The 112687-nt window shown below is 71.4% G+C and carries 102 protein-coding genes and 1 tRNA gene (1 of these 103 cut by a window edge); 49 read left to right on the top strand and 54 right to left on the bottom strand.

Features of this window, described 5'->3' with window-relative positions; all coding sequences use genetic code 11:
• Positions 1 to 495: the 3' portion of a class I SAM-dependent methyltransferase gene (locus ACGFWE_RS38300; protein ID WP_393604812.1), read on the top strand. It extends 105 nt beyond the left edge of the window; the window shows 495 of its 600 coding nt (coding positions 106–600); the start codon falls outside the window, past its left edge; the stop codon is at positions 493 to 495.
• Here ACGFWE_RS38300 and ACGFWE_RS38295 read toward each other — a convergent pair.
• Both ACGFWE_RS38295 and ACGFWE_RS38290 read right to left on the bottom strand, forming a co-directional pair.
• Positions 492 to 1013 (bottom strand): DUF402 domain-containing protein, encoded by a 522-nt coding sequence (locus ACGFWE_RS38295; RefSeq protein WP_393604810.1) that lies wholly within the window; start codon positions 1011 to 1013, stop codon positions 492 to 494. The two genes, ACGFWE_RS38300 and ACGFWE_RS38295, sit on opposite strands and share 4 nt — an antisense overlap.
• Positions 994 to 1923 (bottom strand): GNAT family N-acetyltransferase, encoded by a 930-nt coding sequence (locus ACGFWE_RS38290; RefSeq protein WP_393604808.1) that lies wholly within the window; start codon positions 1921 to 1923, stop codon positions 994 to 996. The genes ACGFWE_RS38295 and ACGFWE_RS38290 overlap by 20 nt, the downstream gene beginning before the upstream one ends.
• A 70-nt stretch (positions 1924 to 1993) precedes the next feature.
• Here ACGFWE_RS38290 and ACGFWE_RS38285 point away from each other — a divergent pair, with 70 nt between their 5' ends.
• Positions 1994 to 2365 (top strand): GntR family transcriptional regulator, encoded by a 372-nt coding sequence (locus tag ACGFWE_RS38285; RefSeq protein ID WP_393604806.1) that lies wholly within the window; start codon positions 1994 to 1996, stop codon positions 2363 to 2365.
• Here the strand turns inward: ACGFWE_RS38285 and ACGFWE_RS38280 are convergent.
• Both ACGFWE_RS38280 and ACGFWE_RS38275 read right to left on the bottom strand, forming a co-directional pair.
• Complete coding sequence (locus ACGFWE_RS38280; RefSeq protein ID WP_393604804.1) at positions 2350 to 3081, bottom strand: DUF72 domain-containing protein; 732 nt, start codon at positions 3079 to 3081, stop codon at positions 2350 to 2352. The two genes, ACGFWE_RS38285 and ACGFWE_RS38280, sit on opposite strands and share 16 nt — an antisense overlap.
• A 15-nt stretch (positions 3082 to 3096) precedes the next feature.
• Complete coding sequence (locus tag ACGFWE_RS38275; protein ID WP_352390871.1) at positions 3097 to 4191, bottom strand: DUF5925 domain-containing protein; 1095 nt, start codon at positions 4189 to 4191, stop codon at positions 3097 to 3099.
• 167 nt (positions 4192 to 4358) lie between these two features.
• Here ACGFWE_RS38275 and ACGFWE_RS38270 point away from each other — a divergent pair, with 167 nt between their 5' ends.
• Positions 4359 to 5780, top strand: coding sequence for a xylan 1,4-beta-xylosidase (locus ACGFWE_RS38270; protein WP_393604802.1), 1422 nt, complete (start codon positions 4359 to 4361; stop codon positions 5778 to 5780).
• Positions 5781 to 5802: 22 nt separating this feature from the next.
• Here ACGFWE_RS38270 and ACGFWE_RS38265 read toward each other — a convergent pair whose 3' ends face one another.
• The 7 genes from ACGFWE_RS38265 to ACGFWE_RS38235 form a co-directional block, all read right to left on the bottom strand.
• Positions 5803 to 9615, bottom strand: coding sequence for a lipopolysaccharide biosynthesis protein (locus tag ACGFWE_RS38265; RefSeq protein ID WP_393604800.1), 3813 nt, complete (start codon positions 9613 to 9615; stop codon positions 5803 to 5805).
• Positions 9608 to 10408: a polysaccharide deacetylase family protein gene (locus tag ACGFWE_RS38260; protein ID WP_393604798.1), complete on the bottom strand. Its 801-nt coding sequence runs from the start codon at positions 10406 to 10408 to the stop codon at positions 9608 to 9610. The genes ACGFWE_RS38265 and ACGFWE_RS38260 overlap by 8 nt, the downstream gene beginning before the upstream one ends.
• Positions 10401 to 11414 carry a glycosyltransferase gene (locus ACGFWE_RS38255; RefSeq protein ID WP_393604796.1) on the bottom strand — a complete coding sequence of 338 codons (1014 nt, stop codon included), beginning with the start codon at positions 11412 to 11414 and terminating at the stop codon, positions 10401 to 10403. Before ACGFWE_RS38255 ends, ACGFWE_RS38260 begins: the two co-directional genes overlap by 8 nt.
• Complete coding sequence (locus ACGFWE_RS38250; protein ID WP_280867433.1) at positions 11411 to 12232, bottom strand: glycosyltransferase family 2 protein; 822 nt, start codon at positions 12230 to 12232, stop codon at positions 11411 to 11413. The genes ACGFWE_RS38255 and ACGFWE_RS38250 overlap by 4 nt, the downstream gene beginning before the upstream one ends.
• Before the next feature lie 366 nt (positions 12233 to 12598).
• A complete protein-coding gene (locus ACGFWE_RS38245) occupies positions 12599 to 13720 on the bottom strand; it encodes a GNAT family N-acetyltransferase (protein WP_393604794.1) in 1122 nt (373 codons plus the stop codon).
• A gap of 1 nt (position 13721) precedes the next feature.
• Positions 13722 to 14117, bottom strand: a complete 396-nt coding sequence (locus ACGFWE_RS38240; protein ID WP_352390878.1) for a hypothetical protein — start codon at positions 14115 to 14117, stop codon at positions 13722 to 13724.
• A 147-nt stretch (positions 14118 to 14264) separates the two neighbouring features.
• Positions 14265 to 15473 carry a S8 family peptidase gene (locus ACGFWE_RS38235; RefSeq protein ID WP_393604792.1) on the bottom strand — a complete coding sequence of 403 codons (1209 nt, stop codon included), beginning with the start codon at positions 15471 to 15473 and terminating at the stop codon, positions 14265 to 14267.
• A 276-nt stretch (positions 15474 to 15749) separates the two neighbouring features.
• On the opposite strand from ACGFWE_RS38235, the gene ACGFWE_RS38230 reads away from it, so the two are divergent.
• The gene (locus tag ACGFWE_RS38230) at positions 15750 to 16544 is read left to right on the top strand and encodes an SGNH/GDSL hydrolase family protein (protein WP_393604790.1); all 795 of its coding nucleotides are present in this window, start codon (positions 15750 to 15752) and stop codon (positions 16542 to 16544) included.
• 7 nt (positions 16545 to 16551) lie between these two features.
• Here ACGFWE_RS38230 and ACGFWE_RS38225 read toward each other — a convergent pair whose 3' ends face one another.
• The 4 genes from ACGFWE_RS38225 to ACGFWE_RS38210 form a co-directional block, all read right to left on the bottom strand.
• Positions 16552 to 18132 (bottom strand): serine/threonine-protein kinase, encoded by a 1581-nt coding sequence (locus ACGFWE_RS38225; RefSeq protein ID WP_393604788.1) that lies wholly within the window; start codon positions 18130 to 18132, stop codon positions 16552 to 16554.
• 105 nt (positions 18133 to 18237) lie between these two features.
• On the bottom strand, positions 18238 to 19893 hold the full coding sequence (locus ACGFWE_RS38220) for a sulfite exporter TauE/SafE family protein (protein WP_393604786.1): 1656 nt from the start codon (positions 19891 to 19893) through the stop codon (positions 18238 to 18240).
• The gene (locus ACGFWE_RS38215; protein ID WP_393604784.1) at positions 19890 to 21374 is read right to left on the bottom strand and encodes a tetratricopeptide repeat protein; all 1485 of its coding nucleotides are present in this window, start codon (positions 21372 to 21374) and stop codon (positions 19890 to 19892) included. The genes ACGFWE_RS38220 and ACGFWE_RS38215 overlap by 4 nt, the downstream gene beginning before the upstream one ends.
• 98 nt (positions 21375 to 21472) lie before the next feature.
• Positions 21473 to 23008, bottom strand: a complete 1536-nt coding sequence (locus tag ACGFWE_RS38210; RefSeq protein WP_393604782.1) for a DUF4331 domain-containing protein — start codon at positions 23006 to 23008, stop codon at positions 21473 to 21475.
• A gap of 206 nt (positions 23009 to 23214) precedes the next feature.
• Here ACGFWE_RS38210 and ACGFWE_RS38205 point away from each other — a divergent pair, with 206 nt between their 5' ends.
• The 3 genes from ACGFWE_RS38205 (at position 23215) to ACGFWE_RS38195 (ending at position 24974) form a co-directional block, all read left to right on the top strand.
• Positions 23215 to 23757: a sigma-70 family RNA polymerase sigma factor gene (locus tag ACGFWE_RS38205; RefSeq protein ID WP_352390885.1), complete on the top strand. Its 543-nt coding sequence runs from the start codon at positions 23215 to 23217 to the stop codon at positions 23755 to 23757.
• On the top strand, positions 23754 to 24578 hold the full coding sequence (locus ACGFWE_RS38200) for an anti-sigma factor (RefSeq protein ID WP_352390886.1): 825 nt from the start codon (positions 23754 to 23756) through the stop codon (positions 24576 to 24578). Before ACGFWE_RS38205 ends, ACGFWE_RS38200 begins: the two co-directional genes overlap by 4 nt.
• Positions 24579 to 24704: 126 nt before the next feature.
• Positions 24705 to 24974, top strand: coding sequence for a hypothetical protein (locus ACGFWE_RS38195; RefSeq protein ID WP_352390887.1), 270 nt, complete (start codon positions 24705 to 24707; stop codon positions 24972 to 24974).
• Between the two features lie 97 nt (positions 24975 to 25071).
• Here the strand turns inward: ACGFWE_RS38195 and ACGFWE_RS38190 are convergent, their stop codons facing one another.
• Together ACGFWE_RS38190 and ACGFWE_RS38185 are read right to left on the bottom strand one after the other, a co-directional pair.
• On the bottom strand, positions 25072 to 25854 hold the full coding sequence (locus ACGFWE_RS38190) for an ABC transporter permease (RefSeq protein WP_393604779.1): 783 nt from the start codon (positions 25852 to 25854) through the stop codon (positions 25072 to 25074).
• Positions 25851 to 26789 carry an ATP-binding cassette domain-containing protein gene (locus ACGFWE_RS38185; protein WP_352390889.1) on the bottom strand — a complete coding sequence of 313 codons (939 nt, stop codon included), beginning with the start codon at positions 26787 to 26789 and terminating at the stop codon, positions 25851 to 25853. Before ACGFWE_RS38185 ends, ACGFWE_RS38190 begins: the two co-directional genes overlap by 4 nt.
• A 63-nt stretch (positions 26790 to 26852) precedes the next feature.
• On the opposite strand from ACGFWE_RS38185, the gene ACGFWE_RS38180 reads away from it, so the two are divergent.
• Positions 26853 to 27593, top strand: coding sequence for a TetR/AcrR family transcriptional regulator (locus ACGFWE_RS38180; RefSeq protein ID WP_352390890.1), 741 nt, complete (start codon positions 26853 to 26855; stop codon positions 27591 to 27593).
• Here ACGFWE_RS38180 and ACGFWE_RS38175 read toward each other — a convergent pair.
• The 3 genes from ACGFWE_RS38175 to hmgA are packed head-to-tail and all read right to left on the bottom strand — an operon-like array spanning position 27590 to position 30899.
• The gene (locus ACGFWE_RS38175) at positions 27590 to 28744 is read right to left on the bottom strand and encodes a type ISP restriction/modification enzyme (RefSeq protein WP_393604776.1); all 1155 of its coding nucleotides are present in this window, start codon (positions 28742 to 28744) and stop codon (positions 27590 to 27592) included. The genes ACGFWE_RS38180 and ACGFWE_RS38175 overlap by 4 nt on opposite strands.
• Positions 28745 to 28784: 40 nt before the next feature.
• Positions 28785 to 29534, bottom strand: a complete 750-nt coding sequence (locus ACGFWE_RS38170) for a GntR family transcriptional regulator (protein WP_352390892.1) — start codon at positions 29532 to 29534, stop codon at positions 28785 to 28787.
• A 27-nt stretch (positions 29535 to 29561) separates the two neighbouring features.
• Complete coding sequence (gene hmgA / locus ACGFWE_RS38165; protein ID WP_393604774.1) at positions 29562 to 30899, bottom strand: homogentisate 1,2-dioxygenase; 1338 nt, start codon at positions 30897 to 30899, stop codon at positions 29562 to 29564.
• A gap of 203 nt (positions 30900 to 31102) precedes the next feature.
• On the opposite strand from hmgA, the gene ACGFWE_RS38160 reads away from it, so the two are divergent.
• The 11 genes from ACGFWE_RS38160 to ACGFWE_RS38110 all read left to right on the top strand — a co-directional run bounded on the left by ACGFWE_RS38160 (position 31103) and on the right by ACGFWE_RS38110 (position 45265).
• Positions 31103 to 32347 (top strand): hypothetical protein, encoded by a 1245-nt coding sequence (locus tag ACGFWE_RS38160; RefSeq protein ID WP_393604772.1) that lies wholly within the window; start codon positions 31103 to 31105, stop codon positions 32345 to 32347.
• 64 nt (positions 32348 to 32411) lie between these two features.
• A complete protein-coding gene (locus tag ACGFWE_RS38155; protein ID WP_393604770.1) occupies positions 32412 to 33032 on the top strand; it encodes a TetR family transcriptional regulator in 621 nt (206 codons plus the stop codon).
• Between the two features lie 77 nt (positions 33033 to 33109).
• Positions 33110 to 35347 (top strand): molybdopterin oxidoreductase family protein, encoded by a 2238-nt coding sequence (locus tag ACGFWE_RS38150; RefSeq protein WP_393604768.1) that lies wholly within the window; start codon positions 33110 to 33112, stop codon positions 35345 to 35347.
• Positions 35348 to 35485: 138 nt separating this feature from the next.
• Positions 35486 to 36919 (top strand): CitMHS family transporter, encoded by a 1434-nt coding sequence (locus ACGFWE_RS38145; RefSeq protein ID WP_393604766.1) that lies wholly within the window; start codon positions 35486 to 35488, stop codon positions 36917 to 36919.
• Between the two features lie 25 nt (positions 36920 to 36944).
• Positions 36945 to 38183 carry an MFS transporter gene (locus tag ACGFWE_RS38140; protein ID WP_393604764.1) on the top strand — a complete coding sequence of 413 codons (1239 nt, stop codon included), beginning with the start codon at positions 36945 to 36947 and terminating at the stop codon, positions 38181 to 38183.
• A 101-nt stretch (positions 38184 to 38284) separates the two neighbouring features.
• Positions 38285 to 38944, top strand: a complete 660-nt coding sequence (locus ACGFWE_RS38135) for a hypothetical protein (RefSeq protein ID WP_352390899.1) — start codon at positions 38285 to 38287, stop codon at positions 38942 to 38944.
• The gene (locus ACGFWE_RS38130; protein WP_393604762.1) at positions 38931 to 39695 is read left to right on the top strand and encodes a class F sortase; all 765 of its coding nucleotides are present in this window, start codon (positions 38931 to 38933) and stop codon (positions 39693 to 39695) included. Before ACGFWE_RS38135 ends, ACGFWE_RS38130 begins: the two co-directional genes overlap by 14 nt.
• Positions 39696 to 39867: 172 nt before the next feature.
• Positions 39868 to 41205 carry an ABC transporter ATP-binding protein gene (locus ACGFWE_RS38125; RefSeq protein WP_352390901.1) on the top strand — a complete coding sequence of 446 codons (1338 nt, stop codon included), beginning with the start codon at positions 39868 to 39870 and terminating at the stop codon, positions 41203 to 41205.
• Positions 41206 to 41329: 124 nt separating this feature from the next.
• On the top strand, positions 41330 to 42718 hold the full coding sequence (locus tag ACGFWE_RS38120) for an aldehyde dehydrogenase family protein (protein ID WP_393604760.1): 1389 nt from the start codon (positions 41330 to 41332) through the stop codon (positions 42716 to 42718).
• Between the two features lie 11 nt (positions 42719 to 42729).
• Complete coding sequence (locus ACGFWE_RS38115) at positions 42730 to 43809, top strand: Zn-dependent alcohol dehydrogenase (protein WP_352390903.1); 1080 nt, start codon at positions 42730 to 42732, stop codon at positions 43807 to 43809.
• Positions 43810 to 43936: 127 nt separating this feature from the next.
• Complete coding sequence (locus ACGFWE_RS38110) at positions 43937 to 45265, top strand: MFS transporter (protein ID WP_393604758.1); 1329 nt, start codon at positions 43937 to 43939, stop codon at positions 45263 to 45265.
• Here ACGFWE_RS38110 and ACGFWE_RS38105 read toward each other — a convergent pair.
• The 3 genes from ACGFWE_RS38105 to ACGFWE_RS38095 form a co-directional block, all read right to left on the bottom strand.
• Positions 45251 to 46186: a DMT family transporter gene (locus tag ACGFWE_RS38105; protein ID WP_393604876.1), complete on the bottom strand. Its 936-nt coding sequence runs from the start codon at positions 46184 to 46186 to the stop codon at positions 45251 to 45253. The genes ACGFWE_RS38110 and ACGFWE_RS38105 overlap by 15 nt on opposite strands.
• Before the next feature lie 71 nt (positions 46187 to 46257).
• Complete coding sequence (locus ACGFWE_RS38100) at positions 46258 to 46977, bottom strand: ArsR/SmtB family transcription factor (protein ID WP_393604756.1); 720 nt, start codon at positions 46975 to 46977, stop codon at positions 46258 to 46260.
• 35 nt (positions 46978 to 47012) lie between these two features.
• Positions 47013 to 47654: a TetR/AcrR family transcriptional regulator gene (locus ACGFWE_RS38095; protein ID WP_352390907.1), complete on the bottom strand. Its 642-nt coding sequence runs from the start codon at positions 47652 to 47654 to the stop codon at positions 47013 to 47015.
• A 76-nt stretch (positions 47655 to 47730) separates the two neighbouring features.
• Here ACGFWE_RS38095 and ACGFWE_RS38090 point away from each other — a divergent pair, with 76 nt between their 5' ends.
• From ACGFWE_RS38090 to ACGFWE_RS38080, 3 genes are all read left to right on the top strand, one after another.
• Complete coding sequence (locus ACGFWE_RS38090; RefSeq protein ID WP_393604754.1) at positions 47731 to 48885, top strand: acyl-CoA dehydrogenase family protein; 1155 nt, start codon at positions 47731 to 47733, stop codon at positions 48883 to 48885.
• A 59-nt stretch (positions 48886 to 48944) separates the two neighbouring features.
• Positions 48945 to 49232, top strand: coding sequence for a YiaA/YiaB family inner membrane protein (locus tag ACGFWE_RS38085; RefSeq protein ID WP_352390909.1), 288 nt, complete (start codon positions 48945 to 48947; stop codon positions 49230 to 49232).
• 157 nt (positions 49233 to 49389) lie between these two features.
• Positions 49390 to 50016: a TetR/AcrR family transcriptional regulator gene (locus ACGFWE_RS38080; RefSeq protein WP_352390910.1), complete on the top strand. Its 627-nt coding sequence runs from the start codon at positions 49390 to 49392 to the stop codon at positions 50014 to 50016.
• Positions 50017 to 50020: 4 nt separating this feature from the next.
• Here the strand turns inward: ACGFWE_RS38080 and ACGFWE_RS38075 are convergent, their stop codons facing one another.
• Complete coding sequence (locus ACGFWE_RS38075; RefSeq protein ID WP_393604752.1) at positions 50021 to 50482, bottom strand: MaoC family dehydratase; 462 nt, start codon at positions 50480 to 50482, stop codon at positions 50021 to 50023.
• Positions 50483 to 50589: 107 nt separating this feature from the next.
• Here ACGFWE_RS38075 and soxR point away from each other — a divergent pair, with 107 nt between their 5' ends.
• Positions 50590 to 51111, top strand: a complete 522-nt coding sequence (gene soxR, locus ACGFWE_RS38070) for a redox-sensitive transcriptional activator SoxR (protein WP_393604750.1) — start codon at positions 50590 to 50592, stop codon at positions 51109 to 51111.
• A gap of 132 nt (positions 51112 to 51243) precedes the next feature.
• On the opposite strand, the gene ACGFWE_RS38065 is transcribed toward soxR, so the two are convergent.
• Positions 51244 to 51966, bottom strand: a complete 723-nt coding sequence (locus tag ACGFWE_RS38065) for a 3-keto-5-aminohexanoate cleavage protein (RefSeq protein ID WP_393604748.1) — start codon at positions 51964 to 51966, stop codon at positions 51244 to 51246.
• Between the two features lie 90 nt (positions 51967 to 52056).
• Complete coding sequence (locus tag ACGFWE_RS38060; protein WP_393604746.1) at positions 52057 to 52659, bottom strand: hypothetical protein; 603 nt, start codon at positions 52657 to 52659, stop codon at positions 52057 to 52059.
• 235 nt (positions 52660 to 52894) lie between these two features.
• Between ACGFWE_RS38060 and ACGFWE_RS38055 the strand changes: the two genes are divergently transcribed.
• Positions 52895 to 55681: a penicillin acylase family protein gene (locus ACGFWE_RS38055; protein ID WP_393604744.1), complete on the top strand. Its 2787-nt coding sequence runs from the start codon at positions 52895 to 52897 to the stop codon at positions 55679 to 55681.
• Positions 55682 to 55715: 34 nt separating this feature from the next.
• Here the strand turns inward: ACGFWE_RS38055 and ACGFWE_RS38050 are convergent, their stop codons facing one another.
• Complete coding sequence (locus tag ACGFWE_RS38050; protein ID WP_393604742.1) at positions 55716 to 57032, bottom strand: serine-threonine protein kinase; 1317 nt, start codon at positions 57030 to 57032, stop codon at positions 55716 to 55718.
• A gap of 72 nt (positions 57033 to 57104) precedes the next feature.
• A complete protein-coding gene (locus ACGFWE_RS38045) occupies positions 57105 to 58337 on the bottom strand; it encodes an exo-beta-N-acetylmuramidase NamZ domain-containing protein (protein ID WP_393604740.1) in 1233 nt (410 codons plus the stop codon).
• A 113-nt stretch (positions 58338 to 58450) separates the two neighbouring features.
• Between ACGFWE_RS38045 and ACGFWE_RS38040 the strand changes: the two genes are divergently transcribed.
• From ACGFWE_RS38040 to ACGFWE_RS38030, 3 genes are read left to right on the top strand one after another with little or no spacing between them, the layout of a single operon-like run.
• A complete protein-coding gene (locus tag ACGFWE_RS38040) occupies positions 58451 to 59224 on the top strand; it encodes an SDR family oxidoreductase (protein WP_393604738.1) in 774 nt (257 codons plus the stop codon).
• Positions 59221 to 60888 carry a class I adenylate-forming enzyme family protein gene (locus ACGFWE_RS38035; protein ID WP_393604736.1) on the top strand — a complete coding sequence of 556 codons (1668 nt, stop codon included), beginning with the start codon at positions 59221 to 59223 and terminating at the stop codon, positions 60886 to 60888. Before ACGFWE_RS38040 ends, ACGFWE_RS38035 begins: the two co-directional genes overlap by 4 nt.
• 26 nt (positions 60889 to 60914) lie before the next feature.
• The gene (locus ACGFWE_RS38030) at positions 60915 to 61508 is read left to right on the top strand and encodes a TetR/AcrR family transcriptional regulator (protein WP_352390921.1); all 594 of its coding nucleotides are present in this window, start codon (positions 60915 to 60917) and stop codon (positions 61506 to 61508) included.
• Between the two features lie 8 nt (positions 61509 to 61516).
• Here the strand turns inward: ACGFWE_RS38030 and ACGFWE_RS38025 are convergent, their stop codons facing one another.
• The 7 genes from ACGFWE_RS38025 to ACGFWE_RS37995 all read right to left on the bottom strand — a co-directional run bounded on the left by ACGFWE_RS38025 (position 61517) and on the right by ACGFWE_RS37995 (position 66827).
• Positions 61517 to 62731, bottom strand: a complete 1215-nt coding sequence (locus ACGFWE_RS38025; protein WP_393604734.1) for an acyl-CoA dehydrogenase — start codon at positions 62729 to 62731, stop codon at positions 61517 to 61519.
• A 5-nt stretch (positions 62732 to 62736) separates the two neighbouring features.
• Entirely contained in the window at positions 62737 to 63771 is a 1035-nt protein-coding gene (locus ACGFWE_RS38020; RefSeq protein WP_393604732.1) for a phosphotransferase family protein, read from the bottom strand.
• Positions 63772 to 63955: 184 nt separating this feature from the next.
• Positions 63956 to 64252 (bottom strand): hypothetical protein, encoded by a 297-nt coding sequence (locus ACGFWE_RS38015; RefSeq protein WP_352390924.1) that lies wholly within the window; start codon positions 64250 to 64252, stop codon positions 63956 to 63958.
• A 143-nt stretch (positions 64253 to 64395) separates the two neighbouring features.
• Complete coding sequence (locus ACGFWE_RS38010) at positions 64396 to 64719, bottom strand: DUF202 domain-containing protein (RefSeq protein WP_352390925.1); 324 nt, start codon at positions 64717 to 64719, stop codon at positions 64396 to 64398.
• Complete coding sequence (locus ACGFWE_RS38005) at positions 64716 to 65108, bottom strand: YidH family protein (protein WP_393604730.1); 393 nt, start codon at positions 65106 to 65108, stop codon at positions 64716 to 64718. The genes ACGFWE_RS38010 and ACGFWE_RS38005 overlap by 4 nt, the downstream gene beginning before the upstream one ends.
• A 50-nt stretch (positions 65109 to 65158) precedes the next feature.
• Positions 65159 to 65674, bottom strand: a complete 516-nt coding sequence (locus ACGFWE_RS38000; RefSeq protein ID WP_352390927.1) for an NUDIX domain-containing protein — start codon at positions 65672 to 65674, stop codon at positions 65159 to 65161.
• A 259-nt stretch (positions 65675 to 65933) separates the two neighbouring features.
• Positions 65934 to 66827 carry a DMT family transporter gene (locus ACGFWE_RS37995; protein WP_352390928.1) on the bottom strand — a complete coding sequence of 298 codons (894 nt, stop codon included), beginning with the start codon at positions 66825 to 66827 and terminating at the stop codon, positions 65934 to 65936.
• Positions 66828 to 67372: 545 nt separating this feature from the next.
• Here ACGFWE_RS37995 and ACGFWE_RS37990 point away from each other — a divergent pair.
• From ACGFWE_RS37990 to ACGFWE_RS37975, 4 genes are all read left to right on the top strand, one after another.
• Positions 67373 to 68323 (top strand): hypothetical protein, encoded by a 951-nt coding sequence (locus ACGFWE_RS37990; protein WP_393604874.1) that lies wholly within the window; start codon positions 67373 to 67375, stop codon positions 68321 to 68323.
• A 29-nt stretch (positions 68324 to 68352) separates the two neighbouring features.
• A complete protein-coding gene (locus ACGFWE_RS37985) occupies positions 68353 to 69885 on the top strand; it encodes an APC family permease (RefSeq protein ID WP_393604727.1) in 1533 nt (510 codons plus the stop codon).
• 132 nt (positions 69886 to 70017) lie between these two features.
• Positions 70018 to 70746 (top strand): molybdopterin-dependent oxidoreductase, encoded by a 729-nt coding sequence (locus ACGFWE_RS37980; protein ID WP_352390930.1) that lies wholly within the window; start codon positions 70018 to 70020, stop codon positions 70744 to 70746.
• Positions 70730 to 71350 carry a cytochrome b/b6 domain-containing protein gene (locus tag ACGFWE_RS37975; protein ID WP_393604725.1) on the top strand — a complete coding sequence of 207 codons (621 nt, stop codon included), beginning with the start codon at positions 70730 to 70732 and terminating at the stop codon, positions 71348 to 71350. Before ACGFWE_RS37980 ends, ACGFWE_RS37975 begins: the two co-directional genes overlap by 17 nt.
• A 31-nt stretch (positions 71351 to 71381) precedes the next feature.
• Here ACGFWE_RS37975 and ACGFWE_RS37970 read toward each other — a convergent pair whose 3' ends face one another.
• Positions 71382 to 72779 (bottom strand): gluconate:H+ symporter, encoded by a 1398-nt coding sequence (locus ACGFWE_RS37970; protein WP_352390932.1) that lies wholly within the window; start codon positions 72777 to 72779, stop codon positions 71382 to 71384.
• Between the two features lie 56 nt (positions 72780 to 72835).
• A complete protein-coding gene (locus ACGFWE_RS37965) occupies positions 72836 to 73342 on the bottom strand; it encodes a gluconokinase (RefSeq protein WP_352390933.1) in 507 nt (168 codons plus the stop codon).
• Positions 73343 to 73487: 145 nt separating this feature from the next.
• On the opposite strand from ACGFWE_RS37965, the gene ACGFWE_RS37960 reads away from it, so the two are divergent.
• A complete protein-coding gene (locus ACGFWE_RS37960) occupies positions 73488 to 74189 on the top strand; it encodes an FCD domain-containing protein (RefSeq protein WP_352390934.1) in 702 nt (233 codons plus the stop codon).
• A 1-nt stretch (position 74190) separates the two neighbouring features.
• Here the strand turns inward: ACGFWE_RS37960 and ACGFWE_RS37955 are convergent, their stop codons facing one another.
• The 4 genes from ACGFWE_RS37955 to ACGFWE_RS37940 form a co-directional block, all read right to left on the bottom strand.
• Positions 74191 to 74583, bottom strand: coding sequence for a YchJ family metal-binding protein (locus ACGFWE_RS37955; RefSeq protein ID WP_352390935.1), 393 nt, complete (start codon positions 74581 to 74583; stop codon positions 74191 to 74193).
• On the bottom strand, positions 74580 to 75956 hold the full coding sequence (locus ACGFWE_RS37950) for a M1 family metallopeptidase (protein WP_393604722.1): 1377 nt from the start codon (positions 75954 to 75956) through the stop codon (positions 74580 to 74582). The genes ACGFWE_RS37955 and ACGFWE_RS37950 overlap by 4 nt, the downstream gene beginning before the upstream one ends.
• 77 nt (positions 75957 to 76033) lie before the next feature.
• Positions 76034 to 79900 carry a Pls/PosA family non-ribosomal peptide synthetase gene (locus tag ACGFWE_RS37945; protein ID WP_393604720.1) on the bottom strand — a complete coding sequence of 1289 codons (3867 nt, stop codon included), beginning with the start codon at positions 79898 to 79900 and terminating at the stop codon, positions 76034 to 76036.
• A gap of 283 nt (positions 79901 to 80183) precedes the next feature.
• Positions 80184 to 80271: transfer RNA gene (locus ACGFWE_RS37940), tRNA-Leu, on the bottom strand.
• A gap of 197 nt (positions 80272 to 80468) precedes the next feature.
• Here ACGFWE_RS37940 and ACGFWE_RS37935 point away from each other — a divergent pair.
• From ACGFWE_RS37935 to ACGFWE_RS37925, 3 genes are all read left to right on the top strand, one after another.
• A complete protein-coding gene (locus ACGFWE_RS37935; protein ID WP_352390938.1) occupies positions 80469 to 81794 on the top strand; it encodes a M20/M25/M40 family metallo-hydrolase in 1326 nt (441 codons plus the stop codon).
• A 146-nt stretch (positions 81795 to 81940) separates the two neighbouring features.
• Positions 81941 to 82174 (top strand): chaplin ChpH, encoded by a 234-nt coding sequence (gene chpH / locus ACGFWE_RS37930; RefSeq protein ID WP_020117753.1) that lies wholly within the window; start codon positions 81941 to 81943, stop codon positions 82172 to 82174.
• Between the two features lie 150 nt (positions 82175 to 82324).
• Positions 82325 to 83194 (top strand): chaplin, encoded by an 870-nt coding sequence (locus ACGFWE_RS37925; protein ID WP_393604717.1) that lies wholly within the window; start codon positions 82325 to 82327, stop codon positions 83192 to 83194.
• A gap of 61 nt (positions 83195 to 83255) precedes the next feature.
• Here ACGFWE_RS37925 and ACGFWE_RS37920 read toward each other — a convergent pair whose 3' ends face one another.
• Positions 83256 to 83444 carry a DUF5703 family protein gene (locus ACGFWE_RS37920; RefSeq protein WP_007380901.1) on the bottom strand — a complete coding sequence of 63 codons (189 nt, stop codon included), beginning with the start codon at positions 83442 to 83444 and terminating at the stop codon, positions 83256 to 83258.
• A 47-nt stretch (positions 83445 to 83491) separates the two neighbouring features.
• Here ACGFWE_RS37920 and ACGFWE_RS37915 point away from each other — a divergent pair, with 47 nt between their 5' ends.
• A complete protein-coding gene (locus ACGFWE_RS37915; RefSeq protein ID WP_393604715.1) occupies positions 83492 to 84175 on the top strand; it encodes a hypothetical protein in 684 nt (227 codons plus the stop codon).
• Between the two features lie 66 nt (positions 84176 to 84241).
• Here the strand turns inward: ACGFWE_RS37915 and ACGFWE_RS37910 are convergent, their stop codons facing one another.
• A complete protein-coding gene (locus ACGFWE_RS37910; RefSeq protein ID WP_393604713.1) occupies positions 84242 to 86503 on the bottom strand; it encodes a helix-hairpin-helix domain-containing protein in 2262 nt (753 codons plus the stop codon).
• Entirely contained in the window at positions 86500 to 87483 is a 984-nt protein-coding gene (locus tag ACGFWE_RS37905) for an aldo/keto reductase (protein ID WP_352390942.1), read from the bottom strand. Before ACGFWE_RS37905 ends, ACGFWE_RS37910 begins: the two co-directional genes overlap by 4 nt.
• Before the next feature lie 174 nt (positions 87484 to 87657).
• Between ACGFWE_RS37905 and ACGFWE_RS37900 the strand changes: the two genes are divergently transcribed.
• Together ACGFWE_RS37900 and ACGFWE_RS37895 are read left to right on the top strand one after the other, a co-directional pair.
• A complete protein-coding gene (locus tag ACGFWE_RS37900; protein WP_352390943.1) occupies positions 87658 to 88713 on the top strand; it encodes an LLM class F420-dependent oxidoreductase in 1056 nt (351 codons plus the stop codon).
• A 227-nt stretch (positions 88714 to 88940) separates the two neighbouring features.
• Entirely contained in the window at positions 88941 to 89729 is a 789-nt protein-coding gene (locus ACGFWE_RS37895) for a ferritin-like domain-containing protein (RefSeq protein ID WP_352390944.1), read from the top strand.
• On the opposite strand, the gene corA is transcribed toward ACGFWE_RS37895, so the two are convergent.
• On the bottom strand, positions 89726 to 90721 hold the full coding sequence (gene corA, locus ACGFWE_RS37890) for a magnesium/cobalt transporter CorA (RefSeq protein ID WP_352390945.1): 996 nt from the start codon (positions 90719 to 90721) through the stop codon (positions 89726 to 89728). The two genes, ACGFWE_RS37895 and corA, sit on opposite strands and share 4 nt — an antisense overlap.
• 62 nt (positions 90722 to 90783) lie before the next feature.
• Here corA and ACGFWE_RS37885 point away from each other — a divergent pair, with 62 nt between their 5' ends.
• From ACGFWE_RS37885 to ACGFWE_RS37865, 5 genes are all read left to right on the top strand, one after another.
• Complete coding sequence (locus ACGFWE_RS37885; RefSeq protein WP_352390946.1) at positions 90784 to 91470, top strand: histidine phosphatase family protein; 687 nt, start codon at positions 90784 to 90786, stop codon at positions 91468 to 91470.
• A gap of 118 nt (positions 91471 to 91588) precedes the next feature.
• Positions 91589 to 92179 carry a DUF3090 domain-containing protein gene (locus tag ACGFWE_RS37880; protein WP_352390947.1) on the top strand — a complete coding sequence of 197 codons (591 nt, stop codon included), beginning with the start codon at positions 91589 to 91591 and terminating at the stop codon, positions 92177 to 92179.
• Positions 92143 to 92955 carry an SCO1664 family protein gene (locus tag ACGFWE_RS37875; protein ID WP_352390948.1) on the top strand — a complete coding sequence of 271 codons (813 nt, stop codon included), beginning with the start codon at positions 92143 to 92145 and terminating at the stop codon, positions 92953 to 92955. Before ACGFWE_RS37880 ends, ACGFWE_RS37875 begins: the two co-directional genes overlap by 37 nt.
• Positions 92956 to 93056: 101 nt before the next feature.
• Positions 93057 to 94286 (top strand): cysteine--1-D-myo-inosityl 2-amino-2-deoxy-alpha-D-glucopyranoside ligase, encoded by a 1230-nt coding sequence (gene mshC / locus ACGFWE_RS37870; RefSeq protein ID WP_352390949.1) that lies wholly within the window; start codon positions 93057 to 93059, stop codon positions 94284 to 94286.
• Between the two features lie 203 nt (positions 94287 to 94489).
• On the top strand, positions 94490 to 95419 hold the full coding sequence (locus ACGFWE_RS37865; RefSeq protein WP_393604709.1) for an SMP-30/gluconolactonase/LRE family protein: 930 nt from the start codon (positions 94490 to 94492) through the stop codon (positions 95417 to 95419).
• 92 nt (positions 95420 to 95511) lie between these two features.
• Here ACGFWE_RS37865 and ACGFWE_RS37860 read toward each other — a convergent pair whose 3' ends face one another.
• Positions 95512 to 96528: a PAC2 family protein gene (locus tag ACGFWE_RS37860; protein ID WP_352390951.1), complete on the bottom strand. Its 1017-nt coding sequence runs from the start codon at positions 96526 to 96528 to the stop codon at positions 95512 to 95514.
• Positions 96529 to 96685: 157 nt separating this feature from the next.
• Positions 96686 to 97357: a FadR/GntR family transcriptional regulator gene (locus ACGFWE_RS37855; protein WP_123759673.1), complete on the bottom strand. Its 672-nt coding sequence runs from the start codon at positions 97355 to 97357 to the stop codon at positions 96686 to 96688.
• Positions 97358 to 97535: 178 nt separating this feature from the next.
• Between ACGFWE_RS37855 and mtnA the strand changes: the two genes are divergently transcribed.
• Complete coding sequence (gene mtnA / locus ACGFWE_RS37850; protein WP_352390952.1) at positions 97536 to 98567, top strand: S-methyl-5-thioribose-1-phosphate isomerase; 1032 nt, start codon at positions 97536 to 97538, stop codon at positions 98565 to 98567.
• Between the two features lie 49 nt (positions 98568 to 98616).
• Here the strand turns inward: mtnA and mtnB are convergent, their stop codons facing one another.
• From mtnB to ACGFWE_RS37835, 3 genes are read right to left on the bottom strand one after another with little or no spacing between them, the layout of a single operon-like run.
• Entirely contained in the window at positions 98617 to 99225 is a 609-nt protein-coding gene (mtnB, locus tag ACGFWE_RS37845; protein WP_352390953.1) for a methylthioribulose 1-phosphate dehydratase, read from the bottom strand.
• Positions 99222 to 99941: an acireductone synthase gene (gene mtnC / locus ACGFWE_RS37840; protein WP_393604706.1), complete on the bottom strand. Its 720-nt coding sequence runs from the start codon at positions 99939 to 99941 to the stop codon at positions 99222 to 99224. The genes mtnB and mtnC overlap by 4 nt, the downstream gene beginning before the upstream one ends.
• Positions 99938 to 100537, bottom strand: coding sequence for a cupin (locus tag ACGFWE_RS37835; RefSeq protein WP_352390955.1), 600 nt, complete (start codon positions 100535 to 100537; stop codon positions 99938 to 99940). The genes mtnC and ACGFWE_RS37835 overlap by 4 nt, the downstream gene beginning before the upstream one ends.
• Positions 100538 to 101054: 517 nt before the next feature.
• Here ACGFWE_RS37835 and ACGFWE_RS37830 point away from each other — a divergent pair.
• Genes ACGFWE_RS37830 through mtnK form a run of 4 tightly spaced genes read left to right on the top strand, consistent with a single transcriptional unit; the run spans position 101055 to position 105909 of the window.
• Positions 101055 to 102152: a substrate-binding domain-containing protein gene (locus ACGFWE_RS37830; protein WP_352390956.1), complete on the top strand. Its 1098-nt coding sequence runs from the start codon at positions 101055 to 101057 to the stop codon at positions 102150 to 102152.
• Complete coding sequence (locus ACGFWE_RS37825; RefSeq protein ID WP_393604704.1) at positions 102139 to 103656, top strand: sugar ABC transporter ATP-binding protein; 1518 nt, start codon at positions 102139 to 102141, stop codon at positions 103654 to 103656. Before ACGFWE_RS37830 ends, ACGFWE_RS37825 begins: the two co-directional genes overlap by 14 nt.
• Before the next feature lie 25 nt (positions 103657 to 103681).
• Positions 103682 to 104728 (top strand): ABC transporter permease, encoded by a 1047-nt coding sequence (locus tag ACGFWE_RS37820; protein ID WP_393604702.1) that lies wholly within the window; start codon positions 103682 to 103684, stop codon positions 104726 to 104728.
• A gap of 8 nt (positions 104729 to 104736) precedes the next feature.
• Complete coding sequence (gene mtnK / locus ACGFWE_RS37815) at positions 104737 to 105909, top strand: S-methyl-5-thioribose kinase (RefSeq protein ID WP_393604700.1); 1173 nt, start codon at positions 104737 to 104739, stop codon at positions 105907 to 105909.
• A gap of 197 nt (positions 105910 to 106106) precedes the next feature.
• Here mtnK and ACGFWE_RS37810 read toward each other — a convergent pair whose 3' ends face one another.
• The 4 genes from ACGFWE_RS37810 to ACGFWE_RS37795 form a co-directional block, all read right to left on the bottom strand.
• Positions 106107 to 107723, bottom strand: coding sequence for an FAD-dependent oxidoreductase (locus tag ACGFWE_RS37810; RefSeq protein WP_393604698.1), 1617 nt, complete (start codon positions 107721 to 107723; stop codon positions 106107 to 106109).
• Between the two features lie 55 nt (positions 107724 to 107778).
• Positions 107779 to 109317, bottom strand: a complete 1539-nt coding sequence (gene glpK, locus ACGFWE_RS37805) for a glycerol kinase GlpK (RefSeq protein WP_352390961.1) — start codon at positions 109315 to 109317, stop codon at positions 107779 to 107781.
• 48 nt (positions 109318 to 109365) lie between these two features.
• Positions 109366 to 110166: an MIP/aquaporin family protein gene (locus ACGFWE_RS37800; RefSeq protein ID WP_352390962.1), complete on the bottom strand. Its 801-nt coding sequence runs from the start codon at positions 110164 to 110166 to the stop codon at positions 109366 to 109368.
• Between the two features lie 351 nt (positions 110167 to 110517).
• Positions 110518 to 111291 (bottom strand): IclR family transcriptional regulator, encoded by a 774-nt coding sequence (locus ACGFWE_RS37795; RefSeq protein ID WP_352390963.1) that lies wholly within the window; start codon positions 111289 to 111291, stop codon positions 110518 to 110520.
• A 284-nt stretch (positions 111292 to 111575) separates the two neighbouring features.
• Here ACGFWE_RS37795 and ACGFWE_RS37790 point away from each other — a divergent pair.
• Positions 111576 to 112687: homocysteine S-methyltransferase family protein (locus ACGFWE_RS37790; RefSeq protein ID WP_393604695.1), on the top strand; the 1112-nt coding region annotated here is incomplete at its 3' end.

The following is a 112687-nucleotide window of genomic DNA, read 5'->3' as shown; positions in this document are numbered from 1 at the left end:
TGGGCCGGGCGGCTGCGGGGGTGGCTCCCGGAGCAGGCGTGCGACGTCCTCGATCTCGGGTGCGGCACCGGAAGCCTGTCGCTCCTCGCGGCCGAGCAGGGACACCGGGTGACCGGCGTGGACAGTTCTCCGGCCATGGTGGACCTGGCCCGCGCGAAGCTCGCCGGGCGTGACGCGGCGTTCCTCATCGGTGACGCGGCGATGCCACCCGTGGGGGAGCAGCGGTTCGACGTCGTCCTGGTACGGCATGTGCTGTGGGCGCTGCCGGATCCAGGGCGGGCGCTGCGCCGGTGGTGGGGGTTGCTGCGGCCGGGTGGGCGGCTGGTGCTGGTGGAGGGGGTGTGGGGGTCGGCCGGGATATCGGCCGAGGTGGTGAGCGGGTTGGTGGAGCCGCTCGGGGCCAGGGTGCTGGTGGAGCGGCTCTCGGAGGATTGCCGGTTGTGGGGAAAGGACGTGGACGACGAGCGGTACGCCGTGGTGGCCAGGAGCGACTAGAGGGGCGGGAAGGGGTGTCGGGTGCCGGCCGCGGAACCGCCCTTGACGTGGGCCATCGCCTCCAACTCGTCCAGTGCGGCCAGCGCCGCCGACGCAGCCTCGGCGTCCCTCTCCCTCAGGCCGCTCTCCTCGAACTCGTCCTCGTCCAGACGCAGCACCTGCGTGCCGTCCGCCGAGACCCACAGGTCCAGGTCCAGGTCCTCCACGACCAGCTCGGCGCCCTTCAGCGTCGCCGGGCGGGTGATGTCGCAGTACCAGCCCTTCAGGGTGCCGGAAGCGGTGCGGACCTCCTTGACGGCGTACCAGCGGTCCCGCCAGTAGTGCTCGGTGAAGACGTCGCCCGGCTCGAAGCGGACGAAGCCGAAGTCGCGGACCCCCTCTCCCGCCCAGGGCGCGCTGACCGTGACGCGGGTGCCGTCGTCGGTGAGGAGCTCGGCCTCGTAACGGATCTTCGTGCGGCCCGCCTTGAGCAGGACGACGGTCACCCGCCGCAGGGGCTCAGGTGAGTTCGCGGACATGACGTACCTCCGTGGCGCAGATCTCGTATCCGAACCACTTGTTGATCGCGAGCATGGGTTCATTGGCGGCGTCGTTGCCGGTGAGGGCCTCCGTGCAGCCGGCGGCGCGGGCCCGGTGCAGGGAGGCGTTCTTGGTGAGCTTGGCGAGGCCCCGGCCCCGGAAGGCGCGGGCGGTGCCCGTCATGGCGGTGGCGTAGCGGCCGGCGCCGTCGGTGTGGGCGGCGCTGAAGGCGGCGGGGCGACCATCGACCAGGGCGATCGTGGTCAGGGCATGGTCGAGGAGGGGGTGCTTCCAGTTCTCCTCGATCCACGCGTCGTAGTCCGTCAACTCGGTGTCGACATCGCTCGGTTCGTCCCCCGACGTCTCCGCGTCCAGCTCGAAGAAGGGACGCGGGTCGTCGGCGAAGTCGGCGGCGGTGCGCAGTTCGACGCCCGGGGGAAGGGGCTGGAGCGGAGGCAGCGTGCCGTTGGCCAGGTCCAGGCGCAGGAAGTGCGCGGAGCGGCTGGCCCGGTAGCCGTGCCGCTCGGCGAAGACGCGGTTGTGCGGCTCGTCCAGGACCCAGGAGTACAGCCTGGTCGCGCCGTGCGCCGCCAGGTGCTCCTCGGCGGTGCGCACGAGGAGAGCACCCGCGCCGCGCCGGGTGCGGTCCGGGCGTACGTAGATGTTGAGATAGCCCTGGCCCGGCTCCGCGCTGTCGTGGGCGAGACCGAGCTGGGCCGTGCCGATGACCTCGCCGTCCTCCTCGGCCACCAGGGAGCGGTAGTGCGCGTCCGGGTGGGTGCGGACGAGGCGGTGCAGCACGCCGGCCGGGGTCCACAGCACGAACGGAAGGGCCAGATGGCGGACGTGGGCGAAGCTCTCGACGTCGGCCGGGTCCTGTGGGCGCAGGTCGCGCACGATCACGGTCATGAAGGCGCACGTTACGGGGGAGGCCTCCTCGGGTGCCTCTCATTTTCCGGCGGTGCGGGACAATCGGCTCGTGACCTTGAAGATCCACATCGACGACAGTGCGCCGCCCTACGAGCAGGTGCGGGTGCAGATCTCCGAGCAGGCGCGGGCGGGGGTGCTGCCGGTGGGCTACCGGCTGCCGACCGTGCGGGGCCTCGCCGAGTCGCTCGGGCTCGCCCCGAACACCGTGGCCAAGGCGTACCGGGCGCTGGAGAGCGACGGGGTGATCGAGACGCGGGGGCGCAACGGCACCCTCGTGGCCGCCGCCGGCCCGGCCGCCGAACGGGAACTGGCATCGGCCGCCCAGGCGTACGTCGAGCGGGCCCGGCGACTGGGGCTCACGGAAAAAGACGCCTTGGCGGCCGTACGGGACGCGCTGCGGGCGGCTTACGGGGCGGACTGAGACAGCGAGGCGAACAGCTGCGCGTTGCGTACGGCGGCACCGTTCGGGTCGTTGTTGAAGTACACGTACACGTCCTCGTCCCCGGACCAGGTCCCCCCGATCCGCTCGGCCCAGGTCTCCAGGGACCGTCTGCCGTAGTGCGGCCATGCCTGTGCGCGGCCCTCGTGGAAGCGGACGTACCCCCAGTCGGTGGTGCGCCACAGCGGGGTCACCGGACGGGCCCGTACATCGGCCCAGCACAGGGCCGCGCCGCGGGTCTCCAGGACCTTGCGGGTCTCGGACGTCCACCAGGACTCGTGGCGGGGTTCGACCGCGACCCGGGTCGAGGCGGGGAAACAGGCCAGGCAGGCGTCCAGCAGGCCGGTGTCGGCGCGCAGGGTCGGGGGCAGCTGCAGCAGCACCGGGCCCAGCCGGTCGCCCAGCCCCTGGGCGTGGCTCATCAGGCGGTGCACCGGCTCCTCGGGGTCCTTCAGCCGCTTGATGTGGGTCAGGTACCGGCTCGCCTTCACCGCCACCACGAAGTCCCCCGGCACCCGCTGCCGCCACGCCTCGAAGGTCTCCCGGGTCGGCAGCCGGTAGAACGCGTTGTTGATCTCGACGGTCGGGAAGTGCGCCGCGTACTCCTCCAGCCAGAGCCGCACGGGCACGCCGTCGGGGTAGAGGACGCCCCGCCAGTCCTTGTACTGCCACCCCGATGTGCCGACGAACAAGGTCATACAGCCATCAAAGCACTACAGGTACAGTCCCGCGTCCGCCCCGGGCCGCGGCTCCGGCACCGCCGTCGGTGACGTCCCCCGGCGCAGCGCGTACAGCTCCGCCAGGGTGGCCCCCTCGCGGCCCACGCCCTCCTCGGTGCCGAGCCAGCCGGCCGCCTCCCGGCGGGTCAGCGGGCCCACCTCGATACGGGCCAGACAGCGGCCGGGGCGCACCACGGCGGGGTGCAGACGCTCCAGGTCCTCGTTGGTCGTGACGCCCACCAGGACGTTGCGGCCCTGGCCCAGCAGGCCGTCGGTCAGGTTCAGCAGCCGCGACAGGGCCTGGCCCGCCGTGTGCTTCGCCTCGCCGCGGATCAGCTCGTCGCAGTCCTCCAGGAGCAGGAGCCGCCAGCGGCCCTTGCCCGTCGCGTCCTCCTCGCCGATCGCGATGTCCATCAAGTAGCCGACGTCGCTGAACAGCCGCTCCGGGTCCAGGACGCAGTCCACCTGGCACCAGTCCCGCCACGAGCGGGCGAGCGTACGCAGGGCGGAGGTCTTGCCGGTGCCCGGCGGGCCGTGGAGCAGGAGCAGACGGCCCGCGATGTCCTCCGGTGTCGTCTTCATCAGGGTGTCCATCGCGTCCGCGACGGGCGCCGTGTAGTTCTGCCGCACCTCGTCCCAGGTGCCCGCGGAGATCTGCCGGGTCGTGCGGTGCGGGCCGCGCCTGGGGGAGACGTACCAGAAGCCCATCGTCACGTTCTCCGGCTGGGGTTCCGGCTCGTCCGCCGCACCGTCGGTGGCCTGGTCGAGGACCTTCTTGGCCAGCTCGGCGTCGGTGGCCGTGACGGTGACGTCGGCGCCGCGGTTCCAGCGGGAGATCAGCAGGGTCCAGCCGTCGCCCTCGGCGAGGGTCGCGCTGCGGTCGTCGTCGCGGGCGACGCGCAGCACCCGGGCGCCCGACGGCAGGAGCGTGGCCCCGGTGCGGACCCGGTCGATGTTGGCCGCGTGGGAGTACGGCTGCTCGCCCGTCGCGAAGCGGCCGAGGAACAGCGCGTCGACGACGTCGGACGGCGAGTCGCTGTCGTCGACGTTGAGCCGGATCGGCAGCGCGTCGTGTGGGTTCGCAGACATGCGGCCCATGATCCGGCACGGGACCCCCATACGCACCCGGTTTCCGGAGTGCGGGGATCGTGTCGCCGACGTCCGGTGTTTCCGGTCTGTCCGCTACCTCCTGTTACAAGGCTGTGCATCTCCGACATCTGCCCGCACACGTGTGTTCGCGGATACCGTTGCCCTCAATGGGACGTCATGAGTGGAATTCGGGGGCACGGCGGTGGCGGCTCACCGCTCTGCTCGGTGTGGGCGCGGCGGCTCTGGCGCTGATCGTGACCCTCCTCAACACGCTTCCGGGCAGCGGCGCGGGCACCGACGGCACCTCACGCAACGGCGACAGGGTCCACGGCACCCCGACGACCACACCCGACGCCGACGCCCCGGAGGTCGGCTGGGGTTTCACCCACACCCAGTTCAGCGCCGACGAGGGCAGTTCCACCGCCACCGCGCGCGTCGAGGGGCTGCTGGCCGACGCGGGGGGACTTCCGCAGAACCAGCACATCATGGGCTGGGGAGCCGACAACCCCGAACCGGTCAAGGGGCGTTACGACTTCGAGGACCTCGACCGGCGCATCGACTTCATCCGCGCCTCGGGCTCCACCCCGGTCGTGACCCTGTGCTGCGCCCCGGACTGGATGAAGGGCGGCGAGGCGGGCGTCGGCAACACCGACTGGAGCAAGGCGGCCCTGGAGACCGCGCCGGACCCCGCGCACTTCGAGGACTACGCCGCGCTCGCCGCGACCGTCGCCAAGCGCTACCCGGACGTACGCCACTTCATCGTCTGGAACGAGTTCAAGGGCTTCTGGAACGACGGCGAGGCCCGCTGGGACTACGAGGGGTACACCCGGCTCTACAACCTGGTCTACAAGGCGCTGAAGAAGGTCGACCCCAAGATCATGGTGGGCGGACCGTATCTCGTGATGGACAGCGTCGACCCGCGCTCCGCGGACGCCTCCGCCGGTTTCAAGGGCGCCTGGGGCGCGATGGACCAGCGGATCCTCGACGCCTTCGACTACTGGAACAGGAACAAGGCGGGCGCCGACTTCGTGGTAGTGGACGGCTCCAGCTACACCAACGACGACGAGATGCTGCCGAACGAGTTCGCGGCCACCGACAAGTTCACCGCGGTGAGCCGGTGGGTGCGGCAGCGGACCGGGAACCTGCCGCTGTGGTGGGCCGAGTACTACGTCGAGCCCGCCGACGGCCGGGACGAACGCGAGGGCTGGTCCGAGAACCGCCGGGTCGCGGTGCAGGCCGCCGGAATGATCGCGCTGGCCAGGGGCGGCACCACGTCCGCCCTCTACTGGAACCCGGAGAACGAGAAGGGCACGGACTGCGCGGGCTGCCTCTGGACGCCGACCAGCGGCAGCGGCGGCGGCCGGAAGCTGCCGATGTTCGACCTCGTCAGCCGGTTCGGCAAGGCCTTCGCGCCGGGGAGCGCGTACGAGAACGTCTCCGTCGCCGCCGACGACGTGCCCAACGTCCGCGTCCTCGCCACCGACAAGGCCGTGCTGGTGGTGAACACCTTGAATCGGCAGATCAGCGCCGAGATCGACGGGAAGAAGTTCGACATGCGGGCGTACGAGGTCAAGTGGCTCACCCGCTGAGCCACTTGACCTCCGAAGGGCGTCACTTCATCGTCAGGAACCGTTGCACCAGCGCCGCCAGGAACACCGCGAGGAGCGGCAGCGCGAACCAGAAGCTGCTCTGCAGCCACCGCAGCTGCCGCACACTCGGCCGCACCGCGACCCGCACCGCTTCACGGGCCGAGAGCAGCAGGATCAGCGCCAGCGCGGCCAGCGCCCCCACCACCGACCAGGGCGTCCAGGTCACCTGCGGCCCGATCGGCCCCGGATCGGCCTTCGGGACCTTTCCGGCGGGCTGGTCCCGCAGGGCGTACATGGTCACGTCGTCGTTGGTGAGGACCCGCTTGAGCTCCTTGCGGCTGTCGAGGTTGTCGAGCAGCCGCGGCTCCCACGTCGTCGAATAGCCCACGTCCAGCCGCAGATAGGTGACCTGGCTGACGTTGACCATCAGATACGAGTTCGGGCCCGCGTCCTTCAGTGCCTTCACCAGCCCGGACACCAGCACCGGGTCGCTCGGCGCGAGCGTCGGCACGTACGACACCTTCTCCATGTCCTGCGCGCCCCACGGCATCGCCGGCGTCACGTTGTCGAGCGTGTCGTTGGACAGCCACAGCACCCGGACCGTCGGGTCGTCGTGCGCGTAGACGTAGTCCATGGCGGCGACCTCGCCGGGTTGGATCCGCTCGAACGGCTCGTTGCCCCACCGGGCGACCAGGAAGCCGCCGACGAGCAGCAGACCCGCCATCAGCGCGGCCACCGGAGCGAGACTGACCCGGTCCTTCTCGCGCTCCTTCGCGGTGACTCCGGTGCGCGGGAAGAGCGCAAGGGCGGCGAGCAGCCCGGCGCCCGGCAGGGCGAACATGAAGACCCGCAGGGCCATTTCGCCGCCGTACGACTGCATGCCGAAGCCGAGGAACGGCACGAAGGTCAGGACGAGCAGCGCGGCTTCCCGGTACTTGTGGTCGCGCCGCCGCCACCAGCCGTAGCAGGCCAGCGCCATGACCCCGCCCGCCAGCAGCACGCGCACGTACAGGACCAGCTTGTGGGTCGAACTGCCGCCCTCGATACGGCCGGAGACCGACGAGGAGACGTTGCCGCCGACGCCGCCGACCCCGCCGAACAGGTCGTCGAAGTGGCCCGACCAGTACGGTTCGGCCATCCAGCCGATCCAGGCGGCCACCATGACGGCGAACAGGACGGGCAGACCGCGCAGTTCGCTGCGGCCGACCAGGACGAGCACCGCCAGCACGCCGAGCATCACGAACGGGGTGAGCTGGTGGGCGGGCACGCTCGCCGCGAACAGACCGATCAACACCGCGAGCAGGACGGCCCGTTGGCGGCGGTTCGTGGGTTCGACCTCGGCCTCGCCGGGCCGCCGCTTCGTCCAGATCACGCGCGGGGCGCGGAACCAGACGAGCAGGACCGCCACGAACACCAGGTACAGCAGATAGGTGAAGCCCTGCGGGGAGAAGTAGTCCTGGCCGACCCAGCCGCTGAGCACGAAGATCCAGATACCGGTCCACTTGGCCCGCCAGCTCGCCCGCATGTGCCGTACCAGCAGGAACATCGGTACCAGATAGGCGAGTTGGATCGCCGTCGGCCACCAGCGGATGACCTCCGTGAAGTCCGTGACCCCGCACGCCTGCGCCACGAACGCGGCCACCGCGAAGAAGCCCGGCCAGCTCCAGCGGGCGTCCAGGTCGGGCACCGCGGAGCCGGTCCGGTCGATGTAGTCGATGAACCCGAGGTGCTGCCAGGCCGTCGCGAACCGCGGCTCGGCCTCGATCACCGCGGGCAGCGCGTGCAGCGAGAACACGGTCGCCACCAGCGTGATCAGCAGCAGCGCCTTGTGCTCACGGCCCAGCCAGAGCAGCGAGGCGAAGACCACGACCAGGAGCGCGGCGCCGGCCAGTGTGGGCAGCGGCAGGACCGAGACCAGCCCGAGCCCGCCCATCCGGTCCAGGTCGGTCTCGCCCAGACCGAGCGCAGGCACCCAGTACAGGAGCAGTGCGACGGCCAGCAGGCAGCCGAGGAACACCCCGAGCCAGGTGGGCTGCAGCCGCTCCCGCCAGGACAGCGGCCGCGACGGATCCGCGGGCTGCGGCGCCTCCTCCGGTACGGCGGGCTCCTCCGGTACGTCGACCTCCTTGCCTGCGTCGAAGGCCACCTCGAACGGCGCGTCCACCTCCGCCTCGGACGGCCCGACGGACGACTCGGCGCCCGGCTCCCGCGCCTCCACCGGCAGCCCCAGGTCGGACGGCTTCCGCAGCGCCCAGGTCGGCCGGTCGCGCGTCACGCCCGGCACGGGTGTGCCCGTGGGCGGGGTGCCGGGACCCGGGCGTACGTCGGGACGGCGTTCCTGGTGGTCGAAGTCGACGTGGATGCCCAGCGCCAGGGTGTCCTGGTCGAGCGCCCAGCCGGGGCGGCGGGTGCGGCCGGCGGCCGGTACCTCACGCGCCCCGAGGTCGGCGAGGTCGCCGTCGGGAGCCGCGCTCGCGGGGGCCTCGGCGGCCGGGGCGTGCCGGATCGTCCGGTACAGCCGGGGTGCGGCGAGCGCGACGATCACCGCGAGCGAGGAGATCTCGGCGACGCCCGCTCCGGTCAGCCCCATGCGGGGCAGGAGCAGCAGCGTCAGGCCGAGCACCATGGCACACAACAGGCCCTGCAGCCAGGCCAGTCCGGAGGTACGGCTCTGCGCGCGCAACACCGCGAAGTACGTCTCCATGACGACCCGGAGCACCGCGCCGACGGCGAACCAGCGCAGCAGCGGGGTGGCCGCGTCCGCGTAGCCCGAGCCGAACACACCGAGGATCCAGGGCGCCCCGAAGAACAGGATCCCGGCCACCGGCAGCATGATCCGCGCCATCCGCTTCAGCGCGGCACGGGTGTTGGCGGCCAGGCGTGAGGGGTCGTGCGAGCCCTCGACGGTCAGGGAGGCGCCCATGTTGATGGCGAGCAGGTTGCAAGTGCCGCCGATCGTCGTGGTGATGTAGAAGTACGCGTTGTCCTGGGAGCTGACCTGGGACGCCACGATCACCGGGACCAGGTAGACCACGGCGAGCGAGAACAGCGAGCCGGTGTAGTCACCCGCGAGGAAACGCCCGATCTCCCTGAGGGAGGGCGGCTTCGCGTGGTCCTCGGTGGCCTTCACATGGCGCGGCGCCAGACGCCGGAACACCATCCAGCCCAGCGGCAGCACCGAGACGGCGATCGCCGCGACCCACGACACGAAGACACCGGCCGTCGGGATCGCCACCGCGAACGCGACCAGGAGTCCCAGCTTGACCGCGGAGAACACGGTGTTGCCGACCGGCACCCACAGCGCGCTGCGCAGCCCGGTCAGCACGCCGTCCTGGAGGGTGAGCACGTTCCAGGCGACGACGGCGGCGATGAAGCCGAGGCCGTTCACCGGCCCGTGCAGGAACCGGTACGACGGCCCCCACGCGTCCAGGGTGAGCAGGAAGACGACCGCGGCGACCGCCACGAGCACCGAACTGCCCGCGTACGTACGGGCGATGAGGTGAACGGTGGCCCGGCCCGCGACCGGTATGAAGCGGGCCAGCGCTCCGGTCAGGGTCACCGCGGTCAGTCCCGCGAGGAGTTTCATCGCGGCGATCGCGGCGGAGCCCTGGCCGACCGCCGCCTCGGAGTAGTAGCGGGCGGCCGCCAGCCAGAAGCCGAGGCCAAGGACCGCGGAGATACCGGTGTTGAGCATCAGCGCGTAGGCGTTGCGGAACAGCTGGTTGCCGCCGCCCGCGCCCCTGCCGAGGCCGGGCAGCCGAAGACGGCGCCCCGACTGCTCGGGCGCCTTCGCCGCGGTCGACTCGGGCTCGGTCGTGGTCGTCGTGTCAGACACGGGAACGGGAGACCTTCCGGCGGACCTGTCGTGCTCTTCGGACCAACGCGTACCCCTTGGTGAGGGCACGGTCCCTGGCGAAGTCCCGGGCGATCGCACGGCCCTGGACGAGCCGCTCGAACTCCTCGGCCGTGGTGGCGCGGCGCACCGTCAGCCGCGTCAGCGCGTACGGCCCCTGGCGGCGCCGCGCGAGGCCGTTGTTCACGGCGAGGGCCTGGCCGTACCCCGTCTCGCGCACCGCCTCGCGCACCCGGCGGCTGGAGTAGCCGTACGGATAGGCGAGCGAGACCGGCACGGTGCCGAGTTCGTCGGTGACGATCTCCCGGGAGTGGACCAGCTCGTGGCGCAGCGCGGTGTCGTCGAGCTGGTCGAGCTGCGGGTGGGTGTGGGTGTGGCCGCCGATCTCGACGTCCGCCGCGGCGAGTTCGCGGACCTGGTCCCAGTCCAGCGTGGTGTCCAGGCCGCCGCCCGTGTCGTGCGTGCCCCGGATCCAGCCGGTGGAGACGAACACCGTGGCCGTGAAGCCGTGCTTGGCGAGCACGGGCAGGGCGTGCCGGTGGACGCCTTCGTAGCCGTCGTCGAAGGTGATCAGGACGGGCCGCTCGGGCAGCGGCCGGCCGTCGCGCCAGCGGGCCGCGAGGTCGGCGGTCCTGAGCGGCGTGAGGCCCAACTCGCCGATGACGTTCATCTGTTGGGCGAAGGCATCCGGGGACACCGACAGCACGCGGGTGGCGTCGTTCGGGTCGGTGGCGACCGAGTGGTACATGAGGATCGGTACGGGCGGCTCAGCCATCTCTCTCCCCCTGGAGCTCCTCCTGTATCTCCGCCGGTATCTCCGCGACCGAGAACGTGGCCCCGCCCCGCCGCGCCCGAACCGTGCCGACCACGTACCCGCCGGCCGCCGTGAGCACCCCGGCGACGATCGCGCCCGCCCGTCCCGCACCCCCCGGCCGCACCAGCGCGGCGTCCCGCAGCCCGCGCACCACCCCGGCCGGCAGCACCCGGGTGGCGTACCGGCGTTCCGACTCGAGTCCCTTGTCCGCGCCCACACTTCGGGCCACCAGGGCCTTGGACAGACCCTCCGCGTACGCGCGCGTGCGGAAGTACCCGAAGTGCTCGCGCGCCGCGGGCACCCGGTGGTGGATCACCGCCCGGTCGTCGATCAGCAGGACCGCGTCCGGCCTGGCCCGGCTCAGCCGGATGCACAGCTCCGTTTCCTCGCACCCCAGCGGGCGCTTGTCGCCGTCCCGTCCGATGCCGGTGGCGAAGCCGCCCGCCGCGTCGAAGGCGCTGCGGCGGAAGGAGGCGTTGCCGCCCAGGACGTTGCGCACCCGGACCAGGCCGGACGGAATGCCCTTGTAGGTGCAGCCGACCACCCAGTCGAACTCTTCGGGGAACCAGGCCGGCCGCCGCCCCGACGCCCAGATCGGCACCGTACGACCGCCGACCGCCATGACCCGCGGGTCGGCGTAGGCGGCCGCGAAGTGCCGCAGCCAGTCCCGCTCGGCGACGGCGTCGTCGTCCAGGAAGGCGATCACCTCACCGCGTGAGGCGGCGATCCCCGTGTTGCGGCCCGCGGACAGGCCGCGGGGGCCCGCGTTGGCGAACACGCGGACCTCCTCGACTTCCTTGTACTCCTTGGTCAGCCGGTCGAGTAGCGCCGGATTGTGGTCGACGACCAGCAGCGTCTCCAGGGCCGCATACGACTGCGTCCGCACCGAGACGACCGCCGCGAGGATGTCCTCCCAGCGGTCCTCGGTGTACACGCAGATCACGACGGAGATGTCGGGATCGCTCAAGAGACCTCTCCCCGGCGCGAGTCGAGCATCGGCGAGTAGTGGGCGCGACGGCGCAGCGCACGCCGGTTCGACCGCTCCCCGAGGATCACCTTGAGCACCCGGAACCCGTCCCGGACGGCCCGCAGATTGCTCGCGCCGTGGATGCGGAGGTACTCGTAGCTCGGGATCTCCTGCACCTTCAGCCCCGCCTTGACGACCCGGATGTTCATCAGGGTCTCCACCTCGAAGCCGGTGCAGTCGAGGTCGATCTTGTCGAGGCAGTGCCGCCAGAAGGCGTTGTAGCCGTAGCAGAGATCCGTGTAGCGGGCGCCGAACTTGCGGTTGACGATGGTGCACAGCGCCCAGTTGCCGAGCTTGCGGATGAAGGTCATGTCGTCGGTGCCGCCGCCGTTGGCGAAGCGGGACCCCTTGGCGAAGTCCGCGCCCGAGACCAGGGCGGACACATAGGAGACGATCTCGTTGCCGTCGGCCGAGCCGTCCGCGTCGATCATGACGACGATGTCACCGGTGCAGGCCTCGAACCCGGTGATCAGGGCGTCCCCCTTGCCCTTGCCGTGCTGCTTCACGACCTTCACCTCGGGCCACAGTTCGCGGGCCACCGCGACGGTGTCGTCCGTGGAGTTGCCGTCCACCAGCACCACTTCGTGGATCCAGTCGGGCAGGGTCTTGAAGACGTACGGAAGGTTCTCCGCCTCGTTCATGGCGGGTATGACGACACTCACCGGTGGCGTGATGGCCAGGTGAGTGGAGATGGGCCGGTACTGGCTGGCTGTCGGCACATCCTGGCCCGCAGTCGCCGGGCGCAGAACTGAACTCATGAGTCTGGTTCCCTCTCGTCCGGTGGACCGCCCGCCCCTGGGCGGTCCGGTTTGTCGCTCCGGTTCGAAAGGGGGGTTCTGTTCTCACTCACGGCATGCCGGAAGGGATCTCCGTACGTGCCGGGTGAGCTGGCAAAGCTGGCCGACCGCCGTCGTGCTGTGCTTGTTCCAGAGAAACGACAGCCGGTCGCGCGGCACGACTCGGTCACCTGTGCGGTCACCGAGCACGGCACCCCCCTACCGCGCCCCGCGCCCCCGTCGCGGTCCTGAGCCCTCCCCTGGAGCCGCTGAATGACGGGACGGTGCGGGTGTGATGTATGACGGTATTGACGTTTGGACCCGTATGGCAAGACCTGGAACGAGGCCTCACGTTTTTGTTGGTTTGACCGTTACAGTCGCGCCGGAGCGGATCTTTCCCACTTTCTTCAGCAGTCTGTCGGCGGGTTCGAACAGCTCCGGACGTGCCACCACGGCGTTGCGCAGTGCCCGCACCGGAACCCGGCGGACGCGGTGTCCGACCGCGACCGGGTGCCGGCGGGCCACCCACCCCTCCGACACGGTCAGTTCCCGTGTCTTCAGGGAGTCCTTGTACTCCTTCTGACCCCGGCCCAGATCGAGGTACGCGACGCCGTCGGCGGCGGCCGCCTCGGCCATGCGCAGATGCAGGACCAGGCCCGGGGAGTACTTCGCGTACTGCGGGTCGTATGCCGGGAACCAGCAGGCCAGGACGCGTTCGGTGCGCAGCCCGAAGTGGGCGGCGACCGGCTTCCCGTCGGCGTACAGCACCGAGAGGATCCCGGCGAACGGCTCGGAACGGGTGTGGAACAGCTGCTCCACCAGCCGGGCGATCCACTCGTGCGCGAAGCGGTCGCTGCGGCCGGTCCTGCGGTACTGGGCGGACTTCCAGCCCATCAGGGTGCGCAGGGCGGCCGGGTCGCGCTCGTCGTGGACGTAGCGCACCTCGCTCGCCGTGCGGACCAGCCGGCGCTCCTTGGCGAGCGTGGTGCGGGTGAACTTCGGTGAGCGTGCCCGCAGTCCGGCCAGATACGTCGCGTAACCCTGGTCGATGTCCATGACCGGGGACGGGAACCTGCCGGAGGCTCCCGTCTCGAACGGGCCCTGGCCCTCCACCAGATGGTCGAACTCCCAGACGGCCAGCCCGCAGGCGCGCAGCAACTCCCGGGCGTCCCAGGTGAATCCGGGCCGGTGCACCAGTCCCTGGGCGTCAGAGATGCCGAGACCGACGGCCCGGCCGACACCGGCGGCCGTCCTCTGGAAGGGCAGGAACGCGGCGGGCTCGCCCCGCTCCCGTACGACGGCGATCCGCACGCCCCGCCTGAACCGGCCCACCGCGAGCGCGAACTCGGGGGACAGGAACGGGTTCGCCAGGCCCGGCGAGCCGTGCAGATGGGCCTTGGACTGCAGGGCGGTCCACGCCACCCGGTCGGCCGCGCTCAGCTCGCCGGGGCGGTACACGCTGATGTCCACGTCAGAGGTCCCGGCCCTTCGCCGTACGGCGTTGCCGCATCCACACCAGCAGGAGGACGAGGGCGCTGATCACGGCCATCGCCAGGACACCGCCGCGCGCCGACCAGCGGTGCGTGGCCAGCATGCCCTGGGCCACCAGCATGTTGAGGACGACCGAGCCGGCCAGCGAGGCCAGCGCCCGGGCGAATGGATCGAAGCCGCGCAGGGCGGCGGCGATACCGGCGGCGGGTGCCGCGAGCAGGAAGAAGAGCGTGAGCGGGGCGCGCAGCGGTGAGTCGGAGCCGGTGAACGCGAGCAGTGCGCCGAATCCCCCCACCGCGGTCGCGGCGCCGGCGAGCAGTGGCGTCAGGTCTCTGCCCGACGTCGTCGTGGATGTCCCGGTACGTGTGGTCTGCATGGGCGACGTTTCCCCCCAGAAAGCGCCGGATGCCGGGCTTCAATGTCGCGCAGTGCCGTGGGAGCCGTCAAGGCCGACCGGTACGGACGTGGACAGGGGTGTGCCCCCGGAGGCGTGAGTCACCTCCGGGGGCCACCTGTTCGGGTACTACCGCACCAGCTTCAGGAGCTTGTTGGGCGAGCCCGTGCCGGGGCTGGTGACCACGTTGGACGTGGCCCCGCCCACCAGGGCCGTGGCGACCTGGGCCGGGGTGGCCGAGGTGTGCCCGGCGAGGTAGACCGCGGCCGCGCCCGCGACGTGCGGGGTCGCCATCGACGTACCGGAGATGGTGTTGGTCGCGGTGTCGCTGGTGTTCCAGCCCGCCGTGATGGAGGAGCCGGGGGCGAAGACGTCCAGGACCGAGCCGTAGTTGGAGTAGCCGGCCCGGGCGTCGGTGCTGGTGGTGGCGCCGACGGTGATCGCCTCGGTGACGCGGGCCGGGGACGACGAGGAGGCGTTGGCGTTGCTGTTGCCGGCCGCGATCGCGTAGGTCACGCCGCTCGCGATGGAATTCCTGACCGCGGTGTCCAGGGTGGTGGACGCGCCGCCGCCGAGGGACAGGTTGGCGACCGAGGGGCCCGAGTGGTTGGCGGTGACCCAGTCGATGCCCGCGATGACGCCGGCGGTGGTGCCGGAGCCGGCGTTGTCGAGCACGCGCACCGCCACGATCTTCGCCTTCTTGGCGACGCCGTAGGTGGAGCCCGCGATCGTGGTGGCGACATGGGTGCCGTGGCCGTTGCCGTCGGAGGCGGTGGTGTCGCCGTCGACGGCGTCGTAGCCGTAGGAGGCGCGGCCGCTGATCTGGCTGTGGGTGATGCGGACGCCGGTGTCGATGACGTACGCCGTGACACCGCTGCCCGCCGTGTCCGGGTAGGTGTAGGTGCCGGAGAGCGGGAGCGCGGCCTGGTCGATGCGGTCCAGGCCCCACGGGGCGCTGGACTGCGTGGTGTCGGCCACCTGGACCCGCTGGTTCTGCTCCACGGAGGCCACCGACGGGTCCGCCGCGAGTCTCTTCGCCTCGGTCGCCGAGAGCGTGGCGGTGTAGCCGTTGAGCGCGGATCCGAAGGTCTTGCCGACCGTCCCGCCGTACTCCTTGATGAGTCCCTTGCCCGTGCCGGACGAGGACGTGAAGCCCGCGTTCTTCTTCAGCGTGACGATGTAGCTGTCCTTGACGGCCGTGGGGGAGCCGGCGGCGAGGACCCGGCCCTCGGCCGGGGCGGCCTGGGCGGGAAGGGCGGTGAGCCCGCCGACGAGGGCGCCGGCCGTCAGGGTGGTTATCACGGCGAACCGGAAGGTGTTGCTACGCAGTTGTGCCATTACGAGGGAGTCCTCCTCATGGGCGACGGCGCCTGGGTCGGGCGCGCGTCCGTGGGGGGTGTGCACGTGATCGCGCACACGACCGGGAGCGTCGCGTTCCGCTCCGGGCCGATGTAAAGGCTGGGCCATCTACGGGGGTAGAACAAGGGAGTTGAGGAGGAGTCAACAAACCTGTCATGTCCACGAAATCATTGGTGATTTTGGCATGGACACTTCCCGTCGCCACGTGTCGTTGCTACGACGGATACGGCAGAGATCCTGCTAAAGGGAGGTTCCATGAGACGTTCCCGATTTGCCGCGTACGTCGGCTCACTCCTCCTCGCACTCGCCGCAGTCCTCACCGGGACAGGCACCGCCCACGCCGCCGAAGGCCCGTATGTGGCCCTGGGAGACTCCTATTCCTCGGGAGTCGGCGCAGGCAGCTACATCAGTTCCAGCGGCGACTGCAAGCGCAGCACGAAGGCCTACCCCTACCTCTGGGCGGCCGCCCACTCACCCTCGTCGTTCGCGTTCACCGCGTGCTCGGGCGCCCGTACGGGTGATGTTCTGGCGAATCAGCTGACCCCGCTGAACTCCGCCACCGCCCTCGTCTCCCTCAGCATCGGAGGCAACGACGCCGGCTTCTCCGACGTCATGACGACCTGTGTGCTCCAGTCCGACAGCTCCTGCCTGGCCCGGATCAACACCGCGAAGGCGTACGTCGACTCGACCCTCCCGGGCCAACTCGACACCGTCTACTCACAGATCAGCAGCCGGGCCCCCAACGCCCATGTGGTCGTCCTCGGCTACCCCCGCTTCTACCGGCTCGGCACCACCTGCCTCGGCCTCTCCGAGACCAAACGGAAGGCGATCAACGACGCCGCCGACTACCTCGACACCGCCATCGCCAAGCGGGCCGCGGACCACGGCTTCGCCTGGGGTGACGTCCGCTCCGCCTTCACCGGCCACGAACTCTGCTCCGGCAGCGCCTGGCTGCACAGCCTCAACCTGCTCAACATCGGCGAGTCCTACCACCCGACCGCGGCCGGCCAGTCCGGCGGCTACCTTCCGGTCCTGAACAGCGCGGCCTGATCCCCTCTCACGGGGACGCAGTGGGGGAGGCCTCGCCGGTGGTACCGGTCGGGGTCTCCGCCACGCAGGTCAACGAGAAGGGCACAGGGTCGGACGTCTTCTCCACGGGATCGCGGACCTCCACGCTGATGGTGTCCTCGAACGTCCCGCTGTCGTCCTGCGTGGTGACGAACCGCCGCTCCTCCTGCGTCCTGTCACCACCGGCCGGGAAGCTGAGCGTCTTCCAACTGCCGTTCACCGAACCGTTCTCCGACACCCAGCGGTACGTCACCGTCGCCGGGAGCCGGCCGACCGTCAGCGTGACCGTGAAGGTGGGGGCCGCGGACCTGTCCGGCGGACAGCTGCCCGTGTAGTCGGTGTGCGAGCCCGACAGCGAGACGTCCACCGACTGCGGCGGGGGCGCGCTCGTGGTGCTCTTGCTCGGACTCGGGGACGGGGTGTCGCTGGGCTCGTCCGAGGTGGTCGGTGCGGGTGAACTCACCGCCGGACTGCTGTCCTTGGCGGTCGCCCCGTCCGGGTCGCCGTTGTCGCGGTTCAGCAGCGCGTACGTCAGCCCCGCGATCGCCAGCGCCAGGGCCAGCCCGCCCGCGACCAGGACGACGGTCGCACGGCGGTTGCGCTCCGGGGGCCGGGAGCGCGCGGTGGGAGTGGAGGTCGGCGTGGGCACGGGTCGGTACGGGGCCGTCGACGGCTCCTGCGGGAAGGGCGCCGCGACGGTCGGGGCGTAGGGCCCCGCCTGCACGGCGTCCGCCCGGGGCGTACCTCCCGCCCCGATGATCCGCAGCTCCTGCTCCGCCCGGTCGGCGGGCAGCCGCTCCGCGGGATCCTTGCGCAGCAGCCCCTCGATCACCGGCGCGAGCGGACCGGCCCGGTACGGCGGCGGCAGCTCCTCGTCCACGATCGCGCGCAGGGTGCTCAGCGGGGTGTTCTGCCGGAAGGGGGAGTTTCCCTCGACGGCGGCGTACAGCAGCACGCCCAGCGACCACAGGTCGGACTCCGGGCCCGGCGTGCGGCCGAGCGCCCGCTCCGGGGCCAGGAACTCGGGCGAGCCGATGACCTCGCCGGTCATCGTCAGCGCCGAACTGCCCTCCACCTGGGCGATGCCGAAGTCGGTGAGCACCACTCGGCCGTCGTTCGACAGCAGCACGTTGGCGGGCTTCACGTCCCGGTGCAGCACCCCGGCCTCGTGCGCGGCGCGCAGCGCGGAGAGCACCTCGGCACCGATGTGCGCGGTCCGCTGCGGGCTGAGCGGGCCCTCCGCGTCCAGGAGTTCGGCGAGCGAGATACCGCGCACCAGTTCCATGACGATCCACGGGCGGCCGTCCTCGGTGGCCACGTCGTACACCGTCACCACATTGCGGTTGGCGACCCGCGCCGCCGCCCACGCCTCGCGCTCCAGGCGGGCGTACAACCGCTCCACCTCGTGAGTCGCCAGGCCGTGCGGCGCGCGCACCTCCTTGACGGCGACCTCGCGGTGCAGCACCTCGTCGCGGGCTCGCCACACGGTTCCCATGCCGCCCTCGCCGAGCGGGGACAGGAGGCGGTAGCGGCCCGCGATCACTCGTTCACTGCCCGGTTCTTCGGACACGGGCGTCCCCCATTCGCATCCGGGCGAAATCTCCACTCCGCGTGATGTCGCGCGTGAATTCTGTATGGGTCATTTCCGTACGCGTCATTTCTGTACAAAAGTAGCTCAGCCGAGTGCGGATGCCGCCCCCTTGAGCACCAACCCTGCCCCGAGAGCCACCACGACGAACGCCGACATCAGGGGCGCGGTCCTGCGCACCAGCGCGGTCATCGGGCTCGCGGCCAGGCGGGGGCGCCTGTCCAGCAGCCGTGTGACTCCACTGCCCAGCCTGACGACGGCGAATCCGGCCGCGGTCAGGGTCAGGGCCAGCCCGACGCCGTACGCCACGACGAGCAGCAGTCCGAACCAGGCCTGCCCGAGCGCGGCGGCACCGACGAGCACGACGACCGCGGAGGGGCTGGGCACGAGACCGCCGGCGAAGCCGAGGAGGAGCGTGCCGCGGAGGGTGGGGGCGACGGCGTGGGTGTGGGTGAAGCCGCCGTGGGTGTGTTCCAGGGCGTGGGTGTGGCCGTGGTCGTGGTCGTGCTCGTGAGGGTGCGGATGCCCGTGATCGTGGGTGTGCCCGTGATCGTGAGTGTGGCCGTGGTCGTGCGTGTGGGGGTGCGGGTGCGCCTCCGCCGTCGCCCGGGCGGTCTCCGTGTGGGCGGCGACCAGGACCAGCTCGCGCTCCTCGGGCTTCTTGGTGGGGTGCGGGTGGGGGTGGTCGTGCGTGTGCCCGTGCTGGTGTGCGCGGGTGCGCAGGGCCCGGCGCAGCAGGGTGACGCCCGCCGCGGTCACCATCACCCCGCTCGCGATGCCCAGCCACGCGATCACCGAGGGCGCGGCCGCCGAGCCGGCCGTGACGAGGAGGCCCAGGGCGACCACGCCCAGGGTGTGGGTGACGGTCACGGAGGCGGCCAGCGGCAGGACGTCCTTCATCCGGGCCTTGCCGCCGCGCGCCGCCGCCACCGCGGCCATCAGCGTCTTGCCGTGCCCCGGGGCCAGCGCGTGCATCGCGCCGAGGACGACCGCGATGAGCAGGGCGAGCGCCGCGAAGCCGACGGTGAGGTCGTGCCGGGCGACCAGGGAGTCCAGGGCGCGCGTCCAGCGGTCGGCGCCACGGGGCAGCACGGAGGCGGCGGGGGCGTCCGACCGCTCCTCACCGAGGGCCGCTCCACCGGGCCGCACGCGGAGGGCGGCGGTCACGGTGTCGGCGGGCGAGGAGAGCAACTCCTGGGGATAGGTGGTCAGTTCGTTCGAGACCGACTTCGCGGGCACGTCCGACCTCGTGAGCGTCATCCGGTCGCCGCGCGCGGTGATCTCGCGCCAGCCGGGTCCGGAGTCGGTGCCCGCGCTGTGGAAGCCGAGCGTGACGGTGGCGTCCTCGGGCAGCGGGGCGGTCAGCTGGCACTCCACGCGCAGGGTGTCGAGTCCCGCCTGACCGGGACGCACGCGCGCGTGGCTGGTCCGCACGGTGAGAGCGGCCGTACGGCCGTCGACGGTGACCTTGCCGCCCTCCGCAGCCTGCTGGCAGCGCCGGGCGGCCCACTCGGTCATGCCGAGCTTCTCGATGTCCGGCTTGGCCTGGGTGGCCGGGATCTCGGCGAGGTCCTCGACGTGGTCGACGCGCAATTGCCCAGGGGCGGCGACGAGACCGTCGTAGCGATTGACGGTGAAGTTGCCGAGGGGGTGGGCGCTCGCGCTGCCGGAAGGGAGCAGTGCGAGCGCACAAGCCGCCGTCAGGACGGCCGTGAGGGACGCGAACAGACGGCGGGGCTTCACTCGGAGGCCTCCTTGAGAGCCTTGCGGGCCTCGCGGGCGCCGAGGGGGGAGAATCCGGGGTTGAGCTTCAGGGCGGAATGCAGAAGGCTCCGGCCCTCCTTCTCGTCGCCCGCGGCGAGTTCGACGATCCCGCGGTGGTAGAGGAAGGAGGCGTTGCGGTAGCCGGTGGCGGTGGCCTGCCGGGCGTACGGCAGGGCCTCCTTGTCCCGGCCGTTCACGTGCAGGGCCCACGCGAGGGCGTCCGCCGTGTGCACGGTGTGCCGGCGGGCCCACTCGGCGCGGGCGGCGCGCAGGGCGGCGGCCTTGTCGCCGTGGTCGGCGGCGGCCATCGCGGTGTCGAGGTCGGCGTTGACGCCGTTGGCGCGGGCGAGGGCCGTCCAGGCGTCCACGAGCGCGTACTGGTCGCCCGCCTTCGCCTTGTCGCCGTCACCGCCCCGGTCCTCGTACAGCTCCCCGAGCGCGACGAGCGGCCCCGGCAGCGGATACCGGGCCACGACGGCCTCCATGCCCTTGATCGCGGCGGCGCGGTCCCCGCTCGCGGCCTGGGCGCGGGCCCTGCCCTCCAGCGCCGGGAGGTAGGCGTCGTCGGCGGCGAGGGCGCGGGCGTAGTCGGACAGGGCCGTGTCGTAGTCGCTCTGGTTCCAGGCGAGTTGGCCCAGCGCGCTGGCCACGTAGGCGATGTCGCCCGGGGTGGTCGCGGTCGACAGGGCGCGCTCCAGGACGGTGCGTGCGGTGCGGACGTCGCCGCGCAGTTCGTGGACGTAGGCGTAGCGGGTGAACACCGGGATGCCGGGACGGCGTTCGTCCGCGAGGTCCGCGGCCTTCGACGCCTCGGCGTAGCGGCCGAGTTCGACGAGGGAGTCGATCCGGGAGGAGAGGGCCCGCTCGTTGTACGGGTTCTGCTTCAGCGTCCTGTCGGCGTACGTGAGGGCGCCCTTGAAGTCGTGCCGGGCCGCGGCGAGGGCGGCGAGACCGGTGAGTCCCTGGTCATTGTCGGGCTCCAACTCCAGTGACCTCTTCAGGGCTTGCTCGGCCTGCGGGTACCGCGAGGGGTCCCCCTTGGTCCGTGCCTGCTCGACGTAGGCGAGTCCGAGAGTGGCCCAGCTGCCGAAGTCCTTGGGCTGGGCGCGCAGATGGGTCTGGATCGCCCTGATGCCCGCGTCGAGGTCCCCACTCGCCATGAGGCCGGGGGAGAGTGCCGACGACGAACTGGCGACGGTCGCGGTACCACCGTCCCGCAGCGCCCCGAAGGCGATCGACCCACCCGTCAGGGCGACGGCCAACAGGGCGGCGCATCCGGCGAGTTGAGCCGCCCGCCAGCGCCGCCCGGCCTCCGAGACCCGCCGCACGGCGGCGACCTTCTCCTCGTCGGCCTGAGCAGGCGGCTCCTGAGCAGAGGGCTCATGGGCAGAGGGCGCCACGGTCTCCGACGGTCCGTCGTGCTCGTTCTCGGGTGCGCTGTCGGTCGTAGAGCCGGACATTGCCCTCTCCTCGTCAGATCGTGATCGTGTGTGCGGCGCGGCCCGCACCGTGGGGGATGAGTACGTGCGGGCCGCGCCAGTGAAGGGGACAGCAGGGCCTAGTAGGCCCGCCGCCGCATCCGTCGCCACCACATGAGCGCCGCTCCGATGAGCACGATCCCGGCCGCACCCGCGCCCGCGGACCCGGCGATCAGGCTCATGTTGTCGGAGGAACCGGAGGCACCCGCCGGGGACAGCGCGTCGCCGAGCTGGTTGCGGACGTCGTTGCCCGAGGTCGTGCCCTTGGCCAGCGGCCCACGGGATCCCTCGGTCGGCAGTGCCACGTACGGGAACGACTTCTCGAAGTCCTTGTCGTTCTTGTCGACCGCGTCACCGAGGTCGTTCTTGGACCCGACCAGCTCACCCTCGACGACCTGGAGCGAGGCGTCGATCACGTCGTCGGTCAGCCGACGCCCGTTCGGGAACCCGGCGTTGTCGCCATCAAGCACACCGAGCCGCTTCGGAGAATCGGTGGGCTTGATGGACGTGTTGAGGCGCAGCTCCTCCGCGGGCCGCACGTAGGGAGGCTGGTTGAGCCCCTTCACACCCTTGAGGAACACGTCCACGAGGTCGTTGCGGGGCTCCTTCGGGGCGGGGATCTTGTAGATCGCCTCGATGAGCTTCGGCAGTTCGGGGTTGGTCACGTTCTTCAGAAACTGGCCGTCGTCGTACGGCGAGGACGCGTTGAACTTGTCCTTGTCCTTCAGCGGGTTGACGACCTCGTTGACCAGCGGGTTGCCCAGGCGCGACACCTGCGAGTAGTACCCCTGCGCGTTCCTGCGCTGGGTCGTGGACCAGATCCCCACGATCGGCTGGTGCGAGGACTCGGCGATCATGTCCGTCGGGACCTGCAGCGCGATCGAGTTGACGTTGTAGCCCTTGAGCGTGTCGTTGCCGACCTCGGTGAGGTTCCCGCCGTACAGCAGGTCGAAGACGCGCAGGTCGGCGAAGAACGGGTCGTCGGCCTGGCCGGCGAACGACGCCGAGTCGTTGGGGAGCTTGTAGACCGCCTGGTCCCGCAGCTTCTCGTAGTTCGGCATGGAGGCCTTGCCGACGTTCGACGGCGCCACCGGGACGTCGTCCGCGATCTTCGTCTTGTACTTGACCTTCTGGTTCTTCAGCTGGAAGAGCTCGACGTCGTACGTCTGCGTGACGTTCAGGTCCGGGTCGTCGAGGCTCTCGACCACGCCCGTGTTGTACAGGAACGACTTCTTGTTCTTCACATGCGTCTTGAAGGTGAAGCGGTACAGCAGATCGCCCTGACCGTCACCGTTGTTGTCGATGTGGAGGTCGTACTGCGCGTCCTCGGCGAACTGGTAGAAGTTCGGGCCGCCGCCGGGCTCCTCGAACGGGATCCAGTTGGCGACGATCGTCGTCGAGTCCGGCTTGTCGGGGCTGACGAACGCGTACACGTCCGTGTTGTCGTACTGCGGGTCGCCCGAGATCAGCGGGGCCTCCCGGTGACTGGAGGCGGAGGCCGCCCCGGGTTCCAGCGTGGCCACGCCGGCGGCTGCGAGCCCACCGGCGGCCAGCGCGCCACAGATGAGGGTCGCAAGGCTGCTGCGTCCCGAGCCGTTCCTGGAGATAGGTGTCATGCCGTCCGTCCTCAGTCCAACTTGCCTGACGCCGGTGATTCGGAGTGGTGGGCGGGCCGGATTGGTCGAATCTCAAAACTTCTTTTCTGCTGCTCGACCCGCGTTTTCGGCCCTCTGATCCGTAACCCCGTACGGAGGTGTGTGCGTTGCGAGTACCTCGTGGGACGGGACGGCCCAGGTGCGGGTTTGCGGGAGGGGGCGGCGAGTTGGAGGCGGACGAGCTTCTGATGCTCGTGGCGGGAGGGGACCAGAGGGCATTCGAGGAGCTCTACGGGCTCGTGGCCGGGCCGGTGTTCGGGCTCGTACGGCGTGTGGTGCGTGATCCGGCGCAGTCGGAGGAGGTGTCGCAGGAAGTGCTGCTCGAATGCTGGCGGTCCGCCGCGCGGTTCGACCCGCGCCGGGGCAGCGCGCTGTCCTGGGTCCTCACCCTCGCGCACCGCCGTGCCGTCGACCGGGTGCGCAGCGCCCGCGCGGCCGGTGAACGCGATCAGCGCGAGGCACGCCGATCCCATCACCCCGCCTTCGACCAGGTGACCGAGGAGGTCGAGGCGGGCCTCGAACGCGAGTGGGTGCGCCGGTGCCTGGAGCGGCTGACCGAACTCCAGCGCCAGTCCGTGACTCTCGCCTACTACGACGGCTACACGTACCGTGAAGTGGCCGAGCGGCTCAGCCTGCCGCTGGGGACGGTGAAGACACGGATGCGTGACGGACTGACCCGCTTGCGGGAGTGCCTGGGAGGTGCGGCATGAGCCTCTTCCGCCGGGAAGACCTCCACTCCCTCGCGGCCCCGTACGCCCTCGACGCGCTGGAACCCGCCGAACGGACCCGCTTCGAGCGGCACCTCAAGGACTGCGACAGCTGTGCGGCGGACGTGCGCGTGCTGTCCGAGGACGCGGTACGGCTCGCCTGGTCGGCCGCCGCCCCGCCGCCGCTCGCGATGCGCGACCGGGTGCTGTCCGCCGTACGCACCATCCCGCAGGAGCCCGCCGTACGGCCCGAACCGGCCCGTGTGCGGCCGGAGCCGGCCCGTGCGCGCAGGTCGCAGCTGCCGCCGCATGTCTGGGGCGCGCAGCCGCCCCCCAGGCAGCGTCAGAGGCGGCCGCTGTTCGCGCCCTTCGCGACGGCCACCGCGGCCGCGGCCCTCGTCGTCGCCTCCCTGTTCGCCGTCCAGGCCAACCGGACCCAGGACGAACTGGACGCGCAGAGGGCCCAGGCCAGTGAGATCGCCCACGTTCTCCAGGCCGCGGACGCCCGGTCGAGTCGGGGGCAGGACGCCCAGGGCCGGAGTATCGCAGTGGTCGCTTCCGCGGCCGAAGGACGCGCGGTCGTCACCCTGAGCGGGTACGAGGCGCCCCCGAGCGGCCGCGTGCGTCAACTGTGGGTCATGCGCCCCGACGAGCAACCGCGCTCCCTCGGGCTCTTCGCCGCCGACACGCCCTTGGTCGCGAGCGGACTCGACAAGTCCGCCACATCACTCGCTGTGACGGTCGAGCCCGACGGTGGGTCACCACAGCCCACTACCCAGCCGATTGTCCAACTCGCCCTGAAATCGGCAGGATTCGGAGAGTAATCATGGAGGGGTCGTCAACACCCTTGCGGGGAAGGTGAATCCTGTGACGCCGATACACGTGTGCCCCGACGGGGCGATAGGGTTACCCTGCCCGGGCCGGGTGGACTCGTACGGGTGGGGAGTGACATGGAACAGATAACAGTGCGCAGGGCGAGGGTCCCTGCGATCACCTGCGGGAGCAGCGCGACCAGTTCGCGCCTCGACCGCCATCTCTCGGTGCTGTCGGGACCTGCCGTCCCGCAGCGCGAGGCGGCCGAGGCGACGTCACTGATGCGCGAGCTGACCGCGCGTGACAGCACCAAGCAGGAGCGCAGTGACAGGGGTGCGCGGGTTCGCCGTGTCTCGCTGTTCGCGCCACTGCGCCGACTGCGCCGTTCGCTGTTCGGCGGACACTGAGCCCTCGCCGCCCGGTATCGTGCTGCGATCCTGCCCGTCGTCCCCACGGCATGCAGCACGATCCAGGTGACCGAACTCCCCTCCCGGCAAGAGGCGTTCACCCCTCGCCGTGTGCGTACCTCCGTACGGCGAGCGGCGCGAAGACCGCGAGCAGCACCCCGCACCACATCAGCGACCCGGCGATCGGATGCGCCACCGGCCAGGCGGCCCCCTCCGGCACCGGGGCGTTCCCGAACAGGTCCCGCAGGGCCGTGGTCACCGCGCTGATCGGGTTCCACTCGGCGAGGGTGCGCAGCCACCCGGGCAGCCCCTCGGCCGGGATGTACGCGTTCGACAGCAGCGGCAGGATGAACGTCGCCCCGCCCAGCTGTCCCGCGGCCTCCTCGCTGCGGGTCAGCAGGCCGAGGAAGATGCCGATCCAGGTGGTCGCGAACCGGAACAGCAGCAGCAGCCCGGCGGCACCCACCGCTTGCAGCGCGGATCCCTCGACGCGCCAGCCCACCGCGAGCCCCACCAGCAGGAACGGCACCGTCCCGGCGGCGGTGACCACCACGTCCGCGACCGACTGCCCCAGCGGCACGGCCGCCCGGCTGATCGGCAGGGTGCGCAGCCGGTCCGTCACGCCCCGGTGGACGTCCTGGGCCGCCTGGAACATCCCGGTCATGATCCCGTTCGCCGCCGTCGCCACCAGCAGGCCCGGCACCAGGTAGGACCGGTACTGCTCGCCCGGCATCGGCAGCGCGCTGCCGAAGACGTAGCCGAAGAACAGCAGCATGGTGATCGGCATGGTCTGGGTCAGGATCAGCAGCCCCGGATTGTTCCGGACCCGCCGCAGCTGACGGCCCAGCATCGCGGTGCCGTCGTGGGTCAGCGTGCTCATACCGCGAGCTCCTTGGTGAGTCGCAGGAAGACGTCGTCGAGGGTCGGCGGCCGGATGCTCGCGTCCAGCAACGGCACTCCCGCCGCGTCCAGTTCACGCACCAGCCGGGGCAGTGTGAGGGTGGCGTCCCGGGTGACGGCGCCGACCGCGTTCCGGTCGTGGTCGAACGACGGTTCCCCGCCGGTGAGCTGATCGAGGACCCCGGCCGCCTTCACCAGCAGGTCCGCGTCCGCGACGACGATCTCGACGTGCGTCCCGATCAGCGCCTTGAGCTGGGCCGGCGAACCCGTGTGCGCGACCCGCCCCCTGTCCACCAGGGCTATGTCGTGGGCGAGTCGGTCGGCCTCCTCCAGGTACTGCGTGGTCAGCAGCACGGTCGTGCCGTCCGCCGTCAGATCGCGCACGGCGTCCCAGATGAGGTTGCGGCTGGCCGGGTCGAGACCGGTCGTCGGCTCGTCGAGGAACAGGATCTCCGGGCGGCGGATCAGGCTCGCCGCCAGGTCGAGGCGGCGGCGCATGCCACCCGAGTACGTGGACGCGGCCCGGTCGGCGGCCCCGGCCAGCCCGAAGCGGTCCAGCAGCTCGGCGGCCCGCTCGGCCGGCCCCCGCACCCGGTGCAGCCGGGCGAACAGCTTGAGGTTCTGCCGCCCGGTGAGGTCCCCGTCGACCGACGCGTACTGCCCGGTGACGGAGATGGCGCGCCGTACGGCCTCCGGTTCCCTGACGAGGTCGTGTCCGGCGACCCGCGCGGAGCCGGCGTCCGGCCGCAGCAGCGTGGTCAGCAGCCGTACGGCCGTGGTCTTGCCGGCGCCGTTGGGGCCGAGGAGCCCGCAGACCGTGCCTGCGGGGACGGCGAGATCGAGGCCGCGCAGGGCATGGACCTCCCCGAACCGCTTCTCCAGACCTTCACTAAGTACAGCGTACGTAGAAGTCATGGGGTGACCATAGCGCACTACGTACGCTGTACGTAACTAGGATGGTGGCCGAGGTGATGATCGATGGCGCGCCGAGCGGCCGTACCCGAAGTGATCTGGTCGCGTCCCGAGCGGACGGGGCGTGGCCCCAAACCCGCGTTCACCAGGGCGGACATCGCGGCGGCGGCGGTGCGGCTGGCCGACGCCGGGGGGCTGGACGCGGTGTCGATGCGCCATGTCGCGGCCGAACTGGGCTGCGGGACGATGTCGCTGTACAACTACGTCCCCCGCAAGGAGGACCTGCACGAGCTGATGGTGGACGCGGTCGGCGGGGAGCACGAGCTGTTCGAGCCCACGGGTGACTGGCGGGCCGACATGTTGCGCAACGCCCGCCAGACCAAGGCGCTGATGCACCGGCACCCCTGGATGCCGCGGCTCATGTCGGGGGCGTACGGCTTCAGCCCCAACGCCCTGCGTTATCTGGAGCACTGCCTCGCCTGCCTCGATCCGCTGGAGGCCCCCTACGGCACGAAGATCGAGCTGGTCGCGATGCTCAACGGGTGCGTGACGACGTACGTCTCCAACGAGCTGTCCACCGCCGAGCGGGTGCGGTCGCTGCCGTGGTCGCAGGAGCAGGAGAACGCGGTGCGGATCGCGTACCTGGGCAGTCAGGTGGCGTCGGGGGCGTATCCGCGGCTGGCGGCGTCGTTCATGGAGGACGCGGGGCCGATCGATCTGGACGCGGTGTTCGAGCGGATGCTGGAGCGGGTCCTGGACGGCTTCGAGCCCAGGGTACAGAAGCCCCAGAGGACCTGGGGGACCTAGAGGAGGGCGAGCTGGCCCTCCGGGCCCTCCTCGTGGCCGTCCAGGACCGACGCCGGCCTTCGGGCCGAGTCCGGGACCGGCAGTACCCCAGCCCCGCGCAGGCCGGCCGCCGTGATCCGTGACGTCACCTCGTCCTGGAGCGGCTGGAGATCTGCCAGCAGAGCCAGCACGGTGATCAGTTCGAGGAGTTCCGACGTCCACGCCTGCAGCCAGGTCGCCGGGCGGATGGCGGCCAGCGTGCCCGGCTCCGGTTCCGCGATCCGGGCCGCGAACCACTGCTCCAGCACTCGCGCTCCGCCCGCCTCGTAGTCCCAGGCCTTGGGCGGTACGGGGGAGACGCGGCCTTCGTCCAGCAGCAGGGCCTCCTCGTCGCGGTCGTAGTCCAGGATCAGGGGCCGGGACGGCAGCGGTGCGCGCACGTACGGGCGGCGGCCGCCGGGCAGCTTCGGGCGGTCGCCGTCGCGGCGCATCAGCCACAGGGCGCGGTGGCCCCACTCGACACCGCGGGCCCACAGTTCGGGGTCGTCGGTGAGCGGGACGGTGAGGTCCGGGCGCACCGCCGCCAGGATCCAGGCGAGCACGTCCAGGGGCTCCACCGGGACGCTCAGGCGGGTCCGCAGGTGCTCGAGGAGACCGGGCGCGAGGTTGGGTTCCGTGCCGCCCGGGCGGCGGTACAGCGGGCGGATGCGGCCCGGGCGGAGCAGGGGGAGCAGCGAGGTCGCCAGGAGCTGGGGGCCGGGACCGTCCGTGGGTGTCTCCACCACGAACACCTGGTCGTCGTCCGCCACCCGCCACAGCTCGGGCCGGGCCGCGTCGATCAGCCGGTGGTCCGGGATCAGCCACTGTTCGTCGAAGGGCGCGTGCAGCACCCGTACCGGCTCCGGGCAGGGGCCGGAGGCGCGCGCGAGCCTCTCGGTGCCGCCCGTGCGCCCCGGAAGCTGTCCGACCGCGGAGCGCAGGCTGCGGGACCGGGTGGGTTCGAACAGAGCCTCCCGGTCGGGCCCCTCGGCCTTCAGCAGGGCGTCCCAACGGGCTTTCAGGGATGCCGCGTCGGGGCCCGCCGGCCACCCCCGGCCGAGCCGCGGCGGTGCGACGGACCACGGCATGAGGTCCGCCAGCTGCGGAGCGTCGTCGTGCGTCACGCTGGGCATCGTACGACCTCCCGCCGACAGTCGGTCGGGGCCGGTGCGCTCATGTGGCGTCCAGGGTCACCGTGAAGGAGAAGCGGTCACCCCGGTAGTGGATCACCGCCGCGTCGAGCACCCGGCCGCCGGTGTCGTAGGTGACCCCCGTGTAGTGCAGGATCGGGCTCAGCAGCGGGACTTGGAGCAGCCGAGCCGTCTCCGGGTCCGCGAGGCGTGCCTCCACGGTGTCCGTGATGCGGCTGATGTCCGCCCCGACGACATCCCGCAGCACCTTCGTCATCGGCCAGCGCAGCAGGTCCGACGGGTCGATGCGGGCGGCCAGTTCGGGCCGGACGTAGTTGCGGGCGTGGTTGGTCGGCTCGCCCGTCTTCTCGTCGCTGCGCAGCCGGTGGTACGACGCCACCTCGTCCAGCTCCGGGAAGTGCCCGGCGAGTTCGGGCGGCACGGGTGACTTGCCGTGCTCCAGCAGCTCGGTCGTCATACCGGACTGCTGGGCCACGATCGCGTCCACCGAGCCGAGCAGCCGGACCGGGGTGCCCCTGGTCGCACCCGGCTCGATGAACGTGCCCCGGCGCCGGTGACGGGTGATCAGCCCCTCGTCCTCCAGCTCCTTCAGCGCCTGCCGCATGGTCAGCACGCTCACCCCGTAGTGCCCCGCGAGCTGTTCCTCGGTGGGCAGGCGGAGCGGGTCCTGGGGGGTGCGGCCGAGTATCGAGGCGCGCAGGGACTGCGACACCTGGTACCAGAGCGGCAGCTTGCGGTTCAGGACGATGGAGTCCGGGGCGAAGGAGGTCACGGGCTATCCGTACCGTTCGCGGATCGGTCAGTGCAACGGGCGGAAGTGACGCTCCATGCCCCGCCACACGTCGTCGTAGTGCGGCTGGAGGTGGTCCGCCCGGGCCGCGTGCGCGGTGAGCGTCACCGGCCAGCGCGTCTCGAACATGAACGCCAGCCCGTCGTCGACCTTCTGCGGCTTCAGCTCGGCCGCGCTCGCCCGGTCGAAGGTCTCCCGGTCGGGGCCGTGCGCCGACATCATGTTGTGCAGCGAGCCGCCGCCGGGCACGAAGCCCTCCGCCTTGGCGTCGTAGGCCCCCTCGATCAGGCCCATGTACTCGCTCATCACGTTCCGGTGGAAGTACGGCGGCCGGAAGGTGTCCTCACCGACCAGCCAGCGCGGCGCGAAGACCACGAAGTCGACTCCGGCCAACCCCGGGGTGTCCGACGGGGACGTCAGCACGGTGAAGATCGACGGGTCGGGATGGTCGTACGAGATGGAGCCGATGACATTGAAGCGGCGCAGGTCGTAGACGTACGGCACCTGGTTGCCGTGCCAGGCGACGACGTCGAGCGGGGAGTGGTCGTAGGTCGCCGTCCAGAGGTTGCCGCAGAACTTGTTGACCACCTCCACGGGCCCCTCGACGTCCTCGTAGGCGGCGACGGGGGCCCGGAAGTCGCGCGGGTTGGCGAGGCCGTTGGCGCCGATGGGGCCGAGGTCCGGGAGCTGGAAGGGGGCTCCATAGTTCTCGCACACATAACCGCGGGCGGAAGTGTCGAGGAGCTCCACACGGAAGCGCACCCCACGAGGGATCAGCGCCACGTGGCCCGGCTCCACATGGAGCAGCCCGAACTCCGTGCGCAGCAGCAGCCCGCCGCGCTCCGGGACGATCAGCAGCTCGCCGTCGGCGTCGCTGAAGACGCGGTCCATGGAGTCGGTGGCGTGGTACAGGTGCACGGCCATGCCGGTGCGCTGGGTGACGTCGCCGTTGCCGCCGAGTGTCCACAGGCCGGCGAGGAAGTCGGTGCCCTCGGCGGGCTCGGGCAGCGGGTTCCAGCGCAGCCGGTTCGGGTCCGGGACCGACTCGGTGAAGGGGGCCGTACGGATGCGGCCGTGGTGGGTGTGCGTGAACGCCGGGTGCGCGGCGGAGGGGCGGATGCGGTACAGCCAGGAGCGGCGGTTGTGGGCGCGCGGCTCGGTGAACGCCGTGCCGCTGAGCTGTTCCGCGTACAGGCCGAGGGGGGCGCGCTGGGGGGCGTTGCGGCCCTCGGGGAGGGCGCCGGGGACGGCCTCGGAGGCGTGCTCGTTGCCGAAGCCGGAGAGGTAGGTCAGGCTCTCGGCGGTCTTGCGTGCGTCGCCGCGCGTGATCTCTGCGTCCCCGGTCATGATCGCTCCCTTGCGGTCTGATTCCTATGGAACACCGTAGGATTGCGGTGTGGCCGGCGCAAGAGGGCGCTCCCCGGCCGTTCTCCGGCCGTTCCCCGGCCGCTCCCTGGAACCGATGTCCCGCCCGTGACCTCCTCAGGGAGGAGGAGAACCAGACCCCAGGGGGATTCGCGGTGTCGGACCTGTGTTCTACGCTCCCCGGCATGTCGTGGACGCGGGGACTCCTTGCCCTGCTCGCGGTCTGTGTCCTGCTGGTGACCGGATCCGTGAGCTGTGGCACCCATGGGGCACAGGAACGCAAGGACGGACGGTCGGTCTCACCGGTGGGCAAGGTCCTCGACGACACCGATCACGAGGGGCGGCACTACCGCGAGGTGGACCCGGAGAACGCCCCCGACGTCGGCATAGAGGTGCAGCCGGCCACCGACGACTGCTGGACCGTGCGGCTGACCGTCGAGAACTTCACCTTCTCGCCCGCCGCGACGAAGGCGAAGGCGGTCTCCGGCCGCGGCGTCGCCGTCCTCTTCGTGGACGACCGCCCCGTCACCACCCTGCGCACCCCGTCCTACCGCCTCGCGTCCGCGTACGTCCCCCAGGGCACCCACAAGGTCACGGCCCGTCTCTACGCCGACGACGGCACCGTCTGGGCCGTCGACGGCACCCCGGTGGAAAGCACGGCGGACGTGACGGCATCGAAACCGGGGGCAACGGGGAGCGGCGGCTCGGGGGCGCGGTCCATGGAGGGCGGGGCGTCGGAACCGGGGCCCACGGGAAGCGCGGGCGACACCCTGGAGGCGCAGCCGATCGCGGGGGTGGGCGGCGGGGGCGTGTCGTACCCGCGGGTCGTGGTGGGCGGCGGTGTCGCGGGTTCGCGGGGCGTGCTGGGCGCGGGCGGCGGTGTCGCGGGATCGCGGGTCGGCACGGGTGTCGGCGGTCGAGCCTCGGAGCCGCCGCTCACGACGAGGATTCGCGCGGCCTCGGGCGAGCAGGCCGCGGCGGGCACAGCCGCGGGTGCCCCGGACGCGCAGGCCGTAGGCGCGGGCGGCGGCCTCCTGGCCTTGCGGGTGGGCGCCACGTCGCTCACGGTGAGCAGCGGCGCCGGTGTGGTCCTGGAGGGGCAGGCCGTCGCGGGCGCGGGGCTCTCCGGCTCGGTCGGCATCCGTTCCGCGGCAGCGGGATCGTCGCTCACGGCGAGCAGCGGCGCCGGCGTGGTCCTGGACGGGCAGGCCATCGCGGGCGCGGGGCTCTCCGGCTCGTGGGTCGGCATCCGTTCCGCGGCAGCGGGATCGTCGCTCACGGCGAGCACCAGTACCGGCGTGGCCGCGGACGTGCAGGCCCTCGTGGGCAAAAGCCTCCCCGGCTCGCAGGTCGGCGCCCGTACCACGGCGGCGAAACCGTCGCTCGCGGCGAGTGCCGGCGCCGGCGCACGCCCCGGCGGTGGGCGATGAGTGGCTCAGGCCCCCGGAGCCGTACCAGGGGGCAGGGTTCACCGGACCGCGGCGGAAAGGCATCATGAAGCCCGTGCCCCAAGCGACCTCGCTTCGCCGCGCCCCCGTGCAGCGGCGCAGTGCCGAACGGCTGACCAGAATCCTCGACGCCTGCGCCGACCTCCTCGACGAGGTCGGCTACGACGCCCTCAGTACCCGCGCCGTCGCCCTGCGCGCCGGCGTGCCCATCGGCTCGGTGTACCGCTTCTTCGGCAACAAGCGGCAGATGGCCGACGCCCTCGCCCAGCGCAACCTGGAGCGTTTCACGGCCGGCGTCACCGAACGCCTCAAGGAGTCGGGCGAGGAAGGCGGCTGGCGCAAGGCGATGGACGTCGTCCTCGACGAGTACCTCGCCATGAAGCGCACCGCCCCCGGCTTCTCCCTCGTCGACTTCGGCAACCAGATCCCCGTCGGCGCCCGCCACGCCGAACCCAACCACCGCGTCGCCGACCGTCTCACCGACCTCCTCTCCGGCTACCTCTCCCGCGAACCCGACGACGAGCTGCGCCGCTGCTTCCTGATCGCCGTGGAAACCGCCGACACCCTGGTCCACCTGGCCTTCCGGATGGCACCCGAGGGAGACGAACGGATCATCCAGGAGGCCCGGGAAATGCTGCGGGCCTATCTGGCGCGGGTTCTGGACTGACCCTCCACACCCCCTCCCCTCCATCCCTACCGGTCGGTATGCTCATCCGGACCGGCACCGCTGCCCCGGGAGGACCCGTGTCCCGCACCGCTCTGCGTATCTGCCCCCTGTGCGAGGCCACCTGTGGTCTGACGCTCACCATCGAGGGGACCCGGGTCACCGGCGCCCGCGGGGACCGAGACGACGTGTTCAGCAAGGGGTTCATCTGCCCCAAGGGAGCCGCCTTCGGCGCCGTCGACGCGGACCCCGACCGGCTGCGCACCCCCCTCGTACGACGGGACGGGGAGCTGCGCGAGGCCACCTGGGAAGAGGCCTTCGACGCGGTCGCCGCCGGCATCCGGGCAGTCGTCGACGGGCACGGGGCGAACTCCGTCGGGGTCGTCCTCGGCAACCCCAACGTCCACACCATGGCCGGCGCACTCTATCCGCCGGTGCTGCTCTCCGGCCTCGGCACCCGCAGCGTCTTCACCGCCTCCACGGTCGACCAGATGCCCAAGCACGTCTCCAGCGGCCTGCTGTACGGCGACGCCAACGCCATCCCCGTGCCCGACCTCGACCACACCGACCACCTGCTCCTCATCGGCGCCAACCCCCTGGAATCCAACGGGAGTCTGTGCACCGCACCCGACTTCCCCGGCAAGCTCAAGGCGCTCAAGGCCCGCGGCGGCACCCTCACCGTCATCGACCCCCGCCGCACCCGCACCGCCAGGCTCGCCGACCGGCACATCGCCGTTCGGCCCGGTACGGACGCCCTGCTGCTCGCGGCGATGGCGTACACGCTCTTCGAGGAAGGCCTCGTGGACACGGGGGAGTTGACGCCTCATCTCCAGGGGATCGATGAACTCCGTTCGTCTCTCGGCGACTTCACGCCGGAGGCCGTCGCCGGGCCCTGTGACGTCGACGCCGTCGTCATCCGCACCCTCGCCCGTGAACTCGCCGCCGCCCCCACCGCCGCCGTATACGGCCGCATCGGCAGCTGCACCGTCCCGCACGGAACCCTGGCCAGCTGGCTCGTCGACGTGCTCAACATCCTCACCGGCAACCTCGACCGGCCCGGCGGCGCGCTCTTCCCGCAGGCCGCCACCGACCGGACACCCCGGCCCGCCGGACCCAGTCACGGGTTCGCCCTCGGGCGCTGGCACTCCCGGGTGAGTCAACACCCGGAGGCGAAGGGCGAGTTGCCGCTCTCCGCGCTCGCCGAGGAGATCGACACCGCGACCCGGGAGGGCGAGCCGATCCGGGCACTCGTCGTCGTCGCCGCCAACCCCGTGCTGTCCGCCCCCGACGGCGACCGGCTCGACAAGGCCCTCGGCTCGCTCGACTTCATGGTCAGCGTGGACCCGTACCTGAACGAGACCTCGCGTCACGCCCACGTCGTGCTGCCCCCGCCCCCGCCCTCCCAGAGCCCGCACCACGACTTCGCCTTCAACACCCTCGCCGTGCGCAACCAGGTCCGCTTCACCCGCCCCGCCGTCCCGCTGGAGCCCGGCCGGATGGCGGAGACGGAGATCCTCGCCCGGCTGATCCTCGCCGCGACCGGCATGCACGGCGCCGACCCCTCCGCCGTCGACGACCTGGTCATCGGCCAGACCCTCGGCAAGGCCGTCAAAGACCCCCACTCGCCCGTGCACGGCCGCGGGCCGGGCGAACTCACCGCCGAACTCGCTGGCGACACCGGCCCCGAGCGGCGGCTCGACATGATGCTGCGCCTCGGCCCCTACGGCGACGGTTTCGGTGTACGGCCGGACGGGCTGAGCCTCACGAAGCTGCTCGCGCATCCGCACGGGATCGACCTCGGACCGCTGAGGTCCCGGCTGCCGCAGCCGCTGAAGACCCGCAGCGGCAAGGTCGAGCTGCTGCCGCGGCCGATCGCGGACGACCTGCCCCGGCTGCGCGAGGCCCTGCGGCACAAGGCCGACGGGCTCGTCCTCATCGGCCGCAGGCACCTGCGCTCCAACAACAGCTGGATGCACAACGTCCCCGCCCTCACCGGCGGCACCAACCGCTGCACCCTGCACATCCACCCCGAGGACGCCGAGCGGCTCGGACTGAAGGACGGTGCCGCGGTGCGGATCAAGGGCGCCGGGGGAGAGGTGGTCACCGAGACCGAGGTCACCGACGGGGTGCGCCCCGGCGTGGTCAGCCTGCCGCACGGCTGGGGCCACGACCGGCCCGGGACCCGGCTCGGCCACGCCGCCAAGGACCCCGGCGTCAACGTCAACCAGCTCCTCGACGGCAGCCTGCTCGACCCGCTCTCCGGCAACGCGGTCCTCAACGGCATCCCCGTAAAACTGGCCGCCGTCGCGGCCCTGTGAGCAGCGCAAAGCTGTGACCAGCAGTTTTGCGCTTATTGCTCGCATGTCAACGTCTTGTTAACGCCGCTTGACGAGTCCTAACGTCATCGCACTGCCGACTCCGGTGGGAGTTCAAGGGCGAACGTTAGGTATCCACTCATGCTGACCATCCTCGGCTTCGCCATGATCGCGACCTTCCTGGTCCTGATCATGCTGAAGAAGATGTCGCCGATCGCGGCGCTCGTGCTGATCCCGGCACTGTTCTGCGTCTTCGTCGGGAAGGGCGCCAAGCTCGGTGACTACGTCATCGACGGCGTCACCAGCCTCGCCCCCACCGCGGCGATGCTCATGTTCGCGATCGTCTACTTCGGCGTGATGATCGATGTCGGCCTCTTCGACCCGGTCGTGCGCGGGATCCTGAAGTTCGCGAAGGCCGACCCGATGCGGATCGTCGTCGGCACGGCGGTCCTCGCCGCGATCGTCTCCCTCGACGGCGACGGCTCGACCACCTTCATGATCACCGTCTCGGCGATGTACCCGCTGTACAAGCGCCTGAAGATGAGCCTGGTCGTGATGACCGGTATCGCCGCCATGGCCAACGGTGTGATGAACACCCTGCCGTGGGGCGGCCCGACGGCCCGCGCCGCCACCGCGCTGAAGCTCGACGCCAGCGACATCTTCGTCCCGATGATCCCGGCCCTGGCCGTCGGCCTGCTGGGCGTCTTCGTCCTCTCGTACGTGCTCGGCAAGCGCGAGCGCAAGCGGCTGGGCGTGCTCACCCTGGACGAGATCCTGGTGGACGAGAAGGCCGAGACAAAGGTCGAGGAGACCGAGACGGTGCTCGTGGGCGCCGGCGGCCCGGGCTCCGGCTCCGGCTCGAAGACCCCCGTGGCCACCGGCGCCTCCGGTTCCGGCACCGACGCCGAGGACGAGGCCGGCGACGCGGAGCGCTTCCAGGTCCTCGACCCGAACCGCGCCACCCTGCGCCCCAAGCTCTACTGGTTCAACGCGCTGCTCACGCTCACCCTGCTCACCTCCATGATCATGGAGTGGCTGCCGATCCCGGTGCTGTTCCTGATCGGCGCCGCACTCGCGCTCACCGTGAACTTCCCGCACATCCCCGACCAGAAGGCCCGCCTCGCCGCCCACGCCGACAACGTCCTCAACGTCTCCGGCATGGTCTTCGCCGCCGCCGTCTTCACCGGCGTCCTCCAGGGCACCGGCATGGTCGACCACATGGCCCGCTGGATGGTGGACGTCATCCCCGAGGGCATGGGCCCGCACATGGCCCTCGTCACCGGCGTCCTGAGCCTGCCGCTCACCTACTTCATGTCCAACGACGGCTTCTACTTCGGTGTCCTCCCGGTCCTGGCCGAGGCCGGCGCGGCCCACGGCGTCACCCCGCTGGAGATGGCCCGCGCCTCCCTCGTCGGCCAGCCGCTGCACATGTCGAGCCCGCTCGTCCCGGCCGTGTACGTCCTGGTCGGCATGGCCAAGGTGGAGTTCGGCGACCACACCAGGTTCGTGGTCAAGTGGGCCGCGCTCACGTGCCTGTTGATCCTCGGGGCGGGCCTCCTCTTCGGGATCATCTGACCTACGTCCACGGAGGACTTGAACCATGGCGCCCGGTAGGAACCGCGGCTGGCTGCTCCGCCTCGTCATCGCCTTCGGCTTCGCGCAGGGGGCGGTGTCGATGGCGCGGCCCGCCGTCTCCTACCGGGCCCTCGCGCTGGGCGCGGACGAGCGGGCGATCGGTGTCATCGCCGGTGTGTACGCGCTGCTGCCGCTCTTCGCCGCCGTACCGCTGGGCCGCCGTACGGATCACGGGCGTTGTGCGCCGCTGCTGCCCGTCGGTGTGGTCCTGATCTCCGGTGGCTGCGCGCTCAGCGGCCTCGCCGACTCGTTGTGGACGATGGCGGTCTGGAGCGGGGTGATGGGTCTCGGGCACCTCTGCTTCGTCATCGGCGCGCAGTCGCTCGTCGCCCGCCAGTCCGCCCCGCACGAACAGGACCGCAACTTCGGCCACTTCACCATTGGCGCCTCCCTCGGCCAGCTGGTCGGCCCGGTCGCGGCGGGCGCGCTGATCGGCGGCTCCGACAGGGCGGGCACGAGCGCGCTGGCCCTGCTCGTCTCGGGCGCCGGAGCGGCGGTCGCGTTCACCTCGCTGTGGCGCATCGAGCACCGCGACACGGCGGCCAAGTCCCGTACCGCGCACAGCGATCGGATCCCCGTCGGGCGCATCCTGCGGACCCGGGGCGTGCCCGGTGGCATCTTCATGAGTCTGTCCGTGCTGTCCGCCACGGACATCCTCACCGCGTACCTTCCGGTGGTCGGCGAGCACCGGGGCATCGCCCCCTCGGTGATCGGTCTGCTGCTGAGCCTGCGCGCGGCGGCCACGATCGCCTGCCGTCTGGTACTGACCCCGCTGCTACGGCTGCTGGGGCGCGCGGTGCTCCTCACCGTGACGTGTCTGCTGGCGGCCGTCCTGTGCGCGGGTTTCGCGCTGCCGGTCCCGGTGTGGGCGCTGGCCGTCATGCTCACCGTGCTCGGTTTCTGCCTCGGCGTGGGACAGCCGCTGTCCATGACGACGGTCGTCCAGGCCGCCCCCGACGGCGCCCGCTCCACCGCCCTCGCCCTGCGGCTGACCGGCAACCGCCTCGGCCAGGTCGCCGCACCGGCCACCGCGGGCCTGGTCGCGGGCGTGGCGGGCGTGGCCGCGCCCTTCGTGATGCTCGGGACGTTGCTGCTGCTGTCGGCGGGGGTGGCGCTGCGGTCGCCGGGGCGGCCCGAGAGGACCGGACCGGCCGCGGGGAAGCGGCCGAAGCGCCCGGGATTGCGCCGCACGAGCGATATCTGACGGCGCGCCGGGTGCCGATGCGGCCGACCGTCGCGCGCATGAAGGAGAGTGCTGCCGAAAGAGCGATTTGTATGGAAATCGTCTGAATCGGAGGAGCGCGCATGCCCACCCTGACACTCCCACGTACCTTCCGCGTCCGAGCGGGCGCCACGGTCGTCCTCACCGCCCTCGCCGCGGCCGGCGCGTCGTGGGTGGCGGCGCCGACCGCGTCGGCCGCAGGTGAGAACGGCGACATCAGGATCCATCACGTGGGCGTGCCTTTCGGCGTCTCGAAGGATGATCCACGGGTCTGCAAGTTCTACCTGGACGCCGTCAACTTCGACGTCCTGACCACCATCGCCTACACCATCACGCCCCAGCCTCCGCTGCCCACCGCCGCCACCGTCGCTGGCACCATCCAGCTCGCGGGCGGCGCCGGTCACACCGACCCGCTGGGGGTGGCGGACGGCCAGTACAAGATCACCTGGATCGTGGCGGGCGCCCCCAAGGAGAAGGTCTTCCGCGTCAACTGCCACGACGGCAAGCGTGACGCGGAGCGCCGGCCGGGCGACCAGATCGAGGACCAGCAGCGCGAGGGTGGGGGCTGGGAGCAGAACGAGGGCGGCGGCCCGAAGGGCGGTGTGCACGCGGGTGGCGGCGGTCTCGTCGACACCGCGGCCGCGTTCGCGCCGGTGACCGCCGCGGGGGCCGTCGGCCTGGTGGCGGTCGGCGGTGCCGCGTACTTCCGGCTGAACCGCCGTCGGCCCAATGGCGCCGCGTAGGCGCAGACGCAGGCCCTGGTACCGGACCCGCGCCTACCGCCTCACCAGGACGGCTCTGCTCACGGTCGTCCTGGTGACGGTGGGGGTCCGGTGTACGGGTGACGACCGGTCGACCGCGCCGGACTGGCCCGACGGTCCGGACACCGTGGCGGCCGCCGGGCCGGACGCGGAGGGAGCCGACGGGCCGGACCCGGAGGAGGCCGGTGGGATGCCTCACTCCGCCCGCCCCAAGCCCACCCGCACGCCCCCGCCCCGCCCGCTGTCCCGGTCCCGGCCGACGACTTTCCGCATTCCGTCCCTGGGCATCGACGCGCCGGTCACGGGCCTCGGGCTCACCAAGGGCCGCGAGTTGTCGACACCGCCGGTCGACAAGCCGAAGCTCGTGGGCTGGTACCAAGGCGGTCCCACGCCCGGCGAGTCGGGCACCGCGATCGCCGTCGGCCACCGCGACACCAGGACCGGCCCCGCGGTCTTCGCCGCGCTCGCCCAGGTCAAGCCCGGCAAGGTGATCGAGGCGGCACGCGCGGACGGCCGTACCGCCGTCTACACCGTGGACCGGGTGAAGGTCTTCGACAAGGCGGGCTTCCCCGACAAGGAGGTCTACGGCCCCGCCCGGCGCCCGGAACTGCGCGTGATCACCTGCGGTGGGCTCTTCAAGTGGCGGACGGGCTACACCAGCAACGTCGTCGTCTTCGCCCACCTCACCGAGACCCGCGAGCCACGGCCGCCGAAAGATGCGACGGCGCGCTGAATCCGACCGTCCGTTATCTCGCAGGCTGGACCGGAGCGCCCGATCCCGCCCAGTCTCTTCCCCAGGCCGCATGCATTCCGTTAACTTCCGTGACTCACAGCCCCGTTCGACCCGCACGGGGCCTCTCGACCGCGGAGCACCAGCGCCTGATCCAGCCCCCGGGGGCACCGTCATGACACGCGCCATATCTCTGCACCACGTGAGCAAGACCTACACCCGGGGAGTCCGGGTGGTGGACCGGCTCTCGCTGGACATCGCGCCCGGCGAGTTCCTTGTCCTGCTCGGCCCCTCCGGCTGCGGAAAATCCACCGTGCTCAGGATGATCGCCGGGCTGGAGGAGATCACCGAGGGCCAGCTCAGGCTCGACGGCGAGTACGCCAACGACCTGCTGCCCGCCGAGCGGCGGATGGCGATGGTGTTCCAGAACTTCGCTCTCTACCCGAACATGACCAGCCGGGGGAACATCGGCTTCCCGCTGCGCATCGAGGCGCCCGACGAGGACCCCCGGGTCCGTGTGGACGCCACCGCCCGCATGCTGGGCATCGAGGACCTCCTGGACCGCTATCCGGGCCAGCTCTCGGGCGGTGAGCGCCAGCGCGTGGCGATGGGCCGGGCGATCTCCCGTCATCCCTCCGCCTTCCTCATGGACGAGCCGCTGTCCAACCTCGACGCCAAGCTCCGCAACCATCTGCGCGCCGAAATAGCCGGGCTCACCCGGCAGTTGGGCGTCACCACGGTCTACGTCACCCACGACCAGGCCGAGGCGATGTCGCTCGGCGACCGCGTCGCCGTGCTGCGCGGCGGAGTCCTCCAGCAGGTCGGCACCCCGCGCTCGGTGTACGCGCTGCCCCGCAATGTCTTCGTCGCCGCTTTCATCGGCACCCCGCGCATCAACCTCCTGCGCGGGCTGGTGCGGGCCCCGTTGGACGGAGCGATGACCATCAGTCTCGGCAAGCAGTACCTGCGGCTTCCCGAACCCCTTTCCCTGGACCACCAGTTGCTCCGCGTCCAGCAGGGCCGCGAGGTGATCGTGGGCCTGCGTTCGGAGGCGATCCGCATCGCCAAGCCGGCCTCCGCCCGTCCCGGGGAGATGCCGATCACCGGCCTGGTGGAGCACGTGGAGTTCCAGGGCCACGAGGTCCTGGTCCACTTCAACACCGGCTCCCGCCCCGCCCTGGTCCCCGACCTGGAGGCCCCGCGCCCCGCTCCGCGCCCGCCCCGGCGCCGCCGCCGCGAGGGCACCGTCCTGGAGCGTCTGCGGGATCGCGCGGGCTCCCTGCGGGCGGGCCCGGTGGTGGTCCTCGAGGACCCGCCGGACCCCGCCCCCGAACCCGCCCTCTCCGACGCCCGCCTCCCGGGCGACCTCGTCGTCCGCACCACCCCGGACATCGACCTCCGCCGCGGCATGCAGGTCCCGCTCCTCGTCGACATCTCCCACCTGTTCGTCTTCGACCAGCACGGCGAACGCATCTGCCCGTCCCCGGACCACCTGCCGGACCTCGACGAGTAAGGGCGGGGGCCACCCTGCGGCGGATGCAGGGTCCGGTGGTTCTGTCCTGGCGCCAGAATACTATCGTCGCTAGTTTATGAGGCCGGACGACGACGCCACACGGCCCAGCCCGGGAGGACGCACCATGAAGGCGCACGACGGCATGTACATCGAGGGCGAGTGGCGCCCGGCCGCCGGCCCGGACGTGATCGAGGTCGTGAACCCGGTCGACGAGCAGGTCATCGCACGAGTCCCGGCCGGCACCGCCGAGGACGTCGACCTCGCCGTACGGACCGCCCGCGCCGCCCTCCCGGCCTGGGCCGCGACAGCTCCGGCCGAACGGGCCGCCCGCCTGGCCGCCCTCCGGGACGTCCTCGCCGCGCGCCAGGACGAGATCGCCGAGACCGTCACCGCCGAGCTCGGCTCGCCGCTGAAGTTCTCGCAGAACGTCCACGCGGCCGTCCCCGTCGCGGTCGCCACCTCCTACGCCGAGCTCGCGGCCAAGCACCCCTTCGAGGAGAAGGTGGGCAACTCCACGGTCCATCTGGAGCCGGTCGGCGTGGTCGCCGCGATCACGCCCTGGAACTACCCGCTCCACCAGATCGTCGCCAAGGTCGCCCCGGCCCTCGCTGCGGGCTGCACGGTCGTCCTCAAGCCGGCCGAGGACACTCCGCTGGTCGCCCAGCTCTTCGCCGAGGCCGTCCACGAGGCCGGCGTCCCGGCCGGTGTCTTCAACCTCGTCACCGGGCTCGGTCCGGTCGCGGGCCAGGCCCTGGTCGAGCACCCGGGCGTCGACCTGGTCTCCTTCACCGGCTCCACCTCGGTCGGACGGCAGATCGGCGCGATTGCCGGTGCCGCGCTGAAGAAGGTCGCCCTGGAGCTCGGCGGCAAGTCCGCCAACGTCATCCTGCCGAGCGCCGACCTCGCCAAGGCGGTCAACGTCGGTGTCGCCAACGTGATGTCCAACTCCGGCCAGACCTGCAGCGCCTGGACGCGGATGCTCGTCCATCGCGAGCAGTACGACGAGGCCGTGGAACTCGCCGCCACCGCCGCCGCGAAGTACGGGGAGCGCATCGGACCCGTCGTCAACGCCAAGCAGCAGGAACGGGTGCGGAGTTACATCGAGAAGGGCGTGGCCGAAGGAGCCCGGCTGGTGGCGGGCGGCCCCGAATCCCCGCGCGAACAGGGCTACTTCGTCGCCCCGACCGTCTTCGCCGACGTGACGCCCGACATGACGATCGCGCAGGAGGAGATCTTCGGCCCGGTCCTGTCCGTCCTGCGCTACGAGGACGAGGAGGACGCCCTGCGCATCGCCAACGGTACGGTCTACGGCCTCGCGGGCGCCGTCTGGGCCGGCGACGAGTCGGAGGCCGTGGCCTTCGCCCGCCGGATGGACACCGGGCAGGTCGACATCAACGGCGGCCGCTTCAACCCGCTCGCGCCGTTCGGCGGTTACAAGCAGTCCGGGGTGGGCCGCGAGCTCGGCCCGCACGGTCTCGCCGAGTACCTCCAGACCAAGTCCCTCCAGTTCTGAGGAGCCTTCCCGTGGTTCGTGCCGCCGTCCTTCCCGCCGTGGGCGCTCCCCTGGAGGTCACCGACATCGACCTCCCGGACCCCGGCCCCGGTCAGGTCCGGGTCCGCCTCGCCGCCGCCGGGGTCTGCCACTCCGACCTGTCCCTGTCCAACGGCACCGTGAGCGTCCCCGTCCCGGCCGTCCTCGGCCACGAGGGCGCGGGCACGGTCGTCGCCGTGGGGCAGGGGGTCACCGGGGTGCTGCCCGGCGCTGAGGTGGTCCTCAACTGGGCGCCCTCGTGCGGCAGTTGTCACGCCTGCTCGCTCGGCGAGGTGTGGCTGTGCGCCAACGCCCTCAACGGCGCCGCCGACGTCTACGCCCGCACCGCCGACGGCACCGACCTGCACCCCGGCCTGAACGTCGCCGCGTTCGCCGAGGAGACCGTCGTCTCCGAGTCCTGCCTCCTGCCCCTCCCGGACGGCATCCCGCTCACCGACGCGGCCCTGCTGGGCTGCGCGGTCCTCACCGGCTACGGCGCCGTCCACCACGCGGCACGGGTCCGGGAGGGCGAGACGGTCGCGGTGTTCGGCGCCGGAGGCGTGGGCCTGGCCGCGCTCCAGGCCGCCCGGATCGCGGGGGCGTCGACGATCGTCGCGGTCGATGTCTCTCCGGAGAAGGAGGAGTTGGCGCGTACGGCGGGCGCCACGGAGTACGTCGTGGCCTCCGAGAACACCGCCCGCGAGATCAGGGGCCTGACCGCGAAGCAGGGCGTCGACGTGGCCGTCGAGTGCGTGGGCCGCGCCTCGACCATCCGCACGGCCTGGGACTCCACCCGCCGCGGCGGCCGTACGACGGTCGTCGGCATCGGCGGCAAGGACCAGCAGGTCACCTTCAACGCCCTGGAGATCTTCCGCTGGGGCCGCACCCTCGGGGGCTGTGTCTACGGCAACTCCAACCCCGCCGAGGACCTCCCGGTGCTCGCCGGGCACGTCCGGGCGGGCCGCCTCGACCTCGGCTCCCTCGTGACGGAACGGATCGCGCTGGACGGCATCCCGGCGGCGTTCGACAACATGCTGGCGGGCAAGGGCGGCAGGGCGCTGGTGGTGTTCTGAGCGACGGTTGCCCGGAGCCCCGTCTCGGGTGCTCCGGGCAACCTTCCCGCACAACCGTTGACCCCATACCGTCCGGTCAGTATGTTCGCCGCCAACGTCCCCACGCACCCACCGGAGTGTGCACCGCATGGACACGGCCCCTTCCGCTCACCCCACTTCCATAGCCGCGCCGGCGTCTCCCCAGCGCCGGCGCGTCGCGACCGCCGCCGCCCTCGCCTCCGCCGTCGAGTGGTACGACTACTTCGTCTTCGGCATCGCCGCCGCCCTCGTCCTCGGCGATCTCTACTTCCCCTCGGGCAGCTCCACCGCCGGCGTCCTCGCCGCCTTCGCCACCTTCGCCGTCGGCTTCCTGGCCCGCCCGATCGGCGGCATCGTCGCCGGCCAGATCGGCGACAAACGCGGCCGCAAGCCGATGCTGGTCCTCGCCCTCACGCTCATGGGCATCGCCACCACCGGCATCGGCCTCCTGCCGACCTACGACACCATCGGCGTCGCCGCCCCGATCCTGCTGGTCCTGCTGCGCGTCGTGCAGGGCGTCGCGGTCGGCGCACAGTGGGGCGGCGCGATGCTGCTGGCCACCGAGTACGCCCCGGAGGGCAAGCGCGGGCTCTACGGCAGTGTCGTCCAACTGGGCGTGCCCATCGGCGTGGTGACCGCCAACACGGTCTTCCTGCTGGCCGGCGCCTTCACCACCGACGCCGGGTTCGCGGCCTGGGGCTGGCGCATCCCCTTCCTCATCGGCCTGTTCGTCCTCGCACTCGCCTGGTACATCCACGCCAAGGTCGAGGAGACCCCCGAATTCCGCCGGGCGGAGCGGGAGTTGGCCGAACAGGAGCAGACCGCGCCGAACTCCCCGCTGCGCATGATCCTCCGCCACCACCTCGGCACGGTCCTGCTCGCGGGCGGCTCCTTCGCCGTGAACACCGCGACCTTCTACATCCTGATCACCGGCGTCCTCGACTACACCACCCGCGAACTCGGCATGAAACGCAGTGCCGTTCTCACCGTCTCGCTCTGCATCAGCCTCACCCAGCTGGTGCTGATCCCGGCCGCCGCAGCGCTCTCCGACCGCCTCGGCCGGATCCGGATCTACGCCCTCGGCGCGACCGGCATCGCCCTGTGGGCCGTACCGATGTTCCTGCTGATCGACACCGGCTCGCTGCTGTGGCTGGCGGTCGCCACCTTCGTCGCCGGGTGCTTCCTGAGCATCATGTACGGGCCCCAAGCCGCCCTGTTCGCCGAGCTGTTCACGCCCGAGATGCGGTACACGGGCGCTTCTCTCGGCTACCAGATCGCCGCCGTGCTCGGCGGTGGGCTCGCGCCCTTCCTGATGGTGCTGCTACTGGAGACCACGGGCACCTCGATGGCGGTGTCCGGCTACATCATCGGGCTCTCGGTGATCGCGCTGCTCTGCATCAAGGTCCTTGCGGGCAGGGCGCGTTCACGCGGCGTCTGACGCCCTCTCGGGCTGCGGCCCCGGTGCCGTCACCGGGGCCGCAGCCGCCCGCGCGCGGGAGCGGGACACCGCCACGCCCCCCAGGCACAGCGCCCCTCCCGCGAGCGTGAACAGACCCGGGACCTCGCCGAGCGCCAGCCACGACATCAGGACGACCAGGGCGGGGACCGCGTAGGTGGTCGCCCCCATCCGCGCGGCGGTCGTACGGGCCAGGGCGTAGGCCCAGGTGGTGAAGGCCAGGGCGGTCGGGAACACGCCCAGGTAGACCATGTTGAGGGTCGCCGAGACGGGGGCGTCGGCCGCCTCCGACACCAACTGGCCGGCGAACGGAAGACAGACGACGGCACCGATGAAGCACCCGAACGTCGTCACCTGCAGCGGGGTCGCCGAGCCCAGTGCCGGCTTCTGCGCGACGACTCCGCCGGCGTAGGCGATCGCCGCGAGCAGACACAGGACCACGCCGAGCACCGAGGAGCCGCCGTCGTCCGACATCGACAGGCCCACCGTGACCGCCCCGGCGAAGGAGACCCCCATTCCGGCCAGCAGGCGGGGTGGCATCGCGTCCCCGAGCAGGCGCGCGCCGAGCAGGGCGATCAGGATCGGGCCGATGTTCACCACCAGGGCCGCGGTGCCCGCGTCCACCTGCTGCTCGCCCCAGTTCAGGACGACCATGTAGAAGCCGAACCAGAGGACGCCGGAGATCGCGATACCGCGCCAGGCCGCTCGGGGTGGCCGTCCTTCCCGTCGTACGAGGCAGATCGCTCCCAGGGCCAGGGCGCCCGTGAGGAGGCGGCCGAGGGCGAGGGCCCCGGGGGAGTAGGCGTCGCCCGCGCTGCGGATCGAGACGAAGGCGGAGGCCCAGAGGACGACGGTGACGGTGGCTGCGCCGGCTGCGAGGAGTTCGGTGCGGCGGTGGTTCATCATGCTCCTGAGGTTACGAAGGGAAGAGGGTCAAAAGCTCGCGGATTTCGGACGGGCCGTCCCTGAAGGCCTCAGCGCAGCGTCTCCGCGTCGATTCCCAGGAGCTCGGTGAACGCCCGTTCTCCCGTCGCTGTCACCTTCACCGCTCGCTCCGAGCCGATGCGGACACACCAGCCCTCGTCCAGCGCGTGCCTGCACAGAGCCGCTCCGGCCACCCCGGCCAGGTGCGGGCGGCGTTCCGTCCAGTCGAGGCAGGCCCGGGCCAGGGGGCGGCGGGCGTTGCGGTCGAGCGGGATGCCCACGTCCCCGAACCACGCCAGGCCCGCGTCCGTCAGGGCGAAACCCGTGTCCTGACGCAGGAGTTGACGAGACGTCAGCGCGTCTGTCACCGCGATGCCCAGTCGCCCCGCCAAGTGGTCGTAACACGTGCGGCCCCGGGCCATCGCCGAGCCCGCACTCGACTCCCGCAGGTTCCGCGGGCGTGGTGCTGTGTCCGGGGCGGCCTGCGCCGCGAGATCCTCCACCAGGTGGGCCACCCTCGGGTCGGCCAGCCGCACGTACCGGTGCCGGCCCTGCCGCTCCTCCGTGAGCAGCCCGCCCGCGACCAGCTTGCCCAGGTGCTCGCTCAGGGTCGATGCGGCCACACCCGCGTGCCGGGCCAGCTCACCCGCCGTCCAGGCCCGGCCGTCGAGCAGGGCCAGAAGACAGGCGGCCCGGGTCTCGTCGGCGATCAGGGCGGCGAGCCTCGCCAGCCGGAGTGCCTGGGGGTCCTCGGTCATGCGTCCCAGCATGGGGCAGGGACACTTCGGCGCCCACCGAAATATGTCTACGCGGTGCGTCCGACCTGCTCGTACTGCTGGGCGAGACCGTCCAGCAGAGCCCTGAGCCCGGTCTCGAACGCCCGCTCGTCGATCTTCTCCTGCTGCTCGGCGAGGAGGTGCGCCTGGCCGAGGTGGGGGTAGTCCGCGGGGTCGTACGCGCTCGCGTCGTCGACGAAGCCCCCGGCGAACGAACCGAGCGCGGAGCCCATGATGAAGTACCGCATCAGCGCGCCGATGGAGGTGGCCTGCGCCGGCGGCCAGCCCGCGTCGACCATCGCGCCGTAGACCGCGTCGGCGAGGCGCAGCCCCGCGGGGCGGCGGCCGGGGCCCTGGGCCAGGACCGGGACGATGTTGGGGTGGTCGCGCAGGGCGTCGCGGTAGGAGAGGGCCCAGTCGTGCAGGGCGGTCCGCCAGGCCCGGCCGTCCTCGAACATCGACAGGTCGACCTGGGCGCTCACCGAGTCGGCGACCGCCTCCAGGATCTCGTCCTTGGTCCGGAAGTGGTTGTAGAGGGACGGGCCGCTGACCCCGAGTTCCGCCGCCAGCCGGCGCGTGGACAGGGCCGCGAGCCCGTCCGTGTCCACGAGCGCGCGTGCCGTCTCGACGATCCGGTCGGTGCTGAGGAGGGGCTTGCGCGGTCGGGCCATGGCGCACATAGTAGGGCTGCGGAACTGAAACTAGCAGTGCTAATTTAAAGGCGCCGCTCTCAAGTGAGGTGAACTCGTGGTCGACCTGGGGTTGAGTGAGGAGCAGGCAGCCGTCCGGCGGCTGGCGCGGGAGTTCGTGGACCGTGAGATCGCCCCCCACGTCATCGCCTGGGACCGCGCCGAGGAAGTGGACCGGTCCCTCGTCAAGAAACTCGGCGAGGTCGGCTTCCTCGGGCTGACGATCGACGAGGAGTACGGCGGCTCGGGCGGCGATCATCTCGCGTACTGCCTGGTCACCGAGGAGCTGGGGCGGGGTGACTCGTCCGTGCGCGGGATCGTGTCCGTCTCCCTGGGGCTCGTCGCCAAGACGGTCGCCGCGTGGGGGAGCGAGGAGCAGAAGCGGCGCTGGCTGCCCGGGCTCACCTCCGGCGCCTACGTGGGCTGCTTCGGCCTCACCGAGCCCGGCACCGGCTCCGACGCGGGCAACCTGACCACGCGGGCGGTGCGCGACGGTGACGACTACGTCATCGACGGCACCAAGATGTTCATCACGAACGGCACGTGGGCCGACGTGGTGCTGCTGTTCGCCCGCTCGACGGACGCTCCCGGCCACAAGGGCGTCTCCGCCTTCCTGGTACCGACGGACACCCCCGGCCTCACCCGCCGCACGATCCACGGCAAGCTCGGGCTGCGTGGCCAGGCCACCGCCGAACTGGTCCTGGAGGGGGTGCGCGTGCCCGCCTCCGCGATGGTCGGTGAGGAGGGAAAGGGGTTCTCCGTCGCCATGTCCGCGCTGGCCAAGGGGCGGATGTCGGTGGCGGCGGGGTGCGTCGGCATAGCCCAGGCGGCTCTGGACGCGGCTCTGCGATACGCCGGCGAGCGCGAGCAGTTCGGCAAGCCGATCGCGGGGCACCAGCTGGTCCAGGAGCTGATCAGCGACATCGCCGTCGACGTGGACGCGGCCCGGCTGCTGACCTGGCGGGTGGCCGACCTGATCGACCGCGGGAAGCCCTTCGCCGTCGAGTCCTCCAAGGCCAAGCTCTTCGCCTCGGAGGCGGCGGTGCGCGCCGCGAACAACGCGTTGCAGGTGTTCGGCGGCTACGGCTACATCGACGAGTACCCGGCGGGCAAACTGCTGCGCGACGCGCGGGTGATGACGCTCTACGAGGGCACGAGCCAGATCCAGAAGCTGGTGATCGGGCGGGCGTTGACGGGGGTCTCGGCGTTCTGAGTACCGTCTGAGTACCTGAGCGGATGTGGCCGGGGTCACGGATGGCCGAGACTCTGGCCATGAGCGACACACCGGTCAAACAGCAGAACACGGCCGCCTTCTACGGTCAGGCCGTTGCCTCCTTCGCCGTGGCCATGGCCGCCACGGCCGCCGGCATCTTCCGCCTGAACGCCGACGCCTGGGTGCGGGGCTTCCTGGCGATCGCCGTCCTGTACCTCGTCACCTCCGCCTTCACCCTGGCCAAGGTCATCCGCGACCGCCAGGAGGCCGGCCAGATCGTCAGCCGGGTCGACCAGGCCCGCCTGGAGAAACTACTGGCCGAACACGACCCCTTCGAGAAGCTCTGACGGGGCGGTGGTCGTTGCGCCATCTCGGACCGGACCTGTTCCGTACAGCTCCTGCCACTCTGCTCCAGCCGCCGCAGGCGCCCCTGAGCGGGCAGGCTAAGCGCTCGCTCAGTTTCGGCGGTATGGTGGGGGTTCTGACAGTGGAGAGGGGCGTGCGATGAGTACGGCGGAGGAGACGGCCGACGGCGAGACGTCGGCGTGGGGCGAGGTCACGCCCGACGCGGCGCGGCGGCTGCTCGTTGCCGCGGTGGAGGCGTTCGCCGAGCGCGGCTATCACGCCACCACGACCCGGGACATCGCGGGCCGGGCCGGGATGAGCCCCGCCGCGCTCTACATCCACTACAAGACCAAGGAAGAGCTGCTGCACCGCATCAGCCGGATCGGTCACGCGAAGGCGCTGGAGATCCTCCGGGTCGCCGCCCGCCGCGAGGGCACCGCGACCGAGCGGCTCACCGACGCGGTGAGCTCCTTCGTGCGCTGGCACGCGGGCGGCCGTACCACCGCCCGGGTCGTCCAGTACGAACTGGACTCCCTCGGCCCCGACGCCCGCGCCGAGATCCTCGACCTGCGGCGGCAGTGCGACGCCGAGATCCGCGGAATCATCGAGGACGGCGTGGCCTCCGGCGAGTTCGACGTGCTCGACGTGAAGGGCACCACCCTCGCCGTCATGTCCCTCTGCATCGACGTGGCCCGCTGGTTCAACCTCGACGGCCCCTGGACGCCCGACGAGGTCGGCGCGCTCGACGCCGACCTCGTGCTGCGGATGGTGGGGGCCACCAAGTAGCCGCCTACAGGTAGTACCGGGACACCGACTCCGCCACGCACACCGGCTTGTCGCCCCCCTCGCGCTCCACGCTGAAGGCGACGGTGACCTGGATCCCGCCCGCGACATCGTCGACGCCGGTGATCCGCGCGGTGGCGCGCAGCCGGGAGCCCACGGGCACCGGCGCGGGGAAACGCACCTTGTTCGTCCCGTAGTTGACGCCCATCTTCACGCCTTCGACCTTGATCAGCTGCGGTCCGAACAGCGGCAGCAGCGACAGGGTGAGATAGCCGTGCGCGATGGTGGTGCCGAAGGGACCCGCGGCGGCCTTCTCCGGGTCGACGTGGATCCACTGATGGTCACCGGTGGCCTCCGCGAACAGGTCGATCCGCTTCTGGTCGACCTCCAGCCAGTCGGTGTACCCCAGCTCCTCACCCACCGCCGCCTTCAGGTCCTCGGCGCCCGTGAAGATCCTCGGCTCTGCCATGTCCCGGCCTCCTCGCCACATGATGTCTAAGCGACTGCTTAGCATGGTCGGCCGGGGAGCCCCTGTCAACGGACCGCGAGGGTGACAGCATGGGTAGGCTTCGAGGGGTGCCCCAGATTCCTGAGAAGATCCACGAACTCACGGTCGGCCAGCTCGCCGCCCGCAGTGGCGCCGCCGTCTCCGCCCTGCACTTCTACGAGTCCAAGGGCTTGATCAGCAGCCGTCGCACCACGGGCAACCAGCGCCGCTACTCCCGTGACGCGCTGCGCCGGGTCGCGTTCATCCGGGCCGCCCAACGCGTCGGCATCCCCCTGGCCACGATCCGCGACGCCCTATCCGAACTCCCCGAGGAACGTACCCCCACCCGTGAGGACTGGGCCCGCCTGTCCGAGGCCTGGCGTTCCGAACTCGACGAACGCATCAAGCAGTTGAACCGCCTCCGCGACCACCTCACCGACTGCATCGGCTGCGGCTGCCTCTCCCTGGACTCGTGTGTCCTGTCCAACCCGGACGACGTGTTCGGTGACCGGCTGACCGGGTCGCGGCTGCTGGTGGAGCAGGGTGGGGCCCGGCGGAAGAACGGTCGCCGGGAACCGGAACGGCAGGAGACGGCGGACGAGCGCCGCTGAGCCGTGCAGGAGGCCGCGGTGTCCCGATGAAACCGCCACGCTCCAGTCCTGGCCGGCAGTTCACGCACCCGCGTGCCTGCGTGCCCGGAACGAGCCCGACCTGGCGATCCGCGCCGAACTCCTCGCCCTGCCCTACGACGCCCGCTGGGCCCACCCGTACTGGACCAGTCCCTCGGTCACCAACTGAGCGTTGGACAGGGCCCGTCGGCCGTCCGGCAGGAGCAGGGTGTCCTCCAGGCCCACCCGGGTCGCGAGGCCCAGGCGGCCCGCCAGCCGCAGCACCGGCCAGGTGCCGACATCCTCGCCGTGCAGCAGCACCGGGCGGCCGTGGGCCGTGCCCAGCTCGCTGAGGAGGGTGCGCGCGGACGCCTCCGCCGCGTCGGTGTCCGTCACCTCCGCGAGCACGCGCAGCACCTTCGGCCCGAGCGCAGACACCGCGAACCGGGCCGCCGCGTCCGTGCCCGACCAGATGCCCGCCTCCACACCGACTCCCAGGTCGATCAGCGCGGCGGCCGTCTCCTCGGCGCCCGGCTCGTGCCAGTTCACCGAGGCGTGGTCGGGCAGCACGGTCCAGCCCCGGACACGGGCGAGCCGGGCCACCGGATCCGGTTCCGCCCAGGCACCGGTCGTCACACCGACCGGGACCGACACCCGCTCCCGGATCGCCTCAAGCGTCGCCGCGACCACCCGCGGCGACAGACTGTCCCGACCGCAAGGGGACTTGGGGTGAACGTGGATGTCCGTGGCGCCCGCCGCGACGGCCTCGGCCGCCGCCTGCGCCATGGACTCGGGAGTGAGCGGCACCGCCGTCCCGTCGGCGGCCCCGCGCGGGCCGTTGAGACACACCTGCACCATTCCTCGATGGTGCCAGGCGGCACCGACAGTTCACCACCGTCAAACAGGGGGTGCGGCATCCCCGGCGCACCCCCGGTGCGCCCACACGCTCTAGGCCGACATCAGCAACCGTCCGCGCCTGGCGTCCGCCAGGGCCTCGGGTGTGAGCACGGGCCGCGGCACCAGGATCCCGCAGTCCACGCAGACCGGTCCGGTCGAGGGTTCATGGTCCAGTTCGTACCTCCAGACGAGCCGCTCCCCGTCGCACACCGGACACACCGCGCCCGGCTCGCGCTCCAGCGCGGAGATCAGCCTGCGCAGCACCTCGGCCAGCGAATCATCGGGGTGCACCCGGGGGTCGTCGCACCATGCGACTCCGAACCCGCCCCAGGTCAGCCGGTGCCAGTCGTCCACACTGCCCGGCCTGCGCAACCCGTCGTGCTTCTCCTTCTTGCGCCGCTCGGCGAACTCGACCTCGTAGGCCAGCCAGACCGAACGCGCCTCCTCCAGCTCCTCCAGTGCGGCCACGAGCCGCGCTGGGTCGGGGGAGCGGTCCTCCGGACCGAATCCCGCCCGGGAGCACAAGTGGTCCCAGGTCGCCCTGTGCCCGTAAGGAGCGAACCGCTCAAGGCACTTGCGCAGCGAGTAGCGCCGAAGCGCCAGATCGCACCGCGGATCCCGCACCTGTCTCGCCAGACTCCGGAAACCGGCCATCGCCCTGCACCTCCGTCACACCTGCACCTGTACTTCGGTCACTTCGGCGTTGTCACCGAGCGGACTTCGCTCGGCGTTGCCGAATAGACGTATCGACAAGCGATTTGGCTCCATCCGATTTCCGATGCCCCCCATAAGCTCGAGAACCCCTGCCAAAACTTGACGCATGCTCATCTTCAATCCCGGGGATACCGGCGGTAACGTCCGGCCACACCCCCCGTCGGTTGGAGCTGCCATGCCTCGACGCGCCTCGCGCACCGCACTCGACAGACTGAGAACTCCCGGCACACTCACCGGGTTCCTGAAGTCCGCATCCATATGCGTCCTGATTGCCGGTCTTTTGTCCCCGCTTGCCCAGACCGCGTCGGCCGCCGAGGTCACAGCGGCGAACGACTACTGCGGCGGCCAGTGTTCCGACATCCTGCCGCCCGGCGAGAACGGCAACGCGACCCTCGCGCAGGTCCTCCTCAACCAGGCCTTCGGCACCCAGCCCGACCACGCCGAGGACCAGCTCGGCCCCTACGCCAACCTGGCCAAGGGGTACCCCGCACTCACCAACTCCACCATCAACACGTTCTTCAACGACGCGTCGTTCGGGGTCCCGTCCGATCAAGTCGCCTCCACCCTGAGCCCCGCCGGCCGCACCGACGTGACGATCGTCCGTGACAAGAAGACGGGCGTGCCGCACATCACCGGTACCACCAGATACGGCACCGAGTTCGGTGCGGGCTATGCGGCGGCCCAGGACCGGCTGTGGCTCATGGACGTCTTCCGGCACGTCGGCCGCGGCCGGCTCACCGCCTTCGCGGGCGGTGCCGCCTCCAACCAGGGCCTGGAGCAGCAGTTCTGGCGCAACGCGCCCTACAGTGAGGCCGATCTCCAGGCGCAGATCGACAACGCGGTGGCGACCAACGGCGCCCGCGGCCAGCAGGCCCTCGCCGACGCCAACGCCTACCTCGCCGGCATCAACTCCTACATCGACGCCTCCGACAGCGGCCGCTACTTCCCCGGCGAGTACGTCCTGACCGGCCACAAGGACTCGGTCACCAACGCCGGCACCATCGACCACTTCAAGATCACCGACCTGGTCGCGCTGGCCTCCGTCATCGGCTCCCTGTTCGGCTCCGGAGGCGGCGGCGAGGTCAACAACGCGATCTCGCTGCTGGCCGCCCAGCAGCGGTACGGCGTGACGAAGGGCACCGAGGTCTGGGAGTCCTTCCGCGAGCGCAACGACCCCGAGGCGGCGCTCACCGTCCACAACGGCGAGAGCTTCCCGTACGCCGCCAAGCCCGCGAACCCGCAGGGCGAGGCGCTGCCCGACGCCGGTTCGGTGAGCACCGAACCCCTGGTCTACGACGCCACGGGCACCGGCGCCGACCAGAGCGCGAGCGCGGCCTCCGCCACGGCGACCGCGAACGCCCTCAGCTCGGCCAAGCGCGGCATGTCCAACGCCCTCGTCGTCAGCGGGAAGTACACCGCCAGCGGCCACCCGGTCGCGGTGTTCGGACCGCAGACCGGCTACTTCGCCCCTCAGCTCCTGATGCTCCAGGAGATCCAGGGCCCGGGCATCAGTGCCCGCGGCGCCTCCTTCGCGGGCCTGAGCATGTACGTCGAACTCGGCCGCGGCCAGGACTACTCGTGGTCCGCCACGACCTCCGGCCAGGACATCATCGACACGTACGCCGTCGAACTGTGCCAGGACGACTACCACTACCTGTACCACGGCACCTGCACGGCCATGGAGAAGATCGAGCAGAAGAACTCCTGGGCCCCGACCACGGCCGACGGCACCGCCGCGGGGTCGTACACCATGAGGGTCTGGCGCACGAAGTACGGGCCGGTCGAGTACCGGGCGACCGTCGGCGGCAAGAAGGTCGCCTACACGACCCTGCGCTCCTCCTACCTCCACGAGGCCGACTCGATCATCGGCTTCCAGATGCTGAACGACCCGGACTACGTCAAGAGCCCGGGCACCTTCCAGAGCGCGGTGCAGCACATCAACTACACCTTCAACTGGTTCTACGCCGACTCCACGCACACCGCGTACTACAACAGCGGCAACAACCCCGTGCGCGCGTCCGGCGTCGACGCCGAGTTCCCGGTGTGGGCGCAGACGGCGTACGAGTGGAGGAACTGGAACCCGACGACGAACACCGCCGACTACACGCCGGCCTCCGCGCACCCCAACTCGATCGACCAGGACTACTACATCTCCTGGAACAACAAACAGGCGCTCGACTACGCGACGGCCTCCTGGGGCGACGGGTCCGTGCACCGCGGCAATCTGCTGGAGGACCGGGTGAGGAAACTGGTCGCCGCGGGCGGGGTCACCCGGGCCTCGCTGGTGAAGGCCATGGCGGACGCCTCCCTCGCCGACCTGCGCGCCGAGGACGTCCTCCCGGACCTCCTCAAAGTGATCAACAGCTCGACGGTCACCGACTCCACGGCCGCGGCCGCGGTGACCAAGCTCCAGACGTGGCTCACGGCAGGCGGCAAGCGCACCGAGACATCGGCGGGTTCGAAGAAGTACGCCGACGCCGACGCGATCCGCATCCTGGACGCGTGGTGGCCGCTGCTGGCCAAGGGCATCTTCGAACCGGGCCTCGGCACCGGCCTGTACACCGCCCTCCAGGCCAACCTGCCCGTCGACGAGTCCCCGTCGGCCGCGCACGGACCCACCGGCGCCCACGCGGGCAGCTCCTTCCAGTACGGCTGGTGGAGCTACGTCGACAAGGACGTCCGCACGGTGCTCGGCGAGAGCGTGCGGGGTCCGCTGGCGGACAAGTACTGCGGCGGCGGCAGCCTCGGCGCCTGCCGGGACATCCTGATCAGCACCCTGAAGACCGCGGCCGGCAAGACCGCGGCCCAGGTCTACCCCGGCGACGACCTGTGCTCGGCGGGCGACCAGTGGTGCGCCGACTCGATCGTGCAGCGCACCCTGGGAGGCATCAAGCACTACAACATCGGCTGGCAGAACCGTCCGACCTTCCAGCAGGTGGTGGAGTTCACCTCGCACCGGTAGAAGTACCGGCCGACGTACGGCAGTTGGCGGCGGGTCACCGGATACGGCCCGCCGCCAGCACCAGTCGGGCCAGCTCGCGGTGGCAGATGTCGCTGTGGGCGCCGGCGGGTGGTCCGCCGCGTCTGACGACGGGCGCCGCGTCGACGTTCACGCAGCCCTTCGCGGGCAGCCGCCCGAGAAGAGCGTCGGCGAGGCCGACGGACGACGTGCCCGGCACCGCCTGCACCCCGTCGTAGCCCATCGCCCCCCACTTGGCGCCCAGGGTCCGGCCGAGGTCGAAGCCCGCCACGCCCCGGGCGTCACCCGCCATGCGCGAGGCCAGCGGATACAGGGTGCCGAGTGCCGAGTCATGGCGGGAGAAACAGCACACGAGGGGCCCGTCGACGCGGTTCTGCTGCCCCTGGAGCACGCCCCCCGCGCGTGTGTCGTGCGGCAGCCGGGTCGCGAACGCGTAGTGGGAGAAGGCCCCTTGGAGCAGCGTGACGGACTTGACCGACCGCACCCCCTCCGGCAGCCCGCGCAGCGCGAACGACACCAGTCGCCCGCCGAAGCTGTGCCCCACGAGGTGCACCCGCACCCCGGGCGCCGCCTTCGCGAGCTGCCCGACCACGGGCCCCAGCCCGCGCTCTCCGACCGTGCCGGCACGCCGCTTCATCGCGTAGTACGTCCCCTGCCGCAGCAGTTCGTGCCCCCCGTCCCAGGGGTTGGGAATCGTGAACGCCTCTGCCCCCTCAGGTGATTCGAGACCCGCGAGAGCCTGCGCGAACTCCTCGCACACGGCCGCCGCGGACCCGGCGAACATCTCCGGCTCGTCCTGCGGCACGCCCTCCGCCAGGGTGTCCGCCCCGAACAACGCCTGCGGCCCTGGCGGTACGACCTCCACCAGCAGCCGCACCAGCCGCCCGAACTCCTCCAACTCGGCTTCCTCGCGCGGCTGCTGGTCCAGCAGCCGGGCCAGCTGGTCGATCACCGTGGCCCGGCCCGGGAAGGTCTCGAGGAGCGCGTGCCGGGTGTCCTTGTCGAGCACCGGACGCGGCGGCATCTCGGCGGCCACCGCCCGCGGGAAGTCCGGGATCGGCTCGTCCGAGAACCGCATCGAGGGCCATACGACCCCCACGTACCCGAGTCTCGCGGCCGGCGCGAGCTCCGGGAACGGTTCGAAGAAGCGGCTGTAGAGCCGGGTCGCGCCCGAGCGGTCACTGTTCCAGCCGTGCGAGAGGACGACCAGGTCCCTGACACCCCGGCCCGCCACCTCCGCGAGCAGCCGGTCCCGCCGGCCGGTGTCCGGGTCGCCGTCCGCGTCGAACGTCAGCTCCCAGTACGGCGTCACACTCATCGCCGGATCCGCCATCACCGACCCCCTCGTCCCCCGTGGTGGTGCGCATCGTCCTGCTACGGGGCGAACTTCGCCATACTCCACGGCTCATCCGTAGAGGAGGTAATTCCTTCGAATCCGCCGGAAGGCGCTCAGCTCCTGCCGCCAGCCCGCCACCACCTCGTCGGTGTCCGCACCGGCGTCGATCATCGTGCGGACTCGGGCGGAACCGGTGAGCTTGTCGATCCAGTTGTCCGGGCGCCAGGCGAACCCGGACCAGGTCCTCCTGGCGGTCACGAGCAGAGCGATGCCGGTGCGGACGGGGTCGTACGCCGCCCTGTCGTGGACGTGGATCTGTACCCCGCCGACCGTTTTGCCTTGGAACTTGGAGAAGGTCGGGGTGAAGTAGGCCTCCCTGAAGTGCACCCCCGGCAGGCCGAGTCGGTTCGCGGCGGCGGCCCAGCGGCCGTCCAGGCCCTCCGCGCCCAGCAGTTCGAAGGGGCGGGTGGTACCGCGGCCCTCGGAGAGGTTCGTGCCCTCGAAGAGACAGGTGCCGGAGTACACCAGAGCCGTATCGGGGGTCGGCATGTTCGGGCTCGGGGGGACCCAGGGCAGGTTCCAGGCGTCGTAGAACTCCGAGCGCCTCCAGCCCGTCATGAGGACCGTGTCCAGGGGGACGGGGGCGGGAAGGAACTCGCCGTTGAAGAGACGGGCCAGTTCGGCGACGGTCATGCCGTGCGCCTGGGAGATGGGCTGCCTGCCCACGAAGGTCGCGAACTCCCTGTGCAGGACCGGGCCCAGGGCCGCGCGGCCGGTGACCGGGTTCGGGCGGTCCAGCACGACGAGGCGCCTGCCCGCGAGCTGGGCCGCCTCCATGCAGTCGTACAGGGTCCAGATGTACGTGTAGAAACGGGCGCCGACGTCCTGGATGTCGAAGACGATCGTGTCCACGCCGGAGGCGGTGAAGATGTCGGCGAGGGGCCGGCCGCTCTTCAGATACGTGTCGTAGACGGGCAGGCCGGTCGCCGGGTCGTCGTAGCGGCCCTCGGAGCCGCCGGCCTGGGCGGTGCCCCGGAAGCCGTGCTCGGGGCCGAAGACGGCGGTGAGGTTCACCCTTTCGTCGGCGTGCATCACGTCCACGATGTGCTGAACGTCCCGGGTGACACCGGTGGGGTTGGTGACGATGCCGATACGCTCGCCGCGGAGCTGTTCGTAGCCGGATGCGGCCAGGTTCTCGAAACCGGTTCGTCTGTGGCGGCGGGCCGCCTGGGCGGGGGGTGCGGAGGTCAGTGACGCCGTTGCCGTTGCTGCTGCCAGCAGGGTTCGTCTGGATGGGCGCATGAGGTGCACGGTAGGCGCTCCCGCGGGTTGTGGGGAGGTTCCGCTCACCCTTTCCTTGGACATACCGACCGGTTAGTCTGGCCGTGCAGTCGAGCCGCAGTCGAAGGAGACCGATGGTGGAAGCCCTGCAGGGTGCCGGAGTGGTTGTGACCGGGGCGGGAGGTGGCATCGGGGCCGCGCTGGCCCGCCGGTTTGCCGCGGAAGGGGCCCGGGTCGTCGTGAACGACCTCGACGCCGGCCGCGCGAAGGCCGTGGCCGAGGAGATCGGGGGCATCGCCGTCGCCGGGGACGCCTCCGCCGTCGTCTCCGACGCCCTCGACGCGCTCGGCGGCACCGTAGAGGTCTACTGCGCCAACGCCGGTGTCGCCTTCGGCGGCGGGAACGCCGACGAGCCGCTCGACGAGACCGGCTGGGCCGCTTCCTGGGACGTCAACGTCATGGCACACGTCCGGGCCGCCCACGCACTGCTTCCGGGGTGGCTGGAGCGGGGGAGCGGGAGGTTCGTGTCGACCGTCTCCGCCGCCGGGCTGCTGACCATGATCGGGGCGGCTCCCTACGCCGTCACCAAGCACGGGGCGTACGCCTTCGCCGAGTACCTGTCGCTGACGTACCGGCACCGGGGGATCAAGGTGCACGCGATCTGTCCGCAGGGAGTGCGGACCGACATGCTCGCCGCCACCGGGACCGCGGGGGACCTGGTGCTCAGGCCCACCGCCGTCGAGCCGGAGGACGTGGCCGAGGCCCTGTTCCGGGGGATCGAGGAGGACCGGTTCCTGATCCTGCCGCACCCGGAGGCCGCCGAGTACTACCAGGCGCGGGCCGCCGACCCCGACCGCTGGCTGGTCGGCATGAACCACCTCCAGCGCAAGTGGGAGGAGACCCGATGAGCGAGTCCCGCTACGCCGCCAAGCCCTGGCTCGGTCTGCTCAGTGAGGCCCAGCGCGGGCCGATCGAGCCCGACGACTCCCTGGTGCACGCACTGCGGCGGGCCGTCGCCGAGGCGCCCGAGCGGCCCTTCCTCGCCTACTTCGACGGGCGGCTCGGCTACCGTGAGGTCGACGAGCTCAGCGACTCCGTCGCCGGGCATCTCGCCGCTCGCGGGCTGGAGCGCGGGGACCGGGTGGCGATCCTGCTCCAGAACTCGCCCCTGTTCGTGCTCGCGCTGCTCGGCGCCTGGAAGGCGGGCGCGGTCGTCGTGCCCGTCAACCCCATGTACAAGTCGGGGGAGGTCGGCCATGTCCTGCGGGACGGCGAGGTGGCCGCGCTGATCTGCTCCGACCGGGCCTGGGAGTCGTATCTGCGCGAGACGGCGGCGGACTCGCCGGTGCGGATCGTGCTGACCGGGTGCGAGCTGGACTTCCAGAGCCGCGGCGACGCGCGCGTGCTCACCTTCGAGCGGCTGCCGCAGGCCGAGGACGCCGACGACCTGGTCGCCGTCGCCGGGGCCGGGCACAAGGCGCCCGAAGGACGGGACGTCACGCCCTCCGACATCGCGCTGATCAGCTACACCTCGGGGACGAGCGGCACGCCCAAGGGCGCCACCAACACGCACGGCAACATCATGTACAACGCCGAACGGCAGCGCACCGGGCTCGGGCTGCCCGAGGCGCCCGTGTACTTCGCGCTGGCGCCGCTGTTCCACATCACCGGGATGGTCTGCCAGCTCGGGGCGTGTCTGGACAGCGTGGGCACGCTCGTGCTGGCGTACCGCTTCGAGGCGGGGGTGGTCCTGGACGCCTTCGCCGAGCACCGGCCGCACTACACGGTCGGCCCGTCCACCGCCTTCATGGCGCTGGCCGCCCACCCGGACGTCACCCGCGAGCACTTCTCGTCCTTCGTCAACATCTCCTCGGGCGGGGCCCCGCTGCCGCCCGCCCTGGTGGAGAAGTTCCGGGCCGGTTTCGGGCCGTACATCCGCAACGGCTACGGGCTGACCGAGTGCTCCGCTCCCTGCGCGTCCGTGCCGCCGGAGCGGGAAGCGCCCGTCGACCCGGTGTCCGGGACACTCGCCGTGGGGGTGCCGGGGCCCGAGACGGTCGTACGGATCGTCGACGAGAGCGGCGCCGAGGTGCCCTTCGGCGAGCAGGGCGAGATCGTCGTGCGCGGGCCGCAGGTGGTGCCCGGGTACTGGCGGCGGCCGGAGGCGACCGCCGAGACCTTCCCGGACGGCGAGCTGCGCACGGGTGACATCGGGTTCATGGACTCGGAGGGCTGGCTGTACGTCGTGGACCGCAAGAAGGACATGATCAACGCGTCCGGCTTCAAGGTGTGGCCGCGCGAGGTCGAGGACGTGCTGTACACGCATCCGGCGGTGCGCGAGGCGGCCGTCGTCGGGGTGCCCGACGGGTACCGCGGGGAGACCGTCAAGGCGTACATCAGCCTCCGTCCGGGTGCCGAAACCGACCCCGGTGCGCTCGCCGCGTACTGCAAGGAGAGACTGGCCGCCTACAAATACCCGCGGCAGGTGGAGATCCTGCCCGACTTGCCGAAGACGGCCAGTGGGAAGATCCTCCGTCGGGAACTGCGTTCCCGACCGCACGACGGCGAATGACCTCTCGAAAGGCAGGTGGCGGCACAGTGCCCAGGACGACGGACGGAGACGGTACGCCCGTCCCGCAGCGGCTGCTGGCCGCCGCCACCCGGCTCTTCGCCGAGCAGGGCTACGACCGCACCTCCGTGCAGGAGATCGTCGAGGCGGCCGGCGTCACCAAGGGGGCGCTGTACCACTACTTCGGCTCCAAGGACGACCTCCTGCACGAGGTGTACGCGCGCGTGCTGCGCGTCCAGCAGGAGCGCCTGGACGCGCTCGCGAACGCCGACGAGCCGATCGAGAAGCGGCTGCGGGCCGCCGCGGCGGATGTCGTGGTCACCACGATCGAGAACCTCGACGACGCGATGATCTTCTTCCGCTCGATGCACCACCTGAGCCCCGAGAAGAACAAGCAGGTGCGGGCCGAGCGGCGGAAGTACCACGAGCGCTTCCGCGCGCTCATCGAGGAGGGCCAGGAAGCGGGCGTCTTCTCGAAGGCGACCCCGGCCGACCTCGTCGTGGACTACCACTTCGGATCCGTCCACCACCTGTCGACCTGGTACCGCCCGGACGGCCCGATGAGCCCGCAGGAGGTCGCCGACCACCTGGCCGACCTCCTCCTGCGGTCCCTGCGGCCGTAGAGGGCCTCCTAGAGGTACTTCTTCAGCTCCCGGCGCGCGAGCGAGCGCTGGTGCACCTCGTCCGGGCCGTCCGCGATCATCAGGGTGCGGGCGCCGGCGTACAGCTCGGCCAACGGGAAGTCCTGGCTGACTCCGCCCGCGCCGTGCAGCTGGATGGCCCGGTCGATGATGTCGACGACCGCGCGGGGCGTGGCGATCTTGATGGACTGGATCTCGGTGTGGGCGCCCCGGTTGCCGACCGTGTCCATCAGCCAGGCCGTCTTCAGGACCAGCAGGCGGAGCTGTTCGACGGTCACGCGCGCGTCGGCGATCCAGTTGTGGACCACGCCCTGCTGGGCCAGCGCCTTGCCGAAGGCCGTGCGGGAGACGGCCCGCCTGCACATCAGCTCGATCGCCCGCTCGGCCATGCCGATCAGCCGCATGCAGTGGTGGATCCGGCCCGGCCCGAGGCGGGCTTGGGCGATGGCGAAGCCGCCGCCCTCCTCGCCGACCAGGTTCGAGGCCGGTACGCGCGCGTGGTCGAAGATCACTTCGGCGTGGCCGCCGTGGGAGTGGTCCTCGTAGCCGAAGACCTGCATCGCGCGCTTGACCGTGACACCCGGCGTGTCCCTGGGGACCAGGATCATGGACTGCTGGCGGCGGATGTCCTCGCCGTCCGGGTCGGTCTTGCCCATCACGATGAAGATCTTGCAGTCCGGGTTCATCGCCCCGGAGATGTACCACTTGCGGCCCGTGACGACGTACTCGTCACCGTCCCGCTCGATGTGAGTGGTGATGTTCGTGGCGTCGGCGGACGCGACCTCCGGCTCGGTCATCGCGAACGCCGAGCGGATCTCACCGGCCAGCAGCGGCTCCAGCCACTGCTTCTTCTGCTGCTCGTCGCCGAACTGGCTCAGCACTTCCATGTTGCCGGTGTCGGGCGCGGCGCAGTTCAGCGCGGTGGGCGCGAGCTGCGGGGAGCGGCCGGTGATCTCGGCGAGCGGGGCGTACTGGAGGTTGGTGAGGCCGGCGCCGTACTCGGCGTCGGGCAGGAAGAGGTTCCACAGGCCCTGGCGGCGGGCCTCGGCCTTGAGCTCCTCGACCACGGCCGGGGTGTCCCACGGGGAGGCCAGCAGGGCGCGCTGCTCCTCCGCGACGGCCTCGGCGGGGTAGACGTACTCGTCCATGAAGGCGAGCAGCTTGGCGCGCAGCTCCTCGGTGCGCGCGTCGAACGCGAAGTCCATGCGGATCAGCCTTCCTGGATGCCGTCGTGAAGCGTGGTCAGACCGTGCTGGATGAAGACCGGGACGAGGTCGCCGATGCGGTCGAAACCGCGGCCGACCGTCTGGCCCCGGGTGTAGCGGTAGTGGATGCCCTCCAGGATCACCGCGAGCTTGAACCAGGCGAACGCCGTGTACCAGGACACCGCCGAGACGTCCCGCCCGGAGCGCTCGGCGTACCGCGCGACCAGTTCGGCCGGATCCGGGTGGCCCGGGGCCTCGGCCGTCGTGGAGACCGGGGAGTCGGACATGCCCAGCGGCAGGCTGTACATCACCAGCAGGCCCAGGTCGGTGAGCGGGTCGCCGAGGGTGGACATCTCCCAGTCGAGGATCGCCTTGATGCGGTCGTCGTCGCCCATCAGGACGTTGTCGAGCCGGTAGTCGCCGTGCACGACCGTGGCCGTGGGGGACTGCGGGAGACGGCGGCCGAGGGTCGCGTGCAGCTCGTCGATGCCGTCCAGGTCGCGGTTGCGGGAGGCGTCCAGCTGCTTGCCCCAGCGGCGCAGCTGGCGGTCCAGGAAGCCCTCGGGGCGCCCGAAGTCCGCGAGCCCGACCTCCGCCGGATCCACCGCGTGCAGCTCGACCAGGGTGTCGACCAGGGACAGCACGGCGTCGCGGGTGCGCTCGGGCCCGAGGGGGGCGAGCTGGTCGGCGGTGCGGTACGGGGTGCCCTCGACGAACTCCATGACGTAGAAGGGCGCGCCGAGCACCTCCTCGTCCTCGCACAGCAGGACCGGATCAGGCACCGCCACGTTGGTGGGATGCAGGGCGCTGATGACCCGGTGCTCGCGCTTCATGTCGTGCGCGGTGGCCAGGACATGGCCGAGCGGGGGCCGTCGCACGACCCACTTCGCGGTGCCGTCGGACACCGCGTACGTGAGGTTCGACCGTCCGCCCTCGATCAGCCGGCCGGTCAGGGGGCCCTGCACGAGGCCCGGCCGCTCGCGGTCGAGGAGGCCGCGCAGCCGGTCGAGATCGAGGCCTGGCGGATGGTCGGGGCTCATCAGGGCTCCTTACGCGCGCGTGAACGGGTCCCGACCATCATGCCGACTGGTCGGTATGTCGTCCAGGGGGAGGGGGGAACGTGATCGGGCCCACGATAGGCCGACAGCTCCCCGGTCGGTGCGGCGGGGAGCCGTCGGCGGTGCTTCTCGGCGTTCTCGGCGTTCTCGGTGTTTCTCGGTCAGGTCAGTGGTCGTCCCAGTGCCCCTCGTGGGCGGCGTGCCGGTGGCCGTCGTGGACGTAGTCGACGTGGTCGCCGTGCAGGACGCTCTCGTGTCCGCAGTCCTGGCCGTGCCGGTGCTCGTGACCGTCGTGCGCGACATGTCCGCCGGATTCGCACTCGTCCCAGTGGCCCTCGTGCTCGCGGTGCAGATGACCGTCGTGCGCGTAGTCGACGTGGTCCTCGTGCGGCACCTCGGTGTGTCCGCAGTCCGGGCCGTGGGTGTGCGCGTGCGAGGCGTGTTCGTGGTGGAGGGTGGTCATGGTGCTCACCTTCGAAGCGACGGACGATGACGTCGGACAGGCTGTCACGCGAAAGGTGCGTATGCGGATATTCGGGCCTGCGTGGCGAACGGGTACCCCGCAGGGGGAGTACGGGCGGGCCCGGGTATGGGGCGCCGAGCCGCTCAGAGGACCAGCGCCGCCCCGCACACCGCCATGGCCACCGTGCACAGGACCGCCGCCGTGGCGTGTCGCGGGGCGAGGGCCCCGGGGGTGTCCGACGAGGTCAGGGTGCGGATGCGATGGTGGGCGAGGGAGAGGAGGCCCAGCCAGAGGGCACAGCACAGGGCGCAGGCGACGAGTGTGGCGGGGGTCGGACCGCCGTGCAGGGCGGTCTTCGCGGCGAGTACGGCGGCGACGGTGCCCGAGAGGGTCGTACGGCGCCAGGCGAGCCGGGTGCGTTCGGGCTGGAGTCCCGGGTCGCGCTCCGCGGCGGCGCTCTCGCTCATCCCTCCCACCCGGTGAGCACGACCACGACCATGGCCACGGCCACCACGGCGACCACCAGGCCCAGCAGTGCCGGGAACCGCGACACCGGCAGGTCCTCGCCCCGGCGCATCGCCCGCTCGCACCGCACCCAGTGGTTGACCGCCCGCAACGAGCACAGCACGCCCGCCGCGAGCAGCGCGAGCGCCAGTCCGGCCCGCCAGCCCCAGCGCAGGTCCGGCAGGAACTGGTCCACGGCGAAGCCGCCGCCGATCAGCGCGAGCGCGGTGCGCAGCCAGGCCAGAAAGGTGCGTTCGTTGGCCAGCGAGAACCGGTAGTCGGGGGTGCGGCCCTCCTGCCGAACCTCCTCGGGGGCGAACCAGACGCGGACGTTCCGTGCGAAATCGATCACGCGCACGAGCCTATCCGCAGGGTTCCCGAGTGACGTGGTCCGGGCCCCGCTCAGCCCATCGACCGGTACGCCTTGAGCCGCTCGTAGGCCGCCAGCCCGTCCGGTACCCACTCCCAGTCCCGCAGGCGCAGCTCCACCTCGTCCTCCGGCAGGAAGTCGTGCCAGGCGACCTCCTCGACCTGGGGGCTGACCGGGAGCTCGCAGCGGACCTCGTAGACCGCGGACCACCAGGTCCGGCCGGCGCCGTCGTCGTAGAGGAACTTGAAGAGGAACTCCGGGCGGGGCAGCCCGCTCACGCCGAGTTCCTCCTCGGCCTCGCGCAGGGCCGCGTCGTCGTAGGCCTCGCCGGCGCCGACCACTCCGCCGACGAACATGTCGTAGAGGGACGGGAAGACCAGCTTGGTCGGGGTGCGACGGTGGACGAAGAGGCGGCCCTCGGCGTCCCTGGCCTGGATGAAGACACAGCGGTGACGCAGGCCTTTGACGTAGGCCTCGCCGCGCGGGGACTGGGCGACGACGTTGTCGTGCTCGTCGACGATGTCGAGGATCTCGTCAGCAGCGCTCATGTCCCCCATCCAAGCAGGGCGGCAGCCGGGCGGGGGTGGGCATGCACGCCGGGGGCGCACCGGCTCGGGGAGCGCCTTCATGCGGGGGTACGCACCGTTGCGGGGGCGCACCCGGGCAGGGGTCCGCCACCGAGGAGAGGCCCGCCTCCACACTGCAGCCGGGAACCCGGACTCAAGCAGACGCACGCATCCACGCAGGCACCTACCTCACGCAGGGACCGCATCCACGCGGCGCCCCACGTCCCCGCCGGCGCGTGTCTCAGCTCGGCTGGAGGTCACGCGTAGGTTCCGACTGGGAGGCTCCGGCGGGCATCGCGGGGTGCATCCCCAGCAGGACGATGCCCGCGACGACCGCCGCGAGCCCCAGCGCCTCCCAGGTCAGCGCGGCGGTGTCGGTGCGCAGCCGGTCGCCCAGGAAGCCCACCCCGCACACGATCCCCGCGAGCGGCTGGGCCGCCGTCAGCGCGGGCAGCGACATCCGCAGCGGCGCGGTCTCGAACGCGCTCTGCACCAGGACGAGCCCGGTGACACCGAGGGCCAGCACGGCGTACGGCTGCCAGCCGGTCAGCAGCTCCGCGAGGCCGCCCTCGGAGAAGCGCTGGCCGCTGACCCGGGTGAGGGCGTCCTGGACGCCGTACAGCAGTCCGGCCGCCAGGGCCAGCAGGACCGGGCCCCAGCTGAGGCGGGAGCGCTTGGCGTAGGTCGTGAGGAGCAGGGCGAGGCCGACCATGACGCCGATGATCAGCCAGTGGCGGAAGGGGTCGGTCACCGCCGTACCGCCGCGCGGCTCGCCCGCCACGATGAACGCGCTCACCCCGCCCGCCAGCAGTACGAGCCCGGCCCAGCCCTGCCGGCCCAGCGGCTGTTTCGTCTGCTTGCGGGAGAGGGCCAGGGCGAAGAGGAGGTTCGTCGCGAGCAGGGGTTCGACCAGGGAGACCTCGCCCTGGCCCAGCGCGATCGCGCCGAGGACCATGCCGACCACCATCAGGCCGATGCCGCCGAGCCAGCGCGGCACCTTCACCAGGTCGAGGAGCAGCCGGGGCGAGAGGAAGTCGCTCAGCGGGGCCTGACGGGCCGCGTTCTGCTGGAGCACGAAGCCGAAGCCCAGGCAACAGGCAGCGCTCACGGCGAGAGTCAGAACCAGAACCGACACGCTGCGTACCTCGATCGTCCGGCCGGGCGGCGGGGTGGTAGTCGCCGACTTTAGCGTCCCAGTGTCCGGCTTGCCCCTGGGAGTACCCGGATTCGGGCCGTCGACTCGGCCACCGAACCATTCTCGGCGGCGGGTGTCCTGTCATGGTGCGGTGCGGGGGAGGCGGACGCCATGGCGTACGCCACAGCGGCGGCCCTCGACCCGGCCCCACCAGCATCGCGTCGTCACAACTTCCTCTCAAGTATGGAGAGTTGACGCGTGTAACGTGCCTTCGGCCCTTGACGCAAACCATTGGCGGAGGGTTGGCTGTGCGTGATCAGTCGATGGCGGTGCGAATCGGCCCCCTGGACCTGCCCACATCGCCTGTCAGCCTGCCCGCATTCCGCCCAGGCACCCCCTTCCGCCCCACCAGCATCTCCTCCACCCCACGGCCCACCACATCCTCTGCCAGACAGACGCCCCGCCCAGATGCCCGCCCCGCCCCACCTGCACCCGCCCCACGCACCCCCCGCCACGCCCCACCTTCCGTGAGGAAGACCCACACGGTGTCCCCGCCCCCACCCCCCTTCGGCCGCAGTCGGAAACGCGCCTCCCAGGCCTTCGACGCGGCCCTCGACGACGCCGAACTCATCGACGCACGCGCCGCGTTGGCGCAGGGCAGGTGGCAGGCGGTCCGGGCGCTGCTCACCCGGACGGGTGACGACTGGGACCGGCGGGGCCACCGGGTCACGGTGCTCGCCGCCGAGCCGTACACCGAGGCCTGGGCCAGGGACTGGCTGGTGGCCGAGCCGGACGCCGCCGACGCCGCCGTACTGCTCGCCCTTGCCCTGGTCCAGCGCGTCCGGCGGGGCAAGGGGAAGCCCGCCACGGCCCGCGAGGCCTGCCGGACCGCGGCCCGGCTCGCGCCCGCCGACCCCACCCCCTGGCTCGGCCTGCTCCTGCTGGAGCGCGACCTCGGGGCGGCGGACGAGGTCGCCGACGTCTTCGGCGAGATCCGGCAGCGGTACGCCGACCACCACCACGCCCACCATCTGATGGTCGCCCGGCTCGCCGAGCGCCGTGCCGAGACGGGCACAGACCCGCTGCACGAGGTCTACGACTTCGCGAACTGGGCCGCCGAGCAGGCCCCCGCCGACTCACCCCTGGCGATCCTGCCGGTCATCGCGCACGCCGAGCGCTACCGCGCCCTGGCCGCCGCGGGCCACGAGCCGCCCGACCCCGCCGCCTCCGCGCACTGGACCGGACGCCGGGCCCGGCAGGTGATGAAGGCGGCCTTCGACTGGTGGCTGGAATGGGAGCACGAGGGCCACCCCCGCCGCCTGGTCGACCTCAACTTCCTCGCCCACGCGAAGGTCTGCGAGGGCCGCAGCGCCGAGGCCGCCGCCCTCTTCCACCGCATCGGCGAACGCCCCACCCCGGCCCCCTGGTCCTATCCGGACCGCGAGCCGTACTCCGCCTTCCGTGCCGCCCGCGACCACGCGCTCGGCACGGTGTGACACCCCCGAACCCCAGAAGGACGGTCCCCATGACCACCGAGAGTTCCAGCAAGAGCAGACCAGGCATCAGTACGTTCAAGGGGCAGGACCGCGCCCTGCGCGCCGGCCGCCTCGGCACCGGGGGCCTGCTGCTCTCCGTCCTCGCGGCGACCGCGCCCCTCATGGTCGTCGCAGGTGTCATGCCCACCACATTCGCGGTGATGGGGATCGTCGGCCAGCCCCTTCTCTACGTCGTCCTCGGCGTGGTCCTCGTCCTGTTCAGCGTCGGCTACGCCGAGATGAGCCGGCACGTCCACAACGCCGGAGCCTTCTACGCCTACATCTCCCGCGGCCTCGGCGGCACGGCCGGGGCGAGCGCGGCCCTCGTCGCCCTGGTCGCCTACAACGCGCTCCAGGTCGGCATCTACGGCATCTTCGGCTTCGAGGTCTCCGGGCTGTTCGCCACCTACACCGACCTGTCCGTGGCCTGGTGGATACCCGCGCTGGTGGCCGCCCTGGTCGTCGGCGCGCTCGGCTGGCTCAAGATCGACGTCAACGCGCGCGTGCTCGGTGTTCTGCTGATCGTCGAGGTCGCCCTGGTCGTCATCTTCGACATCGCCGCCGTCGCCGACCCCGCGGCCCAGGGCCTGTCCCTGCACGCCTTCAACCCGGACACCCTCAGCGGCGCCGGCGTCGGCACCGCCCTGTGCTTCTGCATCGCCGCCTTCCTCGGCTTCGAGCAGGCACCCGTGTACGCCGAGGAGACCAGCCGCCCGCACATCCTGGTGCCGCGCGTGATGTTCCTTGCCGTCGGCGGCGTCGCCATGTTCTTCGCGCTCAGCAGCTGGGCCCTCACCGTCGCCACCGGACCCTCGGCGATCGTCTCCGAGTCCCAGAAGCAGAGCGCCGGACTGCTCTTCGGGCTCACCGAGTCCCGCCTCGGCGGCACCTTCACGGACATCCTGCACGTCCTGTTCGTGACCGGCATGTTCGCGGCCATGCTCAGCTTCCACAACGTCGTCGCCCGCTACGCCTTCGCGATGGGCCGCGAGGGCCTGCTGCCCGCCGCCTTCGGCCGTACCAACAGCGCGAGCGGCGCGCCCGGCACCGGCTCGCTGCTCCAGACCGCCGTGTCCGTGGTGGTCGTGGCCGTCTTCGCGATCGCCGACGACAAGCCCACCGGCGACCCGACCGTGCCGGTCCTGCACCTGTTCACCTGGTTCGGCAACATCGGCTCCCTCGGCGTCATCGTGCTGATGGCGGCGGCCTCCGCGTCCGTCATCGTCTTCTTCGTCCGGCGCGGCGCGGCCGGCGCCCAGGCCTGGCGGCTGGTCACCTCGGCCCTGGCGGGGATCGCCCTGCTGGTGATCGCCGTGTACACCGTGAAGGACTTCGACGTCCTGGTCGGCGCGGGCCCGGGGTCCTCGCTGAGCTGGGTGCTGCCCGGCATCATCGGGCTGGCCCTGCTGGTGGGCGTGGCCCAGGGACTGCTCCTGAGGGCCCGCAGGCCCGAGGCGCACGCCCGCATCGGGCTCGGCAACGAGGCGTTCCAGCTGGAGAAGGCGGCCGGGGAGACGTCGTAACCCCGCGCACCCTCCGCACAGGCCTCCACGCACCGGATGCTCGCTGAGATCCGGGTGAGAAGTGGTTACGGAAGTCTGACGAGCACCCGCGAGTCCTGGTCCCGCAGGCCTCGCGGGTGTTCGAATGAGTAGGTGAACTCCGAACAGCCCGAGGAGCAGCGCGGTACGCCCATCGGCCGCCGTGTCCTCCTCGGCACCCTCGGCCTGGGCGCGCTCGGCGTGGTCGCCGCGCCCACCCTGCAACGCGGTCTGGAGGCCTTCCTCGGCAGCGCCGCCGACAAGGACCCCACCGGTCTGACGGGCCTGCTCCCCAACGGCGGCGGCTTCCGCTACTACTCGGTGACGTCGTCGGTGCCGCACAAGAACACCGAGAACTACCAGCTCAAGATCGACGGGCTGGTCTCGCGCCCGCGGACGTACACCCTGACCGATCTGCGGGCCATGCCCCAGACCCGGCTGGTCAAGGACGTGCAGTGCGTGACGGGCTGGCGGGTCCCGGACACGCCCTTCGAAGGCGTACGGCTCTCCGCGCTCCTGGACGCCGCCGGTGTGACCGCCAAGGCGGGCGCCGTCCGCTTCACCTGCTTCGACGGGGCGTACTCCGAGAGCCTCACCCTCGACCAGGCCCGCCGCCCGGACGTCCTGGTCGCCCTGCGCATGCAGGACAAGGACATCGGCCACACCCACGGCGGCCCGGTCCGCCTCTACGTCGCGCCGATGTACTTCTACAAGTCGGCCAAGTGGCTGTCCGGCATCACCGTCACCGAGGACGTGGAGCCGGGTTACTGGGAGGACCGGGGCTACGACGTGGACGCCTGGGTGGGCCGATCGAACGGGCGGGACGATGACCCTACGAGTTGACGCGCCCTCGCAGACACGCGTCCGGCGCTTCGGCCGCAGCCAGAAGTGGGTCCACCGCGCGACCGCCGCGCTGATGGGCGTGTGCGTGGTGACGGCGGCCTTTCTGTACATCCCCCAGTTCGCCGAACTCGTCGGCCGCCGTGAGCTGGTGGTCCGGGTGCACGAATGGGCGGGCCTGGCGTTGCCGCTCCCGGTCCTCCTGGGCCTGGCCTCCCGCGCCCTCCGCGCCGACCTGGGCTTCCTGAACCGCTTCGGCCCGCACGACCGGGTCTGGCTGCGGGCCGCGTTGCACCGCGACAAACGCCGGGCATCCCGTCCGGCGGGCAAGTTCAACGCGGGCCAGAAGGTCTACGCCGCCTGGATCGCGGGGGCGAGCCTGGTCATGCTGGGCACCGGTCTGCTGATGTGGTTCACCCACCTCGCCCCGATCCAGTGGCGCACCGGCGCGACCTTCGTCCACGACTGGCTGGCCCTCACCATCGGCGTCGTCCTCGCGGGCCACATCGGCATGGCCCTCGGCGACCCCGAGGCCCGGCGGGGGCTGCGGACGGGGTCGGTGAGCCGGGAGTGGGCGGAACGCGAACACCCCCTGTGGCGGCCGTAGGCCGACAGGGGGCGCCGCAGCCGCCGTACGCCTAGATGATCAGCGAGAGGAGCAGGACCAGACCGCCCGCGACCACCGAGATGATCGTCTCCATGATCGACCAGGTCTTGATGGTCTGGCCGACGCTGAGGCCGAAGTACTCCTTGACCAGCCAGAACCCGGCGTCGTTGACATGGCTGAAGAAGAGCGAGCCGGCGCCGATGGCGAGGACGAGCAGGGCCGTGTGGGTCGTCGACATGTTCGCGGCGAGCGGCGCGACCAGGCCGGCCGCGGAGACCGTGGCCACCGTCGCGGAGCCCGTCGCCAGGCGGATCGCCACCGCGATCAGCCAGGCCAGCAGCAGGGCCGGGATCGACCAGTCCTCGGATATCTCCAGGATCATCTGTCCCACACCGGAGTCGATCAGGGTCTGTTTGAAGCCGCCGCCCGCGCCGACGATCAGCAGGATGCCGGCGATGGGCGCGAGGCCCTTCTCGACGAGCGGGGTGAGGCGCTCCTTGCCGAACCCGGCGGGGCGCAGCAGCGTGAAGATGCCCACGAGCACCGAGACCAGCAGGGCGATCAGCGGGGAGCCGATGACGTCGAAGACGCGCTGCGCGGTGTGGTCGGGGTCATCGATCACGACGTCGACCAGCGCCTTGGACAGCATCAGGACGACCGGGAGGAGGATCGTGGCGAGGGTGGCACCGAAGCCCGGGCGCTTCTCCAAGTCCTCCGAGGCACGCTGCGGGACCATCCGGTCGGGCGCCGGCACGTCCACCCAGCGGGCCGCGACCTTCGAGAAGAGCGGACCGGCGACGATCACCGTCGGGATGGCGATCAGCACACCGAGCGCGAGGGTCACACCGAGGTTGGCCTGCACCGCGTCGATCGCCACCAGTGGGCCCGGGTGGGGCGGGACCAGACCGTGCATCACGGACAGGCCGGCGAGGGCCGGGATGCCGATGCGCATCAGGGAGTAGTTGCCGCGCTTGGCGACCATCAGCACGACCGGGATCAGCAGCACGACGCCGACCTCGAAGAACAGCGGCAGACCGATCACGGACGCGATCAGGACCATCGCCCACGGCATCGAACGGCCGCCCGCCTTCGCGAGGATCGTGTCGACGATCTGGTCGGCGCCGCCCGAGTCGGCGAGCATCTTGCCGAGGATCGCGCCGAGGGCGATCAGTACGCCGACGCCGGCGACCGTGGTGCCGAGCCCGGTGGTGAAGCTGGTGATGGCCTTGTCGAGCGGTGCCCCGGCGACCGCGCCGAGCACGAGCGTGCCCAGGGTCAGCGCCAGGAACGCGTGGAGCTTGAACTTGGTGATGAGCAGCACGATGACGGCGATGCCCACCAGGACGGCGATGCCCAGCTGAGCGTGACCGGCCGAGGTGATCGGCTCCGGTGCGTCCGCTGCCAGCATCTCGACGCTGAGTCTGGTCACGGGGGTTCCCTTGCAGGTACGGGGGATGTCTTCGGGAAGGGGGATGAAAAGGGGTGTTACGGGAGCTCGGCGAGCGCCTTCGCGGCCCGCCCGGTGATCTCCTCCGGGCTGCCGGAGACGTCCACCACGACCCCGGCCTCGTCCTCCTGGAGGGGCTGGAGCGTGGCGAACTGCGAGTCCAGCAGGGTGGTGGGCATGAAGTGCCCCTGCCGGTGCGACATCCGGCCCTCGATGACCGAGCGGTCGCCCGCCAGGTGCACGAAGACGACCCCGGGCGCCTCGGCCCGCAGCCGGTCCCGGTACGACCGCTTCAGCGCCGAGCAGCTGACCACCCCGCCGAGCCCCGCCCGCCCGTGCGCCCAGGAGCCGATGGCGTCCAGCCACGGCCACCGGTCGTCGTCGGTGAGGGGGGTGCCGGCCGACATCTTGGCGATGTTGGCCGGCGGGTGGAAGTCGTCACCCTCGGCGTACGGGACGCCGAGCCTGGCCGCGAGCAGGGGACCGATCGTGGTCTTCCCGGTGCCCGCGACGCCCATGACCACGACGACCTTCGGGGTACTCATCACTGCCTCACTGTCCGCTGTCTTCGTCGACACCTTGGATGCGTTGATGCGAGCAACTGAAACCGATTAGGTAGGACTAATTCAAGACCCTGTGACGATTAAGTCTGACTTTTTCTTGGTGTGACGTGCCCCGTACTCTGAGTGCATGAGCACATTGGGCCGGGGGCTGCACGGACGCGTACTGGAGGCCCTCGGACCGGCGATCACCGCGGGCGAGTACCCGCCCGGCAGCGTTCTGCGCACCGACGAGCTCGCGCAGCGTTTCGACGTCTCACGCTCGGTGATGCGCGAGGCGGTCCGGGTCCTGGAGTCCATGCACCTGGTCGAGTCCCGCCGCCGTGTGGGCGTGACGGTGCGTCCGAAGGCCGAGTGGAACGTGTACGACCCCCAGGTCATCCGCTGGCGGCTGGCCGGCGCCGACCGCCCGCAGCAACTGCGCTCACTGACCGTGCTGCGCTCGGCGATCGAGCCGGTGGCGGCGGCCCTCGCCGCGAAACACGCGACCGCCGAGCAGTGCGCCGAACTCACCGAGTGCGCGCTCGGCATGGTCGCCAACTCCAAGGGCCACCGGCTGGAGGGCTACCTCTTCCACGACATCGCCTTCCACCGGGTGATCCTCAACGCGTCCGGCAACGAGATGTTCGCCCGCCTCGGTGACGTGGTCGCCGAGGTCCTCACGGGCCGCACCCGCCACGAGGTCATGTTCGAGGACCCCGACCCCGCCGCCGTCACCCTCCATGTCCGGCTCGCCGAGGCGATCCGCGCGGGCGACGCGGGCCACGCGGAGGCGCTGACCCGCGAGATCGCGGAGGGCGCGCTCCAGGAGCTGGACATCCTCGCGCCGTAGATCAGTCGAGGAACTCCCCGTCGACGTACACCCAGGCTCCGTCGACGCGCTCGAAACGGCTGCGCTCGTGCAGCGAACCACCCCTGAAGGAGGCGCGGAACGTCACGGTGCCCGCGCTGTGGAACGCCGAGCCGTCCCCCGTGCCGAGGATCTCCAGGCCGGTCCAGCGCATGCCCGCGTCGAGGTCCAGTGAAGCGGGCCGCGTCCGTGGGTGCCAGGTGCGCAGCAGGTAGTCCCGCTCCCGCTTCACGAAGGCGCTGTAGCGCGACCGCATGAGCGCCTCGGCGGTGGGCGCCGCCGACTCACCCCGGTGGAAGCGGCCGCAGCAGTTGTCGTACGTCTCCTCGAGGCCGCAAGGGCAGTGCGGCCGTTGCCGGGAGGCGCGCCGGGTCACGGCTGCACCGTGCCGGAGTTGGTGGGCGGATGCGCCGGCCGTGCCGGTATCACCGTAGGCAACGGCGGCAGCGCCGTGCCGTACACCCACGCGTCGAACAGTCCGTCCAGCGGCTCCTCCGCGAACCGGTTCACATGGGCGGTGAACGTCGAGGTGGTCACGGCCCCGCCCCGGTGCAGCCCCGCCCAGCCGCGCAGCATCCGGAAGAACGCCTCGTCGCCCATCGCACAGCGCACCGCGTGCACGGTGAGCCCGCCCCGCTCGTAGAGCCGGTCGTCGAACATCGACTTGCGGCCCGGGTCGGCCAGCCGCAGGTCCTGGGGGAGCGAGGACAGCAACCGGTGTGCCGCGGCCGCCAGTTGCTGTGCCGTACGGCCCCCCGAGCGCTCCGACCACAGCCACTCGGCATACTTGGCGAACCCCTCGTTCAGCCAGATGTGCCGCCAGTCCGCGATGGACACGCTGTTGCCGAACCACTGGTGCGCCAGCTCGTGCGCGACCAGCCGCTCCCAACCCCGGGCGCCGTCCACGTGGTTGGCGCCGAACAGCGACAACCCCTGCGCCTCCACGGGCACATCGAGCTCCTCCTCCGTGACGACGACGGCGTACTCGTCGAACGGATACGGCCCGAACAGCTCCTGGAACAGCTCCATCATCTGCGGCTGCCGCGCGAAGTCCCGCGAGAACTCCGGCAGCAGATGCGCCGGGATGTGCCCGTGCTGCGGCACCCCGCCCGGACCCGGGTCGCCGAGCAGCACCGTCTGGTACTTGCCGATCGACAGCCCGACGAGATAGCTGGAGGTGGGCGCGGCCTGCTCGTACACCCAGGTCGTCGTGGACGCCTTCGCCGTACGGGTCAGCAGCCGGCCGCCCGCCACGACCGCGTAGGCGGAGGGCGTGGTGATCGAGATCTGGTACGACGCCTTGTCCGCGGGCCGGTCGTTGCACGGGTACCAGGACGGCGCCCCGATCGGCTGGCTCGCCACCAGCGCCCCGTCCTCCAGCTCCTCCCAGCCGAGCCCGCCCCAAGGGCTGCCGACCGGCTTGGGGTTGCCCGACCAGTGCACCTCGACCGTGAACGCGGCCCCGGACCGCACCGGCTTCGCGGGCCGCACCCGCAGCTTCCCGCCCCGGTGCGTGTAGTGCGCGGGACGGCCGTCCACCCGCACCCGCCCGATCTTGAAGTCGGAGAGGTTGAGCATGAACTCCGGGAGCGGCGAGCGCCCCGCTATGGCGTTGATCCGGGCGCTCCCGGCCAGCCGGTTCGGGGCGGGGCGGTAGTCCAGCGCGAGCTCGTAGCGGTGCACCCGGTACCGGGCGTCACCGTGGTCCGGGAAGTACGGGTCCGGACCCGCCGCCTGCTGAACTGCCACTGCCGCTTCTGCTCCCTGCGCTGCGTTGCCGCTCGGATTCGCCGGTACACCGCTCACCGACTCCGAGTGGCCCGCGTTCAGGGCCGCCATGCCTCGATCGGGTTGCCGAGCCAGCGGGTGTCGTCCGGGACGGACTCCGCGGCCATGACGAGCGACGCGGGGCCCAGCGTGGTGCGGGCCCCGATCGTGCTGCCGGGCAGCACGATCCCGCCAGGGCCCAGCGTGGCACCCTCACGGAGGACCACAGTATCCGTCCGCAAGATCCGGTCGTGGAAGAGGTGGGTCTGCAGCACACAGCCGCGGTTCACGGTCACCGCGTCCTCCAGCGTCACCAGATCGGTCTCCGGCAGCCAGTAGCTCTCCACCCAGACGCCCTTGCCGATCCGCGCGCCGAGCCCCCTGAGCCACGCCGTCAGCACCGGCGTACCGGGTACGGAACCCGCGAGCCACGGCACCGCCAGCACCTCCACGAAGGTGTCCGCGAGCTCGTTGCGCCACACGAAGCCGCTCCACAGCGGGTGCTCCCCACTGCGGTGCCGCCCCACGAGCAGCCACTTCGCGACCACCGACACCAGCCCCGCCACCGCACCGGCCGCGCCGAGCACCACCCCGGCCAGCAGCCAGGCCCACACTCCCAGCACGCACAGCGCGGCGATCGTCAGCACAGCGAGACCGGCCGAGCAGAACACCGGCACGATCCGGCACAGCTCCACCAGACCGCGCGCCCACAGCAGCCCCGCCGACGGCTCGTACGTCCGGCTCTGGTCGCTGCCGGCCGCGCTGCGCGGCAGTTTCACCGGCGGCAGCCCCAGGTACGAGGTGTCCTTCTTCGCCTTCTTCGGCGTCGCCGACAGCACCCCGACGAGCCCGCCGTCCGGCACGCTCCGTCCCGGCGCGGTCATCCCCGAGTTCCCGAGGAACGCCCGCCGCCCGATCTCCGCCCGCCCGATCCTGACCCAGCCGCCCCCCAGCTCGTACGGCGCGGTCAGCGTGTCGTCGGCCAGGAACGCGCCCTCGCCGACCGTCGTCAGACTCGGCAGCGCCAGTACGGTCGACACCTCGGCGCCCCGCCCGATCCGCATCCCGAGCAGCCGCAGCCACACCGGCGTGACCAGCCCGGCGTACAGCGGGAACAGCGTCTCGCGCGAGCGGTCCATCAGCTGCGTCACGGTCCACGCCTGCCACCCGACCCGGCTGTGCGTCGGATACGTCCCCTCGCGCAGCCCCAGGCTCAGCAGCCGTACGGAGATCAGGAGCAGCAGCGCGAAGGCCGAACCGAAGGCGAGTGTCGCCGGGACGAGGGCGAGGAAAGCGCCCCGGAGAGGGGCGTCGCCGGCGAGGAAGGGCCGCGCGACCAGGAAGGCCGCCCCGCCCGCCAGCACGGGGAGCAAGGTCAGCGCGAGACCGGTGAGGCCGTACATCACCCGCCAGTACGTGCCCCGGGCCGGCCGTTCCTTCGGCCAGTTGCGCTTGGCCTTGCCGAGCTTGACCGCGGGCGCGCCAGCCCAGCGCTGACCGGTCGGGATCTGCCCGGTGACCGCCGACCCCGGCGCCACCTCGGCCCGCTTGCCGACCCGGGCCCCCGGGAAGAGGATGCTGCGCGTGCCGACGACCGCGTGCGCGCCCACCTTGACCTGGCCGATCTCCAGCCGGTCGCCGTCCAGCCACCAGCCGGACAGGTCCACCTCGGACTCCACGGCCGCGCCCCGGCCCAGCTTGAGCATGCCGGTGACCGGCGGCAGCGAGTGCAGGTCCACGTCAGGACCGACCTTGGCGCCCAGCGCCCGCGCGTACCGCTCCAGCCACGAGCCGGTCAGCGAGGTCGCCCCGGTGAACTCGGCGAGCCGCTCGGCGGTCCACAGGCGCAGGTGGACAATGCCACCGCGCGGATGGCGGCCGGGCTGGACGCCTCGCAGCAGCAGCCGGGCCCCGCCCGCGGCGATCACGAGTCGTCCGGGCGGGCTGAAGAGCGCGAGGCCACCGGCGCCGATCAGCCACCAGGAGGCGGTCGGCAGCCAGCCGTAGGAGGGCAGGAGGTTCCCGACGGCGGCCAGCGGGACCAGCCAGCGCAGGCCCAGCAGCGTGAACAGGGGGAGCAGGAGCAGGAGTTGGATCACCTGGGCGCCGAGCGGCACCGGCGCGATCACCCGCGTGACCCCGTCGTCCTGCGCGGACTCCTCCAGGTGCCGGGCCAACTTCCGCAGGGTGGGCCGCTGGTAGATGTCGAGCACGGCCGCGCTCGGATAGCGGGTGCGCAGCCGGGTGGTCAACTGGGCGGCGGCCAGGCTGGAGCCGCCGATCGCGAAGAAGTCGTCGCGGGCACGGGAGACCGGGATGCCGAGGACTTCCGTCCACTGCTCGGCGAGCCAGGCCTCGGTGCCGTACAACTCCTCCGCGGGACCTCCGGTTTCGAGCCCCTCCAGCGGCCACGGCAGCGCGTTGCGGTCCACCTTGCCGGAGGTCCGGGTCGGTAGGTCCTCGACGGGAGCGATCAACGGCACGAGCGCGGCTGGCAGTTCGGCCCGCAGCTTCTCCACGGCCGCCGCGTGGTCCCAGCCGTCCTGGGTGACGACGTAGCCGACGAGAAGCTGGTTGCCGCTGCGGGCGGTGCGCACGGCAGCGGCCGCTCCCGCGACCCCCGGCAGCGCCTGGAGAGCCGTGTCGACCTCACCGAGCTCGATCCGCCGGCCGCCGAGCTTGATCTGCTCGTCGGCCCGCCCGAGGAAGACCAGCCCCTCGGGCTCCGCCTTCACCAGATCGCCGCTGCGGTACGCCCGCTCCCAGCCCAGCGACTTCAGCGGCGCGTACTTCTCCGCGTCCTTCTCCGCGTCCAGGTACCGGGCGAGACCGACCCCGCCGATCACCAGCTGCCCGCTCGCGCCCATCGGTACGGGCTCCCCGGCCTCGTCGACGACGGCCAGCTCCCAGCCGTCCAGCGGCAGCCCGATCCGGATCGGCTCCGCGCCGCTCATCAGCGACGCACAGGCCACGACGGTCGCCTCGGTGGGCCCGTAGGTGTTCCACACCTCGCGCCCCTCCGTCACCAGCCGCTGCACCAGTTCGGGCGGGCAGGCCTCCCCGCCGAAGATCAGCAGCCGTACCTCGTCGAGGGTCTCGGGCTCCCACAGCGCGGCGAGCGTGGGCACCGTGGAGACCACGGTGATCTCCTGTTCGACCAGCCAGGGCCCGAGATCGGCCCCACTGCGGACCTGGGAACGCGGCACCGGCACCAGACAGGCCCCGTACCGCCACGCCAGCCACATCTCCTCGCAGGACGCGTCGAAGGCGACCGACAGTCCCGCCATGACCCTGTCACCGGGACCGATGGGGTCGTCGGTGAGGAACAGCGCGGCCTCGGCGTCCACGAAGGCGGCGGCACTGCGGTGCGAGACGGCGACGCCCTTGGGCCTGCCGGTGGAGCCGGAGGTGAAGATGACCCACGCGTCGTGCTCGACGCCGGGCCGGGCGGCGGGGGCCGCGCTCCGCCCGTTGACGGTCAGCTCGTGTCCGGCGCCGACCACGGCCCGCACCTCGGCCTCCCCGAACACCAGCTCGGCCCGCTCGTCGGGGTCCTCGGCGTCGACGGGGACGTAGGCGGCGCCGGCGGAGAGTACGGCGAGGATCGCGACGTAGAGGTCATTGGTACCGGAGGGCACCCGGACGCCCACCCGGTCGCCGAGCCCCACCCCGGCCCCGGCGAGCCGCCGCCGCAGCCGCTCCACCTCGGCGGCCAGGGCGCGGTAGGTGAGCCGGGTCGTCCCGTCGTCCAGGGCGAGCTCGTCGGGGTGGGATCGTACGGAGGCGTCGAAGACGTCGACGAGCGTGCGCGGGGAGGCGGCGGGGCCCCCGGAGAAACGGGCGGTGTCGCCGAACTGTTCGCGGATCTCCGCGCCGAGCTCCTCGTTGAGCAGGCCGAGAGCGCTGCTCTCTTCTATGGCTGCCATCGGTCCTCGTGTCTCGATCCCGGAGCCCCCGGGGCGCTGGCGGGCCGCAGGTCTGCCTGGGGTTGTCCGGCTCCAGCTCGTAACAAGCCGGAAATTTTAGTACGACGCTAGGTTCGCACCCCCGGAACTGCCACTGGGGAAGCCTGTTCGAGGGGCGCGGCGGCCCCGGCCGCGCGCCTGTGACCTGGTGATCTTCACGCCGAGCGAGAGATCCCTCACACACAGCACACGGGCCGTCGTATACGACGAATCCCCCGGCCGCTGAGCGGCCGGGGGATTCGGCTGGTGTCCGAGGGGGGACTTGAACCCCCACGCCCGATAAAGGGCACTAGCACCTCAAGCTAGCGCGTCTGCCATTCCGCCACCCGGACAAGGTGTCTGTCGCGCGGGGTTCCCCTCGCGGCGACGAAGGAAACATTACCAGGCTTTCGAGGAGGCCCGATCACCCCCCGTCCCCTCCCGGGACGCGCGTGAACGGCGTGTGACGGGCCGGGTCCGGTCTTGGGGCCGGGCAGGTCACGGGGAGAGGATGAGGGCAACCACCAGCAGTGACAGCGGGAGGAACAGCGTGAGCGACACGGACACGGCCAAGGGCGTCACCGGCGAGGACGAGGTCGTGGACCTCTGCCGCGAGCTGATCCAGTTCGACACCAGCAACTACGGCGACCACTCCGGCCCCGGCGAGCGCAAGGCGGCCGAGTGGGTCGCGGGAAAGCTCGCCGAGGTGGGGCTCGACCCGCAGATCTACGAGTCGCACCCGGGCCGCGCCTCCACGGTGGCCCGGATCGCGGGCGAGGACCCGTCCCGGCCCGCCCTGCTGATCCACGGCCACCTCGACGTCGTACCGGCCAACGCGCAGGACTGGACCCACCACCCGTTCTCCGGCGAGGTCGCGGACGGGTGCGTGTGGGGCCGGGGCGCGGTCGACATGAAGGACATGGACGCGATGACCCTGGCGGTCGTCCGTGACCGGCTGCGCAGCGGCCGCAGGCCGCCCCGGGACATCGTCCTGGCGTTCCTCGCCGACGAGGAGGCCGGCGGCACCTTCGGCGCACGGCACCTCGTCGACCACCACCCCGACCTCTTCGAGGGCGTGACCGAGGCGATCAGCGAGGTGGGCGGCTTCTCCTTCACGGTGAACGAGCAGCGCCGGCTCTACCTGATCCAGACGGCCGAGAAGGGCATCCACTGGATGAAGCTGACCGTGGCCGGCACCGCCGGGCACGGCTCGATGATCCACCGGGACAACGCCATCACCGAACTGTCGGAGGCGGTCGCCCGGCTCGGCCGGCACAGGTTCCCGGTCCGGGTCACCAAGACCACCCGGGCCTTCCTCGACGAACTCGGCGACGCGCTGGGCACCGAGCTGGACCCCGAGGACATGGAGGGCACGCTGGCCCGTCTCGGCGGTATCGCCAAGCTCATCGGCGCGACCCTGAGCAACACCGCCAACCCCACGCAGCTCGGCGCCGGCTACAAGGTCAACGTCATCCCGGGCGAGGCCACCGCGCACGTCGACGGGCGCTTCCTGCCCGGCTTCGAGGAGGAGTTCCTCACCGACCTCGACAAGATCCTCGGTCCCAAGGTCAGGCGCGAGGACGTGCACTCCGACAAGGCCGTCGAGACCACCTTCGACGGCGCGCTCGTGGACGCCATGCAGTCCGCGCTGGTCGCCGAGGACCCGGCCGCCAAGGCCATCCCCTACATGCTCTCCGGCGGCACCGACGCCAAGTCCTTCGACGCGCTCGGCATCCGCGGCTTCGGCTTCGCGCCGCTCAAGCTGCCCCCGGAGCTGGACTTCGCCGGGATGTTCCACGGTGTCGACGAGCGGGTGCCCGTGGACGGGCTGAAGTTCGGCGTGCGGGTTCTCGACCGGTTCATCGACGCGAGCTGACGCGTGTTGACGTGATGATTCGGCCGCGCGTGCGAGATCGGCCGGGAAGGGTGAATGCGCTCATAAGCTCGTATCCCCATTACTCCCTCCTCGTTACAGGTGATGCGATCCGCTGATTGGGACCGCATTGCCAACAAGGAGGAATAATGATCAAGAAGATCGTCGCCGCTGCTGCTGCCACTGGTGGTCTGGTTCTCGCGGGCGCGGGTCTTGCCGTCGCCGATGCGGGTGCGCAGGGTGCCGCTGTGGGCTCCCCGGGTGTGCTGTCCGGCAACGTCGTGCAGGTTCCCGTTCACGTCCCGGTGAACGTCTGCGGCAACACGGTCTCCGTTATCGGTCTGCTGAACCCCGCCTTCGGCAACACGTGCATCAACAAGTGACGTTGTGCCTCGCCCTTAGTTAACAGGGATGAGCTTGTCGGCCCCGGAGTGCAAGCCATGCGCTCCGGGGCCGACCGGTCTTTTCGAAAAGGAAAGAGATCCGCGAGGCAGCGGTATTTCGGGACAAGGTCGAAAGCAGGGAATCGGTACATGCGACAAGTCACCCGCAAGGGCTTGATGACAGTGGCGGCGGCGACCGGCGTGATCGCCGCCGCGGGAGGCGCCGCCCACGCGGACGCGGGCGCGAGCGGATCGAGCGCGAACTCCCCCGGCGTACTCTCCGGCAACACAGTGTCGGCGCCGGTGCACGCACCGGTGAACGCCTGCGGCAACACCGTGAACGTAGTCGGGGTTCTCAACCCGGCGATGGGCAACAGGTGCGCCAACAAGGGCGGCGGCAACGGGGCGCCCGGCGGGTACGGCGGCTCGGGCGGCTCCGCGGGACACGGCGGCGCAGGTCACGGGGGGCACGGGTCTGGCGGACACGGGCCCGGCGGACACGGCGGTTCCGGGGGCCCGGGGGGCTCCGGTGGCTCTGGGGGGTCCCACGCGGGCGGTCACACCGGTGGCTCGCCCGGCGTGGGCTCGGGCAACCACGTCGAGGCGCCGATCGACGTTCCCGTGAACGTCTGCGGCAACAGCGTCGACGTCATCGGCATCGGCAACCCCGCCATGGGCAACGACTGCGGCAGCGGCTACGGCGGCGGGCAGCACACCCCGCCCGGATCACCGGAAGAGCCCGGCACCCCGGGACAGCCCGGCCACCCGGGTCACCCGGGTCACCCCGGCAATCCGACGGAGCCCGGACACCCCGGATCCCCGGCCACCCCGTCCGGGGCGCTCGCCGGGACACCGGGCGGCGCCAACCACCCCGGAACCCAGACGGTCGACCAGCCCCTGGGCAGCGCGCAGCTCGCCCGGACCGGCAGCGACCTCCCGATCGGGCTGGTCCTCCCGGTCGGCGCCGGGGCACTCCTGGCGGGCGCGGTCCTGTACCGCAAGGCACGGGCCTCGGTCTAGGACGTACCGCGTGAAACGGAGCGGGCCCCACCGCGGCGGGGCCCGCTCCGTTCGTCCCGTCTCACCACGTGGCACGCACCTGGCGGATGATCCGCCGGCGCAACCGCACCCTGCGGCTGCCGTCGCGCATGAGACTCAGTCGGTCCAACTCCCAGTGTCCGTACTCTGCATGGTCCGTCAGCAGACGTGTGGCGTCCTTGCGGGAGACCCCCCGCGGTACGTACACGTCGACAAATTCGTATTCCGGCATCGCATCTATTGTGCGGGCCGGGGCCCGCTACGGATAGCGTCTGCACTATGTCTGATGCTGTGCAGCCCACCGCTGCCGAGGTACGTGCCGCCGCCGAGGCGGTCAAGACCGCGCTCGACCGCCACCTGGCCGCGGTCGAACGGAGGTCGGGGGAGGACGACCCGGCTGTCTACGAGGCCTTCAACGAACTGGCCGCGGCCGCCGAGGTGTATGACGAGCTGCTCTACGACCGCTATGACGAGGTCACCCCGTTCGAGATCCCGGGCGCGGAGGACGCCCCGCCGTACACGGGCCCCGAGGAGCCGAACGCGCTGAGTGTGCTGATCCGCCGTGACTACGCCGTGGTGGAGCCGCAGCGGTTGCTGGCGCAGGCCCAGCGGGTCGAGGCGGCCGACGAGGGTCTCGGCACGGAGGCCTCCGGCACGGTGCACGGCGCGCTGGAAGTGCTGTTCGGCGAGTTCGAGCCCGATGAGATCGCCACCCGGCACAAGGAGTTCGGCCTCGAGGAGGGCGACTCCACGCTGTGGGTGACCGCGGCGGACGAACCGGCCGAGCCGGGGGAGTGGCTGGAGACGCCGTTCGAGCAGGTCGACGTCGAGCGGGTGGTGTGCCGGTTCGACGTCAGCGCGGTCTTCGACGACGACCTGGACGACGACGCGGACGAACCCGGCCTCGAGGACCCCGATCTCGAGGACGAGGATCTGGAACCGTTGGACGTGGATCGCCGCTGAGGCACATGAGGGCGCGGCCCCGGAGGAATGATCTCCGGGGCCGCGCCCTTTCCGTTCCGGGGCGGGTCAGCCGGCCGTCGGCGACTGTGTCCCGAGGAGGGTGGGCAGCCGAGTCGTCCGGGGCTTGGCCGGGATCTCGGCGACCGCCCTCGCAAGGGCCTGGTCCACGCCGTGGACCACGGACAGATGGCGGTCCGCCCTGCCGAACGCCGTGTAGACCCAGGGCCGGCTCAGGGCCTGGCCCGCGTCCCCGGGCAGCACCACGACCGCCGCGGGCCAGCGGCCCCCCACCGCCTGGTGCGCGGTCAGCGCCCACCCGTGCCGCACGGACTGCTCCACCCGCTCCTTCGGTACGACGACGGGCTCGCCGGAACAGGTCAGGTGCAGGCCGTCCGCGTCGGCCCCCACCACCTGGCCGGGGAGCGTACGACCCGGGACGGGGGAGTAGGCGACGCGGTCACCGGGGTCGAATCCGCCGAAGCGGCCGGGGCCGGGGTTGAGACGCTCCTTCAGGGCCGCGTTCAGGACGCGGGTGCCCGCGGCGCCGCCGTGGCCCGGGGTGATCACCTGGGTCTCCTCGGCGGGGACCCCGATCGCCCGCGGTACCGAGTCCGCGACCAGCTGCACGGTCCGGTGCACGGCCTCGCCCGCGTCCCGCACCGGCACGATCACGACCTCCTTGCCGGGGGCCTCGACCTGGTTCAGCTCACCGATGCCGATCCCGGAGACCAGCTCGCCCAGCGGGCCGGGGTCAGGCCTCCGCGAGGCGATCTGCGGGCAGATCCGCGCCGCGAGCAGATCCGCGAACACCCGTCCCGGCCCCACCGACCACAGCACCGCCGGATCCCCGCCCAGCACCAGCCGCGCCCCGTCCGGCAGGGACTCCACGAGCAGCGCGGCCGTCTCGACGTCCAGCTGAGGCGCGTCGAGCACGACGAGCAGGTCGAGATCGAACGCCCCGTCGCCGTCCCGACCCGGCCCCTCCGCCCCGGAGAGCAGCCCGGCGACGGTGGTGACGGGCTCCGGCGATACCGAGTCGGCCGGACGCCCGGCTCCGAGCAGGGCACCGAAGCGGTCGCGGCCCACGGGGCTGTGGGTGGCCGCCCACGCCCGCAGCCCCAGACCCCGCGCCGCTGCCAGCAGCGCCGCCGGTTCCGTCAGGGAGGCCTCGCCACCGGTGTGCAGGACCAGGCCGCCCGCCGCGACCGCGCGGATCAGCTCGGCGGCCGAACCCTCGGCCGACGCCGCGGCACGCTCCCAGTCCTCGGCCGAGCCGTCCTCCTTCGGCACGGAGTTGATCAGCCGGGCCAGTCCGTCGGCGAGGCTCTCCTCCGCGAGGGCGTACCGCTCGAGCCCGATCAGGATCCGGACCGGCCGCTCCGCCCCCTCCTCCTCGTCCTCCGCGGGCTCCGGGGCCCCCGGGTCGAGGGCGTCCTGGAAGACCAGGGCCTCGGCCTCGGCGATCGTGCTCTGTACGGCCGCGTCGGCGTCCGGCACGCCCCGCTGGGCCAGCGCGGCGGTGAGCGCCGGCATCTCCAGCGCGGTGTGCCCGGCGAGCGCCGCCTGCTCCAGGAGCCAGACGGTGACGGCCCGCCCCCGCCGCTCGTCGTCCGGCGCGCACTCCGCGCCGAGCAGCGCCCGGGCGAACCCGTCGGCCTGCTCGGGCCGTACGCCTGTGACCCGCAGCAACTGCCAGGGATCGGCCCGCAGTTCGTCCTCGGCCCCGTCCCCGAGGACCGCGGCTGCCGGTGCCGCGAGGGCCTCTGGCGCCCCGCCCTCGGCCAGTACCCGGCGTACGGCCTCCACGGTCTCCGGCGCGGACGGGCCGACGGCACCGGCGACACCGACCGCACCGCCGGAACCGGCCGCCTCCGCCGACACCGGCCGGGGCCGCACCGGCTCCCGGGCGGGCCGACGCGGTGGCTCGGGCTCACTGAAGACGGCGGCCACGGGCTTCGCCCCGCTCTCCACCGCCCGTACGGCCGCGAGGAGATCGGCCGCCTTTCCGCTGAGCTTGGCCCCGGCCTCGACGGGCCCCTGCTTCTCGGCCTTCCGCCGGGCGATCCGCTCCTGCTCGATCCGCTGCGCCGCCAACTCGGCCTCGGCCTCGGACAGCTGAGCCTTGGCCGCACCGTCCGCGTCACCGCTCTCGCCCTCGGCCGCCCCCGCTTCTCCTTCGCCCGGCCCTGTCTCACCACCGCTCGCAGAATCGCCGCCCCCGGCGCCGTCGGTCTCCGAGCCCGGTGCTCCCCCCGTGCCCTCCGGCTCCGGTGCGGCGCCCCGCGTCCCCGGTTCGGTCTTCTCCGTGGGCTCCGGCTCCGTGCTCACAGCGTGCTCCAGTCGTGATCGGGATAGCGGTGCACGGGCGCCGACACATCGTCGAGCGCCCGGCAGATCTCGTCAGGAAGACTAAGGGCCTCCACTGACAATGCCGCCGTGAGCTGCTGCGAGTTGCGCGCGCCGACGATCGGCGCGGTCACCCCGGGCCGGTCCCTGACCCACGCGAGGGCCACCTGGAGCGGCGTCACCGCGAGCCCGTCGGCCGCCGTGGTCACCGCGTCCACGATGTGGCTCGCGGTGTCGTCGAGGTACGGCGCGACGAAGGGCGCCAGGTGCTCCGAGGCACCCCGCGAGTCGGCCGGGGTGGAGTTGCGGTACTTGCCCGTCAGGACGCCCCGCCCCAGCGGCGAGGAGGGCAGCAGCCCGATGCCCAGGTCGAGCGCGGCCGGCAGCACCTCCCGCTCGAGCCCGCGCTGCAGCAGGGAGTACTCCAGCTGTGTGGCGGCCAGCCGGGTCCGCAGGCCGGGCGCCGCCAGCTGCCAGGTGCCCGCCTTGGCGAGCTGCCAGCCGCAGAAGTTGGAGACCCCGGCGTAGCGGGCGCGGCCGCTGCTGACGGCCAGGTCGAGGGCCTGGAGCGTCTCCTCCAGCGGGGTGTGGGGATCGTAGGCGTGGATGTGCCACACGTCGACGTAGTCGGTGCCGAGCCGGGCCAGTGAGTCGTCCAGCGCGGAGAGCAGATGCCCGCGCGAGCCGTCGACACGGACGTCCGGGTCGGGCACGCTGCCCGCCTTCGTGGAGATGACCAGGTCCCGGCGCGGGACCAGTCCTTCTATGAGGCGCCCGAGCAGGTACTCGGCCTCCCCGTCGCCGTACACGTCCGCCGTGTCGACCAGCGTCCCGCCTGCCTCCCAGAAAGTTTTCAGGAGGTCCGCCGCGTCGTGCTCGTCGGTGTCCCTGCCCCAGGTGAGGGTGCCGAGCCCGATGCGGGACACACGCAGGCCGGTACGGCCGAGATGCCTCTGCTCCATGAACGCCGAGATTACTGGCCACGACCTGTCGCGTGGGGGCCTGTGGACAACGGATTGGGACAGGTGCGCGAGAATCCCGCCCCGTCACGGCACGGGCCGCGACCTGCCCCGGCGAGCGCAGCCGCGCTAAGGTCTGCCGACAAGGACGTTACTGATCGGTAAGGGGAATCGGCCATGCAGCTCGGGATCAACCTCGGCTACTGGGGCGCCGGAATGGACGCGGACAATCTCGCCGTCGCCCAGGAGGCCGACCGGCTCGGATACGCCGTCTGCTGGGCCGCCGAGGCCTACGGCTCGGACGCGGCCACCGTGCTCACCTGGGTCGCCGCCCAGACCGAGCGCATCGACGTCGGCTCGGCCATCTTCCAGATCCCGGCCCGCCAGCCGGCGATGACCGCGATGACCGCCGCCACCCTCGACTCCCTCTCCGGCGGCCGTTTCCGCCTCGGCCTCGGTGTCTCGGGCCCGCAGGTCTCGGAGGGCTGGTACGGCGTCAAGTTCGACAAGCCGCTGGCACGCACGCGTGAGTACGTCGAGATCGTACGCAAGGCCATGTCGCGCGAGCGCCTCTCCTACGAGGGACAGCACTGGACGCTGCCCCTGCCCGGTGGCCCCGGCAAGCCGATCAAGCTGACCGTGCACCCCGAGCGCGAGCACATCCCGCTCTACATCGCGGCGATCGGCCCGAAGAACCTGGAGCAGACCGGCGAGATCGCCGATGGCGCCCTGCTGATCTTCCCCTCCGCCGAGCACCTGGAGGACACCGCGATCCGGCATCTGCGTGCCGGGCGCGAGAAGGCGGGCAGGACGCTCGACGGGTTCGACATCGCCCCGACCCTCCCGCTCGCCCTCGGCGAGGACAAGGACGTCACCACGCTCGCCGACACCTTCCGCCCCTACACCGCGCTGTACGTGGGCGGCATGGGCAGCCGCAAGCAGAACTTCTACAACCAGCTCGCCCAGCGCATGGGGTTCGAGGCGGCGGCCGCCGAGATCCAGGACAAGTACCTGGCCGGCGACAAGGAGGGCGCCGCGGCCGCCATTCCGCACGAGCTGATCGACAAGACGACACTGCTCGGCTCCGTGGACCGCATCGCGGACCGCATGAAGGAGTACGCCGCGGCCGGCGTCACCACCCTGACCCTGGCCCCCGCCGGCTTCACCCTCGACGAGCGCCTCGCCTCGCTCCGCGCCGGCACCGAGGCCCTGGAGCGCGCCGGACTCGCGTAACCGGCGCTCAGAAAGCTTCCACGGCCGTGGTGGGGGCTCGGGGGTCTTCCCCGCCACGGCCGTCACGTGGTTCAACGCGCCCGCGCCCGCGCGGTTACGCCCCCGGTGTGACCCCGGTGGTCCTCCTTTTGGCGCAGTTGTCCGGCACAGCTGTTGCGGCACCTCTCGCGCCGCATTTGACTCTTTCTTTGCGGATGCCGCGGAGTCCGGCAGAGAGGTGCCCCACGATGCTTTCGGCCAAGAGTCTGTTCCAGGAGATCCTCGACCACGACCAGTCCTTCCGGCTGTTCTGCTCCATCGCGGCCAGTGGGGAGTCGCAGGGCGGCTGGGAGAACGCCCGTATCGCCGCTCTGGTGCCGCCGAGCGAACGCGACCTCGCCCCCAAGATCTCCCGGCACGGCGCCGACGAGGACAAGCACGGGCGGATCTTCAACGCTCTGATGAGGAAGCGCGGACTCGAACCCGTCCCCGTCCCGCCGGAGACGGACTACACGATGCTCCTGGAGCAGCAGGGCATCGGTCTCGCCCACGAGAAGCTCAAGGCCGACCAGCCGCTCACCGTGCAGGACGTCATCACGTACCTGGCCCACAGCCGGGTGACCGAACAGCGTGCCGCGGACCAGATGGTGATGCTGCGGAAGTTCTTCGCGGACCACCCTCAGGTCGGCAACGCCGTCAAGATGATCTCCAACGACGAGGACAACCACCTCGCGTACACCCACGAGGAACTGCTGCGTTTCGCGGCCGCCGGGCACGGCCCGTACATCCAGCGGACCTTGCGCGCGTGCGCGCTCGCCGAGATCCGCGTCTACCGGGACGTCAGCCTCGCGACCATGGCCCACATGGGCGGCATCCTCGGCTGGCCGAAGGCCAAGTCGGCAGTGCTCGCGGCGGGCATCCACGCGATGTACGCCTACGAGCGCCTCGGCGGCTGGCGCCGCATGGTCTCCCTGAAGGTGCCCGACCGCCGCGACGCCCTCGGCGGACCCGCCACGCCGGCCCCCGAACTTGCCTAGAGCCATCCCCGGCGCTTGAACGTCCGGTACAGCAGCACTTCCAGCACGCCCATCAGCGCGATCACCGCCGGATACGCCCACACCCAGTGCAGCTCGGGCATGTGGTCGAAGTTCATGCCGTAGATCCCCGCGATCATCGTCGGGATCGCCGCCATGGCCGCCCATGCGGAGATCTTCCGCATGTCGTCGTTCTGCCGGACGCTCATCTGCGCCAGATGCGCCGACAGGACGTCCGACACCAGCCGGTCCAGGCCCTCCACCGACTCGTTCACGCGCGCGAGGTGGTCGTTGACGTCCCGGAAGAAGGGCCGCGCCCGGTCGTTCACGAACGGCACCGTCCCGCCGTACGCCCCCACGCCCGCGAGCCGGGTCAGCGGCATCGAGAGCGGGACGGTGGCCCGGCGGAACTCCAGGATCTGCCGCTTGAAGGTGTAGATCCGCGACGCGGTGCCCCGCGAACCGCCGCCGTCCGGCGAGAACACCTCCGCCTCCAGCTCCTCCAGGTCGGTGCCGAGTTCCGTCGCCACCTCCAGATAGTGGTCCACGACGGCGTCGGCCACGGCGTACAGCACCGAGGTGGGCCCCTTGCCGAGCAGCTTCGGTTCATGCTCCAGTCGGTCGCGGACGGCCTTCAGCGGCGAGCCCACGCCGTGACGGACCGTCACCACGAAGGCGTCGCCCAGGAAGAGCATGACCTCGCCGGTGGACACGGTGTCACTCTCCGGCTCGTACACCACCGGCTTGAGAACCACGAACAGTGAGTCGTCGTACACCTCGAGCTTGGGCCGCTGATGCGCCTTGAGGGCGTCCTCCACCGCCAGCGGATGCAGTCCGAACTCCTTCGTGACCAGCTCGAACTCCTTCTCCGACGGCTCGTGCAGCCCGATCCAGACGAACCCGCCCGCCAGCCGCGCCTGATCCAGCGCGTCCGACAGGTCCTCGGGCCCCTCCGAGCGGTGACCCTCCCGGTAGATGGCACAGTCAACGATCACGGAGTGTGTTCTCCCCTCGCTCGAAGGACGCCGCGGTCCGGCGTACGCCTACCCTGGGCCGCATGCCCACGTTGATCCTTGTCAGGCACGGACGATCCACCGCGAACACCGAGGGGCTGCTCGCCGGGTGGACGCCCGGGGTCGCCCTGGACGAGCGCGGCTCCGCGCAGGCCGCCTCGCTGCCCGGACGCCTTGAAGGGGTGCCGATCTCCGAGGTCGTCGCCAGCCCCCTGCAGCGCTGCCAGGAAACCATCCGGCCGCTGCTCGACGCCCGGCCCGGCCTCCCCGCGCACAGCGACGAGCGCATCGGGGAGTGCCACTACGGCGACTGGTCCGGGCGCAAGCTCGCCGAGCTGGGGGACGAGCCGCTGATGGAGGTCGTCCAGGCGCATCCGTCGGCGGCCGCGTTCCCCGGCGGCGAGTCCATGCGAGCGATGCAGACGCGCGCGGCGGAGGCCGTACGCGAGTGGAACGCGCGCGTGGAGCGCGATCACGGAGCCGACGCCGTCTACCTGATGTGCTCGCACGGCGACATCATCAAGTCGCTCGTCGCCGACGCACTCGGACTTCATCTCGACCTCTTCCAGAGGATCTCTGTGGAACCGTGTTCCATCACTGTCATCCGTTACACCCGTCTGCGGCCGTTTCTCCTCCGCCTCGGTGACACCGGTGACTTCGCCTCCCTGGTGCCGCGCGAGGAGGCCGCGGGCGGTGACGCCCCGGTCGGTGGTGGTGCGGGCGCACCGTGATCGTCGCGCGCAGTAGGGTGAAGCGGTTCGCACAAGCGGTTCACCCAAGCGCGTTCACGCATGGACGTTCCCGTCGTTGCCGTCGTTCCCCTACTCACGAATCCCATGGAGACAGGACGTGTCCCGTCAGGTGTTCCTCTATGACCCGCCGGACCGCTTCGTGGCCGGCACGGTCGGACTGCCCGGACGCCGTACGTTCTTCCTCCAGGCCACGGCCGGCCCCCGAGTGACCAGCGTGGCCCTGGAGAAGACGCAGGTGGCCGCTCTCGCCGAGCGGATGGAAGAACTCCTCGACGAGGTCGTGCGCCGCAGTGGCGGCAGCGCCCCCGTGCCGGCCGTGCCGCCCACCGAGATCGCCGACACCGCGCCCCTGGACACCCCCGTCGAGGAGGAGTTCCGGGTCGGCACCATGGCCCTCGCCTGGGACGGCGAGGAGCAGCGCATGATCGTCGAGGCGCAGGCCCTCGTGGAGCTCGAGGCCGACTCCGAGGAGGATCTCGCCGAGGCCGAGGAGAGACTCCTCCAGGACGAGGAGAACGGACCCCCGATGCTGCGGGTCCGGCTCACCGGCGCGCAGGCCCGGGCCTTCGCCAAGCGCGCCCTGGACGTCGTCAACGCGGGGCGGCCGCCGTGCCCGCTGTGCAGCCTCCCGCTCGACCCGGAAGGACACGTATGTCCGCGCCAGAACGGATACCGCCGCGGAGCGTGAGCACGGCAGAACTGCTCGCCCGGGGTGAGCTGACGGTACGCGGGCAGATCCGGGACGCCTCCAACGCGGTGCTGCACTGCTCCGTCTCGTACGAGGGCCAGGAGGTCCTGTGCGTCTACAAGCCGGTCCGCGGCGAGAGACCGCTGTGGGACTTCCCCGACGGCACCCTCGCCCAGCGCGAGGTCGCCGCGTACGAGGTGTCCGAGGCGACCGGCTGGGGGCTGGTGCCGCCCACCGTGCTGCGGGACGGGCCCTTCGGCGAGGGCATGTGCCAGCTGTGGATCGAGGGCGCGCCCGGCAGTGAGCTCCTCGCCCTGGTCGACGCCGAGGAGCCCGAGCCGGGCTGGAAGGCCATCGGCTTCGCCGAGGTCGGCGAGGGCAGGACCGCGCTGCTCGTGCACGCGGACGACGAGCGGCTGCGCAGGCTCGCCGTCCTCGACGCCGTGATCAACAACGCGGACCGCAAGGGCGGCCACCTGCTGCCCGCCGAGGGCGGCCGGCTCTACGGCATCGACCACGGCGTGACCTTCAACGTCGAGAACAAGCTGCGGACGCTGCTGTGGGGCTGGGCGGGGGAGCCGTTGACGGGGGAGGCGGTCGACGTCCTCAAAGGCCTCAAGGAGGCCCTGTCCGGCGAGCTGGCCGCCCGGCTGGCGGCTCTGATCACCCCGGCCGAACTCGACGCCACGCGCGCGCGTGTCGACGCGCTGCTGGACTTGGGGAAGCACCCGGAACCGAGCGGCGAGTGGCCGGCCATTCCCTGGCCGCCCGTTTAGCAGCACACTGCACACAGACCCGTACCGCGCAAGAAGGCCTTACCGGCCATCCGGCCCGGTCCGGTTCGTATACGGAACTTCCGTCCGGTTAGGCTCATGACATGCATGCCTGGCCCGCTTCCGAGGTCCCCGCCCTGCCTGGTCAGGGCCGCGACCTGAGGATCCACGACACCGCGACCGGTGGCTTGGTCTCCCTCGACCCCGGTCCCGTCGCCCGTCTCTACGTCTGCGGCATCACGCCGTACGACGCCACCCACATGGGGCACGCGGCGACCTACAACGCGTTCGACCTCGTGCAGCGCGTGTGGCTCGACACCAAGCGCCAGGTTCACTACGTCCAGAACGTCACCGACATCGACGACCCGCTCCTGGAGCGCGCCGAGCGGGACAGCCTCGACTGGGCCGCCCTCGCCGAGAAGGAGACGGCCCTCTTCCGCGAGGACATGACGGCCCTGCGGATGCTGCCCCCGCGGCACTACATCGGCGCGGTCGAGGCGATACCCGGGATCGTGCCGCTCGTCGAGCGGCTGCGGGACGCCGGTGCCGCGTACGAACTCGAAGGGGACGTCTACTTCTCCGTCGAGTCCGACCCGCACTTCGGCCAGGTCTCGAACCTCGACGCCGCCGCCATGCGGCTGCTGTCCGCCGAGCGCGGCGGCGACCCGGACCGTCCCGGCAAGAAGAACCCGCTCGACCCCATGCTGTGGATGGCCGCCCGCGAGGGTGAGCCGAGCTGGGACGGCGCCTCGCTCGGCCGTGGGCGCCCCGGCTGGCACATCGAGTGCGTCGCGATCGCCCTCGACCACCTCGGCATGGGCTTCGACGTGCAGGGCGGCGGCTCCGACCTCGCCTTCCCGCACCACGAGATGGGCGCCTCGCACGCCCAGGTGCTGACCGGCGAGTTCCCCATGGCCAAGGCGTACGTCCACGCCGGCATGGTCGGCCTCGACGGCGAGAAGATGTCCAAGTCCAAGGGCAACCTGGTCTTCGTGTCGCAGCTGCGGCGCGAGGGCGTCGACCCCGCCGCCATCCGGCTTGCGCTGCTCGCCCACCACTACCGGGCCGACTGGGAGTGGACCGACCAGGTCCTCCAGGACGCCGTGGACCGGCTGGGCCGCTGGCGTGCCGCTGTCTCGCGGCCGGACGGACCGTCCGCCGAGACCCTCGTCGAGGAGCTCCGCGAGGCCCTCGCGAACGACCTCGACGCGCCCACCGCGCTGGCCGCCGTCGACCGCTGGGCCGCCGTGCAGGAGGAGCGGGGCGGCACCGACATGGGCGCGCCAGGCGTGGTGACACGTGCGGTGGACGCACTGCTCGGCGTGGCCCTCTAGAACGGCCTCTGCCAGAAGCCGCGGCGACGGGGAAGCGCTCCTTGTCGCTGCGGCCACCGGTCAGGTCCCGTGCCGAACTGCCGCGGCCTCGGCGGGAGTTCATGGCGATAAGGACTGTGGCGGCGGCGGTCATGTGATGGGGTGGGGGCGTCGCTTGACCGTTCGGCCGGCCGTGCGCCGGCCCCCTTGCAGAAGGACGCACCGTGGCACTCGCAGACCGTTCCTTCGCACGTCGCACACTCCTGACCACGACCGCCGCGCTCAGCGGAGCGGCCCTGCTCGGCGGCACCGCGCACGCGGCCGAAACCCGGCACGCCGCGTGGCCCGCGCAGTTCCCCCTCCCCGACGGCTTCCGGCCCGAGGGCATCACCATCGGCTCCGAGCCGTACGCCTACTTCGGCTCGCTCGCGAACGGCGACATCTACCGGGCGAGCCTGGCCACCGGACGCGGCAAGGTCGTCGCGAAGGGCTCCGGGCGCCCGACCGTGGGCCTGAAGATCGACCGGCACGGCAGACTCTTCCTCGCCGGCGGCGACAGCGCCGAGATACGGACCGTCGACGCCCGCTCCGGCGAGACCGAGCAGGTGTACGCCACCGGCGGCACCTTCGTGAACGACGTGATCCTCACCCCGGGCGCCGCCTGGTTCACCGACTCCTTCAAGCCGGTGCTCTACAAGCTGGCCAAGGGCGCGCTGACGACCGTACCGCTGAGCGGGGACTGGCAGCAGGGCCCCGACTTCACGGCCAACGGCATCGAGCGCACACCCGACGGCCGCGCCCTGCTCGTGGTGAACGACTTCGCGGACGGCGGCAGTCTCCTGCGGGTCGACCCGCGCACCGGCGCCGCGCGCGCCGTCGACCTGGGCGGGACGAAACTCCCCAACGGCGACGGCCTGTTGCTGCGCGGCCGGATCCTCTACGTCGTCCAGCAGCGGCAGAACGCGATCGACGTGTTCCGGCTGAACGACTCGGGCACCCGGGGCACCGCGATCGCCCGGATCACCGACCCGCGCTTCCGCATCCCGACGACGGTCGCCGCCTGGGGCGGGCGGCTGTACCTGCCCAACGCGCGCTTCGACGTGGAGCCGACGCCCACCACCGATTACGACGTGGTGGCGGTGCGGCAGGTCTGACATGGCCGAGGGCGGTGCGCATCCCGCGCACCGCCCTCACCATCCTGACCGACCCCGGCCCGGCCCCCGCCCGGACCCCGCCCGGCCCCGGCTCAGTCCTCCGGCGAGGAGTCCTCGTCGTCCGTCTCCGGCTCGCGCTCCGGTTCCGTCTCCGCCTCCGGCTTCGGCGCCTTGGGAGGCTTCGTACGGCCACCGGGGCTGTCCCGCAGATAGGTCGTGCTGTCGCTGCCGTCCGCGGTCGCGTGTCCGCCCGGCTGACCCGGCTGGCCGCCGTCCCGGCGCCGCAGATACCGCTCGAACTCCCGGGCGATCGCCTCTCCCGAGGCCTCCGGCAGCTCCGCGGTGTCCCGGGCCTCCTCCAGCGTCTGGACGTACTCCGCGACCTCGCTGTCCTCGGCGGCCAGTTGGTCCACGCCCACCTGCCAGGCGCGCGCGTCCTCGCCCAGCTCGCCCAGCGGGATCCGCACGTCGATCAGGTCCTCCAGACGGTTCAGGAGGGCCAGCGTCGCCTTCGGGTTCGGCGGCTGCGACACATAGTGCGGAACGGCCGCCCACAGCGACACCGCGGGCACGCCCGCGTGGGTGCAGGCCTCCTGGAGGATGCCGACGATGCCCGTGGGGCCCTCGTACTTGGTCTCCTCCAGGTCCATCCGCCGGGCCAGGTCCGCGTCGGACGTGGTCCCGCTGATCGGTACCGGACGGGTGTGCGGGGTGTCACCGAGCAACGCGCCGAGGATCACCACCAGTTCCACGCCCAGTTCATGGGCGAAGCCCAGCAGCTCGTTGCAGAACGAGCGCCAGCGCATCGACGGTTCGATGCCTCGGACGAGTACGAGATCGCGCGGCTTCTCCCCGCCGACGCGGACCACCGACAACCTTGTCGTCGGCCATGTGATCTTGCGCACTCCGCCGTCCAGCCACACCGTGGGACGGTTCACCTGGAAGTCGTAGTAGTCCTCGGCGTCGAGCGCCGCGAACACCTCGCCCTTCCACTCCTTGTCCAGATGCGCGACCGCGGTGGAGGCGGCGTCGCCGGCGTCGTTCCAGCCCTCGAACGCGGCCACCATGACCGGGTCGATCAGCTCGGGAACCCCCTCGAGCTCGATCACCCAGCGCCTCCTTCCGACGTGCCCTCGCCTAACGCACCAACCTTACGGCGTCCGGCGGGGGCGCCCGCAGCCCCCTTGCACGGGGGAGTGAACGATCACTGCCCCGTTCGCCACCCCCGAACACCCCGCCCTTCGGGCAGGGCGTCCCCGGAGCGGCTCACAGCGTGGAGCGCAGCCACTGTTCGACGCTCGCGATGTGGACCGTCGCCCAGGAGCGGGCCGCCTCGCCGTCCCGGTCCCGCAGGGCCGCCAGGATCGCGCGGTGCTCGTGCAGGGTGCGGCTGACCGCGTCCTCCTGGGTCAGGCCGCGCCAGATGCGGGCCCGGGTGGTGGGCCCGGACAGGCCGTCCATGAGAGAGCAGAGCACGGAGTTGCCGGAACTCTGCACGATCCCCCGGTGGAAGTCGAGATCACAGGCGACCAGCTCCTCCACCGAGGGGCTGTCACCGAGCTTGTCCAACTGTGCGCCCAGCGCGTCCAGTTGCTGCTCGCTGATCCGGGAGGCGGCCATCGCGGTGGCGGCCGGCTCCAGGATGCGGCGCACGGCCAGGAACTCCAGGACCGTGTCGTCGCGGTGGAAGTCCACGACGAAGCTCAGCGCCTCCAGCAGGAGCTGAGGGTCCAGGCTGGTCACGTAGGTGCCGTCGCCCTGCCGCACGTCCAGGATGCGGATCAGCGACAGCGCCCGCACGGCCTCGCGCAGCGAGTTGCGGGACAGCCCCAGCTCGGAGGCGAGCTCGCTCTCCTTGGGGAGCCGGTCGCCGGGGCGCAGCGCGCCGGAGACGATCATGCCCTTGATCTTCTCGATCGCCTCGTCGGTGACAGCCATGTGCGGCCTCCTTCTCGCCCCGTGGTGCGCTGAGACGTCGGATGTATCAGCTCATTATGCGGTCCCCGCAGGACGGGGCGCGTCCAGACCCAGCAGGTCGAAGCGGACCGCCGACCGAGTCGTTCCCCCAGGCCATGTACGGTGGCGAGACCCACCGCAATATCAGGAGTGCCCCGAAATGCCCCAGGAACTGCGTGCTGTCGAATGGACCGGATCCGGTCTCGCGCTCATCGACCAGACGCTGCTCCCGCATCGCACCGAGACGAGGGTGGTCCGCGATGTGGACACTCTGGTGGACGCGATCCAGCGCCTCGTCGTGCGGGGCGCCCCGGCCATCGGGGCGGCCGGGGCCTACGGCGTCGCGCTGGCTCTGCTCGAGGGGGAGCGGGAGGGGTGGTCGCAGGCAGAGGTGCGTGCGGCCGTCGCCCGGGTCCGGGAGGCCCGCCCGACCGCCGTCAATCTCATGGTGTGCGTGGACCGGGTGATGACCCGCTTCGAGGAGGGGCTCGACGCGGTGCTGCGGGAGGCCGAGGCGGTCCAGCGCGAGGACGTCTCGGCGAACCGGGCGATGGGTGCGTTCGGCGCGGACTGGCTGCTCGAACGGGTCGGCCGGGACCGCCCGTTGCGGATCCTGACGCACTGCAACACCGGTGCGCTGGCGACGGCCGGGTGGGGCACGGCCCTCGGCGTCATCCGTGAACTCCACGCGCGCGGACGCCTGGAGGTCGTCTACGCCGACGAGACGCGTCCCCTGCTCCAGGGGTCCCGGCTCACCGCCTGGGAGCTGGTCCAGGAGGGCATCCCGCACTTCGTCCAGGCCGACGGTGCCGCCGCAGGAACGATCCTGCGCGGAGAGGTCGACGCAGCGGTCGTCGGCGCGGACCGCATCGCGGCCAACGGCGACACGGCGAACAAGGTGGGCACGGTGGCCCTCGCCCTGGCCTGCGCCGACGCGGGCATCCCGTTCCTGGTGGCGGCACCGACCACGACGGTCGACCTCGCCACCAAGAGCGGCGACGACATCCACATCGAACTGCGCGACGGGTCCGAGGTGTTGGAGTGGGGCGGCGTGCGGACCGCTCCGGCGCAGTCCCGCGGCCACAATCCGGCCTTCGACGTGACACCGGGGCGCCTGGTGACCGGCCTGGTGACCGAGCGGGGCGTGCTGGAGGTCTCGGCGGGCGAACTCCCGGGCGACCGGCTGAAGTAGCCGCCCGGGCGAAAGAGGGGATCCCGCAGCGGGGCCCCCTCCCGGTGCCTCAGCGGCCCGTCAGCTCCAACTCCAGCAGCCACTCCACCACTTCGGTGTGATGCCGGGCCTGCCGGGGATCCGCACCCCACACGTACAGCCCGTGCCCGGCCACGACCACCGCCGGCATCCGGGGGTCCCGCGCTGCCTCCAGGCGGTCACCGAGCACCTTCATGTCCTGGCTGTTGGCGATGACCGGCAGGGTCACCTCGACGTCGTGTGCGCTCTGGCCGACGCCCTTGAGCATCTCCAGGTCGCTGAAAACGATCCCGCCCGGCTTCCGCCTGCCCATGGCCACCGAGGCGACGGTGTGCACGTGGACCACGGCACCGGCTCCGGTGAGCGCCGCGACGCGCGCGTGCAGCTCGGCCTCGGCGGACGGCTTCCCGCCCCGCACGGCGGCACCCTGGCCGTCGACCAGCACCACGTCCGCGGGCGTCAGTTCACCCTTGTCGTGCCCGCTGGCGGTGACGGCGAGCCGCAGCGGCTCGCGGGAGAGCACCACGGACAGGTTCCCGGACGTCCCCCGCATCCAGCCGAAGGAGGCGAAACGGGCGGACTCGGAGGCGAGGACCGCCCCCGCCTCCTCCAGGTCGAGTGCGCTGATGTCGGCGGTCACGAAGTGCTCCTTGAAACGGTGATCTCGTCGAACGTCCCCGCCGCGGCGTGGTCGCCGACACCCTGTTCGAAGTACGGCTCCCCGGGCCGCCGGACCCCGACGGCGTGCCAGCCCGCCTCGCGGGCCGCGTCCAGCTCGCCGGGCCGGTCGGAGAGGAACAGCAGACGGCCCGGCGCGACGCCGGTCGCCGAGGCGATCCGGCGGTACGACTCCGCCTCCTGCTTGGGCCCGGCGTTCTCCGTGTCGTAGAGCCCGGAGACCAGCGGGGTGAGGTCGCCCTCCGGGCTGTGGGTGAACCACGCCCGCTGCGCGGCGACCGACCCCGACGAGTAGACGTGAAGCCGGACGCCCGCGGCGTGCCAGGCGCGCAACCGCGGTACGACGTCGTCGTAGAAGTGCGAGACGAGGTCGCCGCGGGCGAAGCCCTCGGACCAGACGATGCCCTGGAGGGTCTTGAGGGGGGTCGCCTTGCGGTCCTCGTCGAGCCAGGCGTTGAGCGCCTTCTCGACGCGGACGGCGTCGGCGTCCGGTTCGCCGATCTCCTCGCGGACCTGGGCGACGGCCCGCGCCACCTCGGGGTCCCCGGACCGCTCGGTGAGCAGCGCGGCGAACCGCGAGCGGGAGTACGGGTACAGCACGTCGACGACGAACCCCGTGGCGCTCGTGGTGCCCTCGATGTCGAGGACCACGGCGTCGACGTCGTGGCGCAACGTCATGCGGCGGTCCTGTCGGCCTCGTAACCGGACGCGATGGTGTCGTAGTCCGGGAAGCGGGAGGCGATGGGGGAACCGGTGAAGGTGCCGACCCAGCCGTCCTCCTCGTGGAAGAAGCGGATCGCGGTGAACGACGGACGGGTGCCCATGTCGAACCAGTGCGTGGTGCCGCGCGGCACGCCGAGCAGGTCGCCCTTCTCGCAGAGGACCGCGTGCACCTCGCCGTTCACGTGCAGGTAGAAGATGCCGGAGCCGGAGACGAAGAAGCGGACCTCGTCATCGTCGTCGTGGGTGTGCTCCTGGAGGAACTTCTCGCGGGCCGCCTTGGCCTTCGCGGGGAACTCCGGGTCCTCGCTCGGGTGCAGACCGAGGACGTCGACGGTGGTGAAGCCCTCCTCGGCGTTCAGCTTGTCGATCTCGGGGCCGTAGGCGGCGAAGACCGTCTCGCTGTCGGCGTCGGACGGGACGTCCTCGCGGATCGGCCACTGCTCGTAGCGCACACCGATCGGCTTGAGCGCCTCGGCGATCTCGACGGGGTCCGACGTGCGGCGGACCAGGGTCTCGGGGCCGGACTCGGACCAGGTGGTCAGCAGCGTCATGAGAGCAACTCCAGGATTCTGGAAGGAAAGTCCGGATACTGAGACAAGCACCGGACGGAAGGAGGAGGAAGAGGGACGGCGGAGGACGGTCGGCGGCGGTGGGTCAGCCGCGACACGGCGCGCCGGGACAGCGGTGCATGCCGGGCATACACGTCGCTTTCGCGCCAGGTGTCGTCATCGGAGCCTCACTGTGCCGGGTCGGGTGCCGGTTCTGCGATGGTAACTCCGGGCAGGCAGGCGCTCCGGTGTGACGTAGTCGTTGTCTCACTTGGTGAGAAAGCGGTTCCATATCTTTGACGTGTGGCTGAAAACGTTCTCATGATCTGCGTATGAAGACGCTGCTGCTCGTGCGGCGGCTGTACGTGGACTTGCTCCGGTCGACCACAGCCAGCTGTCGCTGACCCGTCCCGGAGCCCTCGCGCGCCCCCGCCACCCCTGACATCAGTGGCGCATTTCTTTCGCTCGCTCCGGGACACGCACTCCCTCTGTCTTCCTCACCCCGTACCTGGAGCCCCTCATGTCCCGTACCCGTCTGCCCCTCGCCGCGCTGTCCCTCGCGTCCGTCTCCGCCCTCGCGCTCGCGGGCTGCTCGCAGTCCACGGACGCGTCGAAGAACACCGGCGGCACCACCGCCTCCGCCTCGGCCGCCACCGGCAAGAAGCCCGCCCCCTTCAGTGCCGGCGCGGTCAAGGTGGCCCTGGTCCGGCAGAGCGGCGCCGGCGACTACTTCGAGCAGTGGGGCAACGGCGCCAAGGCCCAGGCCAAGGCCCTCGGCATCGACCTGACCGTGTACGACGCCCAGGCCGACAACGCCAAGCAGGCCACCGATCTGTCCTCGGCGATCAACTCCGGCGCCAAGGCGATCATCATCGACCACGGCTTCCCGGCCACGATCCAGCCGGAGATCGACAAGGCCGTCAAGAAGGGCATCAAGGTCGTCGTCTACGACGTCGAGACCCCCACCAAGGGCGTGGTGAGCACCGAGCAGGACGACGCCAGCATGGCGCAGGCCGTCCTCGACGTGATGTCCAAGGACCTCGGCAAGAACGCCAAGGTCGGCTACGTCAACGTCGCCGGCTACGCCGCCCTCGACAAGCGGAACACCGTCTGGGCCGAGGAAGTCGCCGCGCAGGGCTGGAAGCAGCAGTTCAAGGTCGGCAAGGTCACCGACTCCACGGCCACCGACAACGTTCCCCTGGTCTCCGCCGCGCTCACCCAGCACTCGGACGTGACCGGCGTCTTCGCCCCCTACGACGAGCTCGCCAAGGGCACGGTCCTCGCCGTCCAGAACAAGAAGCTCCAGGACAAGGTGAAGGTCTTCGGCGCGGACGTCTCCAACGCCGACATCCAGCAGATGACCGCCGCCGACAGCCCGTGGGTCGCCACCGCCGGCACCGACCCGTCCGCGGTCGGCGCCGCCGTAGTCCGTACCACCGCCCTGGAGCTGGCCGGTCAGCTGGGCAAGAGTTCGGTGGAGTTCCCGGCCGTCGCCATCACCCAGGACTTCCTGCGCGAGAAGAAGATCGAGAACATGGACCAGCTGCGTGAGGCGCTGCCCGCGCTGAACCTGTCGCAGGTGTCGACCGCCGACTGGATCTCGAATGTCGCCCACTGAGGCTCCCGCTGTCGCCCTGACCGACGTCAGCATGGCGTTCGGCGGCAAGACCGTCCTCGCCTCCGTCACCCTCGACATCGCCCCGGGCAGCGTGACCGCGCTGCTCGGCGCGAACGGCGCCGGCAAGTCCACGCTGATCAAGATCCTGTCGGGCGTGCACACGGACCACGGGGGTCAGGTGCGGGTGGCCGGCGAGCCCGCGGCCCTGCGGTCCCCGCTCGCCGCCCGCCAGTTGGGCATCCAGACGGTGCACCAGCGCATCGGTGAGGGCATCGTGCCGGGCCTCACGGTCGCCGAGAACCTGGTCTTCGAGGAACTGGCACAGGCGCGCGGCAACCCCTTCCTGAACAGGCGCCGCGTCCTCGCGCGGGCCCGCGAGATCCAGGCGGGCCTCGATCTCGGCTGGAGCGACTCGGTGCTGCGCCGCGATGTGAGCGAACTCGGCATCTCCGACCGCCAGTTGCTGATCCTCGCCCGCGCCCTGGCCACCCGCCCCCGGCTGCTGATCCTCGACGAACCCACCTCGGCCCTGTCCGCCACCGAGGCCGAACGCCTCTTCGCGCTCGTCGAGAAGATGCGCGACGACGGCATCGCGGTCCTCTACGTCTCCCACCGCCTCGGCGAGATCGACGCGCTCGCCGACCGCCTGGTCGTCCTGCGGGACGGCCGTCTCACCGAGGACCAGGCCAAGCCCTTCGACTGGGACAGCGCCCTGCGCGCGATGCTGGCCCAGGCCCAGGAGGCGACGACGGCACGGCCGGTGCGGGAAGGCGCCGAAGGCGAGGTCGCGCTCTCGCTGCGCGGCGTACAGCTCTTCGAGGGCCGATCGCTCGACCTCGACCTGCGCACCGGCGAAGTCACCGGAGTCGTGGGCCTGCTGGGCGCGGGCAAGACCGAACTGGCCCGCGGCCTGTTCGGCGCCGAGCCCTTCGCCGCCGGATCCGTCCAGCTGGACGGCACACCGTATGCGCCGAAAAGGCCCTCCGACGCGATCCGCAAACGCGTCCACCTCGTCCCCGAGGACCGGCACGCCGACGCGCTCGTCCCCGGCTGGTCCCTGGCCCAGAACATCTCGCTGCCGTTCCTGAAGTCGCTGTCCAGGACGGGGCTGGTGAACACGGCCAAGGAGGACGCCCTCGGCCGCCACACCATCGAGGCCCTCGGCGTGGTCGCCCGCGACGAGCACAGCACCGTGGAGGAGCTGTCCGGCGGCAACCAGCAGAAGGTCGTCGTCGGCCGCTGGCTCGCCGAGACACCCCGTGTCCTCATCCTGGACGAGCCGTTCCGAGGCGTGGACATCGGGGCCCGGCGTGACATCGGCCGCCGGGCCCGCACCCTCGCCGCCGAGGGCGCCGCCGTACTCGTCCTGTCCGCGGACGTCGACGAGGTCCTGGAGATCGCCGACCGGGTCGTCGTGCTCGCCGCCGGTGAGATCCACCTCGACGCGTACGGCGAGGACGCGGAACGCGACCGCGTCATCCAGACCATCTCCGCGTCCGTGTGACCCCGGCTCCCTGAGGAACTACGCCATGACCACCACCCAGAGCACGGAAGTCCCCACGAAGGCGACGCTCCCGCCCGCCGACAGCACCGCCGTACGCGTCCAGAACGCCGTCATCAAGTACGGCTTCATCTTCGTCACGGTCGCGCTGTTCCTGTACTTCGCGCTGAGCGAGGGCTCCTTCCGCGAGTCGGCGACCCTCCTGGACACCCTGCGGTACGTCTCCGTCGCCGCGATCCTCGGCCTCGGCGTCACCCTCACCATGGCCGTCGGCGGAATGGACATGTCCGTCGGCGCGGTCGCGGGCCTCGGCGTCTCGGTCGCCGCCCAGACGATGGTCGTCCAGAACCAGGTCGGCGCGGTCGCGATCATCGCGGTCCTCGTGGCGGGCGCCCTCGCGGGCCTGCTCAACGCCCTGCTCATCGTCGTACTGAAGATCCCCGACATGCTCGCCACCCTCGGCACCATGTTCGTCATCCAGGGCGGCAAGCTGATCCTGGTCGACGGTCAGTCCATCACCCCGGGGATGACCCTGGACGACGGCACCACGGCCCCCGGCAGGTTCACCGCCGGCTTCCTGCGCATCGACCGCGGCACCGTGCTCGGCATTCCCGTCTCGGTCCTCATCTTCGGCGGACTGACGGTCGCCGCCTGGGTGTTCCTCGCCCGCACCCGCTGGGGCCGGGTGCTCTACGCGATCGGCGCCAACCCGGAGGCCTCCCGCCTGGCCGGCATCCGCGTCGGCGCGTACCGGGCACTGGCCTACGTCGTCTCCGGCGTCCTCGCCTCCATCGGCGGCCTGATCCTCGCCTCCCGTATCGGCCAGGGCGACGTCTCCGCCGGAACCTCCCAGCTCCTGGAGGCGGTGGCCGTGGCGCTGGTCGGCACCTCCGTCCTCGGCCGGGGCCGCCCGAACGTGTGGGGCACGGCCCTCGGCGCGGTGCTCATCGGCATCATCACCACCGGCCTGACCATCAAGGGCCTGCCGTACTACACCCAGGACGTCGTCGAGGGCGCGGTCCTCATCCTCGCCCTGGTCTTCAGCTTCACCCTGTCCAAGCGCCGCACGTCTTGAGGAGACACATGGGCTACCGCATCCTGGAGACCGACGACATCCCTGCGTACCTGCGCGAGCGCGGCCACTGGGACGACCTGGGCGACATCGCCGTACGGGAGGTCTCCGACGGCAACATGAACCGGGTCTTCCTCGCCTCCTCGGCCGACGGCAGCCGCAGCCTCGCCCTGAAGCAGGCCCTGCCCTGGGTGCGCGTGGCGGGCCCGTCCTGGCCGATGAACCCGGACCGCGCCGACGCCGAGGCCCGCGCCTACGAGCAGATCGCGAAGGTCGCCCCCGACGAGATACCGGCGATCCACGGCTACGACGGCGAGAACTACGCGCTCGTCATGGAGGACATGTCGGACCTGGAGGTCCTGCGCACCCTCCTGAACGAGGGCGCCTCCTACGGCCCCCACACCTCGGCCCGCGTCGGCGAACTGGTGGCCCGGCTCTCCTTCGCCACCAGTGACTTCGGCATGCCGTCCGCCGAACGCAAGGCACTGATCGCCGCCTCGGTGAGCCCGGAGCTCTGCAAGATCACGGAAGACGTGGTGCTGTCGGAGCCGTACATCGAGCACGAACACAACCACTGGCACGAGGGCGTGGACGACCTGGCGGTCGCCTTCCGCGCGGACGCGACGCTCCGCACGGAGGTGGCCGAGCTCAGGCACCTGTTCATGACCGGCGCCCAGGCCCTCCTCCACGGGGACCTGCACACCGGCAGCATCATGGTCGGCGACCGCGAAGGGGCCCAGGTCGTCCGGGTCTTCGACCCCGAGTTCTCCTTCGTGGGGCCCGTCGGCTTCGATCTCGGCCTCTACTGGGCCAACGTCCTGGTCTCGGAGGAACGGGCCCGCGCGCTCGGTGGCTTGACGGACCACGCCGACCAACTCCGGCTGTCCTGGAAGGCGTTCGAGACGGAGTTCCGCCGCCTGTGGCCGACCCGGGTGGACCCGTTCTTCGACGACGCCTACCTGGACCGCTTCCTGAGGAAGGTCTGGACGGAGTCCCTCGGCTACGCGGGCACGGAGATCATCCGCCGCATCATCGGCTTCGCCCACCTGACGGACCTCACCACGCTCCCGGACCAGGTCCCGGCATCCCGGCGAGCCCTGCTGCTCGGTCGCGAACTCATCGTGCGCCGCGCCGAGTTGTCGTCGCCGAGCGCCGTACGCGATCTCGTGGCGTCACTCGTCTGAACGCTCTGCGGTCGTGTGTCCGACGACGAACCGGGCTCGGCACATCCGGCTCGTCACCGATGTGGGCGCCACGGCAGGCGAAGGGGGGCGGCTCCCTCGGCAGGGAGCCGCCCCCCTTCGCCTGCCGGCCCCTCCAGGGGAGGAGAGGGGCCGTTCTCGGGATGCCGGTCCAGGTCGGGGAGGGACCGGACCCGGGGCTACTGCTTGTCGAGCAGGTCCTGGACCTTCGCGCGGACCTCGTCCGTGGCCAGACCCCGGATCGTCAGCGTCGTACGGCGGCGCAGTACGTCGTCCGGCGTCTGGGCCCACTCGTTGTCCCGGGCGTACACGACCTGCGCCCAGATCTCCGGGGCGTCCGGGTGGACGCGCTCGCCCAGCTCGGGGTTCTCGTTCGCGAGGCGCGCGATGTCGAAGGCGAGGGAGCCGTAGTGGGTCGCCAGGTGCCTGGCCGTGTCGGCGGCCATGCGCGGACCCGGCGCCGGGTTGTCCACCAGCAGGCGGTGCGCGACCGCGCGCGGGTTGGCGACACCGGGCAGCGGAAGCCTCTTCGGCAGGGAGGAGATGGGCTCGTAGCCGTCACCGAGCGGAGCGCCCGGCAGCGCCTCCAGCTTCTGCATGACCGTACGGCCGATGTGCCGGAAGGTCGTCCACTTGCCGCCCGCGACGGACAGCATGCCGCCACGGCCCTCCGTCACCACCGTCTCGCGCTTGGCCTTCGCCGTGTCACCGGGACCGCCCGGCAGCACCCGCAGCCCCGCGAACGAGTAGGTGATCAGATCACGGGAGAGCTGCTGGTCGCGCACGGAGAACGCGGCCTCGTCGAGTATCTGGGCGGTGTCCTTCTCCGTGACCGTGACGTCCGCCGGGTCGCCCTCGAACTCCTCGTCCGTGGTGCCGAGCAGGAGCATGTCCTCCCAGGGCAGCGCGAAGGTGATCCGGTACTTGTCGATGGGGGTCGCGAGCGCGGCCTTCCACGGCGAGGTCCGCTTCAGGACCAGGTGCGCGCCCTTGGACAGGCGGATGGACGGCGCCGCGTTCGGGTCCTCCATCCTGCGCAGGTGGTCGACCCACGGCCCGGTCGCGTTCAGCACCAGCCGGGCGTTCACGCCGAACTCGTCACCGGACTGCCGGTCGCGCAGATCCGCGCCGGTCACCCGGCCCTTGGTGAACCGGAGGCCGGTCACCTCGGCGTGGTTGAGCACGACCGCGCCCGCCTCGACGGCCGCGCGGACCGTCATCAGCGCCATGCGCGCGTCGTTCATCTGGTCGTCGCCGTACACGGCCACGGCCTTGAGGTTGTCGGTGCGCAGCTCGGGCACGTCCTGCGCCGCCCGGGCGGGGGACAGGAGGTGGCCGACGCCGTCCCCGAACGCCGAGAGCGCGGAGTAGGCGAAGACGCCCGCCCCGAGCTTCGCGGCGCCGTGCGGCCCGCCCTTGTACACGGGGAGGTAGAAGGTGAGCGGGTTCGCCAGGTGAGGTGCCACCTGGCGGGAGACCGCACGGCGCTCGAAGTGGTTCTCCGCCACCAGCTTCACCGCGCCGGTCTGCAGATAGCGCAGACCGCCGTGGAGCAGCTTGGAGGAGGCGGAGGAGGTGGCGCCGGCGAAGTCGCCGGCGTCGACCAGTGCCACCCTGAGGCCGGACTGCGCGGCGTGCCAGGCGGTGGAGATGCCCAGGATGCCGCCGCCGATCACGAGGAGGTCGTACGACGCCTTGGAGAGCTGCTCCCGGGTCTCGGCGCGGCTCGGAAGGGAGCCGAAGGCCGGGCGCGTACCGAGGGCAGGCACGGACTGCAGGGTGGACTGACTGGTCATGTGGGGTTCTTACTCCTCATCAGAACGGCGAGATGAGCTTTTGTGAGCTCTCTCGTCAGTTCTCGTCCTCGAGCCAGCCCATGGTCCGCTCGACGGCCTTGAGCCAGCTCTTGTACTCACGGTCGCGCTTCTCCGCGGCCATGTTGGGGGTCCACTCGGCGGCCCGGCGCCAGTTGGCGCGCAGGTCGTCGGTGCTGGTCCAGAAGCCGACGGCGAGACCGGCGGCGTAGGCGGCACCGAGGCAGGTGGTCTCGGCGACCATCGGGCGCACCACGGGGGCGTCCAGGAAGTCCGAGAGCGTCTGCATCAGCAGGTTGTTGGAGGTCATGCCGCCGTCGACCTTGAGAGCCGCGAGCTCGACACCGGAGTCCTTGGTCATGGCGTCGCTGATCTCACGGGTCTGCCAGGCGGTGGCCTCCAGGACGGCACGGGCGATGTGCGCCTTGGTGACGTACCGGGTGAGGCCGGCGATCACACCGCGGGCGTCCGGGCGCCAGTACGGGGCGAAGAGCCCGGAGAACGCCGGCACGAAGTACGCGCCGCCGTTGTCGTCGACCGAGAGCGCGAGCGTCTCGATCTCGGCGGCGGTGGAGATCAGGCCCATCTGGTCGCGCATCCACTGCACCAGCGAACCGGTGACGGCGATGGAGCCCTCCAGGGCGTAGACCGGCTTGTCGTTGCCGATCCGGTAGCCGACCGTGGTCAGCAGCCCCGAGTACGAGTTGATGATCTTGTCACCGGTGTTCATCAGCATGAACGTGCCGGTGCCGTACGTCGACTTGGCCTCGCCCTCGGCGAAACAGGTCTGGCCGAACAGGGCCGCCTGCTGGTCGCCGAGCGCCGACGCGACGGGGATGCCGCCGAGGATGTCGCCGAGCTTCCCGCCGGTGACCTCGCCGTAGACCTCGGCGGAGGAGCGGATCTCCGGGAGCATCGACAGCGGCACGCCGATGGACTCGGCGATCTTCTCGTCCCACTCCAGCGTGTGGAGGTTCATCAGCATGGTGCGCGAGGCGTTGGTGACGTCGGTGTAGTGCTTGCCGCCGTTGACACCACCGGTCAGGTTCCAGATGACCCAGCTGTCCATGGTGCCGAAGAGGATGTCGCCGCGCTCGGCGCGCTCACGCAGGCCCTCGACGTTGTCGAGCAGCCAGCGGGCCTTGGGGCCGGCGAAGTAGGAGGCCAGCGGCAGGCCGGTCTCGCGGCGGAAGCGGTCCTGGCCGACGTTGCGGCCGAGTTCCCGGCACAGGGCGTCGGTGCGGGTGTCCTGCCAGACGATGGCGTTGTGGACGGGCTCACCGGTGTTCTTGTCCCAGAGGAGAGTGGTCTCGCGCTGGTTGGTGATGCCGATGGCCTTGATGTCGTCGCGGGTGATGCCGGCCTTCTGGATGGCTCCGGCGACGACTTCCTCGACGTTGGTCCAGATCTCGGTGGCGTTGTGCTCGACCCAGCCCGGCTTCGGGAAGATCTGCTCGTGCTCCTTCTGGTCGACCGAGACGATACGGCCGTCCCGGTCGAAGACGATGCAGCGGCTGGAGGTGGTGCCCTGGTCGATGGCGGCGATGAACGGGCCGGCGGTGTGGGCGTCGGTCACTGAGTGCTCCTGGGGTTCCGTGGGTGAAGGGGACGTTCTACCGGTGCTTTAAGCAAAAGCGACGTTGTAGATGCCTGCGGCGATCGCACCGCCGATCAGCGGACCCACGATCGGAACCCAGGCGTAGCTCCAGTCGGAGCCGCCCTTGTTGGGCAGGGGCAGGAGGGCGTGCACGATACGCGGGCCGAGGTCACGGGCCGGGTTGATCGCGTAGCCGGTCGGGCCACCGAGGGACAGACCGATGGAGACGACCACGAGCGCGGTGATCAGGGCGCCCAGGGTGCCCAGGCCCTTGCCGTCGCCGTTGAGACCCTGCGTGAGGACGGCCAGCACCAGCACGATCGTGCCGATGACCTCGGTGGCGACGTTCTGCCAGGCGACCCTGACCTCGGGGCCGGTGGAGAAGACGCCCAGGACCGGCCCGGCGCCCTTCTCCTGCGCCTCGACGGCCTTGGCGGTGGTGGCCTGCGCGCCGGGAGCGCCGACGATCTCCTTGTCGGTCAGGTGCGCGTGGAACTGGCCGTAGTAGGCGATCCAGACCAGCGCCGCGCCGATCATGGCGCCGAGCAGCTGACCGCCCCAGTAGATCGGGACGTCACTCCAGGAGATGCCGTCCTTCTTGAGCGCGAGCGCCAGGGTCACGGCCGGGTTGAGGTGGGCGCCCGAGAGCGGCGCCGAGGTGTATACGGCCGTCAGAACGGCGAAACCCCACCCGAAGGTGATGGCGAGCCAGCCGGCGTTACGGGCCTTGGAGGCCTTCAGCGTGACAGCGGCGCACACGCCACCGCCGAGCAGGATGAGTATGGCGGTACCGATGGTCTCGCCGATGAAGATGTCGGAGCTGGACACCCGCGACTCCTTTGTCCTTCGTCCAGGGGACCGAACCCCGGGTCCCTCCGGAGGTTCGAGCTGCCCTCGGGGGTGAGGGCGATGCCGGCCCTTGGCGTTGTCACACTCTAGCGCGTATTGCCGGTAGGTGTTCGACAATGCCGACCGATGGACGGGAGTCTTGCTCCGGGGTTACGTGCACGTCAAGAGTTCTGTTGTCGAAAACACGATCGTTATTCATGACTGTGAGTCAACGATCTTGTTCTGGCGGTTTGTGCCGTTGTGTCAGATACGGCAGAGGGCCGGTACGTCACCGACGCACCGGCCCTTCCCGCGGTCCTTCACGCGGTCCCTCGCGGTCCTTCGCGCTGCTCAGAACCGCCCGGCGCCCAGATCCCGCGAGACCGCGCGGGCGCAGTCCCGCACCGCCGCGATCAGTTCGGGACGCAGCGCGCCCTCCTCGTCGGGCCGGCACAGCCGCTCCACGGCGCCCGTGATGCCGACCGCGCCGACCGGCATCCGCCGCCGGTCGTGGATGGGCGCGGCGATGGACGCGACGCCCTCCCAGGTCTCCTCGACGTCCGCCGCGTACCCACGCGCGCGCGTGACGTCGAGGATCTGCTCGAAATCCTCCAGGTCGCACACGGTCCGTTCGGTGAACGCCTTGCGGTCGCTCTCCAGCGCCTCGCTGTGCGCCACCGGGTCGTAGGCCGAGAGCACCTTGCCGAGCGCCGTGCAGTGCAGGGGCTGCATGGCCCCGATCTCCAGCACCTGCCGGCTGTCGTCGGGCCGGAAGACGTGGTGCACGATCAGCACGCCCTGCTGGTGCAGCACGCCCAGATGGACGCTCTCGCCGCTGGAGCGGGCCAGGTCGTCCGTCCACACGAGCGCACGCGCGCGCAACTCGTGCACGTCCAGGTAGGTGGTGCCCAGGCGCAGCAGCTCGGCGCCCAGCTGATACCGCCCGGAGGGCTCGTCCTGCTCCACGAACCCCTCCGCCTGGAGGGTTCGCAGGATGCCGTGCGCGGTGCCCTTGGCGAGGCCCAGGGACGAGGCGATGTCCGACAGGCCGAGTCTCCGCTCGCCGCCCCCGAGGAGCCGCAGCATCGCGGCCGCCCGTTCCAGCGACTGGATGTTCCGTGCCATCGCCGTTCTGCCTCCGTCCCCTTCGACAGCCGCGTGTTACGGCGTCGCTGCCGGTGTTCGGCAATGTCGAACACTACCGGTCGATGCCGACCTCCCGCTAATGGTCGGTCGGCATCTGTTCCGCCACCGGCGACACGCTGGTGACCTGCCCGCCATCCTCGTCCGTCCCGTGGACGTGCCGACCATCCCCGTGGGGACCCGGCTACCCTGGCGTGGTGCGCCCGGCGTGGGACGTCTCGCGGGCGCCTGAAGCCGACAGCCGTCGCAACTGAGGGAGCCCTTTCATGGCCTCGTCGCCACTGACCCCTTCCGCCGACAGCCGGACCCGTGTGTCCGCGCTCCGTGAGGCGCTCGCCACCAGAGTGGTGGTGGCCGACGGAGCAATGGGAACCATGCTGCAGGCCCAGGACCCCACCCTCGAGGACTTCGAGAACCTCGAGGGCTGCAACGAGATCCTCAACGTGACCCGCCCGGACATTGTCCGCTCCGTCCACGACGCGTACTTCGCGGTGGGCGTCGACTGCGTCGAGACCAACACCTTCGGGTCCAACCACACGGCCGCGTCGGAGTACGACATCGCCGACCGGGTGCACGAACTGTCCGAGGCGGGCGCCCGGATCGCCCGCGAGGTGGCCGACGAGTACGCGGCCCGCGACGGCCGCCCGCGCTGGGTCCTGGGTTCCGTCGGCCCCGGCACCAAGCTGCCCACCCTCGGCCACATCGACTACGCCACGATCCGCGACGGCTACCAGGCCAACGTCGAGGGACTGCTCGCCGGCGGCGCCGACGCCCTGATCGTCGAGACCACCCAGGACCTGCTCCAGACGAAGGCCTCCGTGCTCGGCGCCCGCCGCGCCCTGGAGGCGACCGGCGCCGATGTCCCGCTGGTGGTCTCCATGGCCTTCGAGACCACCGGCACCATGCTGCTCGGCTCCGAGATCGGCGCCGCGCTCACCGCGCTGGAGCCGCTCGGCATCGACATGATCGGCCTGAACTGCTCGACCGGCCCGGCCGAGATGAGCGAGCACCTGCGCTACCTCGCCCGGCACTCCCGCATCCCCCTGCTGTGCATGCCGAACGCCGGTCTGCCGATCCTCACCAAGGACGGCGCGCACTTCCCGCTCGACCCCGAAGGCCTGGCCGACGCCCAGGAGACCTTCGTGCGCGACTACGGCCTCTCCCTGATCGGCGGCTGCTGCGGCACCACCCCCGAACACCTGCGCCAGGTCGTCGAGCGGGTCCGCGACCTCACGCCCGGTGAGCGCAACCCGCAGCCCGAGCCCGGCGCGGCCTCCCTCTATCAGACGGTCCCCTTCCGCCAGGACACCTCCTACCTGGCGATCGGCGAGCGGACCAACGCCAACGGCTCGAAGAAGTTCCGTGAGGCGATGCTGGA

The sequence above is a fragment of the Streptomyces sp. NPDC048523 genome (assembly GCF_043199815.1).
Classification (GTDB): domain Bacteria; phylum Actinomycetota; class Actinomycetes; order Streptomycetales; family Streptomycetaceae; genus Streptomyces.
The sequence above is the reverse complement of the archived record's forward strand: the minus strand, read 5'-3'. Positions and strand labels throughout refer to the sequence as shown.

What these genes read in the sequence shown, in the direction of transcription:
- ACGFWE_RS38295 (WP_393604810.1), bottom strand. Translation starts at nt 1,013, where the DNA reads ATGTCCGCGAACTCACCTGAGCCCCTGCGGCGGGTGACCGTCGTCCTG.
- ACGFWE_RS38290 (WP_393604808.1), bottom strand. Translation starts at nt 1,923, where the DNA reads ATGACCGTGATCGTGCGCGACCTGCGCCCACAGGACCCGGCCGACGTC.
- ACGFWE_RS38280 (WP_393604804.1), bottom strand. Translation starts at nt 3,081, where the DNA reads ATGACCTTGTTCGTCGGCACATCGGGGTGGCAGTACAAGGACTGGCGG.
- ACGFWE_RS38275 (WP_352390871.1), bottom strand. Translation starts at nt 4,191, where the DNA reads ATGTCTGCGAACCCACACGACGCGCTGCCGATCCGGCTCAACGTCGAC.
- ACGFWE_RS38270 (WP_393604802.1), top strand. Translation starts at nt 4,359, where the DNA reads ATGGGACGTCATGAGTGGAATTCGGGGGCACGGCGGTGGCGGCTCACC.
- ACGFWE_RS38260 (WP_393604798.1), bottom strand. Translation starts at nt 10,408, where the DNA reads ATGGCTGAGCCGCCCGTACCGATCCTCATGTACCACTCGGTCGCCACC.
- ACGFWE_RS38250 (WP_280867433.1), bottom strand. Translation starts at nt 12,232, where the DNA reads ATGAGTTCAGTTCTGCGCCCGGCGACTGCGGGCCAGGATGTGCCGACA.
- ACGFWE_RS38240 (WP_352390878.1), bottom strand. Translation starts at nt 14,117, where the DNA reads ATGCAGACCACACGTACCGGGACATCCACGACGACGTCGGGCAGAGAC.
- ACGFWE_RS38235 (WP_393604792.1), bottom strand. Translation starts at nt 15,473, where the DNA reads ATGGCACAACTGCGTAGCAACACCTTCCGGTTCGCCGTGATAACCACC.
- ACGFWE_RS38230 (WP_393604790.1), top strand. Translation starts at nt 15,750, where the DNA reads ATGAGACGTTCCCGATTTGCCGCGTACGTCGGCTCACTCCTCCTCGCA.
- ACGFWE_RS38215 (WP_393604784.1), bottom strand. Translation starts at nt 21,374, where the DNA reads ATGTCCGGCTCTACGACCGACAGCGCACCCGAGAACGAGCACGACGGA.
- ACGFWE_RS38210 (WP_393604782.1), bottom strand. Translation starts at nt 23,008, where the DNA reads ATGACACCTATCTCCAGGAACGGCTCGGGACGCAGCAGCCTTGCGACC.
- ACGFWE_RS38200 (WP_352390886.1), top strand. Translation starts at nt 23,754, where the DNA reads ATGAGCCTCTTCCGCCGGGAAGACCTCCACTCCCTCGCGGCCCCGTAC.
- ACGFWE_RS38195 (WP_352390887.1), top strand. Translation starts at nt 24,705, where the DNA reads ATGGAACAGATAACAGTGCGCAGGGCGAGGGTCCCTGCGATCACCTGC.
- ACGFWE_RS38190 (WP_393604779.1), bottom strand. Translation starts at nt 25,854, where the DNA reads ATGAGCACGCTGACCCACGACGGCACCGCGATGCTGGGCCGTCAGCTG.
- ACGFWE_RS38185 (WP_352390889.1), bottom strand. Translation starts at nt 26,789, where the DNA reads ATGACTTCTACGTACGCTGTACTTAGTGAAGGTCTGGAGAAGCGGTTC.
- ACGFWE_RS38180 (WP_352390890.1), top strand. Translation starts at nt 26,853, where the DNA reads ATGGCGCGCCGAGCGGCCGTACCCGAAGTGATCTGGTCGCGTCCCGAG.
- ACGFWE_RS38175 (WP_393604776.1), bottom strand. Translation starts at nt 28,744, where the DNA reads ATGCCCAGCGTGACGCACGACGACGCTCCGCAGCTGGCGGACCTCATG.
- hmgA (WP_393604774.1), bottom strand. Translation starts at nt 30,899, where the DNA reads ATGACCGGGGACGCAGAGATCACGCGCGGCGACGCACGCAAGACCGCC.
- ACGFWE_RS38160 (WP_393604772.1), top strand. Translation starts at nt 31,103, where the DNA reads ATGTCGTGGACGCGGGGACTCCTTGCCCTGCTCGCGGTCTGTGTCCTG.
- ACGFWE_RS38155 (WP_393604770.1), top strand. Translation starts at nt 32,412, where the DNA reads ATGAAGCCCGTGCCCCAAGCGACCTCGCTTCGCCGCGCCCCCGTGCAG.
- ACGFWE_RS38145 (WP_393604766.1), top strand. Translation starts at nt 35,486, where the DNA reads ATGCTGACCATCCTCGGCTTCGCCATGATCGCGACCTTCCTGGTCCTG.
- ACGFWE_RS38140 (WP_393604764.1), top strand. Translation starts at nt 36,945, where the DNA reads ATGGCGCCCGGTAGGAACCGCGGCTGGCTGCTCCGCCTCGTCATCGCC.
- ACGFWE_RS38135 (WP_352390899.1), top strand. Translation starts at nt 38,285, where the DNA reads ATGCCCACCCTGACACTCCCACGTACCTTCCGCGTCCGAGCGGGCGCC.
- ACGFWE_RS38130 (WP_393604762.1), top strand. Translation starts at nt 38,931, where the DNA reads ATGGCGCCGCGTAGGCGCAGACGCAGGCCCTGGTACCGGACCCGCGCC.
- ACGFWE_RS38125 (WP_352390901.1), top strand. Translation starts at nt 39,868, where the DNA reads ATGACACGCGCCATATCTCTGCACCACGTGAGCAAGACCTACACCCGG.
- ACGFWE_RS38120 (WP_393604760.1), top strand. Translation starts at nt 41,330, where the DNA reads ATGAAGGCGCACGACGGCATGTACATCGAGGGCGAGTGGCGCCCGGCC.
- ACGFWE_RS38110 (WP_393604758.1), top strand. Translation starts at nt 43,937, where the DNA reads ATGGACACGGCCCCTTCCGCTCACCCCACTTCCATAGCCGCGCCGGCG.
- ACGFWE_RS38105 (WP_393604876.1), bottom strand. Translation starts at nt 46,186, where the DNA reads ATGAACCACCGCCGCACCGAACTCCTCGCAGCCGGCGCAGCCACCGTC.
- ACGFWE_RS38100 (WP_393604756.1), bottom strand. Translation starts at nt 46,977, where the DNA reads ATGCTGGGACGCATGACCGAGGACCCCCAGGCACTCCGGCTGGCGAGG.
- ACGFWE_RS38095 (WP_352390907.1), bottom strand. Translation starts at nt 47,654, where the DNA reads ATGGCCCGACCGCGCAAGCCCCTCCTCAGCACCGACCGGATCGTCGAG.
- ACGFWE_RS38085 (WP_352390909.1), top strand. Translation starts at nt 48,945, where the DNA reads ATGAGCGACACACCGGTCAAACAGCAGAACACGGCCGCCTTCTACGGT.
- ACGFWE_RS38080 (WP_352390910.1), top strand. Translation starts at nt 49,390, where the DNA reads ATGAGTACGGCGGAGGAGACGGCCGACGGCGAGACGTCGGCGTGGGGC.
- ACGFWE_RS38075 (WP_393604752.1), bottom strand. Translation starts at nt 50,482, where the DNA reads ATGGCAGAGCCGAGGATCTTCACGGGCGCCGAGGACCTGAAGGCGGCG.
- ACGFWE_RS38065 (WP_393604748.1), bottom strand. Translation starts at nt 51,966, where the DNA reads ATGGTGCAGGTGTGTCTCAACGGCCCGCGCGGGGCCGCCGACGGGACG.
- ACGFWE_RS38060 (WP_393604746.1), bottom strand. Translation starts at nt 52,659, where the DNA reads ATGGCCGGTTTCCGGAGTCTGGCGAGACAGGTGCGGGATCCGCGGTGC.
- ACGFWE_RS38055 (WP_393604744.1), top strand. Translation starts at nt 52,895, where the DNA reads ATGCCTCGACGCGCCTCGCGCACCGCACTCGACAGACTGAGAACTCCC.
- ACGFWE_RS38050 (WP_393604742.1), bottom strand. Translation starts at nt 57,032, where the DNA reads ATGGCGGATCCGGCGATGAGTGTGACGCCGTACTGGGAGCTGACGTTC.
- ACGFWE_RS38045 (WP_393604740.1), bottom strand. Translation starts at nt 58,337, where the DNA reads ATGCGCCCATCCAGACGAACCCTGCTGGCAGCAGCAACGGCAACGGCG.
- ACGFWE_RS38040 (WP_393604738.1), top strand. Translation starts at nt 58,451, where the DNA reads ATGGTGGAAGCCCTGCAGGGTGCCGGAGTGGTTGTGACCGGGGCGGGA.
- ACGFWE_RS38035 (WP_393604736.1), top strand. Translation starts at nt 59,221, where the DNA reads ATGAGCGAGTCCCGCTACGCCGCCAAGCCCTGGCTCGGTCTGCTCAGT.
- ACGFWE_RS38025 (WP_393604734.1), bottom strand. Translation starts at nt 62,731, where the DNA reads ATGGACTTCGCGTTCGACGCGCGCACCGAGGAGCTGCGCGCCAAGCTG.
- ACGFWE_RS38020 (WP_393604732.1), bottom strand. Translation starts at nt 63,771, where the DNA reads ATGAGCCCCGACCATCCGCCAGGCCTCGATCTCGACCGGCTGCGCGGC.
- ACGFWE_RS38015 (WP_352390924.1), bottom strand. Translation starts at nt 64,252, where the DNA reads ATGACCACCCTCCACCACGAACACGCCTCGCACGCGCACACCCACGGC.
- ACGFWE_RS38010 (WP_352390925.1), bottom strand. Translation starts at nt 64,719, where the DNA reads ATGAGCGAGAGCGCCGCCGCGGAGCGCGACCCGGGACTCCAGCCCGAA.
- ACGFWE_RS38000 (WP_352390927.1), bottom strand. Translation starts at nt 65,674, where the DNA reads ATGAGCGCTGCTGACGAGATCCTCGACATCGTCGACGAGCACGACAAC.
- ACGFWE_RS37985 (WP_393604727.1), top strand. Translation starts at nt 68,353, where the DNA reads ATGACCACCGAGAGTTCCAGCAAGAGCAGACCAGGCATCAGTACGTTC.
- ACGFWE_RS37975 (WP_393604725.1), top strand. Translation starts at nt 70,730, where the DNA reads ATGACCCTACGAGTTGACGCGCCCTCGCAGACACGCGTCCGGCGCTTC.
- ACGFWE_RS37965 (WP_352390933.1), bottom strand. Translation starts at nt 73,342, where the DNA reads ATGAGTACCCCGAAGGTCGTCGTGGTCATGGGCGTCGCGGGCACCGGG.
- ACGFWE_RS37960 (WP_352390934.1), top strand. Translation starts at nt 73,488, where the DNA reads ATGAGCACATTGGGCCGGGGGCTGCACGGACGCGTACTGGAGGCCCTC.
- ACGFWE_RS37945 (WP_393604720.1), bottom strand. Translation starts at nt 79,900, where the DNA reads ATGGCAGCCATAGAAGAGAGCAGCGCTCTCGGCCTGCTCAACGAGGAG.
- chpH (WP_020117753.1), top strand. Translation starts at nt 81,941, where the DNA reads ATGATCAAGAAGATCGTCGCCGCTGCTGCTGCCACTGGTGGTCTGGTT.
- ACGFWE_RS37925 (WP_393604717.1), top strand. Translation starts at nt 82,325, where the DNA reads ATGCGACAAGTCACCCGCAAGGGCTTGATGACAGTGGCGGCGGCGACC.
- ACGFWE_RS37920 (WP_007380901.1), bottom strand. Translation starts at nt 83,444, where the DNA reads ATGCCGGAATACGAATTTGTCGACGTGTACGTACCGCGGGGGGTCTCC.
- ACGFWE_RS37915 (WP_393604715.1), top strand. Translation starts at nt 83,492, where the DNA reads ATGTCTGATGCTGTGCAGCCCACCGCTGCCGAGGTACGTGCCGCCGCC.
- ACGFWE_RS37905 (WP_352390942.1), bottom strand. Translation starts at nt 87,483, where the DNA reads ATGGAGCAGAGGCATCTCGGCCGTACCGGCCTGCGTGTGTCCCGCATC.
- ACGFWE_RS37900 (WP_352390943.1), top strand. Translation starts at nt 87,658, where the DNA reads ATGCAGCTCGGGATCAACCTCGGCTACTGGGGCGCCGGAATGGACGCG.
- ACGFWE_RS37895 (WP_352390944.1), top strand. Translation starts at nt 88,941, where the DNA reads ATGCTTTCGGCCAAGAGTCTGTTCCAGGAGATCCTCGACCACGACCAG.
- ACGFWE_RS37885 (WP_352390946.1), top strand. Translation starts at nt 90,784, where the DNA reads ATGCCCACGTTGATCCTTGTCAGGCACGGACGATCCACCGCGAACACC.
- ACGFWE_RS37875 (WP_352390948.1), top strand. Translation starts at nt 92,143, where the DNA reads ATGTCCGCGCCAGAACGGATACCGCCGCGGAGCGTGAGCACGGCAGAA.
- mshC (WP_352390949.1), top strand. Translation starts at nt 93,057, where the DNA reads ATGCATGCCTGGCCCGCTTCCGAGGTCCCCGCCCTGCCTGGTCAGGGC.
- ACGFWE_RS37855 (WP_123759673.1), bottom strand. Translation starts at nt 97,357, where the DNA reads ATGGCTGTCACCGACGAGGCGATCGAGAAGATCAAGGGCATGATCGTC.
- mtnA (WP_352390952.1), top strand. Translation starts at nt 97,536, where the DNA reads ATGCCCCAGGAACTGCGTGCTGTCGAATGGACCGGATCCGGTCTCGCG.
- mtnC (WP_393604706.1), bottom strand. Translation starts at nt 99,941, where the DNA reads ATGACGTTGCGCCACGACGTCGACGCCGTGGTCCTCGACATCGAGGGC.
- ACGFWE_RS37835 (WP_352390955.1), bottom strand. Translation starts at nt 100,537, where the DNA reads ATGACGCTGCTGACCACCTGGTCCGAGTCCGGCCCCGAGACCCTGGTC.
- ACGFWE_RS37830 (WP_352390956.1), top strand. Translation starts at nt 101,055, where the DNA reads ATGTCCCGTACCCGTCTGCCCCTCGCCGCGCTGTCCCTCGCGTCCGTC.
- ACGFWE_RS37825 (WP_393604704.1), top strand. Translation starts at nt 102,139, where the DNA reads ATGTCGCCCACTGAGGCTCCCGCTGTCGCCCTGACCGACGTCAGCATG.
- ACGFWE_RS37820 (WP_393604702.1), top strand. Translation starts at nt 103,682, where the DNA reads ATGACCACCACCCAGAGCACGGAAGTCCCCACGAAGGCGACGCTCCCG.
- mtnK (WP_393604700.1), top strand. Translation starts at nt 104,737, where the DNA reads ATGGGCTACCGCATCCTGGAGACCGACGACATCCCTGCGTACCTGCGC.
- ACGFWE_RS37810 (WP_393604698.1), bottom strand. Translation starts at nt 107,723, where the DNA reads ATGACCAGTCAGTCCACCCTGCAGTCCGTGCCTGCCCTCGGTACGCGC.
- ACGFWE_RS37795 (WP_352390963.1), bottom strand. Translation starts at nt 111,291, where the DNA reads ATGGCACGGAACATCCAGTCGCTGGAACGGGCGGCCGCGATGCTGCGG.